Below are 115343 nucleotides of genomic sequence, written 5' to 3' on the forward strand. Positions count from 1 at the left end.
AATTAAAAGATGATAATCAGGGCGCTTTTGTGCCATTTGTCACCATAGGAGACCCGACTCCGGGGCAAAGTGTCGACGTTATCAAAGCACTTATCGATGGCGGCGCCGATGCGCTGGAACTTGGGCTCCCATTTTCGGACCCTGTAGCTGACGGCCCCATGATTCAACGTGCAAACCTGCGAGCTTTAGACGCAGGCACAACCTTTAATGATATTTTACAGATTTTAAAAGAAGTTCGCGACTATTCACCGCAAATACCCATTGGGTTATTAGTTTACGCCAACTTAATCTACGCTAAAGGTGTTCGCGACTTTTATCAGCAAATGAAAGATGTTGGCGTCGACTCAGTGCTTATTGCCGATGTTCCGACCAAGGAAGCCAAACGTTTTGCCGCCATTGCAAAAGAGATTGGTATAGACGCTGTATTTATTGCCCCACCGGATGCCAGTGATGCACTGTTAGTCACTATTGCTGAACAATGCTCAGGTTATGTCTACCTACTGAGCCGCTCAGGGGTTACCGGAGCCGACACGCAAATGCAGGCTCCGGCATCTGAGCTGATTAATAAACTGAAAGAAGCCGGTGCGCCGCCGACTTTGCTTGGGTTTGGCATATCCCGGCCTGAGCATGTACAACGGGCGCTTGCGGCAGGTGCCGACGGTGCAATTAGTGGCTCAGCTGTGGTTGCGCTTATTGAGAAAAACCTCGACAATAACGCGCAGCAAACAGCGGACCTTAGAGCTTTTGTAAAAGGCATGAAGGCCGCAACCCAATTGTCATAGAGTTGCCACCGGAGTAGTTAATGGCCCTGTTGTTAGAATATTTACCCATAATCGCTTTTTTTGTGTTTTACAAAATGGCCGATATTTACGTCGCTACCGGCGTGCTAATGGCAGGGACAGTGGTTCAGTTATTGGGCCTTAAGCTGCTGAAGCAACCACTGACAACACGCCACTGGGTGATATTAGTCGTTGTTATGCTATTCGGTGCAGTAACGCTGTTATTGCGTGACGACTGGTTCATCAAAATGAAAGTCTCTGTTGTGTATCTCGCTATTGCATTTCTACTTTTGGGCGGCTTAGTTTGGAAAAAACGCAGCCCGATTCAGGCTATGATGGGTAAAGATATCAAACTGCCTGACATTGCCTGGCTGAGGCTGACCTACGCATGGATCATCTTTTGCGTGGCATTGGCAGCCGTGAACCTCTACATTGCGGAGTATTGGAGTCAGGAAGCCTGGGTTAATTTTAAAGTATTCGGCATTTTGGGTATTTCACTCATATTCACAATTGGCACTGGGTTTTACATGTACCACCACGCCATTGATGAGGAGAACACACACTAATGTGGTTTGTTATTTTCGCAGAAGACCATGAAAACTCACTGGAAGGCCGCAAGCAGGCTCGTCCCGCTCACCTTGAGCGCTTAAAAACCTTACAGAACGACGGTCGCTTACTGGTCGCCGGCCCCTGCCCGGCTATTGCAGAGCTTGACCCGGGTGTACTCGGTTTTACCGGCTCAGTGGTCATCGCTGAATTTGACTCTCAGGAAGAAGCGGAACAATGGGCCAACGACGATCCTTACTGGCAAGCCGGTGTTTATAAAAAAGCGACGGTGAAGCCATTCAACGCCGTTTTACCGAACTAACCGAATTAATCAGTGACTATGAAAAGCGTTGAGCTCACCGCCAATAACCGCTACCTGCATTGTGTACGTTTTGAACCTGAGTCGACCGTTAAGGCTACAATTGTTATAGCCGCCGCTTTGGGTGTGAAGCAACGTTTTTACCAGCCTATAGCCCGCTGGTTAAGCGAACAGGGCTACCGGGTCATTACTTTTGACTACTACGGTATTGGCCAGTCTGTTGATAAACCACTTAAGCAAATAAAATCCGATATTATTGACTGGGCTGAGCTCGATATCACCTCGGTACTTGACTATGCGCAGTCCTGTCAGAAGGGCGAACCCTTAATCTGGCTGGCACACAGCCTGGGCGGGCAAATTGTTGCCATGGCACATAACGCCAATAAGATAGATAAGATGGTGACAATTGCCAGCGGTACCGGCTATTGGTTGAAAGCCAGCAAACAGGTCCGCTGGACATCCTGGTTGTTATGGTATTTTGCCGCTCCTATTAGCACTCCCATTGCCGGTTATTTCCCGGGAAAGCGTCTGAATATGGTCGGCGACATGCCTGCTGCAGCCATGAAGCAATGGAGTCGCTGGTGCCGCAGTAAAGACTACTTGTTTGATAATATCAGTACTGAACAAAAAGCCCGCTATAAAGCATTTTCAGCCCCTATCAGCGCCTTTCATATTGCTGATGACGAGTTGTTGCAACGCTCCAATATTGAAAACCTGCTAGCGCATTACCCTAACGCAGACAAGGTATTGAAAGACCTGACTCCGGAAATGGCCGAGAGTAAAGGTATTGGCCATTTCAACTTCTTTCGCAGTCAGTTCAAAGAGTCTCTCTGGCGTAAAAGCTTGCTAGACGCACTGAAGGTCAATTAAAGTCATTATAGAGTCAGTGTAATTAAGGACGCTTCACAATGCATTACCAAATGGAACTGGCCTTATCTTTACTGGCAGCTCTGGCATTGGGCCTGATGATAGGCATTGAGCGCGGCTGGAGCGGCAGAGACAGTGATGATGGCACGCGAGTTGCCGGCGTAAGAACCTTCAGTTTAATAGGACTCAGTGGCGGCGTTTTTGCGATTTTAGCTCAACAATGGGGCGTGTGGCTTATCGTTACCGGGTTCTTTGTTGTTGCCATACTCATTGCATCGTCTTATATCAGTCATAGCAAGCTCTCCGATGACGCGGGTATTACCACCGAATTCTCAATGCTGCTGACTTTTGCGCTGGCAATTTGGGCAGCCTCCGGCGACCCTTTACCTGCACTCAGTTGCGGCGCGGTAGTGGTTGCGCTTCTCGGCCATAAAAAAAGTCTGCACAAATTGCTAAAACGCATTTCACCTAAGGCTTTTTACTCTGGTATCACTTTATTGCTGATATCTGTGGTTGTCCTGCCTTTGCTGCCAAATGAGGGTTACGGCCCCTGGCAGGCACTAAACCCCTACTGGCTGTGGTGGATGGTGGTACTAATTTCGGGTCTGTCTTTTATTGGCTACCTGTTTACTCAGTTGCTGGGAGAGAAGCGCGGCACCTTAATTACCGCCATTGCCGGAGGCTTCGCATCATCCACCGCAGTGACCTTAACGATGGCTCGTTTTGCGAAAAAAAATTCTCACAGTGTCATTTACGCCAGTGGCATGCTGCTCGCCTGTAGCATTATGTTCCCGCGTGTTCTTATTGAGGTCTTCGTTGTTAATCGTGAGCTTCTACCACTATTGTGGCCGCCTGTTGCTCTCATGTTCATCGGGTTATTAACGGTCATAGCACTCATGTACAGACAACATAAACGTAAGCCTGCATCCGAAACCGGAGAAATAACCATTAATAACCCACTGCAGCTAACTACCGCCATCCAGTTTGGTATTTTGCTAGCGGTTATTCTGCTACTGGCGGAGGCAATGAAAGACTGGTTTGGTGATGCAGGGGTATACAGCCTGGCTATAGTATCCGGTCTGATGGATGTTGACGCCATTACCCTGTCGCTGTCACGCTCGGCTCAGGGCGAACTCTCCGGTCAGGTAGCAGCAATGGGAATTATCTTAGCCTGTGCCAGCAATACTCTGCTTAAAGGCGTAATGTTCGCCTCTGTCGCAGGCATTAAATTACACTATCGCTACGCTGTTTACATGATTTTAAGCGTTATTCCCGGCTTGCTTTACGGCATTTGGCAGTTTTAATCATCACAAACGCAGGACAACAATTATGAAATCCGCTCCTGACTGGATCGCACATCCGGATACACCTTATTTGCTCATCGATGAAGCTAAATTAAAAAGTAACATTGGCTATCTTAAGCAACGGGTTGAGTCTCTGGGCAGTCATTTACGCCCACATTTAAAAACTCTACGTACTCTGGAAGCGGCTGAATACCTACTCGATAGTAAGAATGCTCCGGCTACAGTATCAACCTTAGCTGAGGCAGAAGCCTACGCGAAGGCAGGTTATACCGATTTACTCTATGCCGTCGGCATAGCACCCGAAAAGCTCAAAAGGGTAGCCGCACTAAGGCTGCAGGGTATTAACCTGCATATTCTGATAGATAATATGGTGCAGGCGCAAGCCGTTTCCGATTTTGCTGACCAGTTCGGGCAAGACTTTTCCGTTTTCATCGAAATAGACAGTGATGACCACCGCGGTGGTATTAAGCCGGGAGACCCGCAACTGTTAACCATTGCCAAAGAACTTGGCGCTCATTTCACCGGTTTAATGACCCACGCCGGTGGCTCGTACGCGTGCAATACGGAACAAGGGTTAAAAAACTTCGCCAAACAAGAATGCGATGCCGTTAGAGTTGCTCAGGACAACCTTCAGGCGGTTGGCATTAGCTGCGCTATAACCAGCGTTGGTTCAACGCCGACAGCACATTTTGGCGAAGACTTTAGTGACATTAGTGAAGTCAGAGCCGGCGTTTACACCACCTTTGACTTAGTTATGAAAAACATCGGCGTGTGCGGCTTTTCGGACATAGCCATGTCGGTAGTCACAACAGTCATTGGCCACAACAAAGAAAAGAATTGGTTGCTGACCGACAGCGGCTGGATGGCCCTGTCGCGTGATCGCGGTACAGCAGGCCAGAGCCAGGACTTTGGCTACGGACAAGTCTGCAGAGTAGACGGTTCCCTGCTGGAAGGCTTGTGCGTTAACAGCACCTCGCAAGAGCACGGTGTCATTGAGTTAACCGAAGCTTACCAACCAGACGACTTTCCTGTTGGCCATCAGCTGCGCATTCTACCTAACCATGCCTGTGCCACTGCGGCTATGCATCCGGTTTACCACGTATTAATGAGTGACGGTTCGCATAACACCTGGCAACGCATTATTGGCTGGTAATCAACTGTACAACTTCATAGCCGCCAGGTTACAAGCAAAAGGGAAAGCTACAAGCTTTCCCCTTCGTTTAAAATAACGATTTCAGCTGAGGTACCAACTTTCTCTGCCATATTCAGAAAACGAGTTAGTGCGGAGTGAGATGACAAGTCTCCCATTCCCCAGCTTGCGTTGCCGTAGCCCCAGGGAATAAATACTTTACAGTTAAGGTCATCGGCTGCGGTCAGGGCATCTTCAGGGGTCATATGAACGTAGCGGTACCATTCAGGTGACTCCTCGCTGTAATAAGACGCTATTGGTAACAAGCACACATCAATATCACCATAACGCGTATTTATTGCTTTAAAGTGCTCTGAATAGCCGGTATCTCCGGCGAAAAGCAATGTTTTTCCTTTGCTTTCTATCAGCCAGGCATTCCAGGAGTCTTTATTGTTATCTTCGTAAATAAAGGGTACCCAGGTGCGACTGCTAAAGTGGTGAGCAGGCACCGCAGTAACCAAAGTCTGGTCTATCATTTTAGAAGAATACCAGCCCAGCTCAGTTATATTAGCCCCGATTGATGGAAAGTGCTCGGCCACATTGAGAGGCACCAAGTATTCGGGCTTGAGCCCGATCTTTTCGATATCACTCTTATTAAAATGATCGTAATGAAGATGGGAGTACAATACGGCATCTGTGGCATTAATCAGTTCTGGTAACAGTTCCAAATTCATTTCTCGCTTTTTGCCACCATCAAGTGAGAACAGCCAATTTATTGGCCAGTCAAATTCATTGAAAACAGGATCCGTTAAAAACGTCTCTCCGGTTGAGGTTTTAATGGCAAAAGTTGCGTGACCCAGCCATTTCACAGAGAAATCCTTCCCCCCGTGAAAAGCCTTCTTATTTCCATTGTACTGACACAATCCATCGCTACCACACTGAATATCGCTACGAGGCTTGTAGCAATCTTGTTTACACGTTAACGGATAGTTCTTCTCACCCGCGTCCAGGTTTTGGAAACGTCTGGTTTCCCCATTAGTCGGCTGGGGTTCCTCTTCTATCGTTGTCACAGAGTTTGCGCTACAACCTGTTAATACCAGTGTTAGCAATGCCAAAGTATTTACTGATACTAAAGTTCTAAACATTGACACCAGCATCCCACCTCTAAAGTTTAATTAAAACAAGAAAGCTAATATCAATACGTTAAGAGGTCACGCGCTAAATTGTTAGTTTTTGTAACACTAAGGTATGGGCTCTGATATTACCTGATAACCTCAGTAGTCACTTTGATAACCCCTAAATCAAGATCGGCTATTTTATCGAAAGCTGAGCGGGATAAATCGATGATTCTGCCGTCAATAAAAGGACCACGGTCATTAATTTTGACCACAATACTTTTATTGTTAGCAATATTGGTTACACGCACTTTAGTGCCAAACGGTAAGGTTCGATGAGCCGCCGTACTTGAAAAGTGGTTATAACGTTCGCCGCTTGCGGTCGTTCTGAATTGGTATTTCATGGCATAATAAGAGGCTTTTCCGGACTCTGTGGTACCAACTAAGTTTTGAGGACTTTCAGCGGGAATCGAAGTACACCCTGTAAGCGCCAGCATAAAAATGCCAACGCCAAGGGTTAATCGTTTATGTGGATACTGGTTTTTTGTTTTCATCCCTCAATTTTACTGAGTTTCGAAAACACTGTCCGTTAAGAAAATAAAAAGACGTGTAAAGAATTACACACTAACCTGAAAGGCTTCCCGTACCGTAGGGTACTCAAATTCAAAACCATGGCTGCGCAACTTATCGGGCACCACAGCCTGACCTTTAAGCAGCATCGACGACATTTCCCCCAGACCTAACTTGAGCACAAAACCCGGTACTCTCATAAAGTGCGGTTTATTCAGTACCGACGCCAGAGTACGGCTAAAGGCTTCATTAGTAACGGGCCCCGGAGCGGTCATGTTAACTGGCCCAGACAAATTGTCGTGTTCCAGCAGATACTGAATCGCGCGGATCATATCCTCAAGCTGTATCCACGACATCATCTGATCACCATCGCCCAAAGGGCCACCTAAGCCAAACTTATATGGAAAAAGCATTTTGGCCAGAGCGCCCTCGCCCTTTGTCAGAACCACACCTGTGCGTAGCAGAACCACGCGGGTTGCATCCTCTGCAGCTAAAGCCCGACGCTCCCATTCCTGACATAAGGTCACCGCAAAGTCAGTATGCTTAGGGCTCTCATTCTCATTTACGGGCTGAGCGTCACGCGGGCCATAATAGCCAATAGCGGAACCACTCAGAAATACCTTAGGAGGCGTTTCTGCAGCCTTGATCATAGCCGCCAGCTTTTCGGTAACCTGCCAGCGGCTGTCTTTTAACGCCTGTTTGCGGGAGTCGCTCCAACGCTTATCCGCAATGCCTTCCCCTTGTAGATTAATAACGGCTTCAAATTGACCAATATCCGTTACTTCGTCCACCGAAGAGAGCAAAGTGACATCATCACCCAAGGCCTTTTTTGCGCGTTCCTTGTTGCGGGTAGTGACCGTAAACTGATGCTCACTTCGGTACTTGCGAATAAACGCTGAGCCAATAAGCCCGGTACCACCTGTCATTAAAATGTTCATTGGTCACCTCCCTATTTTGTTAAGTCAGCTTGCGTATTAACTGAGCGGTATTTCTCTGAATAAGTCGGTAGCAGGATAAGCGGCCTAAAACAGCAACCACTACGGCACCAAATGCCGGCCCTAACAGCCACAACTTCCAGTGAATAACCGGCGTCATGTTAAACACCTGGTTCTGCAGTATGAACAGTGATATCTCCATTGCCAAAGTTGCTATCAATCCACTAATGGCACCTAACACCAAAAACTCATAAGTAATACTACGGCTCAGTAATTTACCCGGTGCCCCCAGTGTTCTTAGAATAACTAATTCTTTCTGGCGCTCTTCCATACTCGCCTGAACTTGCGCTACCAGCACTAAAGCGCCAGCAATGATCACAAGTACCAGTACAAACACAATCGCTAAGCTCACCTGCCCAATCACTTCCCGTATTTGATCTATCATGGCATCCAAATCAATTAAAGATGCCTGTGGGAAAGGCTTGAACAACTCATACAGGTCACTTTTACGTTCTTCATCCAGTCTGAAACTGGTGATATAAGTCGCCGGAAAATCTTCCAGAGTCGAGGTATTGAAGATCATGTAAAAGTTTGGCTGCAATGTATTCCAGTCAGCTTTACGCAAGCTGGTCACCGGTACAGTGAATTCTTCGCCACCTAAGTTAAAGCGTAGTTCATCACCGACTTTAATATCCAGTCGTTCTGATACATTCAGCTCCACCGAGACCTGAGGTTCGGCATTGTCGCCCCACCACTCTCCTGCGGTAAGTTCGTTGTTAGGAGGCAAACTGTCACGCCAGGTTAAAGAGAGCTCTCTGCCTATGCCTTCACGACCGTCATTTTCTGACGCATCTTCATCAGAGACTTCCTCGTCACGCTCCTCTTTGGTAACTTCGTCCTCGAGTTTCTCCCCGTTAATATGGGTTAAACGTCCCGGAACAATTGGATAGAGATCGGTCGACGGAATATTTTCCCGCTCGAACATTGACTGCATGTCATCAACGTTATCTTCAGCAATGTTAATTGCGAAATAATTTGGCGCATCGGCAGGTAGCTGACGTTTCCAGTCTTCCAGTAAATCGTTCCGTAGAACAATGACAAGCAGCAACAGCATAATGGCCGTTGAAAAGCTCAGCATTTGAACGCTATTTGCTGCCGCCCGACGTTGCAGGCCAGCCATTGCCAGTCGCCAGCTGCTGCCTGCCTGCATACCCGCTTTACGGCTGGCTGAAATAAACAAACGACCCAGCCCCAGTAAAATAACAGCAGCAACTGCGCCACCGGCAAACAAGGCCGTGGAAAGCCACCATTGCTGACTGTAAATCACCAGCAGTGCGTAAATGGTTCCGCCACTCAGTACCCATTGCAACCAACGCACCGCATTACCAGCCGTCAATTGACGGTGCAATACGCGTAGCGGCGGAATCGATACCAACCTGAATAATGGATACAGGGTAAACATAACCGCACTGATAACACCGGTCGCTCCGGCTAATGCGTAGGGCTGCCATCCGGCTTGAGGTAAGGTCGCATCCAGTTTCTGTGCCACCCATTCAATAACCACATATTGAATGGCCCAGCCAAGCGCCATACCCACCGCCACACTGGCCGCTGTAAGCAATAACAGGTGAAGTAAAAAGATACGTCGTATCTGCTGGCGGCTGGCCCCTAAGGTTTTGAATATGGCAACCACATCGTAATTTCTCTGACAATAGCGCTGCGCTGCTACTGCCACCGCTGTTGCAGCCAGTACCACACCGAGCAGGCTGGCCAGCATCATAAAACGCTCAGCGCGATTCAAAGAACGCGACAACGGACTGTCACCATCTTCTATACTGCGCCAGCTATGAGTGTCGTCATTCAGGCGTGGTAGCAACCAGTCTTCATAGGCAGTAATGTCGCTGTTGTCACCCGCCATTAACACGTTAAAACGCACTCGGCTGCCGGGCTGGATCAAGCCCGTTTCTTCCAGTTGTGAGTGGCGAATAATAACGTTTGGGCTATCAGTAAATACTGAAAAACCAACGTCCGGCTCATAGGTAACAACTTTCGTTACTTTAAAGCTGCTGTTGCCAACCTCAATGTCATCGCCGATATCTAACTGCAGCGCCTGAAATAACTGAGAAGCGACCCATGCCTCGCCTTCTGCAGGCAAGCCTTCGGCCACATAACCTTGCCCAAAAGGTTCATCAGCAATTTCCAGCTGACCTCGTAACGGGTAGCCATCGCTTACCGCCTTAATATCCACCAGGGTCATGTTCTCATCAGCAAACGCCATTGAGTTGAACACCACTTTCCAGGAGGTCTTTAAATTCATTTGCCCGGCTTGCTCTAACCACTCTTGCGGTATATCTCTCCGCGAGCTCAATACTCTGTCGGCAGCAAGAAACTCACTACTACGCTCAGTTAATCCAGCCTGTAAGCGATCGCTGAAAATGGACAGTGACAACACGGCAGTGACTGACAAAATAATTGCCAGCGCCATAATTGTCAGCTCACCTCGTTTCAGCTCATGCTTCAGCAAACGAAACGAAATTTTATGCCACATCCTGAGCTGCCTCCGATAACTGCCCTGCATCCATTTGCAACACGCGCTGACAGCGCTTTGCAAGCCGTTGATCATGAGTTACCACAATCAGCGTGGTGCCATAATCCTTGTTTAAATCAAATAACAGCTCTTCGACTTTTCCACCGGTTTTCGCATCGAGGTTACCCGTTGGTTCATCGGCAAAAAGAATCTTCGGTTGTCCGACAAAGGCTCTGGCAATAGCTACTCGCTGCTGCTCGCCACCAGATAATTGATTTGGATAGTGATGCCAGCGATCTTCCAGCCCAACCTTCGCCAGTAATTCTCTGGCTTCTTTCTCTGCGCCTTTATGTCCGGCCAGCTCTGCCGGGAGCATAACGTTCTCTAAGGCACTTAAACTAGGTACCAGCAGGAACGACTGAAAAATGAATCCGACTTTGTCAGCACGAACTTTTGCGCGCTGCTCCTCATCCAATTCGCTTAATTTTTCGTTCTCTATAAGAACCTCTCCGGAGGATGCGAGGTCTAAACCCGCCAGTAGTGACAATAGCGTCGACTTACCGGAACCCGAAGCGCCGACAATGGCTACGGTGTCACCGGCATTGATACTGACGTTAATTGGCTGCAGAATCTGTAATGGACCCTCAGAGGTGTCTACGGTTTTTTCCAGTTGTTGAGCTTGAATGAGCATAAGATGAAAAACTTCCTTTTGAAAACGTGTTTATTTTTAGCGCTGTTGTTGGTTATACGCAGCGTTTCCGCAAATGTCTCACTTGTTGTTTTAGGTGACAGCTTAAGCGCCGGTTATGGGCTTTCTCAGGAACAAACCTGGGTTGCCGAGTTAGATCGTCGCTGGGAGAGCTCTCACCCCGATATAAACATCATTAACGCCAGTATTAGTGGCGAGACCACTCGTGGTGGTTTGCGCCGCTTAGAAGGCGTTTTAGAGCGTCACAAGCCCGACGCTTTATTTATCGAGCTAGGCGGTAATGATGGCCTTCGTGGGTTCGACCTAAACACAGTTCGCTCGAATTTAAAACAAATCATCGACCAGGCGCAGAAACAAGGCGTTAAAGTCGGCTTAAGTCAGGTTATGGTACCACCTAACTATGGCCAACGTTTTGCAGAACAGTTCCGCCAAGTATTTGAAGAAGTTGCAAAAGAAGAAAATGTAACGCTAATACCATTCTTCATGGAAGAGATAGCCACCAATGCCGATTACGTGCAGGACGATGGTATTCATCCCACCGCTGAAGCCCAGCCAAAGATAGCTGATTTTCTGGAGCCTTATTTGCTGGAGTTGGCGAAGTAGTGAAAGCCAGAGACAAAAAAACCGCCTGCGGGCGGTTGATTTAAGTGGCGTCCCCTAGGGGATTTGAACCCCTGTTACCGCCGTGAAAGGGCGGTGTCCTAGGCCACTAGACGAAGGGGACCCATGGACTTAATTCTTAAGTGTTTAAAAGTAATGGCGTCCCCTAGGGGATTTGAACCCCTGTTACCGCCGTGAAAGGGCGGTGTCCTGGACCACTAGACGAAGGGGACGCAGTTATTACTTTTTACACTTCAGTATTTGAATGGCGTCCCCTAGGGGATTTGAACCCCTGTTACCGCCGTGAAAGGGCGGTGTCCTGGACCACTAGACGAAGGGGACGCAACCAAATACTTATTACTACCAGTGTGCTTTACCAAAACAACTTGGTGGAGCTAAGCGGGATCGAACCGCTGACCTCCTGCGTGCAAGGCAGGCGCTCTCCCAGCTGAGCTATAGCCCCGCACTAAACAGTCTCAGACTGCCCTGACAGCGGGGCGCATTCTATTGTGACCTGAGCTAATGTGTCAACTATTTTTTCTAAAAATACTGTTGTTTGAGCATTTTTATTGCAGTTTGCTCAGTAATTCATCAAATCTTAACCACGAACCGCTTTTGGCAGTTTTTGATGGTAAACGTGGTAAACCTGCTCCAACCCTTCCCGGCTCGAAACCGATACATTCATATCATTGACTAAGCCGTTATCCAACCGATAAACCCAACCATGTATCGTCAATGGCTGATCTTTATCCCAGGTTTCCTGAACAACATTGGTTTTTGCCAGATTTTTAACCTGCTCCACCACGTTTAACTCACACAAGCGATCAAGTTGGTCATTTTCATTCAACCGCTCTAACTCTTCTGCATGCTCACGGTAAACGTCGCGAATAGGATACAGCCAATGGTCAACCAAACCATGGGGTTTACTCTCAATTGCAGCCTTCACACCACCACAACCGTAATGACCAACAACAAGAATATGCCGTACTTTAAGCGCTTCAATAGCGAATTGAATAACTGATAAGCAGTTAAAATCTGTCTGAATGACCTGGTTTGCCACATTTCTATGAACAAAGAGTTCACCCGGCGCCATGCCGACAATTTCATTTGCCGGAACCCGGCTGTCAGAACAACCTATCCACAAGTACTCGGGAGACTGCTGACCCACTAAACGTTTGAAAAAATCAGGATCTTTTTTTACCTGCTCTTCTGCCCACGCTTTGTTATTTTCAATCAAGTGTTTTATATCTGGCATTATTTATCCCATGGTCCCGGTAGCCTGATAAGACGCTTCCACCAAATTTTAGGCATCGTTAATCCTATATAGAGGTCAAAGCTTCTATATAAACAAAGTGGAGAGAACTAAAGGCTATTGTAACCAGAATTGCACTGAATTTGGCAAAGGATTTTATTCAGATTTTTGCGCTAGATAAAACCAGCGGAGAAAAGTGGGCAGTCAGTCACTCAGGTTTTATTGAATTCCTGAGCACTCCGACTGACTGCCGTTATAAAAATGACAAAAAGAGAATTACCACTCGATAACCACGGGCTGCTTTAAATAGGGATTGTCGTGAGCACGTAAACTCTCTTTCATGGCCTCTTCCGAGTTCAGACCGTGATCAACACTGCCATCGCTATAACGCATCGCAAATGGCTGATTAAAAGGCCGTGAGCGGACATGCTCGTAAAGTTCTTTAAATGTATAACAGGTTACTCCGTTAGCTGGCGTTATTCTGCTGTTACTTGGCATAACTCACCTCCTGCATTCAGCCGATACAGATTGATCCACTGCTGCTGAAATAATTCGTTAAACGCGGTAGCGCCAGCTAACGCACGCTGAATGGTGGCTTCATCGGCTTCAATAATCACCTGCAGCCGCACCGGTCTGTGTACAAAGTCACTACCATCGTGCACCGACTGCCAGGCCAGTCCCTGACGTAAGTCACCACCATTTCCCTCGAAAATACCAATGTCATTCGCGACCCGGTTGTGCAGCAATTTATTGCCGCTACCCAGCTGTTTCGGATCAGTCACCGAGCAGTAGTACTGCCAGTTTATCCAGTTGGCGACCAGTCCCGGGGCACTCAACAGTTGTGTCAGCAATGCCCCTTTAGGGTCACGCTCGCTGCAGTAGTCATGCAAAAAGTTACTGCCGACCGTTTCCGACGACGTTAATCGGCTAGCTCGTCCGAAAAACAGCACATTATTATCGGCTAACCCCCACTCCGGACGTAGCTCCGCCCAATGGTTCGCCTGCTTTTTAAGCTGTTTAGCTGACCCATTGGTCGACGTGGTTAATGCCTCTGTGGCATTGCTGAATAAACACTTAACCTGATCCGGTACGGAATCGGATAGCCACACTACCTTGTCGGTTACTGTTTCATGCAGCGCTGAGTAAAACCGAGTGTCCGCGGGGATCTGAACTCCCCGGTCAACGAGGTGCTTTCGGATTTCACCATCGTTTAATAAACGGCTTAGTACCCGGGCACTTAAGGCTCCGGACTGACCGCCACAGGCCCCACAGTTGAGCCCTGCACGCTGAGCATTATTGCTGTGATGTGAACCGTGTCCTACCAGAATTACGTGCTTCCCGAACGAGTCGAACTGCATACCCGCCAATGCCTGCTCGCATAAGCTCACCAAAGACTCTACTGACGCCTGACCATCAGCCTGAAAAATAGCGCTGCCGGAAACGGCAGTATCGTCGGCAGTTGCCAATTTTCCGGGCGCGCCGGTCAGCAACTCTTTCAATTTGCCAAGTCCAAGCGCTTCAACGCCGCTGAACATCGACACTGGCGTATTAAACAGGTTACTGAGTAATGACATAACCGAATGCTTACGCTCCGGTGCTTTAACGTAATAGGCCGGTTGCAACAGACCTGGCGCATGGGGAACGTTCTGCTCCTTCATCTGAACCGCCAAAGGCACACCAAAAAAGCCAGCAAAGCCTTTGCTTTGTGTACTTACCCCCAAGCGCTCCCCTGCTTGTTCTAGCGCACGACGATAACGCTCAGAGCGCACATCGATACAAAACACCGCCTGCACCACTGAGGTTTCATTCGCGGCCTTATCTGAGTTTTCCGGGCTGAATTTCAGTGTCTTCAACTGTGAGCGTTCATAAGCCGCCTGCCACTGCCACAGAACATCGTTATATTCTTCAATATGAGACACTTGCCCTTCACAGTTTTCTATCTGCGTCGCAAGCGCTTGCTGCAACTGCTGATAAACAGCCGTGTTGGTCCGCTCAGCCAGTTGCCAGAGAATGTACTCCCAGGCCAGTCGAATGCATAACAACTCAAATACCCACTGACTCTGCTGGCGGGCGTCCTGATAAGCCATAGCTGCGGCCCAGCCCCACAGGTCACTGATAAGAGCCTGGCAGTAACAGCGCAGTGCATAGTCAGACGCATCGGTTAAAAAACTCGCCTGACAGACGCTAATAAGCTCATGTGGATCATCCGGAAGCTCCGCAAATAAATCGTTTAAGTCGGCCTCGTCCATCAAGGTTTCAATACCGCGGTCAGCACGGGATATCGTCAACCAATGTTGATACAACGAGCTGTCCTTACCCGCTTGCTGGAAGCGTGTAGGAAACTGCATAAACAAGCCGCAGGTCTGGCTAATTTGCAGCACCACTTCGTCATTCCAGCGCATTTTTCGGCGACGCTGCTGATATTTATCCACCCACTGGCTTAGGTTTCGCCATTGCGGCAGCAACTCACGGGACTGAGTTCGTTGATCCAGCTCCCGCACCATGTCTTCGGTCACTAACTCTGGGGCAATTTGATTCTGCTGCCACTGCTGCCAATAGAAGTCGGGGCTCATTAGCAGTCGACTCCCCGCACAGTAACGCCAATGTGCAGCGACACCGCTAACCGGTTGCTGACGATAGTGCCAGAAAGGGTTAACCGCTATCCATTGAGACAAGGGCCACTGCGGCGCAATGGACTGACTGACCTGTTCCGCGATAGACACAAAACGACTGACGGTGATCATAAGCGCCCCTCTTGTCGGCTACGACGTTGGTAATAACGAATGGGATGACTGGGCCACAACCACAACACCAGTCGCGTCAGCCACTCATCCAAATAAAGTCCGGCGTTCAAAGTGATGAACCAGCGTTGGCTCAGACGACGCGATGGCGTGTGATGAACCAACCAATAGGTAAAAGCGAAGATATTGAACAGCACGGTAATAATCGGCTCCAGTAGCAAGCTGTTAAACGGCGGTTGTGGCTCCACAACTTGTTGTACCAGCGCACCAAGAAGCAGGTAAGCAGCTATCGCCAGCACTGAAACAGCAAATCGCAACAGCCATTGGTGGAGATTCATCCAAATAGTCGCTAACGCCATGGCTAATAGAGCCGACGGTAACCACTTCGGATCACCCAGTAACCACCAACAGGTAGCAGCAACGAGTGCCTGAAAAATCAGAAAGACCAGACTCACCCGTAATATTGAGCGCGCCTGAGGCTGTTTAATGACAGCAACTTCGCTGACCGATAAGAAGGCATGAGCTTTGTAAACCGAGTGTGCAACCAGGTGAAGCAAGGCTAAGTCGTAGTATCCCAAACCAATTTCCAGCAACATCAGACCCATTTGCGCACAGGTTGACCATGCCAGACGCACCTTGATGCTGATTCGTGTTGCCATAATTAATGCAGCAAAACAGCAGGAGGCAGCCGAGACCAGGCACAATAACCACACGGCGAGAACACTATTGCTCCATAAAGGTACGGTAACCAGCAGCAGGAAGCCGCCAAGGTTAATAATACCTGCGTGTAATAATGCAGAAACCGGTGTTGGTGCTTCAACGACCTGAATGAGCCAGCCATGCAGGGGCAACTGAGCGCACTTTATCAATGCCGCCATAACCAGACAGACTGCCGCAATGTGCTGGGGAATACTGGTAGGTGCCGTAGCGAACTGCTTGAGTATGGTGTCTAATTGAAAGCTGCCTGTGTTGAGGTACATAAGGACAAAAGCCGTGCCTAAAAAAGCTTCTGAGCAGCGTGCCAGAATGAACTTTTTATGAGCCGCCAGTACCGCTCTGTCACGCTCAGGATAAAACATGAGCAGTCTGTGCAGTTGCAGGCTGATGCTCATCCAGGCCACAAAGAAGACCACAATGTGATTACTGACGATAAGTACAAGTACCGCTACTAAGCAGCCGACCAATTTAGAGACGAAAGAACGACGGCGCGGATCCAGTCGAAAGTTTGTGACAGCGTAGCGCGTTACTACCAGTGCTAATAAAGCCACCAGAGCCAATAACACAGGGCGAACGCCAGATAATGTCAACCATTCAGTCATTGATGCATCCTGGGTATTTTGTTTGGGGCAATTATGGGGGCGCCTTTAATGTTAAGTAAAATAGATATAAAATATAATATTGTTCTATTTTAAAGAACGGTTATTAGCAACTATGAATTACAAACATCTCTTTTACTTCTGGCATGTGGCGGAAAGTGGCCATTTAACCCAAACCGCTCAAAAACTTCATGTATCGCAATCGGCGTTATCGGCGCAAATAAAACAGTTGGAAGAATGGCTGGGCACCCCTTTGTTTGACCGGCAAGGGCGCCAGCTAGTACTGACTCAAGCCGGGTACATTGCTCGTCAGTACGCCAACCGGATTTTTCACGAAGGTGAAAACCTCGTCAAGCAGCTAAAACAGGGAATCGACGGGACCGATTTAGTGATTCGAATAGGTCATGCCTCGACCATGTCACGCAACTTTGTCGAAGCATTTATCAGCGACTTAGTGCACCAGCAGGACGTGCAATACCGACTACACTCAATGACCCCCGACCAGTTATTTAATGAGTTGGCTAACCATCAAATTGACCTGGCGCTGGCGAATACCAACGTACGGGGCAGTGACAAGCAATTATGGCAAAGCCGCCTGTTAGCGCGTCAGCCAGTATCCGTTATAGGGCCGCCGGGACGCGATATAGAACGTCTGACAGATGCCTCTTTACGGAACAAAAACTGGGTTCTACCGCCGGAAAACATGCCTCAGCGTGCGGCTTTCGATATGCTAAGCGCAGAATACAAATGGCAACCACGGGTACTTGCCGAGGCGGACGATATGGCCATGTTGCGACTACTGGCGCGTGATACCGGAGCCCTGGCGGTTATTCCGGATGTTGTTGTGAGGGATGAATTGAATAATGGGCAGTTAAAACGCTACCTGACTCTGCCCAACGTGTTCGAACACTTTTATGCGATTACTCTAAAGCGCCCTTTCGAGCATCCAATGGTGGCTCGGCTTCTCAAGCGCTTTGCGTAGCCCGTTGCCGGACAACCGGCTACGCCTCCAGTTCATCAGAGTAAGTTACGCATTCTCGCGATTCGCAATAAACTCTAAAGCAAGGTCAATACGCGCCAGAACCGTCTTTTGGGGGATAAGTTCCAGCGTTACATCTAACGAAGGAGAGTTGCCTCCACCGGTTGCTGCAACACGCAGCGGCATGCCAACTTTGCCCATGCCCACGTCCAAATCAGCGGCTGTCTGATTAATCGCAGCCTGAATATTCTCTGCATTCCAATCAGCAACGGTTCCAAGCAGTTCTTTGGCTTTTACCAGCGGCTCTTTCGCTACCGGACGTAAATGCTTTTTCGCTGCTTTCTCATCAAACTCTTCAACCGACTCAAAGAAGTAACGGCTAATTGCTGCCATTTCTTTTAAGGTTTTTACCCGGTCAGCCTGCAACGACACAACTTGCTCTAGCGCTGGACCATTGCTTGTGTCCACACCTATTTGGTCAAACTGCCATTGCAATTGCGGTGCAACTTGCTCTGCAGGCAAAGTTTTCATGTAGTGCTGATTTAACCAATTAAGCTTTTCGGTATTAAACGCTGACGCTGCTTTGTTAACGTCATCCAGCTTAAAGTACTCAACCAGCTCTTCACGGCTGAATATTTCCTGGTCACCATGAGACCAGCCCAGGCGTGCTAAGTAATTCACGACCGCTTCCGGCACATAGCCATCATCGCGATACTGCATCACACTGACTGCACCGTGACGTTTCGACAGTTTCTTACCATCGTCACCTAAAATCATCGACACGTGAGCGTACTGAGGTACCGGCGCGCCCAGAGCTTTCAGAATATTAATCTGACGCGGGGTGTTATTAATATGGTCTTCACCACGCACTACGTGAGTAATATCCATGTCCCAGTCATCAACCACCACACAGAAGTTATAAGTCGGCGTGCCGTCAGTACGGGCAATGATCAAATCATCCAGTTCGGTATTAGCGAACTCAATACGCCCACGAATGTGATCATCAAAAACCACACTGCCGTCTTGCGGGTTACGGAAGCGGATCACGTACTTATCACCGCCGACGTCAGGATTGTCACGGCAATGACCGTCGTAACGAGGCTTTTCACCAGCCGCCATTTGCTCTTCACGCATTTTCTCTAAGCGCTCCGTTGAGCAATAGCATTTATAGGCTTTGTCTTCTTCCAGTAACTTGTCGATTAACTCTTTATAGCGCTCAAAACGTTGAGTCTGGTAATAAGGTCCGCGATCCCAGCTTAAGCCCAGCCATTCCATACCTTCTAAAATGGCATCGATAGCAGGTTGCGTTGAACGTTCACGGTCGGTATCTTCAATACGCAGCACGAACTCGCCGCCCTGTGCCTTTGCAACTAACCATGAATACAATGCCGTACGGGCACCACCAACGTGCAAATACCCAGTCGGGCTGGGGGCAAAACGCGTTACCACACTCATGTTTATTCCTTTCTTTGAAACCGGTCAATTTAATGAGCGTAAGTTTATCAAGACTGAGCGCTTGACGCATCTGCTATTCGAAGTGATTAAAATGTCAGCAAACGAACCAAAGTTAGCAATTTTTATTTGACAGTTTATATCTGCGCCCTATAATGCCACCTCGCAACGACGCAGAAGTGTCACAGTGAGAATGGTTGCTTAGCTCAGTTGGGAGAGCATCGCCCTTACAAGGCGAGGGTCACTGGTTCAAGCCCAGTAGCAACCACCACTTCTCTTCTTCCCCTTAGTTGCAGACCTTCAGGATGGTTGCTTAGCTCAGTTGGGAGAGCATCGCCCTTACAAGGCGAGGGTCACTGGTTCGAGCCCAGTAGCAACCACCATTTTTTATCCCTCAGCTCTCTATTTTTCCAGTATTAATTTTTCAGATAAATAATCCAGTAGCACCCGTACTTTAGGAATCACCTGACGATTTTCCGGATACAACGCCCATATACCATCATCCGGTTGTCGAAAATCCGCTAACACTTCCTCTAACTGTCCATTTTCCAACGACTCAGTCACATAATAATCCGGCAGCATTGCCAACCCCAAGCCTTTTATTGCGGCATCACGAAGTGCCAGACCATTGTTGCAATGCAGGTACGACTCCGGTCGCACAGTTTCCAGCTTGCCATCAACCTGAAAACGCCATTGCTTAACCGTTCCGGTAAAACAGCGATGCTCATCCAAGTCATCAATGTTTTGCGGACATCCAAATTGACTAAAATAAGCCGGTGAGCCTACTACAAAATGCCGGCGTGACCCTAGTTTCCGGGCGCGTAACCTCGGGTTCCCCAGTTGCCCTAAACGTATAGCCACATCATAACTGCCTTCAATTAAGTCGACCTGCTCGTTTGTCAGCTGTAAATCCAGACGACAATCCGCATAAACCTGCAAAAAATCATTCAACAGAGGTGCAATAAACCGCTCGCCATAGTAGACCGGTGCCGTAATGCGAATTAAACCCTGTGGCTGTTGTGTGCGCTGCTGAATGGCCTGATCGGCATCTCTCAGGCTGGCAACGAGGTGCTGGCAATGGGGCAAGTAGAGCTTTCCCTCTTCTGTTAAGCTGACACTTCGGGTTGAGCGATACAGCAGTTGCATCTGTAGCCTTTGCTCCAGCGCTGCAATATTTCGGCTTACCTGTGCCACCGACAGTCCCAATTGGTGAGCCGCTGCGGTAAAACTATGCAATTCAGCCACTGCCGCAAATTCGCTAATTCCCTGCCAAGGCTTCATACTGCCCCATTATTTCATTAATGAAAAAGTAATTTGTAAAAACAGTAGATTACCTGCTTATGAGAAAAAGTTAAACTTAGGCTACGCTTATACGTAATTAAATTAACTGTCTAAAAGGAAACATCATGGAAACAATTAAGTCACGCGCTATGGTTGCCTGGGGTCCGGGCGAACCACTGAAAGAAGAAACCATTGACGTTGCACCACCGAAAAAAGGCGAAGTTCGCGTTCGAATTATTGCCACTGGTGTCTGCCACACAGACGCTTACACCTTGTCAGGTAAAGACCCTGAAGGCATTTTTCCTTCCGTATTAGGCCACGAAGGCGGCGGTATTGTTGAATCTGTCGGCGAAGGCGTTACTTCAGTTGAAGTCGGTGACCATGTTATTCCTTTATACACTGCAGAATGTGGTGAATGTAAGTTCTGTACCTCGGGTAAAACCAACCTGTGTCAGGCGGTTCGTGCCACTCAGGGCAAAGGTTTAATGCCGGACGGTACCAGCCGCTTTTCAAAAGACGGCGAGACTATTTATCACTACATGGGTACGTCGACTTTCTCTGAATACACCGTTCTACCAGAGATTTCACTGGCGAAAATTCCAAAAGAAGCACCGCTTGAAAAGGTGTGCCTGCTTGGCTGTGGTGTGACTACCGGCATGGGCGCCGTTAAAAACACCGCCAATGTGCAGGAAGGCGACACGGTTGCGGTATTTGGCCTTGGTGGTATTGGTCTGGCCGCTATTATTGGTGCGGTACAAGCTAAAGCGTCGCGCATTATTGCCATTGACGTGAACGACGACAAAAAAGCAATTGCGAAAGAATTGGGCGCAACCGACTTTGTGAACCCAACCGAATATGACAAACCCATTCAGGAAGTCATTGTTGATATGACCGACGGTGGTGTCGACTTCTCATTTGAGTGCATTGGTAACGTGGACGTTATGCGCGCTGCGTTAGAGTGCTGCCACAAAGGTTGGGGCGAGTCCGTTATTATTGGTGTGGCAGCAGCCGGTGAAGAAATTTCCACCCGTCCGTTCCAGCTAGTTACTGGTCGCGTATGGCGTGGCAGTGCCTTTGGTGGCGTTAAAGGCCGTACTGAACTGCCTGACTATGTTCAACAATACATGGACGGTAAGTTTGACCTGGATACCTTTATTACCCATACCATGCCGTTAGAAGACATTAATAAAGCGTTCGACCTAATGCACGAAGGCAAGTCGATTCGCTCGGTCATTCATTATTAATGGAGCCAGTGATGAAACAAATTAGCGAAACTCGCTGTTTTGGCGGTCGTCAGCTGCGTTTTGAACATGACTCTGAAGTACTGAACTGCACTATGCAGTTCAGTGTCTTTTTGCCATTACGCGCAGAGAAAACAGAGGTTCCGGCGGTTTATTTTCTATCGGGCTTAACCTGCACTGATGAAAATTTTTCCACCAAAGCCGGCGCACAGCGGGTAGCCACAGAGCTGGGTATTGCCTTAATTATTCCCGATACCAGCCCGCGTGGAGACGATGTAGCTGACGATTCAGACGGCGCTTACGACTTAGGTTTAGGTGCAGGCTTTTACGTCAACGCGACTGAAGAGCCGTGGAAGTCGAATTATCAAATGTACGACTACATTGTGAAAGAGCTGCCAGAGTTGGTCGAAGCGGAACTGCCAGTTAATGACAAGCGCGCTATTGCCGGTCATTCCATGGGCGGACACGGAGCTTTAGTTATTGGCTTACGTAACAGTGACCGCTACACCAGTATTTCGGCATTCTCGCCGATTACCAACCCAACACAATGCCCCTGGGGCGAAAAAGCCTTTAGCGCGTATTTGGGCGATGATCGCGAACAATGGAAGCAATACGACGCTGTTGAGATCATCAAATCTAAAGGTCAGACACTCCCAATTCGAGTTGATCAGGGCTTAGCTGACGGATTTTTAGACGAACAGTTAAAACCTGAGAACTTAAAAGACGCCATTAGCGAAGTTAACGGCGGCGGTACGGTTCATTTACACGATGGTTACAACCACAGCTATTACTTCATCTCGTCATTTATCGAAGCTCAGCTTCGCTTCCATGCGAAGTACCTCACCGCTTAACAAAACTCCAGAAACCCAGTAGGTATTACTTACTGGGTAAATACCCCTATTCGTTAAACGGTTATACTTCTGATCTCGCTCAATACTTCTCGCTTAAAAAGGAAGCAGTAATGAAGGTAAACTCAGCGGTAGAAGCCCTGTCAATTCTCAATGATGGCGATGTCATCTGGTGCCAGTCGATGGCTGCCACCCCTTATAAACTTCTTGAAGGTCTGAAAGAGGTAGCTACACAGCGTAAAGACCTGACGTTGTTACAGTTGCATACAGAGTACAGCGAGATACTCTGTGACCCTGAGCTTAAAGGACATCTTCGCCAACGTGCTTTCTTTGTTGGGGCCTCAACTCGGCAGGCGGTGAACCAAGGGCTAGCCGACTATGTCCCTATTTTTCTCTCTGAAATTCCCAAGCTGTTTCGCTCTGGCGAACAGCCATTGGATGCCGCAATCATTCAGGTGTCACCACCGGATAAACACGGTAATTGCAGTTTAGGTATTTCAGTTGAAGCAACCCGGGCCGCACTGCAAGTTGCAAAAAAAGTGGTTGCCTGGATAAACCCCAACATGCCACGGACGCACGGCGATGCGTTAGTCTCGTTAAAGCGGTTTGACCGTTTTTACGAAGAAGCGGCTCCTATTCCACTGCACAACCAGCCACCACAAAACCCAGTGACACAAAAAATTGGCGAGCGCGTTGCCGGCCTTATTAATGACGGGGACTGTTTGCAAATGGGTATTGGCGCAATACCAGACGCGACTTTAGCCTGTCTTCATCATCACAAAGACTTAGGCATTCACACCGAAATGTTCTCTGACGGCGTATTACCGCTGGTTGAGCGTGGCGTCATAAACAACAGCCGCAAGCGTAAGCACCGTGGCCGCATTGTCACCACTTTTGCGATGGGTTCTCAGGCACTTTATGACTTTGTTGATGACAACCAGGAAGTTTTTTTCCTTGATGTTGAGTACACCAATGACACCTCGGTTATTCGCCAAAATAAGCAAGTTATGTCCATAAACAGCGCCCTTCAGGTCGACCTGAGCGGTCAGGTTTGCGCAGACTCTATTGGCACTAAAATATACTCGGGCGTCGGCGGCCAAATGGACTTTGTTCGCGGCGCCAGCTTGTCGGAAGGCGGGCGTTCGGTTATAGCTCTGCCTTCTACAGCCTGTGGCGGAACAGTGTCGCGCATTAGTTCACTGCTTGCTCCGGGTGCCGGCGTGGTTACCACACGCGCCCATGTGCATTATATTGTCACTGAACATGGTGTCGCTAACTTACGCGCCAAGAGTATGAGTGAACGCGCGCGCGAACTGATTCATATTGCCGACCCTAAGTTCCGGGATGAGCTGGCACAAGCAGCTTATAACGATTGGGGACTGAACATAACCTGATGCAATGGCATCAGGTTACTTCTTCTTCGTAGGCAACGGTACCAATGCCTCAGTTTTAGGCAGCGGCTGCTGTTGCTTACCAAGCGCTATGTAAACAAAGCAACACAAACCAATACCAATAACCAACGCACCAACCCACTGAATTTTTATAAACTGAACACTAAATAATACAGTCAATGACATCATCAAAAAGGCGTGTAAGGCCATATACTTTTGTTTGCCAAAACGCGCCACCGTCAAGTTTAGATTGTCGGAGTAAAGCCGGATTAAAGAGTCCAGCGAGTTGATCACGAAAACAATTCCAACAAACACCATCGCCAGATTAATGAATCCGGAAGTATCCAGTCCTTTTAAGTGGAATAAGTATAAAACACTAAACCAGAGACCAATGGACAATGACGGCCATATCAGCATGGCTAAGAACAGCCAGATGGTGCGCATGTTACCAACAAAGCGCGCAGTGAACTGACCAATCATAATGCTCCAGGCAAACCACCAGAACAGGTAAAACGCATGGTAATCATTAATCGGCAGAACAAACCGGTGTAGATGTTCAAAGTAGTCGGTCAATAAGGGTAAGGTACTAAAATAATCAGGCGCAGAAACATTGTCAGACAGTAAGGCGATACTGCCGAGCCCAAGAATTAACGCAAAGAACAGCCCACCAGATGACAAGCTAAGAATCTTAACAAACTTAAGCTCGGTACTTGAGTACACCGCAAATAAAATGGTGCCGCCGACAATCAGCGCATAGTACCAGGGGAAGCCTTCGCTGACCGCAATACTGGGTAGATACCAGCTTAAGTTGGCAAATAACAAATGCGCGGTAAAAGCACAGGTGCCAATTATCACGATGTTATTAATCCACTTAACCCAGGTAATCTCAAAGAATTTTACTTTGGGTTCAATTGCACAGAAATAAAAACAAGTGACAAAGTAAATGGCCCAGACCAGAAAACCCCAGAAGCCAAACTCAATAGCCAAAGGGTTGGCAAAAGCGTACTCGCTGTTTTCTTTTATATCGGCGTAAACCGGGAACTCTGTCAGCGGAAACATGATGAGCCCCACATCCAGACCCGAGGTAAACAAAATGGCAATGAATGTCAGAGTAGACACTGGGTAGCGACCGTTAAGTTTCAGCCGCCCCCAGCGCATAACAATAAAGACCACCATGGCCATGAAAAACAGCATGCCAATACTGACAAGAGTTAACATGACGTGCTCCGCTTGGCCTCACCACTGCGCTGACGCTGTTGCCATTGCGGGTCTTTATAAACATCAACTTCAGCTCTCGGCAAGTTCTGATGCTTGATGATATCAGCCGCTCGCTCCGCGACCATGATGGTTGGCGCGTTCAGGTTGCCGTTTGGAATCGTTGGGAAAACCGACGAGTCAATAACTCTAAGTCCTTGCAAGCCCCGCACACGCATTTGTGAGTCAATCACTGCCATGTCATCATCTTCGGCACCCATACGACAACTGCCGCAGGGGTGATAAGCACTTTCTACGGCATCACGCACGAAAGCATCTATCTGCTCATCGGTCACAATGTCTTTTCCGGGCTGTATTTCCTGGCCGCGGTATTCATCCATTGCCGGTTGAGCAATAATCTCGCGGGATAATCTTACGCAGGCTCGGAATGCTTCAATGTCGTCCTGGTGCTGCAAATAATTGAATTGAATCTGAGGCGAGGTAAAAGGGTCCGAGCTTTTCACTTTAACCCAACCACGGCTTTTAGGTTTATTGTGCCCAATGTGCAACTGAAAACCATGCCCTTCAAAAGCAGATTTACCATCGTAGCGAATGGCTGCCGGCAGAAAATGATATTGCAGATCCGGCCACTCAACACCTTCTTTCGAGCGAATAAAACCGCAGGACTCAAAATGATTCGTTGCGCCCAAGCCGGTTTTGAATAAAATCCAGCGTACACCAATAGCCAACTTGCTCAGAGGTCCTAGCTTACTGTTCAGCGTCAGCGGCTTTTTGCATTGATACTGAAAATAAAACTCCAGATGGTCCTGCAAGTTTTCCCCGACACCAGGCAGCTCATGCTGAGTTTCAATGCCTGCTGCAGATAAAGTCTCGTTGTTACCAATACCCGATAGCTGCAGAATATGCGGAGAACCAATGGAACCTGCACTTAAAAGCACTTCTTTATTCACAAAAAAGCGAGCAGTGTTGTTCTTCTCATAAAGCTCGACGCCAATAGCCCGCTTGTCTTCCAGCAGCACTTTACTGACCTGAACCCCGGTTTTTATTGCCAGGTTAGGTCTGCTCATAGCTGGCCTTAAATACGCATTAGCAGCGGACCAGCGCACACCATTTTTCACGGTCATATGCATGGCACCAAAACCTTCTTGCTGAAAACCGTTATAATCATTGGTTTCCATATAGCCGGCATTTACTCCGGCTTTAATAAAGGCTTTGTACAACGGGTTTTGCATGTTGTTTCCGTTATTCACCGCCAAAGGGCCACCTTTCGAACGGTATTCATCGGCACCAAAAGCCCAGTCTTCTGCCTTTTTAAAATACGGCAGGCAATTCTGGTAGTCCCAGCCTTCAGCACCATGCTCTTGCCACTCATCAAAGTCCCGCGCATGACCGCGAACATAAACCATGCCGTTAATCGACGAGGAACCACCAAGAACCTTGCCCCGGGGGCAATGCATTTCGCGATTATTCAGGTAAGGCTCAGGTTCCGAATGGAACTGCCAGGCGTACTTTTTCGTATTCATCGGAATCGACAGCGCGGTTGGCATCTGAATAAAAATGCTTTTGTCTGAGCCGCCAGTCTCTAATAACAATACCGAGACATCCGGATCTTCTGTTAACCGATTGGCCAGCACACAGCCGGCCGAACCCGCCCCCACAATGATGTAATCGAATTTCTCATTCACTGTCATTAGAATGGACCTTCCAGCTTATCCATTCCGACATAAATTGATTTTGTCTGAGTATAAGACTTAAGTGCTTCCACACCGTTTTCACGACCAATACCCGATTGCTTGTAACCACCTACCGGCATCTCTACCGGCGAATTAGCATAGGCATTAATCCAGCAAATACCGGCTTCCAGCTGAGCGATGACACGATGAGCTCTGCGCAAGTCCTGACAGAAAATACCAGCTGCCAGTCCGTAATCGGTATTGTTAGCTCGTTGAATGACCTCTTCTTCCGTTTCAAAGGTCAGAACGGACATCACCGGACCAAAAATCTCCTCGCGCGTAATGCGCATGTCGTCCGTGCAGTCAGTAAAAATAGTGGGGCCAATAAAATAGCCATTCTCACAGCCCGCAGGCGTTAATCTTTCGCCACCAAATGCCAGAGTAGCGCCCTGCTCTTTGCCAAGCTCAATATAAGCCATGACCTTATGCAGGTGATTTTCAGAAATTAGCGCGCCCAGGTTGGTTTCAGGCTCCATAGGATCGCCGACTACGATATTGTTCTTGGTGCGTTCTAATAAACGCTCCATAAAAGTGTCGTAACAGTCTTTGTGCACGAAGACCCGAGTGCCATTGGTACAGACCTCGCCCTGGGTGTAAAAGTTGCCCATCATGGCACCAGTTACCGCTTCATCAATGTCAGCATCGTCAAAGACAATCAGCGGTGATTTACCGCCCAGTTCCATGGTCACATTCTTCAGGGTACCTGCCGCCGCGGCCATTACCTTTTTGCCCGTGCCTACTTCACCTGTCAGCGACACTTTCGCAATTGACGGATGCTGAACCAGATAATTACCGACAACACCATCGCCATGCACCACGTTAAATACGCCTTCCGGTACGCCTGCTTCGATAAATATTTCTGCCAACATCGCCGCGCCACGAGGTGTCTCTTCGGACGGCTTGAAAATCATACTATTACCTGCAGCAAGGGCCGCAGCCGCTTTCCAGCAAGCAATTTGCAACGGGTAGTTCCAGGCGCCAATACCAAAACAGACACCTAAAGGCTCGTGCCGTGTGTAAAAGAAGTCGTTACCGACACTTTGTTGCTCGCCCATCATTGACGGGCATAAATTACCAAAATACTCGATAGCATCCGATCCAGTCTGAACATCAACTTCAACAGCTTCCTGCCAGGGCTTACCGGTATCCAGCACTTCAAGCTTTGCCAACTCGTCATTGCGCTCTCGTAGAATCGTCGCTGCACGTTGTAATACTCGGGCTCGCTCAATTGCAGGGGTTTGTGACCAAACCTCAAACCCTCTTTGAGCACTTTCCACCGCGTCTTCCAACAGCGACTCTCCTGCCGACTCTACGGTGTAAATCACTTTCCCGGTACCTGGGTTGATCACGTCAAAGTATTCATGGTTACTGTCGTCGACGTAACGCCCATGAATAAAGTTTTTAAGTAATGTAGAGGACAACGATAACTCCCTTATAATTTGGCAATGGTTTAACTGACACCGTGCTGTTCCAGCACACCATTAATGTATTTTTTGCAGTATTTTTTTGCCTGACTGAACTTCTCTTCATTTGCCCGGCTTAATGCACAGCGCAACCAAAAACCATCAATTAACGCGGCCGTCACTTCCGCTGCCTCACGCGCACTTTCGGGATTCAGTAGTTGCTTGAAACTGTAACGCAAATTACTCACAAGCCGGCGCTTATTCAGCTCCTGTAAGCGATATAAGTCAGCGTCATGCATTGACTGCCCCCAAAAGCTTAACCAGGTTTTTGTGCTTGAATCTGCCTGTTGCACATCAGAAAAGTTCAAATCAACAATTTTCATCAAGCGGTCATACGGATTATCCGGTGACTGCTCCATTTTGAGCTGAGAAAGCAAATACCGCACAGAGGCCTCAATTAGCGCCTGCTTACCGCCAAAATAATGGCTGATGATACCGGACGACATCCCCGCCCTGCGCGAAATCAAGTTTATGGTTGCTCCTCGTAAGCCTACGTCAGCAACCACATCGATGGTGGCATCGATTAACTGCTGACGCCGCATTGATTCCATTCCTACTTTTGGCATAGCTTTCTCACATGGTTTAATTTTTATTCGTAAGGTTCCAGCGTTGACAGCCTGAAGCGATGCTCGTTAACTACATCACCTGCTTCATCGTAAAGTCCAAGAGTCACAACCGGATCGTCTTTTTCCCAGTCAACGTCCAGCGCACCATAATTTACCTTATTGATAAACTGACCGATGCGGTGTTTATTGGGGCTAACGTCTTTCCACTCCTGAGTCAGTCCTGATGACGTAACTTCCCATAGTGGGTAGTCTAAATCTTCGTCGTAGTAACTGATTTCACCCCAGTGGGTGTCGCCGCTTATCAAGATAACACCATTAACCTTATGTTTTTTAATAAGATTAAACAAACGTTGGCGGTCAGAGGGGAAATTCGCCCACGACTCCCAACCAGTAAAATCAGCTAAAAGCTGTAAGCTGGAGCCAATGACTTTAATACGCGCCGGCTTTTGTAACTGTTCTTCCAGCCACTGCCATTGTTTTTCGCCAATCATACTGGCGTTAGGGTCGCTGTGAACTTTATAAGGCCCCATGTTTTTCGGTTTGCGTTCGTTTGCATACTCTTCACGCGTCACGTGGGCAATATCATCCCGGTTCCAACGCAAATCGGGCAAAATTACGTGAATGCTTTCTTCGCCCTCACCGTAGGTGTATGAGGTGTAAATACCATCTTCACGAGTGCGACGCGGAGAGCTCTCCGGCTCACCCCAAAAGTCGAGCATGATATCTCTTGACGCTTCTTTTTTAGGGTAATCCTTGCCGGCGTCGTTCGCACCGTAGTCATGATCATCCCAAATAGCGATGAGCTCTGCTTGCTCTTTTAGTTCTTTAAAACCCGGCTTAGAGCCCAGTTTTTCATATTTATTCTGCAACACTGACATGTCTTCGGTGTCGCCATAGACATTGTCCCCAAGAAACACAAAAACTTCGGGGTCGTCTTCAATAATGCTGTTAAAAATGGGAATGTCTTTGTCCTGATGCGAACATGAACCAAATAAAATCCGGCCGGGTGCATCAGCAAAAACAGAACCACTCAGTAATAATGTGGATAGTGCTAATAGTTTATACATGTGTATTGATTACCTTGTTGTTGCTTGCTACTAAAGCAACCACATGCGGCGTTAACCGCATGTGGTTCGGGGTAGTTTTAAAATACAAACTTAGCATTTAGTGCTGCCGTGCGTGGCGCACCAATCCAACCTGCCCCCGGAGCAATAGTACCCAGGTAGTCTTCATCAAAGACATTGTTGATAGTGAAGCTCAGTTCTAGACTGTCAATTGCACCATCATTGTTGGAGTAAAGCGTCTTACCTATATACAGGTCACTCACAACATAAGAGTCGCTTTCCTGAGTGTTCGCCTGGTCTAAGAAACGCTCACCAACATACTTGGTGCTAAAACCGGCATAGAAGTCTTCTTTGGTATAATCGAAGCTAACAACGGCCATGTCCTGAGCACTGCCCAATACCGTATTGCCGCGGAACGCTTCATCAGTATAGGTTGAGTCATTTTTTGTGTAAGACACATAAACACCCAAGTTATCACTGATGTTGTAATCCAACGATGCCTCAACACCATTTGACTCAATACCACCTGTATTAACATAACCGCCGGCAGCCGCTTCTAAGAAGTCGATACCGTCAACGTCTTCGTTACTAACAAAGGTAATACGGTTTTCAAAGCTAATGTCATAGTAAGTTAAGCTCGCATTGAAACCCGGTGTTGAATAACGTAAACCTAAGTCAATATTGTCTGCCGTTTCCGGTTCAACCTGGCTTACATCCGTATCATCACGCTCTAGTACAGCATCTTTAACGGCTGCAAAGTTTTCAGCATAACCACCGAACACTTCCATTCCGTTAACCGGCAGAGGCGCAACAAAACCAGCTGACAATAAAGCATCCGAGTCCGACGATACACTCAGGTTGTTGTCAGGGTTAAACTGATCTTCTTTTGAAACCTCAACATCAAACTTCTTCGCACCCAGACGGAATTTCGCAAATCCGGCATCAATCTCGTCTTCAATGTAGTACATCAAAGTTTCGACCGGGAATTCACGGCTGTACTGAACCCAGTAAGGGTTACTTTCAGGACGCGGGCTCGCTGCTGCATCAATGGTTTTATGCCAGTCACGGTACTCATCACGCTGGTAATCTTCGTACCAGAAACCACCACGCAAGGTGTTTGCCATACCGGCAATTGTGGTATCCCATACAAAATCACCATTGACGCCGTAGCGTTGCTTTTCGTAGTGAGTATGGCGATGCGAACTGACCGGCATAGCGCCTTGCTCATAGCAACCAGGGTCTACTTCGGCTCCGCCACCGCCATAAGGGTAGCCAATTGAGCTCTCGCAGCCTGCTTCAGGTGATAATGACTGGCCGTCGCGGTTAACAAAATAGATAAAACCTTGTGAAGAACCGCCGTAAGCTGTGGTTGAAGGGTCCAGTTCCGAGTGAGGGTTTCCTGCACCGTCGTCGGTAACATCAGCGATGTAATATGGAATCCACTTACCAGCACCTTCGTTTTCGTGATAGTAAACGTTAGTGCTGACATCCACTTCACCCAGCATGAAGTCGGCTTTTAGGTAACCAAACAAGTTTTCACGTTCAGTTACCCAACCTTCACGCCATGCTTGGTCTTGATAAGGAATGCCTGTCCAGTCTTCAGTCAGGCCGTCCCATTCAGAGTTCTGTTCATACTGTGCTAAACCATAAACTCGTTGATAGGTATATTCCTGAGCGTCGTCGTAACTCACGTAACCCGTTAAATCTACGTCACCAACACGACTGATAATTTTACCTTCAGCATGGTCACGCGTATTGGTTACCGAACCATCCATGTAGTCATCGTTTTGTTGGCTCGAAAGAGAGAACCACGCGTATGTGTCTTTAGCAATTTCGCCAGTATCGTAACGTGCATACAATTTTTGTGCGTTATGCTCGCCAATCGTGGTGCTAACGGTAAACTGTTCTTCGTACGCAGGACGAATAGTCGTAAAGTTCAAGGTACCGCCCAAAGCTTCGTTTGAACGAGAACTAATGTCAGCTGTACCCTGAGAAACTTCCGTGCCACGTAAGTTTTCAGTGTCAATGTAACGGCTGGCTTTAGTACCACCACCGTAGTTTGAGTTGCCGTTAGAAATACCATCTACAGTCATACCAATTTGCTGAGATTCTAAATCTAACTGGAAACCGCGAATTGAGATGCTGGTTGACCATTCATCAGAGCCGAACGGGTCACCTTCGTTTACCAAAACGCCAGGTAAGTTATCAACCATTGCCAAAGCGCTGGTCATAGACGTTTGTTGCTTTTTCATTTCTGCAGAAGCGGCGTTATTCGCATAAGAAACACTGCGGCCAGTAACCACAATGGCTTCCATTTGTTCTTTTTCTTCTTCTGCTTGCTGATCTTGAGTGTCTTGCGCCATTGCTGGCAGGGAGGTAGCAGATAATGCTGATAGTACAGATAGTGCGATTAAGCTTTGCTTCATAGGCACATAAGTTTTCATAAAAGTTCCTGTTTCTTGTGTTGTAGTGAAGTTCCTTAATGTATGGGGCTAATGTGACAACGGCGTTAAGGTTAATTGATCATTCAATTAAAATAAAACTTAGTTAATTGACCGTTCAATTAAAATAAATGCAATATAAATTAGATATTTTTCATCTAAACTCTGCGTTAACTTGCTTTAGAAACTAAGGTAGGCTGTGTTTAAAAGACGGTTGCGGAGGCTTTAATGAAAACAGTCGGCATTATTGGTGGCATGAGCTGGGAATCAACCAGCACTTATTATAAGCGTTTGAACCAGCTAATAAATAAGCGCCTGGGAGGCTTGCACAGTGCTGAAATTCTTCTGGCCAGCCTCGACTTTGCGCCTATTGAAGAGATGCAAAGTAAGGGTGACTGGGATGCAGCTACACAAGCTCTTATTGCCAAAGCCCGGCAGTTGGAAAAAGCGGGTGCTGAAAGTATTGTTATAGCAACAAATACGATGCACAAAGTGGCTCCACAGATTGAAGATGCCGTTAAACTGCCTTTATTGCACATTGTCGACGCCGTGGCGGAGCACCTTAAACAAAACAACGTTAACCAGGTTGGGTTGCTGGGTACACGCTTCACCATGCAGCAACCGTTTTATAGAGAGCGCCTTGAACAACAAAACATTAAGGTACTGATACCCGGTGAAAGTGACGGCAATACAGTCGACAACATTATTTTTAAAGAACTGTGCCATGGCCAATTTACTGATAGCGCGCGCAAACAGTACCTAAGAATTATTGAAGATCTGGCAGCGCAAGGCGCACAAGGCGTTATTTTAGGCTGCACTGAAATTGGTCTGCTGGTTCAACAAGAACATTCTGCCCTGCCATTGTTCGATACCACCGAACTTCATTGCCGCGCCATTGCAGACTGGATGCTAGATTAAAAAGCAGGAAGACCATGACCGATATAACAATCAACTTTTCTCGTTTCTATGACAGAGCCTGCCAGCGTAAAGGTGGCGAAAGTGCGATGCTTGCACGCCTGCCTAAAGTATCGTCCGTAACCCAATTAGAACAACTCGAAGACCGGGAGGTACTTGCTACTATTACCCGCTGTATTTTTCGGGCGGGCTTTGTCTGGCGAATTATTGAGGCGAAATGGCCGGGTTTTGAGGAAGCTTTTAAAGGTTTTGTTCCGCTTTACTGGCAACAGGTGCCGCCAGAAGTACTAGAAGAACTGTCAAAAGATGAACGTATTGTTCGCAACCAGCAAAAAATAAATACCGTTCCAGCCAACGCCCGTATGATTGTTGAAGTATCCGAAGAGTACGGCAGCTTTGGTAAGTTCTTAGCGCAGTGGCCATCAAACCGGCAAGCAGAATTGCTGCACTACCTTAAAAAGAACGGATCTCGGCTGGGCGGCGTTACTCCACAATACGTTCTGCGCGAGCTTGGCTGGGACGGTTTTATTATGTCCAATGACGTTGTCACCGCATTAACCAATTACAAGTTAATAGATGCCTCCCCCACCAGCCAAAAAGGTCTGAAACAGGCACAAAGCGCGTTTAACCACTGGCACGAACAAACCCAACTGCCCTATAGCCATTTGTCACGAATTTTGTCTTACTGCGTTGGAGATTAGGCATCAGTTAATCTACATGAAGGTTAAATATAAGCAAATTGAAGTACTTAGTTATTAAAGGTATATTGCCCGCTTTTCTCAAACAAGGAGAGATTTATGAGAAAAGCTGTTGTTGCATTGTTAATGCTGAGCTTACCGGGTGTTGTTTTAGCCGAATCCCCTAACTGGAATAAAGTTGATGCCTCTTATCTTGATACCGATGTTGGTGTTGACGGAGTTGTCGATGATCTTTCTTTTGATGGATTCAGAGTCGGCGGTTCAGCCGCTATCGACCCAGATATGGTTGTCTTAGATAACCTTTTTGTATTTGCAGATTTCGACTCTGTCTCGAATGACGACTCTAATTTCGATTTAGACATCGACTTTCTGTCAGCAGGTATAGGCTCGTACAAACACTTAACAAAAACAACGGATTTGTATGCGACAGTGTCTTTTGAACATGTTGAGAGCGAGGCTTCAGCTTTTGGACTTTCGGAGTCGGGCTCCGACAAAACATGGGGTGTAGGCATTGGATTTCGCTCTATGCTGACGCCAAACGTTGAAATCGATACGAAACTTGATTACGTTGCGTTTGACGAAGAACTTATTCGCTTTAACCTTTCAGCTTTCTATCATGTTACAAAAAACTTCTCTTTCGGTCTTGGTTATGAAACCCATAGAGAAACTCAGGACTTTGATATTGATAGTCTAAGCGCAACCGTTCGTTATTCATTTTAATTCACTAAAGCTAGCCCCGTCCCTGCTGTCTAAACTGCAGCAGGGCCAAGTACGCCCTGGAAAAATTCTCGTCTATCGCCTATAAATAAGTGGCACAGAGTTGCACGACTAACTTTTACTACAAGTCACTTTTTCAAAGAACCTTGAGGATTTCGATGAGCTCAACTAAAAACACTCTGATACTCGGTATTTCACTGATCATCAGCTTCGCCATTATTGCTGTGATTGGCTCAAATGCAGCACTTGAGCATAAGTCGATGGAACGCACTGTTACTGTAAAAGGACTGTCAGAGCGTGAGTACCTTGCTGACACCGTTATCTGGCCCATTCAATTTACAACTGCCAGTAATGATTTAACCGCTATTTATCAAACCATTGAAGAATCCAATCAGAAGGTCATTGAGTTTCTGCAAAGCAAAGGAATTAACCGGGATGAAATTTCCTCGTCAGCGCCTTCTATCACGGATAAATCGGCACGAAGTTACGGTTCTTCACAGCCTGCAGAGTTTCGCTATACAGCCACAAAAGCTATTACGGTCTATTCCGAGAACGTTGAGCAGGTTCGTGGTGTTATGAGTCTTCTTGGCGAGCTGGGTAAAGAAGGTATTGTCTTTACTACCGATAGCTATCAGGCCCAACCGGACTATTTATTTACGCGCTTAAACGAAGTAAAACCTGAAATGATAGAAGAAGCGACCAAAAAAGCGCGGGAGGTAGCCGAAAAGTTTGCCTTAGACTCTAACTCTGAACTGGGCAAAATAAAGCAGGCTCGACAGGGGCAGTTTAGTATCAGTGCACGCGACCGTCATAACCCTCACCTGAAAAAAGTACGGGTAGTATCCACCATAGAATATTACTTGTCCGATTAAGCTATTACTTTCACAATGTGACTCAATTTACGCCACAAGGGCCGGATAATGAAAAGAACCTTACAGTATTTGTTTAAAGGGTTAGCTATTTTACTGCCCATTGTCGTGACTTTTGCCTTATTACAATGGCTGTTAGTCACAATAGAGACCTGGCTGAAGCCAATTTGGACAACGTTACTCGGTGAGTCATCTTACTTCCCTGGTTTGGCTTTTATTAGCTTTTTAGCGATTGCACTTCTTATTGGTTTCAGCTCTCGTTGGAATTTTATTGATTCACTATGGCAACTACCCGGCAAACTGATGAATAGACTGCCTTTGTTGCGCAGCTTATACGGCACAATTAATGATGTGTTCGAGATGATGTCAGGTAAGAACTTTGCTGAAGAATCAGTTGTACTGGTTACCCTGCCCGGTAGTAACTTACGACTTATTGGCATTGTTACTAAAAAAAGTGGCATTAAAGGCGATCGCCTGTCCGAACTCATGAAAGAAGACCAGGTCGCCGTGTTCTTACCCATGAGTTATAACGTAGGCGGTTATATGGTGATTGTTCCGGGTGACTGCGTTGAGTCACTGACCATGAAACCAGCTGATGCCTTACAGTTAACCATCAGTGGCGGACTGGGTAAGAACCATTCGGGTAAAACCGACTAAAATTGCAGTTGAAATCATAGCGCGTACTGGTAAAGTTCGCGCTATGAAAATGACAGAACCCTGCCCTTGCGGCTTAGATAAAACCTATCAGGATTGTTGCTACGCTTACCATAGCGGAGAGGCAACAGCCCCGTCTCCGGAAGCACTTATGCGTTCGCGCTACAGTGCCTTTGTCGGCCGCCTGGCCAGTTATTTAGAAGCCACCTGGCACAGTAGCTCGCGCCCGCCGTTGCTCGACTTAAGTGACTCTCCAAATTGGCTTAAACTGCAGGTCATTTCATCCAGCGTTGACCAGAATAAAGGACAAGTTCATTTCCGGGCTTTTTATAAAGACGGCAATGACGTAGCTTTTATGGAAGAACAGTCTGACTTCGTGCAAGAAGATGGTAAATGGTTTTACCTGAATGGCCGTGTTAATAACGACTAGCTAAATGTCGACGATAGAACCGCCAACGCCTGGAATTTATTAAGTACCAACCACAAATAAACCAGCCAAATATAATGCCAGCCCGGCCGAAAGAAAACGCACCATGCTGTTCAATAAACATCCACAGAATTAATGTTGCATCGACAATAAGCGAGAGTAATAACAAGGGTTGGGCAAAACGCATTAATACATTGGCCCAGTTGCGCTCATCTTCACCAGCAAAGGTCGTTGCCAGCAGAACAATTAACGCCGGTAATCCGACCAGCAGCATCAGTCCAAATTGCTCCGAACTGGTATAAAAGAGTTTTAGCAGTCGGGTACGATCTTCAGCGAAAGTCAGAGAAATAATGGCGGCGACATAACCGCGCATTTCAAATAACAGCACCAGCAGGAGCGAGAGCGGTATACTCGCCCGGCCCTCTTTATCCAGGTATCGTGCCCTCTCTACCAATCGCTGCCCGGCGCTTGTCGCCTCGCTGCCAGATTTTTTCATGGAAATAGTAACCTACTGTATTCACTAAAGGTTCAATCAGAGCAATAGCACCACCAAGCACGACATCGCCTGTCATTAGCCAGACTACGCCAAAGGCGATGGTAAAATGCATGATACCAAATGATACTGTCTTTACTGCGTCTTTCATAACAATCTCCCACTTCGACTCTTACTAATTATTGCCGATTAAGATTGTTACAGCCAATTGATAAAAGCGATAACCCTGTTCGTTGCAGGGCATTTTTTTTTAAACCGCTCGTTTAAGCTGTTCACGCAGTTCAGCGACTTCATCGCGCAGTTTACCTGCTTGTTCAAACTCAAGATTCTGCGCCGCTTTGTACATCTCTTTCTCTTTAGCGTCAATTTCTTTCATCACCGCTTTCGCGTCTTTGACAACCACAGTGCGGGCATCATACCCGGAGGCCACTTCAGCCAGCGCTTTTTCAGCCTTACTCTTACGAGCTTTGGCTGAGCCCTGCCCCAAGTCCATCACGTCGGTAATGTCTTTATTCAGTCCCTGCGGGGTAATACCGTGCTCTTTGTTGTAAGCAATTTGCTTCTCGCGGCGACGGTCAGTTTCATCCATAGCGCGTTGCATAGAGCCGGTAATACGGTCGGCGTATAAAATGGCGCGGCCGTTAACGTTACGTGCCGCACGACCAATCGTCTGAATTAACGAACGATCGGAGCGCAGAAAGCCTTCTTTATCCGCATCTAATATCGCGACCAGCGACACTTCCGGCATATCCAGACCTTCCCGCAGCAAGTTAATACCGACCAGCACATCAAACTTACCCAGACGCAAATCGCGGATAATCTCCATACGTTCAACGGTATCAATGTCTGAATGCAGATAACGCACCTTTATGCCGTGTTCATCCAGATAGTCGGCTAAATCTTCCGACATCTTTTTGGTCAAAGTTGTCGCCAGCACCCGCTCGCCGACCTCTGTCCGCAAGCGTATTTCAGACATTAAATCATCCACCTGGGTGGCAACCGGACGCACTTCTATCTGCGGGTCAATCAATCCTGTCGGCCTGACAACCTGCTCAACCACTTCATTACCACTGCGCTCTAATTCATACTTGCCCGGTGTCGCTGACACATACAGGGTTTGTGGCGCTATAGCCTCAAACTCATCAAATTTAAGCGGCCGGTTATCCAGTGCTGACGGTAAACGGAAACCGTATTCCACCAGATTTTCTTTACGCGAGCGGTCGCCTTTATACATAGCGCCAATCTGCGACACAGTAACGTGTGACTCATCAATGATAAGCAGTGCGTTATCCGGTAAATAGTCCATCAACGTTGGTGGCGGCTCGCCCGGCGCACGACCGGATAAATAGCGTGAGTAGTTTTCAATGCCCGAGCAATAGCCAAGCTCCAGCATCATTTCAATATCAAACTGCGTACGCTGATTAATCCGCTGCTCTTCTATGAGTTTATTTTGCTTAAGCAGAATATCGCGACGATCTTTCAACTCATCTTTTATCTTTTCAATGGCTTTAACCAGCACTTCTCGCGGTGTTACATAATGCGTTTTCGGATAAATAGTGGCGCGCGCAACGTCTTTTTCCGTCACCTGTCCGGTTAAAGGCTCGAAAAAGCTAATGCGATCAACTTCGCTGTCAAACAGCTCCAGACGCACCGCTATTTCTTCCGACTCCGCCGGAAAGATATCTATCACATCGCCACGAACCCGGTAAGTACCGCGCTCGAAGGCTGCGTCGTTTCGCTTATACTGCAACTGAGCCAAACGCCGCAGAACGTCGCGCTGATCGATAATGTCGCCACGACGCAAGTGCAGCATCATTTTCATGTAAGACTCGGGGTCACCCAAGCCGTAAATGGCCGATACCGACGCAACCAGAACCACATCACGGCGTTCCATCAGAGCTTTGGTAGCTGACAAACGCATTTGCTCTATGTGGTCGTTAATTGAGGCGTCTTTCTCAATGAAAGTATCGGTTGTCGGCACATAAGCTTCAGGCTGATAGTAGTCATAGTAAGAGACAAAGTATTCCACCGCGTTATTGGGGAAATACTCTTTCATCTCACCATAAAGCTGCGCTGCCAGGGTTTTATTGTGTGCCAGTATCAAGGTAGGACGCTGCGAACGTTCAATGACATTCGCCATAGTAAAGGTTTTACCTGAACCAGTTACCCCCAACAGCACCTGATGCGCCAGACCGGCGTCCAGATTATCGAGCAGCGACTCAATGGCTTTGGGCTGGTCACCCGCCGGCTTGTATTTAGAAACCAGTTCAAATTTCTTAGCCACGTTCTCTCCTCAACTCGCGTGAAAACCACCAATACGCAATAACAGCAGTAAACAGATTAGCGACCACCCCGCCAATGAATAAACCGGTTAAGTCAGCGAGTACACTCCCCAAATAAGAGAGCGGTACGAATAAAACAAATAACCGAATGATACTTAACCACAACGCGTTCATTGGCCGGTGCACAGCATTAAAGCTGGAATTGGTCAGTATAATAATGCCCTGTAACCCGTACCCCAACGGCATAATATAAATAAAGAGCTTAACAATGTCGGCAACCGCTTGCTCTTCAGCAAATACCTGAGCTATCCAGTGTGCGGTTACCAGCATCAGTAAATAAATGATCGCCTGAATGGCCAGCACGGCTTTTAACGCGGTTCGATAGGCTTCTTTCACCCGATCAATACGATCCGCACCGTAGTTCTGGCTAATTAATGGCGGCAACGACATAGACAACGCCAGTATAATGACGCTGGCCAGTGACTCCAGTCGGGACCCGACACCGAACGCTGCCACGGCTGGAGCTCCATAAGATGCGACAATAGCAGTCATCACTGACATAGCTAATGGAGTCAGCATATTGGCGCTGGCTGCCGGCATACCTATTTTTAAAATACCGCGGGCTGACTTAACCCATGCCTGAAAAAAAGGTCGTCCGGCCGGCGGTTTAGAAGAAACCAGCTTGTTTCTGCGCAGCAACCAAAACACTAAAAAGACACCACTAAACCAGGAAATAACACTGGCAAGAGCGGCACCTTCAATTCCCATGGCAGGAATAGGCCCTAGCCCAAAAATTAAAATTGGATCGAAAATGGTGTTCGCCAACCCACCGGAAGCCATAATAAGCGATGGTGTTCGTGTGTCACCGGCGGCTCGCAGAACCGCATTCCCAACCATAGGCGTAACCAACATCACGCAGCCCAGATACCAGAGCGTCATATACTCCCGTATCAATGGCATTAGCCGTTCCTGTGCCTGCAATAAACTGAAAACCGGGTCCATCAGCAAATAGCCAATGAGTGCCAATGCAGCAACTAATATGGCGGACACCGAGAGCGCAGAAAAACCGTCAAAATGAGCCTCTTCCGGCCTGTCGGAGCCGTATTTACGGGCAATGACGGCAGATGTTCCTATACCTAAACCTATGGCCAGGCTTATAACGGTGAAAGTAACGGGAAAGGTAAAGCTGACAGCCGCGAGAGGGTCTGTTCCGAGCATACTGATAAAGAAGGTATCGACAACATTGAAGCTAATGAGAGTAGCCACACCGAAAATAACCGGCCAGGTCATTTCCCAGAGTTTTTGTCCTACCGGCGCGCTGATAAGACTTCTTGATGCGTCGGCAGCTGCCATTCAATCCCTCCTCAGTTCGATAGCCGAATAGTGTACATGAGACTGTGCTTTGTGGCTACGGAGAATAGACTTTAGCCACTGCGATCCGTATAGTAATGGGCATTTCAACCCTTGCGAAAAACAGGATCTGAACGTGGATTATCAACTCTCTGATCGTATCAATGCGATTCAACCATCGCCGACTCTGGCGGTGACTCAAAAAGCCAATGAATTACGCCAACAAGGCAAAGATGTTATTGGTCTGGGCGTCGGCGAGCCAGATTTTGATACACCAGATTTTATCAAAGAAGCGGCTATTCAGGCTATCCATGACGGTAAGACCAAATATACGGCTGTTGATGGTATCGATGAGCTAAAAGATGCTGTTATTAACAAGCTAAAACGCGACAACAGCCTTAGCTACCAACGTTCAGAAATTATTGTGTCAGCCGGCGGTAAACACAGTATTTTCAATTTACTCAGTGCCTGGTTAAATCCGGGAGATGAAGTTGTTATTCCCGCACCTTACTGGGTTTCGTATCCTGACATGACCAAGTTGGTTGGCGCTACGCCAGTTATTGTTAAAGCCGGCATAGACCAACGTTTTAAAATTACACCAGAACAATTGCGTAACGCACTAACGGATAAAACACGTTTAATGTTCATCAATAGTCCGTCCAACCCGGCCGGAACAGCTTATACCGCGAACGAGCTTGAAGCCCTTGCGGAAGTGCTGCGTGATTATCCAAATGTACTTATCGCCACCGACGATATGTACGAGCATATTCTCTGGAGCGACTCGCCCTTTGCTAACTTCCCTATGGTGGCTCCAGATCTTAAAGATCGCACCGTTATCCTAACGGGTGTCTCCAAAGCTTACGCTATGACGGGCTGGCGCATCGGTTATGCTGCAGGCCCTAAACCAATTATTGCTGCTATGAAAAAAATGCAGTCACAAAGTACATCAAACCCTGCCAGCATTAGCCAGTACGCGGCAGCGGCAGCATTAAACGGCGACCAAAGCTGTATTAAAACCATGGTGACTGCATTTAAAGAGCGTCACGACTATTTGGTTGATGCTCTAAACAGCATTGACGGCATTGACTGCGTACCAGGCGACGGTACTTTTTACGCTTTTGCTCAGGTCGATAAGCTAATGGCTAAAGCCAATGTCAGCAGCGACGTTGAACTGTGCGAAAAACTGCTGACACAAGCCAACGTAGCCCTTGTGCCAGGCTCGGCTTTTGGCACGGATGGTTATTGCCGTTTATCCTTCGCTACCGGAATGGATGTTTTGAAAGAAGCGGTTAAACGTATCAAAAGTTTCTCAGAAAGTTTATAAAATGAAGGTTTTGGCGCCATTTTTTACAATGAGCGCCAAAACCCTATTAATTGAACGCTTGTTACAGCATAAATCCCATCAATACCAACTCTTTTCACTTTGATACTTTTATTACAAGTTACTAAAAATTCCTTCCTGCCATTAGTGATCGGATCCAGATCTAAGTGACCGATGTCAAGCCTAATAATTCAATTTAACATGAGATTTTTTGGCGCGTTTTTTAGTCAAATTCACTAAGAAATACACAAGTTGCTGATTCTTCACGCATTGACTGGTGAATCGATCACCAACCTGAAGATTTATTCACCAGAATAAACTAACCTATTGTTTATTATATAGATTTTGTTTTATCGTTACTTTTTAACCACTACGGAAATCGCCCTCAAAGCCGCATCATTATTACGACTTCACAGAGTTAAACACAAGGTTATCCACAGATTCCGTGGATAAGATCATGTAGCCTTTATCTACTGCGACATTCAGATATCTGTGGATAATCAGATCCTCGAAAAAGCTAATACTTATGTTATAGATGTGAATTTGACAGTTACTTGACATTGTCAGCGATAAGGATTAGCTCATCTTTTTGCATTGATGTGACTAAAAAAATCAATTTGCTGACTTTTTCGACAACCGAGCCCTTTTCCTTTAAAAACCTTCGCAGAATAGTTGACACCCCTGCGTATGAGCTTTAATATTCGCAGCCGTTGAATGTTGTTCCCCAGTAGCTCAGTTGGTTAGAGCGGTGGACTGTTAATCCATGTGTCGTTGGTTCGAATCCAACCTGGGGAGCCAAACAACATCCAGCCTATTCCAATCCCCAGTAGCTCAGTTGGTTAGAGCGGTGGACTGTTAATCCATGTGTCGTTGGTTCGAATCCAACCTGGGGAGCCACATTCAGAAGAACCGCCTATATGTCGGTTTTTTCGTTTCTGGACCAAAGCTCTGCACTGAGTTCAGCAACTGGTTGCGTTGCGCCATCGGCAATCCATTGTGCCAGCGTTTCCGCGACATTAGGCCAGTACAGTCTATGAGGTTCCCGTTGCGCCAGCCAGCTGTCAACGTCACTGGTCTCAACTCGTTTTAAGACACTAGCCAGCCCATGCTCCTGTAATATGCGGGCATTCCACTTTTGTTCAAACTGGCCTGCTAAAGGTTTTACTGCCAAAGCCTTTCCCTGGCTCAGCGCTTCGCAACTGGTTTCAAAACCGGCATTCGACAAAATAGCGGACGCCTTACTAAAGTGCTGAGCAAACTCAGTACGTGAAGGCGGATAGCATTCGATGTGCCCCAACGACTTCCGCTCTACCTTAGGATGAAAAAGCGAGAACTCATAGTTATCCAAGGGTTGAAGCTGGTCAATAATATCTCGGGGGTCCTCAAAAGGAAGGTAAACCACAACGCGCTGCATTAACCCGACACAGGCGTTTTCTTCCTGTCTTACCACCGGGGGAATCGCATTGCCACTAGCCAGCCAATGCATACCAACGGGTTCTGAACATGGTGCAAAGGATGAAATCAGCTGCTTTTGCCACCAGGACAATCGTTTAAACAAATCGGGTTCATGAAAAGCGTATTGTCGGCCCAAACCAACACAGCGCACGCCTTGTTTCTTCGCCGCCCAGGCGGTTACCGGCTCATAGTCAGTAATTACCAGGTCATAGTCGGTAACCGATAAGTTTTTCACATCTTGCCAAAACTGCCGCCAATGGTTATTGAGTAATGTCTTGCGTCGGCGAAGCCTCCCCCTTTCGGTGACAAACGACAAGCCCTGACGCCATTGGTAGTCACCGAAAACCTCCATGTCAAAAAGCCCTGAAGGCTGGCGACCCGATATGAGGTAATCAATTTCAACATTACGATGTTTAGTCAAAGACTGAGCTAATGTGTGGCAACGACTTAAATGACCATTCCCTGTACCCTGAACTCCGTAAAGAATTTTCATATCGTCAGTTCCGAAACTAAGACAGCCAGTGCAACACCGGCAACAATATCACTCGGATAATGAACCCCGACCACCACTCTTGACGCCCCAATAGCCATTGCCCAGCCAAAACAGGCTAACCCCGCGGCAGGATAATAGTGGTAGGTAACCGTGGCGAATAAAACCGCTGCCGCCGTATGCCCGGAAGGAAAGCTAAACTTGTCGCTGGCAACAATAAGCGCCGCAAAAGACAAGTTACGCTCACAGGGACGTTGCCGACGGAAACTGTTTTTCATGATCCAGTAAAAAGGAAGTTCAAGAGAAAATGCGAATATCAGACTGGTAAAATATTCGTCGCCGCTGTCATCGAGCATCCAGACCATTAAAGCAATAGCGAGGTATCCATAGCCATCGCCGCTGCGGGAAGTCAGTAGAGCAATTTGTCCGGGAAGATCTTTCGCCCTCAACCCGGAAAACAGGCAATAACAGTAACGATCAAAGCGTTGTAAATAACTGAACAATACCATGGTAGAAAACCCAAGTTGGCTTCAGTTGGGGCTACTTTGCCAAGCCTTTATGACACTAAATAATCAGTTTCGTGAATAAAATATGACAATGTCTGAATTTTCTCCTAAACCCATGCTCGCTGTCTGTTGTTTATGGCGGCCAAAACACCGATAATATGCGGTCTTAAATAACCACAGTACCCGGAAAGGTAAATGACCGATTACTTACTGCTACTGATAGGCACCGTGCTGGTAAACAACTTTGTGTTGGTAAAGTTCCTGGGCTTGTGCCCGTTTATGGGCGTTTCCAGCAAGTTAGATACCGCCATAGGTATGTCCGCTGCCACCACATTTGTGCTGACACTGGCCTCGGTCTGCAGTTATCTGGTCAATCAGTATTTGTTAGAGCCGCTGGATTTAATGTCACTGCAAACCTTAAGTTTTATTCTGGTTATTGCCGTGGTCGTGCAGTTCACCGAAATGGTGGTGCATAAAACCAGCCCAACCCTGTATCGGTTGCTGGGCATTTTTCTGCCTCTAATTACTACCAACTGTGCCGTTCTCGGTGTTGCTTTGCTTAACGTCAACGAGCAACACAACTTTGTGCAGTCCATTGTTTATGGCCTGGGTGCCGCAGTTGGGTTCTCCTTGGTACTGATTTTATTCTCAGCTCTGCGTGAGCGCTTAGCTGCCGCCGACGTGCCAGTAGCATTTAAAGGCTCAGCTATTGCGATGATCACCGCAGGGCTTATGTCTCTTGCCTTTATGGGCTTTAGCGGATTGGTGAGCGGTTAATGAGTTTATTCGGAGCAGTTATCGCGCTGGGCGTATTAGCGCTGATATTCGGGGTGATACTCGGCTTTGCCGCGGTTAAATTCCGTGTCGAGAGCGACCCCATTGTTGACCAAATTGACGAAATTCTGCCTCAAACGCAATGTGGGCAGTGCGGATATCCCGGTTGCCGCCCATACGCACAGGCCATTGCCGATGGCGATGACATTAATAAGTGTCCTCCCGGTGGCGAAGCAACCATAAAACAGCTTGCCGACTTAATGGGCGTTGAACCCAAACCCCTTGACGACGCCCACGGCGAAGAAGACGTTAAAAAAGTCGCGATTATTCGCGAAGACGAGTGCATTGGCTGTACCAAATGCATTCAGGCATGCCCGGTTGATGCCATTTTAGGCGCGGCAAAACAAATGCACACCGTTATTGAACATGAATGTACAGGTTGTGACCTTTGTGTCGAACCTTGCCCGGTTGACTGCATTGACATGGTGGCGGTTAAGCCTAAGCCTGAAACCTGGCAGTGGGACTTAGACACCGTAAAAGAAAACATAAAAGCCAACAGTATTCCGGTGAAGGTGGTTGAATGAGCGATGTAAAAACAGTAAACCGCGACTTTAACACCGATATCATCGGCCAATTTCCCGGTGGCGTTCATCCGCCGGAACGCAAACAACCGGCCAGCAGCCGTCCAATAAGACGTTTGCCATTGCCAGCAGAGCTCATTTTACCCGTACGTCAACACATAGGCCCGTCCGGCAAAGTATTAGTTGAGGTAGGTGACCGTGTTGATAAAGGCCAGCGCCTGACTGAAGCCGGGTTAAGCCAGGGGTTACCGCTGCATGCTCCAACCTCGGGTATTATTGCGGCCATTGAAGAACGCCCTACGGCCCATGCCTCGGGTCTGCCCGAGCAAGCCATTGTCATTCATCCGGATGGAGAAGAACGCTGGGGCAACAAACATGCTCTGCCCGACTATCACGATGTTGAAATATCGCGTTTGCTGGAGCTGGTTCAGGAAGCGGGTATTGCCGGTCTGGGTGGCGCAGGTTTTCCTACTGCGCAGAAACTGGCACAGCAAAAACCCCTTAAGCATTTAATTATTAACGGGGTTGAGTGCGAACCTTATATTGCCGCCGATGACCGTCTCATGCAGGAGTACGCAGACGATATTATTGCCGGTACCCGAATTTTACAATACATCACCCGATGTGACTCGGTGTTGTTTGCTATTGAAGACAATAAGCCCGAAGCAATAAAAGCCATAGCCGCGGCCATTGATGATGACACGCAAATAAAGCTTAAAGTGGTACCAACCAAGTACCCTTCCGGCGGCGAAAAACAACTGATTGAGCTGCTGACAGGCCATCAAGTGCCCAGCGGCAAGTTGCCCATGGACATTGGTTTACTGATGCAAAACGTCGGTACCGCTTATGCCGTTAAGCGCGCCATTATTCACGGCGAACCTTTACTAGAGCGAGTGGTTACCCTAACCGGCGAGGCATTAGAACAACGCGGTAACGTCTGGGCATTATTAGGTACCCCTATTCAACATTTGCTGGATGAATCCGGTTTTAATCCGGAAAAGAAACAACGAATTATTATGGGCGGCCCGATGATGGGGTTCACCTTACCCAGTACCGAAGTACCGGTCATTAAAACCACAAACTGCATTTTAGCACCAACCGATCACGAGCTGCCGGCTCCTGGCCCCGAGCTGGCCTGTATTCGTTGTGGTGCCTGTTCGGACGTCTGCCCCGCAACTTTGCAGCCACAGCAATTGCAGTGGCTGGCCAAAGCGAAAGACTACGACGAACTGGAAAAGCATCATTTATTTGACTGCATTGAGTGCGGCGCCTGCGCCTATGTTTGTCCCAGCGAAATTCCGCTGGTGCACTATTACCGCAAAGCTAAGGCTGAAGTGCGTAACATTGCCCGTGAAAAGGCCAAAGCCGAACAGGCTCGGAAGCGCTTTGAAGCTCGCCAGGAAAGGCTGGAGCGCGAAAAGCAGGAACGTTTAGAACGCCATCGCAAAGCCGCCGAAGAGCGCAAAAAAATGCAGCAGGAAAAAGCCAGTAGACCTGACAGTAAAACTGACAGTGGCGACGAGAAACCAGCTGGGAAATCCGCCGCAGTTGCAGCCGCTATTGCCCGCGCCAAAGCCAAAAAAGCGGCACAAGCAGCAAAAGACAACGCCGATGAGGACAGCTCAGCCAAAGGAAATGAGTCATGAGTTTCAAAATTGCACCATCACCCCACGGGCATAACCAAAGAACCACCAGCGAAATGATGCGCTGGGTCTGCTATGCCTTAGTGCCCGGCGTCTTGCTGCAAAGCTACTTTTTTGGTCCCGGAGTCTGGTTTCAAATTACACTAGCCGTTGCTACTGCGGTATTAGCCGAAATGGCCTGTACGGTTGCCCGCGAGCGACCGGCGTTTTCCGCGCTGCGTGACAACACCGCAATAGTCACCGCCATTTTACTGGCCATTAGCATTCCCTCACTTGCGCCCTGGTGGGTCATCGTTATAGGAACCTTATTCGCCATTGTTGTGGTCAAGCATGTGTATGGTGGCATGGGTCAGAACCTATTTAACCCGGCCATGGCAGGTTATGTGCTGTTGTTAATTTCGTTTCCGGTACAAATGACAAACTGGCTACCGGCTTCCACTATTAGCGAGCACTCGCTAACTTTGTGGCAAACACTGCACACCATATTGTTTGAATACACCCCTGCCGGTTACAGCGTAGAGCAACTGCGTGCAGGTATTGATGGTGTCACCATGGCAACACCGCTGGATACCATAAAAACAGAACTGACCCGGGGTTATACGCTGACAGAAATTTATCAGGGACCAGAGTTCAGTTATTTTGCCGGTGCCGGCTGGCAGTGGATTAATCTGGGCTTTTTAGTCGGTGGCTTACTTTTAATTCAGCAACGCATTATCAGCTGGCACATTCCGCTGGGGTTCCTTGCAGGCCTTTGCCTACCGGCTTTTATTGCTCATATTTTTGCGCCCGACCTTATGCCCGGACCTATCGTGCACGCCTTAAGTGGCGCAACCATGTTAGGTGCTTTCTTTATAGCAACCGACCCGGTATCGGCCGCCACGTCAAACCGGGGCCGCGTGATTTTTGCCTTATTGATTGGCTTCATCGTCTTTGTTATTCGCAGTTGGGGCGGCTACCCCGACGCCGTAGCCTTTGCCGTGTTGCTTGCCAATATGTGTGTACCATTAATAGACCGGTATACGCGGCCTGTTGTTTACGGCCACGGAGACTGATATGACCTTTAACAGTATGCAGAAAAATGGTTTATTACTGGCCGCTTTTGCGGTCATTGCTACCGCTTTAATTATTGGTGTGCAACTGCTGACAGAAGACAAAATCGCCAGACAACAGCAGCAGCAAGTGCTTCGCACACTGAATCAGTTGATACCGCCGGCACTGCACGACAACGACTTATACCAATCCTGTCGATTACTACAGGATCCGGCTCTGGGCAGTACTAAGCCGCAGCCGTTGTATCGCGCATGGGTTAACGATGAGCCCACTGCTTTAGCGGCTGAAATTGTAGCTCCAGACGGCTACTCCGGCGCTATCCGTTTGCTGCTGGCTATTCAACCCAATGGCGAAGTTTTAGGTGTAAGAACCTTGCGCCATCAGGAAACCCCGGGGTTAGGCGATAAAATTGAAATTCAGAAAAGTGACTGGATAAAGAGCTTTGCTGAGAAGCGTGTTCGCGGTGAAGATGATAACCGCTGGGCTGTTCAGCGCGACGGCGGCATGTTTGATCAGTTCACCGGCGCGACCATCACCCCCCGGGCTGTGGTCTCTGCCGTAAAACGTGCGACATTAAAGCTTCAGCAGCAAGCAGACGTTCTGTTTAACGCCGACTTACCACATTGTCAGGAGGCTCAGGAATGAACGAATACAAAAACCTGACCAAGCAAGGCCTGTGGGAAAACAATCCCGCATTAGTGCAGCTTTTAGGCTTGTGTCCACTATTAGCAGTGACTGCCTCAGTCACCAACGCCATGGGCCTGGGTCTGGCGACCTTGTTCGTACTGGTTGGTTCAAACATCACCGTGTCTCTGGTGCGTGAATTTATCCCTTCGGAAATCCGCATACCCGTTTTTGTCATGGTCATTGCCACCTTCGTAACCATTATTCAACTGCTCATGAACGCCTATGTGTTCCAGCTTTATCAGTCGCTGGGTATCTTCATTCCGCTCATTGTGACTAACTGCGCCATTATTGGCCGCGCCGAAGCTTATGCCTCTAAAAACCCCTGGCAACGCGCAGCATTCGATGGGCTGGCAATGGGTGTTGGCTTTGCATTGGTACTGATAGTACTGGGCGCTATGCGAGAAATTATTGGTAACGGCACCCTGTTTGATGGCGCAGAATTGCTGCTGGGTGAGTGGGCAGCACAATTGCGAATTGAGCTCTTTACCGTTAATTACCCTTTATTACTGGCTATATTACCGCCAGGAGCCTTTATTGGCATGGGCTTTATCATTGCCCTGAAAAACAAGATTGACGCTGTGCGGAGTGCCCGTGCCGAGAAGAAAACCGTTACCCGGGCACGGGTCACGGCCTAATAAAAAAACACAAATAAAAACGAACTCTTATGAATAAAAACAAGCGCTACGAAATTTTGAGTCGGCTGCGGGACAATAACCCGAACCCAACAACTGAACTGGAATATGACTCCCCTTTTCAGCTGTTAATTGCAGTCTTGTTGTCCGCCCAGGCAACCGACGTGGGTGTGAATAAAGCCACCCGTAAACTATTCCCTGCCGCACCTACCGCTGAAGCCATGCTGGCCCTGGGAGTAGATGGAATAAAAGAATACATAAAGACCATTGGTTTGTTTAACTCCAAAGCCGAAAACGCTTACAAAACCTGCAAAATTCTGGTGGAAGAATACGGTGGCAAAGTACCGGAAGACCGGGCCGCGCTGGAAGCTCTTCCGGGTGTTGGCCGAAAAACGGCAAACGTGGTTTTAAATACGGCTTTTGGCTGGCCCACTATCGCAGTCGACACGCATATATTTCGGGTGTCTAACCGCACCAAACTGGCCCCCGGTAAAAACGTTAAAGAAGTGGAAGAAAAACTGATAAAAGTGGTGCCGGCTGAGTTTAAAGTAGACGTGCACCATTGGTTAATCTTGCACGGGCGTTATACCTGCATAGCCCGTAAACCAAGGTGTGGTTCCTGCGTCATAGAAGACTTGTGCGAATTTAAAGAAAAGACCAGTGACTGAGCCTTTTACAGCTCAATCATGGGTGGTTTGCTTAACTGCACAATAACACGGCGGTTGATCTGACGGTTTAACTCGTTGTCATTCGATTTAATCGGCCGGTCTTCACCGTGAGCAACGGTTTTAATACGCTCCGCATCTATACCCCGTTCGACGAAAAACTGCTGAATTTCTTTCGCCCGCTCCTCAGTTAATTCTTTGTTCGGGCCTCGCGCGCCAAGCGAATCGGTATAAGCGTCGACTAAAACCAGTTCCAAATCGTTATCCACCTGCAGGTAGTCACTAATTTGTTTTAGCTTACGCTGCGACGCAACAGTCAGCTTTTCGCTTTCGGCTTCGTGGTTCAGCACCGTATACGCAATGTCGTCAAAACTGAACGGTAATAACGCATTAACACAGCTCATGAAGTCATCGTAAGCACGGCGGAAGTTCACTGAAGAAATAGAGACAGCAACTTCATCGCGGCTGTTATACCAGTCGTTGTAAAAGAATGTCGGGTAACGCCCTTTTTCCAGCTCGCTCAATAAGGTCCAGGCCAGTTGCTTCTGCAGCTCGCCATCAAACTGCTTATAGAGCTTCATGTCGCCAATACGGTAACTGGACTCGCCTGGCTGCCAGCGCGGCGGAACGGACTCAATGGCAGACACACCATAGCTGTCCGGTAACTTGCGCATTTCCATTTTCATACGTAAGTTGAGCTCTTTACTCGCCTCGCTTTGAAAGCGCACCTTACCGTAACGGGGAATCTCATGCTCCATTTCACAGGCTAAACGGTTCTCTTCGCTTACCTGCCACGCGGAGTTATCCAGGTTTGCACTGTAGTGCCTGACTGAGTTTGCCTGCGCCTGCCCAATTGATAGCAGCACAGAAGCTGAAACAGCAGTCAACATCGGCCAATTTTTCATAAGCGCCCCTGATTTATTTCTGATACGTCTGTTATCGGCACGCATTGCTGTTGCTTTAGTATTTCTGCAAGCAGAGCGTGATGATCTTTGGCATAATGGCGTTATCTTTAAGACACTACGGAAATTCTATGTCAGACAGCTCTAACTCGCTTATGAAGCAACGCTTTCGCGGATACATGCCCGTCGTGGTCGATGTCGAAACAGCGGGGTTTAACGCAAAAACCGATGCGTTACTGGAAATAGCTGCCGTCTTGCTGGATTTCGATGACAATGGTCTGTTAAAGCCCGTGGACTCTGTTCATTACCATGTACAGCCTTTCGAAGGCGCCAATATTGAACAGGCAGCTATCGACTTTAACGGCATTGATCCGCACTGCCCATTACGCGGCGCGGTAGAGGAAGGTGAAGCCCTGCGTGAGCTTTTCAAACCCATTCGTAAAGCGCAGAAAGCCGCGGGTTGTCAGCGTTCAGTTTTAGTCGGACACAACTCAAACTTTGATCACGGTTTTGTTATGGCCGCCGCCGAACGTGCTAGTTTAAAACGTAACCCGTTTCACCCTTTTGTCAGTTTTGATACCACGTCGCTTGCGGCAATGACCTTAGGGCAAACCGTACTGATTAAAGCATGTCAGGCAGCCGGTATTGAGTTTGACAGCAAACAAGCACACTCAGCCCTATACGATACCGAACGCACCGCAGAGCTCTACTGCTGGATGATTAACCGCTGGAAAGAACTCGGTGGCTGGCCACCTGAGTCTCGTCAGGACAAAAGTTAATCCGAGTACAAATTTCAGACATAAAAAAAGCCGCTCAAACGAGCGGCTTTTTCGATTCAGTAAACGCTTACAGTTTGTCAGCGTTTTTAGACAGGTAAGAAGCAACGCCTTCTGCGTTTTCTTTCATGCCTTCTTTACCTTCTTCCCAGCCTGCTGGGCAAACTTCGCCGTGTTTCTGGTGGAAGTTCAGTGCGTCAACCATACGCAGCATCTCGTCGATGTTACGGCCTAATGGCAAGTCGTTAACGACCTGGTGACGAACCATACCGTCTTCATCAATTAAGAATGAACCACGGAATGCAACACCAGCTTCTGGGTGTTCTACGTCGTACGCTTTACAAATGCTGTGACGAACGTCAGCAACCAATGGGTATTTCACCTGACCGATACCACCAGCGTCAGTTGACGTGTTACGCCATGCACTGTGAGTAAACTGAGAGTCAATTGAAACACCAATAACTTCTACGCCACGCTTTTTGAATTCGTCTAAACGCTTATCAAATGCGATTAGCTCAGAAGGACATACGAAAGTGAAGTCCAACGGGTAGAAGAAAACAACAGCTTTTTTGCCTTTGATAGCGTCTGACAGTTTAAAATCTTCAACAATTTCACCTGAACCCAATACTGCTGCTGCAGTAAAATCAGGTGCTTTACGACCTACTAATACAGACATCGATTCTCTCCATTTAATGTTGAGTGTTAAAGCTTCACCGGTAGTGATGGGGATGCCTGGATAAAAAAACAAGGGCATCCGTCAATTTCACTACAGATTGTCTACTGTTTGCTTAAACTTTATTCAGCCGAAGGCTGCTTATTCCGCTGAAGGCTCTTTATTCAGCTGAAGGCTCTTTACTCAGCTGAAGGCTCTGGATGCCGCTCAGCAACCTCAGAAACCAACTCTTGCAGCTCGCCGTTCTGGAACATTTCCATAATAATATCACAACCGCCGACCAATTCACCTTCAACCCACAGCTGCGGGAAGGTTGGCCAGTTTGCGTATTTAGGCAATTCTGCACGAATATCCGGATTTTGCAGGATATCGACGTAAGCAAACGCCTGGCCACAGCCCATTAAGGCCTGTGATGCTTGTGAAGAGAAACCACAGCTAGGCAACTTCGGAGAGCCTTTCATGTATAACAGGATTGGGTTTTCTTCGATTTGCTGCTTAATTCTGTCAACCGTTTCCATAACACCTCTGCTTAATATAATGGTTGATTAAAACACTCAGGTATTTTAACACAGCCTATAAAGTTTTGTCCTAAATTGAAAGATTTCCTTGAAAAGCAAACCAGTCAGCCCTATATATCGTAAGGTATAACAAGAAAAGAACTTGCACGCATTAACGTGCGAGTCGCAAATTTGCACTCAAAAAAGAACTACGGAGAGAAAATTATGGCATTTGAACTACCGGCTCTTCCATACGAGAAAAACGCTCTGGAACCACATATTTCAGAAGAAACTCTGGAATACCACTACGGTAAGCACCACGCTACATACGTGAGCAAGCTGAACGACGCCGTTAAAGGTACCGACCTTGAGAGCAAATCTCTGGAAGACATCATCAAGTCTGAAAAAGGCGGACTGTTCAACAACGCCGCACAGGTATGGAACCACACTTTCTACTGGAACTGCCTAAGCCCGAACGGCGGCGGTGAACCAACTGGCGCAGTAGCAGAAGCTATCAACGCAAAATTTGGCTCTTTCGAGAAATTCAAAGAAGAGTTCAACGCAAGCGCTGCTGGTAACTTTGGTTCTGGCTGGACTTGGTTAGTGAAAAAATCTGACGGTTCTGTCGATTTACTGAACACAGACGATGCAGACACTCCTGTCGCGCACGATGGCGTAGAAGCTCTGCTGACCGTTGATGTTTGGGAACACGCTTACTACATCGACTACCGTAACTCTCGTCCTAACTACTTAGAAGCTTTCTGGAAGCTGGTAAACTGGGACTTCGTTAACAAGAACTTTGCTTAAAGCAAATTTGTGAATGATTAAAAAAGGCGCCGTTTGGCGCCTTTTTTTAGCTTTTATCAATTAATGTCTCGAACAAGGCGCACTGTATTACCAGCGTTTTTGGGAGCTTCCCGAGCCGCACCTATTTCGAAGTCTACTACTATTGCTTTTTCGCCTCTTTCTTCAGATGTCCAAAAAAATGGATAGGTTGGATTACCAAACAAAGGTGACATTGGTATAGAAAGTCTTTCAACTATCTTAGTACCTTGAGACTTACAATTACTATCCAGAATAGTCATCAATTCTTTTTCCGTAGGCACCCGCCAGTCTGTATAGCCTTGTATTTGACTGTTTTCGGCTTTAGACATTGCTCCTTCCCAGCCAACCCAACGATTTCCACCAGATAAAGTCTCATAAAAATGATCGTTAGTTACCCACATTAAATTCGTTTCTGTGTCGGTAATAGTTCCGTCTTGGTTATCTACTAAAGAGGGTTGGCAGTCCAGCTCACTAACTTTTGAGGTAGAGGCGCACGCCGAAACAAAAAGAGATACAAGGGTTACAATTAAAATTTTAAACTTCATTTTTTTCCTTTAACAGTTTCGTTTATATTAAAAACTTACCGGCCATATGGACGATTAGATTCATCGACACCTATAGCTACTTAGCTATAAATGTAAAATCTCTAATATCACCTTTACTATTGGCTCGTAACAAATAGTCAGAATGCAAACTGCCGGTATTTTCATAAAACCGAATTCTGTAACCACCGTTCCGATCACTGGAAACTCTATACTTGCTACTTACTTTTTTCTCAATGAGCTGCTTATCTATTTTGCCTTCTACTATTTTTCCCGACCCTATAATATAAGTAAGCTTATTTTCGGATAAATCATCGAAAGTAAGGATAGCGAATCTGTTATTGGTTGAAGTCGATTCGAGAGATTCTGAGTTTAGGTTGAACTTAGCCAATTGCTCTTCAATTGCTTTTTTTGCTTTTGAATTGCCGTCAGAGTAGTAAAAGCCATTGGTTTTAACTAAAGATTCGAACTCAGCTTCTGGATTTTGAAAGATAGAGGCACAGCCTGACACCCCCACAATGGCTAAAGTCATTAGCCCCCACTTATTAAACATCAGTCACCTATTTTTGTTGTAATAACCCCATTAAGATTACTACATTAGTTTACCTGATTTGCCGGCTCAAAACCGGTGGAAATTCATTTTTTTATCCTATATGACATGATCTTGATAACCCTCTTCGTTATTATTTTAAGGTCACCTAAAAGATTTTATCCAACTGCTCGCGATAGCGATCAAAAGCTTCAAACTGCGGCATATGACCAATACCTTCCAGTTCATAAAGGTAGCCGTCCGGAATTTGCTCTACCACAATTTCACCGAGTTTATCGTAGCGACCCAGTTCGTAATTAACGCCCTCTTTCTTCCAGCCTCGACCGGGGCCTGTAGTATCACGCGTTCCCAGAATCAAATGTGTCGGCACCACCAACTGGTCAAACTCATTAGACACATTGCCGGTAAAAATCATGTCGTAGGTTAGCGCATTATTCCAGGCAACCTGATTCCAGTCATCTCCATTTATCCAACCTACGTGAATTTCAATAAGCTCTTCATAATCTTCTGACCATTTACCGTCATAGTAGTTTTTGCGCTGGTAGGCGCGGATCTGGTCAATGGTTTTACCCTTCTCATTCTCGTAAAAGAACGCTGGGTCTTTGTATTCGACATAGCGCAGATAATCTTCCAGGCCAACCGGGTTAACTAACACCAGTTTTTCAACCATAGTGTCATGGTTTAGCGCAAAGCGAGTTGCCAGCATTCCGCCCATGGAATGACCCATAACAATCACTTGTTCAATACCCTCAGACTTTAATAACGCCTTAGTGTTATTAGCCAGGGCTTCGAAAGAAAACTGATAATGTGCCGGTTTGGACGACTTACCAAAACCAATTTGGTCCGGCATAAGCACCCCGTAACCTTTTTCATGAAGGTAATTAGCGGTTTCTTCCCAATAGTCGGCGGCAAAATTTTTGCCATGTAACAGCAACACGGTTGGCTGCCCCTTTTCGGCGGGCAAATACATGTAGGCCATTTCCAGGCTCTGTCGCTGGCTATCAAACTCAAAGGTCTGAACGTCAAATGGGTACGAATAACCACTTAAGTGGGCATCGTATTCGGGAGCTTTGTCGTCTGCAAAAACAGGTGCTGTCAGCCCGAGTAGAAAGGCAGTAAGCAGTGTATAACTCCAACTACGCATGTGTGACTCCTTGCGTCTAATTTTCAATCAACACTATATCGGGCTCTTTCCTGATGCAATAGTTCCGCTCGACAACCTTCTGCTAGAAATGACGTGTCACACTGAGGCGTCTACACTATGCTTATTGGTAATTCAAATAGAGGCTGACTTATGCACAGAGGTTCACTACATCGGTTCGGTAGCTACCTGAAAACGAGATGGGCCTCTCCACGCCGAATTCGGTTCTGGCTGATTGTACTGGTTGTTCTGTACACTTTGCTGGGATTTTTTGCCTTGCCGTTGGTTATTCAGTACGTGGCGGTGAATACCGCAAAGGAAGATTTTGACCGTGAACTTCGCATAGAGTCAGTACAAACCAACCCCTACACCCTGACGCTGCAAATCAACGGCCTTGAACTGGACGACGTCGATGAGCGACAGTTACTTGGCTGGGAACGTCTGTTCATCGACCTCACCTGGGCGAGCATCACCAACCAAGCCTGGACCTTCGAAACCATACATCTTGACAAGCCTACTATTCAGGAAGAACGCTTTACCTCGGGCGAAACCCGCTTTTCGCGGTTAGCCGCTGAAAACACAGGCACGGAACCTAAAGAAAGTGAACCAGCACAACTGCCTGCCTTAGAGATCAGAAAACTGAATGTGGAGAGGGGCGTTTTGCGCTTCGCCGACAACTTAAAAAACGGCGAAAAAACGAAGCAAGTGTCGCTGGCATTACAGAGTATCGGAGTGTCGCTACAAGACTTCACATTGCAAAAGGATACGAGCTTTCCGCTACGCCTGGATGCGCAGTTCTACGAAGGCGGCAAAGTTAACTTCGACGGTCAACTTCAGGTGCTGCCAACCTTTACTCTGGAAGGCAGTACCTGCATTAATGAGCTGGCACTGATGCAGGCCGAGCCCTACCTGCAGCAATTCATGAACGTACGGCTTGATAGCGGAACCCTGACTCTCAATGGGAAAATACAAACAGATGCACAGCAACCTTTTGCCTTCCAGGGCTCTGCCGGTATTAGCTCGCTTAGCATCAGAGAAGGCACCAAGGATGAACCGCTAATTGGCTGGCAGAATCTTGAAACTCAACAACTTAACCTCAGCCTCAACGATAAGCAGGTTGAGACCGACCCCATTACCATTGAAGGCTTGTCTGGCCGGGTCGTCATTTACGAGGACAAAACCACTAACTTTGGGCAACTCGTCACTCAGTCTCCAGAAGCGACTGACAGTAAAAACGAGGACACAGATCCGTTCAGTATCACCATTGAAGCTATTGAGTTGGCCGAAGGCACCATCCACTTTGCCGATAATTCTTTGCCGCTGCCCTTCTCAACCCGCATCCATACATTAAACGGAGAGGTATCAACCTTAAGCTCCCAATCGGCCGAACCGGCACGAATTAACCTGGAAGGCGAGGTTGCAGAGTATGGCTCGGCGCGTGTCGATGGTTCCGTGCACGCCTGGCACCCTGCTCGCCAGACCAATATTAACCTAAGTTTCCGCAACCTCCAGATTCCGGAATACTCGCCTTATACAGTGAACTTCGCGGGCCGTAAAATTGCAGGCGGAACTATGGATCTTGACCTCGACTACAGCGTCACCGACAACCAACTCAATGGCGAAAACAACCTACTGCTTCATGACTTGAAACTCGGTGAAAAGATGACTTCCAGCGAAGCCATGGATCTGCCGCTGGACCTTGCTATAGCACTGCTACAGGACAGCGATGGTGTTATTGACCTGACGCTACCGGTAACAGGAGATATCGACAACCCTCAATTCGACTTCGGCAAAGTGATTAAACAAGCCGTGGGCAATGCCATTACCTCTGTAGTTACAGCACCTTTTAGTTTTTTGGCAAGCCTTGTCGGCGCTGACTCAGAAGAGCTTGGCCAGATTGAATTTTCGGCGGGCCGCACAGACCTGAGTCCACCGCAACGAGAACGGATAAACAAGCTTCGCGAAGCCCTTAACCAGCGGCCACAGCTGGTTCTGGAGTTGGCTGGGCCCTTCAACAAAAGCTTTGATAGCCCGCCTCTAAAACGAGCGAAAGCGAAGGAAGCCCTGCAGCAGAAGCTCGCGGAGCAAGCCCGGAAAATATCAGACTCCAGCCTGACAAGCGAGGCAAACCAGGACATTGTAGAGGCAATGTTCACCTCTCATTACCCGGAAGCCGAACTTGCAACCGTAAAGGCGCATTTCACTGATCAACAAAGTGAGTCAACCGATGAGCCAGCGTTCGATGCTCTGGCCTATCGAAACCATTTGGCTGAAAAAGTCATTGAGGCGCAACCAATTACAGACTCTGAACTCAAATCTTTAGCCAATGCCCGCGCTGAAACGGTGCGGGAAGCTTTGGTTAATGCCGACGCAGATACAGCTATAGCAGCTGAAAGAGTCCGCATTCTGGAGCCTAAAAAGGCCGGTTCACCCGAAGGTGAACGCGTTGCTATGGAAGTGAGCGTTAGCGCAGAGTAATTAACAAGGAGTCTGGCGGTAGAATTGACACAATAACCGGTAGACCTCCGGCATATGCTCTTTCATCGTTTCTGGGTCTTCAAAAAAAGTCTCGCTGCAGACGGCAAAAAATTCAGCCGGGCTGGTTAACGAGTAACCGTCTAGTGGTAACGGTCTGTGATGAACTGAGTCACTCTGCAGCCTTTCCCAGGCCGCTGAAAAAATATCGTGCCATTCTCCGGGCTTCATATCGGGATGCATGGGTGGTGCGCCATTGGCACCATCGCGCAACATATCAAGCTTGTGCGCAAATTCGTGTATGACAACGTTCGCGGCCTTTCCGTGACGGGAATGAGGGCCTGTATGACACACCGACTGCCATGAAAGAATCAGCGGGCCTTGCAACCAGGCCTCGCCGCTTAGCCCCGGACTATGAGTGTGAACAACACCGTCGTCACTACGGTAAGGACGATTAGGTACAAAGTCGCCTTCATAAAGAATAATGCTATAGATGTGATCGTACCAATCTAACCCAAGGTGCAAAACAGGTACGCAGGCCATAGTTGCTATTTTAAGACACATAGCGTCGTTGAATTGGAAGCCGCCGCCTGAAGCAAAGTTTTTACGCACCAAAAAGCGAAGGGTCATATCCCGCAGAGCATCACGCTCAGCACCTTTATACCGGGCTATAACAGGCCAATCTGCGACTGCGGATTCCCACTCGCTTTCTGTGAAGCCCATTTTTTTAATGCGCCGGTTTTCAAACCACGTACGCAGTCTTTTAAACATCTGTTGTTACAGCCATACTTCTTTCCATGTACGCACTATAAAAGCACTGAGGTTAATCCTCAACGCTGCTATCAGACTCTTCAGATTCGGCAGCCAGTTCCAGCATTTTTTCACGAAAGTTATCCAGACCTTTCATAACCAGCTCATAGGTTTTATCGACATCGCTTTCAACATCACCTTCATACACCTGAAAGCTGCTAAGAATATCTTTGGCGCCTTTAAAGCCCGTTTCGATACCACCACGAATAATTTCCATAAACTTGTTCAGGGTTTCTTCTTCAGACTCGCCTGCATTGACTTCTTTATAGCGACTGTAAAAGTTGGTAGCAAAAGAAACAATACGATCCGCCGTAGCCTTGGGGGAAGTATCCGTACCGGACTCATAAGTTTTCTTCACCGCATTTTTGCCCATTACCGGCTCTAGCTCAGCATTAATGCCTTCCAGTGCGGTTTTATACAGCAAGCTGAGTGCGTCATTATTGCTGCTAAGCGATACTCGCTCATGGGCACGTAAAATGGCTTCGTTTTGTGCCTGCCTGGAATTTGGAGCGACCTCTTTCGTATTGCGATTGTCATCCGCTTTTACATTATTGGTATTTTGCTTACCAACGCCCGCTACAGAAGTGCCATTGCCTGAGATAATTGACATGATGTTGTTCCTGAAAAGTCGACTATAACTTGATTTTAGTATAGCCCGTAACTGGTTATCGGCAGGTAGTGGTTAAAATTTAGACTTTTATTAAAATGGCGCTGTGAACCTATGGATTTTTAACCGAAAGGAAATAAAGCGAACATAAAAAATGCCTGACAACTCAGTAAGAATCATCAGGCACTAAATAATAAGAAATTAGGCTTTATCAAGAAAACTGAAAAAGCTCCCCTAATCAATCCACCAAGTCATTTGGCATATCACCACGCAGGCCATGCCAAATTTCAGCGGACTCATAACCGTACCGGCGAACCAGATTTACCGACTCGTTGTAGTCGCCTTCGCGCGCTACGGCAATTAGGTCGGCGTAGTAGTCGCGTGCTAACTGGCGAGCTTCTGACGATGAAAAGTAGTACTGGCCAATACGTGCGTACAGACCTTTAAAGCCGTTTAGTACCAACACATAAATAGGGTTGCCGGAGGCCATAGCTAAGTCATGGTTTAACTGGTAATCGAACTCGGCAAAGGTCTTTTCGTTGTCTTCCAGCTCGCTGGTGGGTTCCAGCAGCTCGATAACCCGCTGTGGGTTATGACGAATAGCGGCACGAATATAAATAGCACTAATATTGGTGCGCGCAGATAACAGCTGATCCACAAGCTCAGGCATACCGTCTTCGTCCAAACGTGCCAGGGTTTCTAAAATATTCAGGCCGGAGGTTTCCCAAAAGTTGTTCACTTTGGTGGGTTTGCCGTGCTGAATGGTCAGCCAACCGTCACGTGCCAGACGCTGCAGCACTTCACGCAGAGTGGTTCGTGTAACACCAATAAGTTCAGACAGCTCACGCTCTGCGGGTAAGATAGTGCCCGGTGCAAAATGCCCGTTCCAGATAGATTTTACGATGTACTCCTCGGCAAAACCCGCCGGACTTTTAGCTTTTATTATCATATTCCCGCCTGTGTACTGACTAATAGAGCGATTCTAGCAGTCTTCTGTGAGGTCGGACAAGATAACTTCTGGCTTTATATCGACAACACCAAGCTATTTGGGTATGGTTTCTACGTTTTTACAGTTTCTTAAGGAAAATCACCATGCTATCTGTGGGTCAGTGGCCTAACAAACCTTTTGCCTGGTTATTATTGTTTTTAGGATGTTCGGGACTGTTAGCGGCAGCGTTGTATTTCCAGATGGTTCTGGGTTTAGAGCCCTGCGTCAAATGCGTGTATCAGCGTATGGCAGTGGTCGGCATTGGCCTGGCTGCCATTGTTGGCCTGTTTGGTTCGGGCTTTTGGTTAACTCGCTGGGCAGCTTTAATTGGCTGGCTTTACAGCAGTTACCAGGGTTTGCTCATTGCTTACGATCACTGGGACTTACAGACTTCAAAAAACGCATTTTTTGCCGTGTGTGAAAGCGCGCCAAACTTCCCGGGCTGGGCACCGCTGCATGAATGGATGCCCGGGCTTTTTGCCGCCCCCGGCTTATGCGGTGACATTGACTGGCAATGGCTTGGCTTAGGTATGCCGGGCTGGATGACGGTAATTTTCGCAGGCTTTTTACTGATAGGTATTATTGTGGCTGTCTGTCACATTATTGCGTCGTTTAAGAAAAAAGACGGGCTGGTGCTTTACCACAAATAGTTCAAAGCGCTTTTAAGTTAAGGGCCAGGTCACTATTCTGTCTTCAAGATCGCCTTTAAACTTCGCTTCACTGACACAATGGCCGGCAACATGATAGCCGGCTTTTTTCATTGGCTCTTTGCTACCCTCATGCCTTAATGGATGCCACTCAGGCAAGGGTTGTCCTTCTGCCCGCAGCCGGTAAGCGCAGCTGGCAGGCATAAAATAGACATCTTCGAGGTTATTCGGCGTTAAAGTAACGCAGGCAGGTACGCGTTCGCTTCGGTGTGCATAGTCAGTACAACGTGCGGTGTCGGTATCTAATAACCGACAAGCAACGTCAGTGGAATACAGATTATCTTCTTCGTCTTGCAGCTGATTTAAGCAGCACTGCCCACAACCATCACACAAGGCTTCCCATTGTGCGTGACTCAGCGTATGCAGTGGCTGCTCATACCATTTCATCAATGCCGACAAGTCATTACCTTGGGAAACGAATGCGGTCGGACAAATAGCCCACTGCCGCTACGAAGTAATGCGAACGATTCCAGCGCATTAACGCATCGTAGTTAGCGTAAGCCAGATAAACGCGGCCTTCGTTATCATCAGGAATAACAACTGAGGCGACAATATCATCACGCGACGGTAATTCCGAACCATCGAAACGGGTAATACCCAGTTCGGCCCATTCGGCCAGTTTTTTCTTGGTATCCAGGCCTGCCAGTGACTCATCGAAGCCTTCAGGTAGTTGCACCTGACGTCCCCAGGTTACGTCGTCTTTCCAGCCAACAGAGCTTAAGTAATTAGCCGCTGAAGCAAAAACGTCCGGGAAGCTGCCCCAAATGTCTTTTTTGCCGTCACCGTCGTAGTCCACTGCGTAACTCATAAAAGAACTGGGCATAAATTGAGTTTGCCCCATAGCACCAGCCCATGAACCCTTCATCTGTTCGGGCGCAATATGGCCTTCTTCAATAATGGTCAAAGCTTCCCAGAGCTGCTTTTTGAAGAACTCTTCGCGGCGACCATCAAAAGCCAGGGTAGTTAAAGCCGAAACCACATCAAAACCACCGGTGAATGAACCAAAGTTGGTTTCAATTCCCCACAGCGCCACAATAAAGCGTGGCTGCACACCGTACTCTTTACCGACTTTTTCCAGCAGTTCTTTATGCTCGTTGTATTTTTCCAGTGCCTTGTCAGCCTTCCACTCCGGAACCGCACGCGGCAGGTAGGTGTCGAGTGTGAGTTTAAATTCAGGCTGATTTTTATCCAGTTCGACTGCACGCTCGTAGTACTTCACCTTAGCAAAGGCTTTGTCTAAGGTATCTTGCTTATAGCCGCTTTCAATGGCTTCAGCTTTCAGGGCTTCAACGTAAGTGGCAAACTGTTGGTCAACCTGTTCACTGCTCTCTTCTTTCGCTTTCTTATCGGTATCCTGGTAAGCAAAAGCCGGCGCACTCAGCGTAACTACAGAAGCCAGACATAACGCCAGCCCTGTGAATTTTATTGTATTTGTTAACATTGAAGTTCCTCTCGTTTCGGTGGCAACTGCAAATAGAAACCATCGTTTTGCAAATGTTCCTGTAGCTTTTCGACCGTTAAACGGGCCAACTGTTCACGCCCGGCAAGGTTTATTGTCATAACCTTTTCGGCGCGACCAAACTGTTCACACAAAACGTCAGGTACTTCTGTGAATTCATTACCGTGAGGCAAGTAAAGGTAGGTATCGGCTTTCTTTAAGCTGCGATAAACATCACACAGCATGGCAGTTCTCCTGAATAAGGGCTAAGCGCACTAATGGTTAACAAATACTATGTTAACCAATTATAGCCTGTAATTCTGCCCCAATTGCTTGCTTGCGCCAACCCATCATTAAGTCGGGTTGCGGCAAACGCTGTTGTTGCTGCGTTGAATACTGCCAGTGAAAGTTAATAACGTCATTAATTTGTTTACGTGACGCGACCAGGGATGCAGGTACCTGCAGTTTTTCGGCAAGTTCAGACACCACTTTTTTTATGGCTTTAAAGGTTGGCTTATAGCCTTCCATGTCGTCTAAGCGTTCAAGCGTTTTTGGCAGTTCGGACTCAGGCACCTGCTCAGCTTGCTGAATGCAGCGAATAATATCCCGCCCAGAATACTTCCGGGACATAGGCGCTAAGTCCGGAATTCGGCTTAGCTCCTCGTCGCTTTTGGGCATTCTGCGAGCCAGCTCAAGTAGCACGCCGTCTTTGGCTATAAAACCCAGTGGAATATCCCGCTCGCGCGCTTTATGCAAACGCCATGGCGTCAGAATTTTAAGTGCGCCCAGCTGGCGTGCATTTAACTGCCAGGCATTACCTACAGCTAAATACAACAAATCATCCGGCCAGCTTTGTGTGCGTTTTCGAACCTGAATTTGCGACTCCTCGTACACAATATCCAGACAGCCCTTTTCCTCACACAAAGCCTTCAAATAAGGGTACATTACCGCCAGGTAGCTGGCGTCAGCCGCGGCATAATCCAGCTGCTCTTCGCTTAACGGGCGCTTCAGCCAGTTGGTGCGTGACAAGCTTTTATCTAACTCAACGCCATCAAATAAGGCATCGACCAAACGAGCATAGCCCATAGAGTCACCGAGCCCACAAAAACCTGCGGCTATTTGACTGTCAAAAATACGGTTAGGCTGACGGCCATTACTTTGCTGGAAAAACAGCTCAATATCTTCACCGCCGGCATGCAGGACTGTTTCAACGGAGTCATCTGCAATTAGCTCCCACAGTGGCTCTAAGTCGATATCGGCGAGAGGATCCACAACAGCCGTTGTGCCGTTGGCATAAATTTGTAAAAGCCCCAACTGAGCATAGTAAGTGCGCTCGCGGACAAATTCAGAATCAATGGCAAACCAGCCAGCTTCTTTAGCTTGCTGACAAAGACGTTCTAATTCCTGAGTTTCAGTAACGAGCCGGTACTGGCGTACCGACTCGGGTAGGTTCAACGGCAGAGTCAAGCGTCTTCCTCGTCGCGTAGCTCGCGGCGAAGTATCTTGCCTACGTTAGACTTCGGCAGTTCATCACGAAACTCAACCAGTTTAGGTACTTTGTATCCGGTCATGTTCTCGCGAGAAAAATCAATCACTTCACGTTCTGTTAATGACTTGTCTTTTGCCACAATAAAGACTTTAACCACTTCACCCGAAGACTCATGCGGCACGCCAATAGCAGCCGACTCAAGAATTTTAGGGTGATCGGCTAAAACATCTTCGATTTCATTTGGATAAACGTTAAAGCCCGAAACTAAAATCATATCTTTTTTACGGTCTACAATTTTGAAGTAACCACGCTCGTCAACGGTTGCCATGTCACCCGTTGCAAACCAGCCGTCTTTAATCGATTCAGCAGTAGCATCAGGACGGTTAAGATACCCGACCATAACTTGCGGGCCTTTTACTTCCAGCTCACCAGGTTCACCTAAAGGCACTTCTTCGCGGGTTTCAGGATCAACAATACGCACATCGGTGCTGGGTACCGGTAAACCAATGCTGCCAGTATAATGTTCAATGTCATACGGGTTAACGGTAACAACAGGCGCACACTCGGTTAAGCCATAGCCTTCAAGCAAACGAGACTTTGTGACACGTTCCCATTCTTCGGCAACCGCTTTCTGAACTGCCATGCCGCCACCCAACGCAACTTTCAGGTTAGAAAAGTTAACGTCTTTAAAGCCTTTGGTGTTCAACAGACCATTGAACAAGGTGTTAACACCGGAGATCATTGAGAAAGGATACTTATTAAGCTCTTTCACAAAATTCGGCATATCACGCGGGTTAGTAATAAGTACGTTTTTACCACCATGCTTAATAAAAGTCAGGCAGTTCGCTGTTAACGCAAAGATATGATAAAGCGGTAGCGCCGTAATGATGGTTTCTTCGCCGTCACTCATAATAGGAGTGATGCACGCAGACACTTGTTCCAGGTTAGCCACCATATTGCGGTGAGATAACATGGCACCTTTTGCTACGCCGGTGGTTCCGCCGGTGTACTGAAGAAACGCAATGTCATCACCGGTAACCTCAGGGCGCTGGTACTCGGCTATTGCGCCTTTCGCCATTGCCTGATTTAAGCTAACGGTCTCTTTTACATTATGAGAAGGCACCATGCGCTTTATGTACTTAACAACAAAGTTCACCAAGAAGCGCTTATGCACAGGTAACTGATCACCAATTTGTGTGGTGATAACGAAATCAAGCGGAGCTTCGTCTTTTATTTTGTCGTAGGTGTGAGCAAAGTTTTCTAAAATAACCAGGGCTTTTGCCTGAGAGTCGACCAGCTGATGCTTTAGCTCGCGCGGAGTGTAAAGTGGGTTGACGTTAACAACCGTCATTCCGGCACGTAAAATACCGAACAAGACCACCGGATACTGAAGCAGGTTTGGCATCATGACCGCAACTGCATCGCCTTTTTTCAGCCCTTTACTTTGCAAGTAGGCCGCAAATTCGCGAGACTTCAAACCCAGCTCTTTAAAGCTCATTTCTGAGTCCATATTGACGAACGCCGTTTTCTCGCCGTACTTTTCTATGGACTGTTCCAGTATATCAACTAATGACGCAAAATGATCCGGATCAATGGTTTCCGGTACGCCTGCTGGGTAATTTTTCAGCCAAATTTTATCCATAAAAGGCTCCGCCTCTCACTATTTATCATTATTTTCAGTGGCGCAATCATCGCATATCCGACCAGTTAATCCTAGTCGTTAACAACCGCTAAACGTGTGATTTGAGCAATTCAGCTATTTTTTCAGGTTGTTCCATATGCACGTGATGCCCACCTTCCAGCGTTACACAACTGAGCTTTAATACTTTATGCTGCCACTTTTCTAACGCGCTTTCTAACTTGTCATAGCCTTTACTGCCACGCACTACGACAACCGGCATAGTCAACTCTTGCAGAAGGTCATCGACAGCTGCACTGGGCAATCTATAGGGCGACGTTGCTTTCACTCTGGCATCTGCCCGCCAATGCCAGCGCCCATCTGAACGAAGTTCAGAACCGCGCTCTACAATTAGCTTAACCAAGTCGGACGAGAAATCTGCCTGTGCAGCACGAGCATCCACTGCAGAGTCAAAATTACTGTGGCTGCGCCAACGTGGCGTCTTTAATTTTTTCCGGCTTACAAAGCCCTGCTGTAACTGTTCTCTGGCATTGGTTCCGTCAGAGACCAGCAAGCCAAAAGCTTCGACTAGGATTAAACTTTTTATCCGTTCGGGGCACAAAGCCGCCACAACATTACTGACAAAGCCACCCATGGAATGACCTAACAAGGTTAACTGCTGCCAGCCTTGCTGCTCAATCAACTGCCATAAGTCATAAGCATAGTCGATAAAATGATAGTAGTTACCTGTAGGTCTGTGGTCACTGTGACCATGCCCGGGCCAGTCAAGTGCTAACAGACCACCGCGATCAGCTGACCAATTTGCGGCCAAAGGTAAAAAGCTGTGGCTATTGTCTAACCAACCGTGAGTTGCGACCACACGAATATCGTTTGGGTCACCCCAACAAAGGCCTCTTACCGTGCCCCAGTCGAGTTCATAACTGACTGGGGTGGCTTGGTCTAATGCAATGCGGTAATCCATTATTTGGTGGATTAATTGCGGTCTTTAGCAGGTGTACCAGAATTGTCCTGAACGCGAACACGCACCGGAACAGGGTAACGGTATGGGTAATAAGGTGAATAGAAGTTGTGACGGAACCAAAGCGGTGAGTAATCAACTTCTACGTGGCTTTTCTTGCGCTCAGGCTGCCACAGGTAATAGCCTGTTGCTTCAATAACCGGATAGGTATAAACGTACTCGCCAATTTTGCCTTGTTGCGTTTGGCCAATGGTACCAACAAAGCTCATTGAACGCCCTTGCTTATAAACATCGGGATCAATGAAGTCATTTACCACGGCTAAAAAACGACCCTGGCTATTATCGCTGACCTCAGGACGACCCCAACGCTGCAGTGGAAAACTGACAATTTCCAGAACAGTATGGTCTTCGGCGTTGCGAACATCGGCAATAACTCCCCCCCAACGGGCAGGTTCACCGGCAACTTTCTCGCCCTGGTGTTTAGCGACTTTATAGCCAACTAAAGCCTCTTCGTTTTCACTGGCAATTTCATCAGGGACTGAGGAGCAGCCCACCAACACCAATGCCATTAATGATGCATAAATAATTTTCATAACAGACCTCACTCAGGCGTAAACATCAACACCAAACATTGACGTGATTTGTTCTCTTTTCTCACTTAACGCGATATTTTGATACGCATTGAGTGCTTTCTGAGAACGCTGTGGTGGTTCATCGTAAAACGTATTCAATGACTCCCACCGTTCCGCACGCCGCTGACTTTGCCGCACATTAGGGACAACTTGCCGGGACTCAGCAACTTCCGCCCGGTTGTTCCCCTGGCGTTGCTGATCCTCTGGCGCAGGCCTTTGCGGTGCCTGCTGCTGATTGTTTAGCGGCTGAACCGCTTGCGGATTAATTCGCACGTCAACGATGACTCATCTGTTACTAAGACTGGTTTTATTATGGCGAGTTCAGTGCCATTCGGCAAGTTACCGACCCGGCAATTTTTTCCAGGTTACTTCATTACGTACATAAAGCGGTTCCAGATGCTCCGCACTTACGGCTGAAACCTCACCTTTCACAGCGACTGTAAGCATATCCTCTGCCAGTGGCAGCCGACAATCGTTGCTGTATTTTAATTTTTTATTCGGATCCAGCACGTCAGAATAGTTATCCCAACCAGTACCCGCCGTATAGAATCCTTGCAGATCATGCTCTGAAAACAAGTCCGCAGATGGCACCGCAACAGCCGGTTCTGTTATAGCTTCCGCAACACCATTCTTGCTGCGATAAAGGCCGTAATAAATTTCGCCCATGCGTGCATCAATGCAGGCAACAACGGCTTCTGCACCATGCTTGCGTATAGCCTGCTGCGCTAACGCCTGCAAGCTACTGACTGGAAACACCGGCAGTTCGGAGCTAAAAGCCAGCCCCTGCGCCATCGACACGCCAATACGTACTCCGGTAAAACTTCCCGGGCCGACACCGACAACCAGCCCGTCCAACTGATTCAAGTTTGTTTCTGCCTGCTGCAGTACTTTTTCAACAAAAGGCAGTAACCGCTGCGAATGCTCTCTTGGGCTTTCAATCGCTTCACTTAAAAAGGTGTTTTGCCACTGTAAAGCCACGGAGCAATTTTCAGTTGATGTATCAACTGCTAGTAAGTTCTTCATTTTTGGTTTCATCTTTCTCTGCAACCTGCGCTAAAAATTCCAGCGCCTGATTTAAATCGCGGGTTCGTGACATAGCCGGAAGGCTGGATAAAAATTGTTTGCCGTATTGGCGCGTAACCAGACGACTGTCGCAAACAATTAATACGCCGGAGTCGTCTTTGTCGCGAATTAAGCGCCCTGCCCCCTGCTTTAAAGCAATGATGGCCTGTGGTAATTGTATCGTGCTAAAAGCATCAACGCCACGTAGCCGTGCGTCTTCAACACGGGCATTTAATAACGGGTCATCGGGTGATGCAAACGGGAGTTTATCAATAATAACGCAGCGTAACGCCTCACCACGTACATCGACCCCTTCCCAAAAAGAAGAGGTTCCCAACAGAACGGCATTGCCCTTTTTCGTGAAGGTTTCCAATAATTCTGTTTTGCCCGATTCGCCCTGAACCAGAATATCCCGGTCCAACCGGTCCCTTAATATTGTTGCCATTTGTTGCAGCATTCGGTGGCTGGTAAACAACAAAAATGTGCCGCCTCGGTTTACCTGAACGCACTGCTCAGCAATTTCTGTCAGCATTTGATGCCGGTTTGGATCATTGGCCTCGGGCAAATAACGTGGCAGACACAATTTAGCCTGGCTGGCGAAGTCAAATGGGCTTTCCAGCAACAGCGTATCGGCCTCTTCTATACCCAGACGCTTGGTAAAGTAGTCAAACTGGCCGTTAACAGCCAGCGTTGCGGAGGTAAACACCCAGCTCATTTTGTTGCGTTTGATATAACCACCAAAGGTTTTAGCAACGCTTAACGGTGTCTGGTGCAAACTGACATGCCGCGGCGTGGTTTCGAACCAGAAGCTGTAACCCGTGCGATCCACATCCATTAACTGACGCCATATGTAGAGATGCTGCTCGGCACGTTCATGCAAGTTATCCAGGTCTTTATTACGGCCTATGGCGGTTTTCATAACCTCGGTCAGCAAAGTCAGACGTTCCTGCACACGCTCTGCGACTTCCGCCACCTCCGGCTTTTTACGCCAGTCACGCCAATTGCCGCGCATAGGGTCTCGTGGAAACAGCAATCGCCAGTCTTTCAGAGTCTGCAATAACGTACGAGCCATAGCGCTGCCCTGAGACAAGTCCTTAAGCTCAGTCATACACAAACGTTGAAGCTCCTCACACAATTCGGATAATTGTCGACTGGAAACTGTTTCGCCAAAGTACTGGCTGGCGATATCCGGAATTTGATGCGCTTCATCAAACACCACAGTATCAACACTGGGAATCAACTCGCCAAAGCCCGTGTCCTTTAGCGCCATATCGGCAAAGAAAAGGTGATGATTCACCACCACAATGTCGGCTTCCATGGCTTCTTTGCGGGCTTTGACTAAGTGGCAGTCTTCATACACCGGGCAGTCGCGGCCCAGGCAGTTGTCCTGAGTACTGGTAACCTGAGGCAAAACCGAGGCGTCTTCCGGCAGAGCATTCAACTCCCCCATGTCGCCGCTGCGTGTCGATGTCGACCAACGCTTGACGGTAATTAACTGACTCTGAATGTCTTTATTGAATTGGCCGGCTTGCTGAACCGCCTGTTCCATGCGGTGCAGGCACAAATAATTTGAACGACCTTTAAGTAAGGCGACAACTTTTTCAGGCGCCAGCACTTTTTTTAGCGTGGGTAAGTCACGGTGGAACAATTGTTCCTGGAGGTTTTTAGTTCCGGTGGAAATAATGGCTTTACCTTTACCCAGCAGAACTGGAGCAAGATACGCAAAAGTTTTCCCGGTACCGGTTTCGGCCTCAACAACAAGTTGGCCTTTTTTCTTAACGGTGGCAGCTATGGCTTCTGCCATCTGCTGCTGAGCGGCCCGCGGCTGGAAGTTTGTAATTGCCTGCGCCAGTTCGCCTGTTGGCTTAAATACTGATAGAACTGTTGCCATAACCCTAACCGCTAAAAAAATAGACGCGTATTATGACATAGATGTTTGCTCAGGCGTAGGTGTCTATATGTCCTGAAGATGAGGTTTCATCGTCATCTGCAAGCTCTTCAACTTCCGTTTGAGCAGATGGCTGGCCTTGCTGCTGGTGTTGCTCATTTTCCTGTCTTTGCTTGTCGCTGTTAACAGTCGAACCTTCTTCTTCATTGACGGCGCGAAGCTCTTGTATTTTTTCAACCTGGTTGATTTTCATCTGCTCACGGGCGTGGTCCACAGGCACACGAGTGTCTTTGGGGATCAGCGGAACCATTGCATCAAAGTTAGCCATTGCTTTTGTCTTACGCCTCTTCAGAAGGTTTGTTATTTATTTGACTATACAACCACTGGTTAAATAATAACCTGATATCGACTGAATAACCAATAAGTTTACTCTTGCATTACATTTCTCAAGTGTTATAGTGCTATACAACTTAACGAAGTACATTTATTTCTTTGGAGCGTTAATCATGCATTTTGTTCACAGCCACCACCATCATCATTGGAATTGTATGGCTTAGCCGTGAACTTAATGTTTGGGCTAGCCGTATAAACGCTAGCCTTTCGATTGACTATACAACCCCCGAAAGGCATCCACCTTCGGGGGTTTTTTATTTTAGGAGCTGTTATGACTGACCGTTTAACCATCGCGATACAGAAATCTGGACGACTGAGTAAAGAATCTATGGCACTGCTGAACGCCTGTGGCGTGAAATTCAGTGTTAACGAAGCGCGTTTAATTGCGCACAGCACCAGTCATCCTATCGATTTACTGCGCGTTCGTGATGATGACATTCCCGGTCTGGTTATGGACGGTGTGGTTGATTTAGGTCTGGTTGGCGAAAACGTGCTGGAAGAAGCTCGGTTAGAGCGCATTGCAACCGATTCTGTCGCGGCCTATCAGCCATTACGTGGACTTGAGTTCGGTCAGTGCCGATTGTCGTTGGCGGTTCCACGAGAAAGCCAGTATCAGTCATTAAAAGATTTAGACGGCTTAAGAGTCGCAACCACCTACCCTCAGTTGCTTAAGCGTTACCTGAAAGACAACGGCGTGAATGCGCGTACGGTAATGCTGACTGGTTCTGTGGAGGTTGCTCCCCGTGCCGGTCTGGCTGAAGCTATCTGTGACTTAGTATCCACCGGTGCTACGCTGGAAGCGAACGGACTCGTAGAGAAAGATGTGATATTCCGTTCCCAGGCTCAGCTAATACAACGCGCTGACAGCCTGTCGGAAGAAAAACAAGCCATGATAGATCAGTTGCTGCCACGCATAGACGGTGTGCAAATGGCGCGGGAAAGCAAATACATTATGCTGCACGCTCCAAAAAACAAATTAGAGCAAGTGGTCGAGTTATTACCCGGTGCAGAAACCCCCACCATTTTGCCGCTTAGCCACACCGACGAGCAAGTTGCCGTACACATGGTCAGCACCGAGAAGCTATTCTGGGAAACCATGGAAGATCTTAAGTCTATGGGCTGCAGTTCAATACTTGTATTGCCTATTGAAAAAATGATGGGGTGATCATGAGTGAATTACAGATACCCATTGAACAGTGGCAAAGCCTGTCGGAAGCGGAGCAAGCTCAACGCTTAGCGCGTCCCGGACGGGCTCAGGCGGAATCTTTACGTGAGAAAGTCTCTGTTATTCTAAGCGACGTGCGTGATAACGGTGAGCGCGCGGTACTGAATTATACCCGCGAGTTCGACAACCCGGAGGCGACCTCATTGCGCATGAGCAGTGAACAAGTCGATGCGGCTATAGCGGGTTTAGATGACAAAATAAAACGCGCCATAAACACCGCGTACCAAACGATCTATCGCTTTCACGAAGCACAGCGCCCGCAGAACTTAAGCATTGAAACCGCGCCAGGCGTGCAGTGTGAGTTGCGTTATACGCCGTTAGATGCGGTCGGTTTATACATTCCCGGTGGCAGCGCAACCTTGCCATCCACTGCATTAATGCTGGGTGTGCCGGCGCAAATTACCGGGTGTCAGCGTGTGGTTATGGTTAGCCCGCCTAATAAGCAGGGTGAATTACCAGCCGCCCTGCTCTACGCGGCTAAGTGTTGCGGAGTGACTGATATTCTGCTGTGTGGCGGCGCTCAGGCAATTGGCGCGCTGGCCTACGGCATAGAGTCATCGCCCGCGGTGGGTAAAGTCTTTGGTCCGGGAAACAGTTTTGTGACCGAAGCCAAGCAACAGGTGAGTCAAAATGACAGCGGCTGTGCCATGGACTTACCGGCAGGCCCCTCCGAGCTTTTGGTTATTGCTGATGACAGTGCAAACCCCGCTTATGTGGCGGCGGATTTACTCTCGCAGGCTGAGCACGGCCCTGACTCTCAGGTTATTTTGCTTACGCCATCAATGGCTGTAGCCGAAAATGTACGACAGGAGCTGATTGCACAGTGCGCTCAGTTAAGCCGTGCCGATATTGCCGAGCAGGCATTACAGGCCAGTCGTCTACTGGTGGTTTCAGACATGAATGAAGCCATAGCCATTAGCGAAACCTACGCGCCCGAACACCTCTCTATTCAGACGGATAACGCGCGTGAGCTGCTGCCACAGTTAACCCGCGCAGGCTCTGTCTTTGTCGGACACTATACGCCGGAATCCGGCGGTGATTACGCCACCGGCACCAACCACGTACTGCCAACCTATGGCTATGCCCGCAATTACAGCAGCCTTGGACTGGTCGACTTTTACCGTCGCTATACGGTACAGGAAGCCAGTCAGGATGGGCTACGCCAGTTAGCAGAAGCCATTACCACTCTGGCCGACGTTGAAGGCTTAGACGCACACAAGCGTGCCGTAACTATTCGCACGGAGAATAAGCCATGAGCATTGTTGAGCAGTTACAGCGACAGCACCTGAAGCAGTTAACGCCTTATGCGTCAGCGCGTCGCAGCATGAGCGGCGGCAATATCTGGCTGAACGCCAACGAGTCTCCGTACAGTAACTCGTTCACTGTCGATGACAGCAAGCTTAACCGGTACCCGGAGTTTCAGTCTAAGCCGCTGAACCAGGCCTACGCTGAATACGCCGGAGTTGAATCCTCACAGGTATTGAGCAGCCGCGGGTCGGATGAAGGTATTGAATTACTGATACGAGCCTTTTGTGAACCCGGTCAGGACAAAGTACTGATTTGCCCGCCGACTTACGGTATGTACGCTATTTCGGCTAAAACCTTTGCCGTTGGCGTAAATGAAGTCCCTTTACTGAAGAGCTGGCAACTGGACACCGAGTCAGTGATAGACGCTGCGGCAGAGTCTAAGGTTATCTTCTTATGTTCACCTTCAAACCCTCTGGGCAACAGGTTGAATCCGGATGACATTGAGCAAGTTTTACAGCACTCTCCAAGCTCTATTGTGGTTGTCGACGAGGCCTATATTGAGTTTAGTTCTGGTAACAGCGTTGCCGGTTGGCTGAGACGATACCCGAACCTGGTAGTGCTACGCACCTTGTCTAAAGCTTTTGCTCTGGCCGGCATTCGCTGCGGTTTTTTGCTGGCGAATGACGACATCATTGAGCTACTGCAAAAAGTTCTGGCGCCGTACCCTTTGCCAGACCCGACAGTGCAAATTGCGGTTCAGGCTTTGCAAACAAGTTCGCTGGAACGACTTCAGCAGCAGGTAGCAAGCTTATTAGCCGAGCGCGACCGTGTGCAAACAGCTTTAGAGCAAACACCACTGACTCTGGTATCGGAAAGTGACACGAACTTTTTATTGTATCAGTGTGAAGATGCCGCTGGTTTAGTGAAATCACTTGCCGATAACGGCCTATTAATACGTAATCAGTCGGCTCAGCAGGGGCTGGAAAACGTTGTTCGCATAACCATTGGTAGCGCCGCCGAAAATGACGAACTGATTCAACAGTTAAAGGATTATTTTTCATGAGCCAGAAGCCTATTTTATTTATTGACCGCGACGGGACTCTGGTAGAAGAGCCCGCTATAGACAAACAGCTGGACAGCGTTGAGAAGCTGGTATTTGAGCCCAACGTGGTACCGGCTTTGCTGAAACTGCAACAGGCGGGTTATCAGCTGGTGATGGTGTCCAACCAGGACGGTCTGGGTACTGATAGCTTCCCGCAAGCTGATTTTGATGCGCCACATAACTTAATGATGGCGGTGTTTGAATCACAAGGTATTCGCTTTAACGATGTTTTGATTTGCCCTCACTTTGACAGTGATAACTGCAGCTGCCGCAAGCCTGCTCTTGGGCTGGTAAAGTCGTACCTGAAAGAAGGTCGTGTCGACTTTACCAACTCCTACGTTATTGGCGACCGTGAAACCGACCTGCAACTGGCTGAGAATATGGGTATTGAAGGCCTGCACTACAGCCGCACAGAACTCAACTGGGATGCCATTGTTCACCAGCTACTGGACAACCCGCGTACAGCGTCAGTTACACGTACCACCCGGGAAACGGATATTAACATTAAGGTGGATTTAGACAGTCAGGCACCGCGCGAATTTGATACCGGTATTGGCTTCTTTGATCACATGCTTGAGCAAATAGCCACACACGCGGGCTTCTCGCTTTCGGTTAAGGTTAAGGGTGATTTGCACATTGACGATCACCACACCATTGAAGACACTGCTCTGGCGTTGGGTCAGGCATTACGCTCAGCGCTTGGCGATAAGCGCGGTATTGGCCGCTTTGGTTTTGCTCTGCCTATGGATGAATGCCGGGCGGAATGTCTGATCGATTTATCCGGACGTCCCTATTTGAAATGGGAAGCAGATTTCACCCGCGACAAAGTCGGCGAGTTATCCACCGAAATGGTCGAGCACTTCTTCCGCTCGTTAACCGACGCCATGGCAATGAGCTTGCACTTATCGACCACCGAGGGTAATACCCACCATCAGGTTGAAAGCCTGTTTAAGGTGTTTGGCCGGGCTCTGCGTCAGGCTATTACCAAAACTGGAGACCAACAGTTGCCGTCGAGTAAGGGGATGCTGGCATGAATGTGGTGATTGTCGATACCGAGTGTGCCAACCTGACGTCTGTTCGCTTTGCAGTTGAACGTTTGGGCTACTCAGTGCTTATTACCGATGATGCAGAACAAATACGCACCGCTGACTGTGTCATTTTGCCCGGCGTAGGTACCGCTGCCGCGGCTATGCGTAACTTACAGCGAAAGCAACTCGTAGAGCCGCTGCGGGAATTAACCCAGCCGGTGCTGGGTATTTGTCTGGGTATGCAATTATTGACCTCGCACTCAGAAGAAGGTGACGTTGATTGTCTTAACCTGATTCCGGCGAAAACCAAACGCCTTCGCGAGCATGGTCTTCCGTTGCCGCACATGGGCTGGAATACACTGGAGCCAACCGACGACAACCCATTAGTCGACACAAACGACAGCTACTGCTATTTCGTACACAGTTTTGCTGTAGCCGTTGATGAGTACACCATTGCCAGTAGCGAATACGGTGAACGATTTGCCTCTATGATACGACACAACAACTATTTTGGTGCGCAGTTTCACCCCGAACGCTCAGGTAAAACCGGCGAAGCTCTGTTGAAACGTTTTTTGGAGTTAAAATTATGCTGATCCCTGCTCTGGATCTTATCGATGGAAAAGTTGTGCGTCTGTATCAGGGCGACTTTGCGCAAAAAACTGAATTTGATTTAACACCTTTAGGCCAGGCTCAGCTTTATGCTGAGGCAGGTGCAAAATGGCTGCACCTGGTGGATTTAGACGGTGCCAAAGATCCTGACAGACGACAACAAACCTTACTAGCTAAGCTTGCCTCAGAGTCAGGAATGCGGTGTCAGGCAGGAGGCGGAATACGCACAACAGCAGATTTGGAAGCCTTATTTGAAGCCGGCATTGAACGTGCTGTAATTGGTTCAACTGCGGTGAATAATCCGGATAAAGTCACTCGCTGGTTCCAGACCTACGGACCTGAAAAGATAGTCCTTGCTCTGGATGTCAATATTGACGCAGATGGCAATGCAATGGTGGCTACGCACGGCTGGCAAGAGGCCAGCACGCATACACTGGATGATATTCTGAAACGCTATCTGGATTTAGGTTGTCGCCATGTGCTTTGTACCGATATCAGTAAAGACGGCACCATGACAGGCACCAATGTCGAGCTCTACAAGCGCTATAAAGCACTTTACCCACAAGTGGTCTGGCAGGCATCCGGTGGTGTCAGTTGCTTAGATGATCTTAAAGATTTGAAAGCCGTTAACTGTGACTCAGTTATTCTTGGTAAGTCTTTACTTACCGGCGCTTTCACGATGCAGGAGGCACTGGCATGCTGGCAAAACGCGTAATTCCTTGTCTGGATGTTCGTGACGGACAAGTGGTAAAAGGGGTTAAGTTCCGTAATCATGAGGTTATTGGTGACATTCAGCCTCTGGCTAAACGTTATGCAGAAAGCGGCGCCGATGAGTTAGTGTTCTATGACATTACAGCATCGGCTGACGGACGTACGGTAGACAAGTCCTGGGTGGAACGAGTAGCCCGCGAAATTAATATTCCATTCACTGTGGCCGGTGGCATCCGTTCGGTTGAGCAAGCACAGACCATGCTGTCTATGGGTGCGGATAAAATTTCCATTAACTCGCCTGCTCTGCTTAACCCGGACTTGATCAATACCCTGGTCGAAGAGTTTGGTCAGCAATGCATTGTTATTGGCATCGACAGCTTTTATAACGAGCAGTCTGATCAATATGAAGTCCACCAGTTTACCGGTGACGAGAGTAAGTCTCGTAAATCGGCCTGGCAAACGAAGGACTGGCTGCAGGAGGTTATCTCTCGCGGTGCCGGTGAAATTGTTCTGAATTGTATGAATCAGGACGGTGTTCGCCGGGGTTACGATATCGCTCAATTGTCAGCTTTACGTGAATACTGTTCTGTACCTTTAATCGCCTCTGGCGGCGCCGGCGAAATTCAGCATTTTGTCGATGCCTTTCAGCAAGCTAAAGTTGATGGCGCACTGGCAGCGTCGGTTTTTCATAAGAATATATTCAGTATTAGCGACGTAAAAGCCGCTATGGCAGCGAATAATGTTGCTGTTCGCCCTATAGAAGCGATTCAGGAGACACAATGAGAATTAAGTTAGATACAATAGACCAGCTAGCCTGGGATAAAATGTCGGGGCTGCTACCCTGCACGGTGCAACACGCATTAACCGGTGAAATCCTGATGCAGGCCTATATGAACGCTGACGCTGTTAAAGAGAGTTTAGCAACTGGCAAAACAACGTTTTACAGCCGCAGTAAAGAGCGTTTATGGACTAAGGGCGAGAGCTCAAAAAACTACCTTCAGCTTGAAGGTATTTATTCAGACTGCGATAACGACGCATTACTGGTTCAGGCTCTGCCCGATGGTCCTACCTGCCACTTAGGCAACCGCAGCTGCTTTGCCGAAGCACCTAAACCTTTACTGCACGAGCTGGATGCGCTTATTGCCAGTCGCAAAGGCGCGGATGCCAGTAAAAGCTACACCGCCAGCTTGTTTACCAAAGGGTTAAAACGAGTTGCACAAAAAGTCGGAGAAGAAGGCGTTGAAGTTGCTCTGGCCGCAGCAACCGCCGATAAAGACGAGCTGGTTAATGAAAGTGCGGATTTACTTTATCACTTGCTGGTCGCGTTGCGAGCCAATGAGCTTAGCCTGGAGGACGTGCTGGAGGTGTTAGCTAAGCGCCGCGGTTAAGCGGCACTGTTTAACTGCTCACGAAAGTGCTTACGCTCGTATCGACGGGATACGCGGCGTAAGCGCAATGACAACAGGACAGCTGCAACACTTAGACCGCTGATAAAGCCTATCCAGAAACCTGCGGCCCCCATTGCCGGTACTACCCAGTCGGTACGCCCCAAAATAAAGCCCACACTTAGACCAAATGGCCAGTAGGAAATAAAAGCGAGGATCATCGGGTACTTGGTGTCTTTATAGCCACGCAGTGTACCTATAGAAATGGCCTGGAAAGTATCTGACACGGTGAATATAGCCGCCAGCCCCATAAGAGTGGCTGCTAAGTTAATGATGTCCTGGTCCGGTGTATAGAGGCTTGCTAACCAGCCTCCCCCCAAATACATGATAAGCCCATTGACCGTTGCGAATGCGCCACCAAACAGCATAGCGATTTTAAAGCTCAACATGGCATTTTTCGGGTCTCCTGCTCCCAACGCAAAGCCAACCCGTAACGTTACCGCCATAGAGATACTCAGCGGCACCATGTACACCAGCGAACTGATGTTCAGCGCAATTTGATGAGCAGAAACCACCGTTGGCCCCAAAGGAGCTATGAGTAAGGCTACGGCCGCAAACAAACTCACTTCAAAAAAAAGTGACATTGAAATAGGAAAACCGATACGAATAACGTAGGTGACATCGTCCCAGTTCGGACGATACCAGCGGCGCAGTAACCTTAACCGTTTGTAACGTTTGGCGGTAAAGGTATAAATGGCCATAGAGAGAGCCATACCCCACAGCACGATAGCGGTAGCAAGACCACAACCCGCACCACCAAGCTCCGGCATGCCAAATTCACCGTACACAAAGACATAGTTTGCCGGTATGTTGATCAGTAAGCCAATGAAGCCAATGATTAGCGATGGCATGGTATTCGACATACCTTCGCAGAAATTTCTTAGTACCGCGTATATAACAAAGCCAGGTATACCCCAGGCTATATAAAATAGGTAGTCCAGCGTAATAGCACGGAAGTCATCTTCCACTTCCATAATATCCAGTAACCATGGAGCGGAGGACATTCCAATTAAGGTAATGACACCGACAATGGCACACGCATACAAGCCCTGCTGCAATATATTGGCAACGCGCTTGTGCGAGTTAGAACCATCGAGATGAGAGATAATTGGCGCTAATGCCAACGCCAGACCGAACACCAATAACGTGGCGGGCACGAAAATACTTCCGCCAACGGACACAGCCGCCAGGTCAAGCGCGCCCTTGCGTCCTGCCATGACCGTGTCGACCACACTCATTAGCATTTGAGTGAGCTGGGCAACCAGAATGGGACCGGTCAGTTTGGCCAGTTTATGACATTCGTCTTTGTTATTGCTCCACCAGTTCACTCGTTCTTATTCTCTGGGTTAATGAGGTTGGTTGCGCAAAAAGCGCAGAATACGTTGGTTAACATCCGCCGGGTGAGTTAGTGGTCCCATATGCCCGGCAGTAACCGATTCTCTTGTAATATTAGGCAAAACCGTGGACAGTGCCTCAGCAACCGCCTTAGCACTACGCCGAGTGTGATCGCCCTGCAACAGCAGCAGGTTTTGATCAACACCACTGTAGTCAGCCAGGCGCCTTGGTTCGTTAAGCAATGCATCAAAGTCCAGCGCTACTTTATCGGCCTGGGCAACCATTAACTGTTGGATTCGCTCCGGCAGAGCATCGAAATAACCGGCATCGTTCCAGTAGTCGACAAAAGTGCGAGTGCATTCTTTCGCGTCTCTGCCATGCATTGCCTGACTAATTTCCTGAATTTCCAGCATGCCCGGCGAGTCATCCGGTAGCACATGAAAGGCCACAGGCTCATAAACCACCACGTCGGCAATCTCAAAGGGCTTCTCTAATGCCAGTTTTAGCGCAACGGCACCTCCGTATGAGTGTCCGACCAGCTGAACGGGCTGCTTCAGCTGTAAACTTTCGACAGCAGAAAGGATACGTGGCAGCTCCTGCTCCAGCCGAAAGTTCGCCGTATATTCAACTTTAGGCGCCTGCCCATAACCAAGGAGATCAACCGCAATAACAAAGTGGCTGCTCACTAAGTCCTTTAACAGAGCTCGCCACTGTGTACTGGCACTCTGCGAGCTGTGCAACAAAATGACCGGGGGATTTTGCTGCTCGCCATATAAATGAATTCCGGGTTCTATTTCAGACATAACTTCACTTTAAGATAAACTGACACCAACAAACTGACCGATACCGTAGCCAGCAGCTAATAGCAAAACGGCAAAAGTTGTTAATACACCAATGGTTCTTGGCAGGCTAACACCTACACTGCGAGTTAACCCAATGGCATGGCATAAACGAGCAATAACCAGCGCAATACCTAAGCCATGCAGTAAGCCTAAAGGCGCATTCTGAACTTCCATCATAGCAAATAGAATAAGAGCCAACGGCACATATTCAATAAAGTTGCCATGAATGCGAACGGCTGCTTTTAGATCCTGAGCTTCGCCGGTACCAATACCGACTCGGTGCTTCCAGCGTAAGCGTATAATACGCGCCGCCAGGGCAAGATAGATTAAGGTTAAGACTCCGGCATAAAAACCGGTAATTGTAAGTTGTGATGTCACTTGCTGCCCCTTATTTTTCTTTGTTAGTCGGCTTCATCAAAAAAGGCTCACCATGTGAGCCTTTTGCTAAACCTGTTATTTTCTAAGCAAGTCACCAAGCTGCTCACTGACTTTGTCGACAGGCTGCGTACCATCAATTTTGTGGTACTCTGTTTTCCCTTCCTCAGACAGCTTCTGGTAGTACTCAACCAAAGGCTCTGTCTGCTCATGGTAAACCGACAAGCGTTTGCGAACCGTCTGCTCCTGATCGTCCGGACGAATCACCAGCTCTTCACCAGTTTCATCATCTTTACCATCTACCTTCGGAGGGTTGTGCTCAATATGATAAACACGACCTGATCCAGGGTGGACACGACGCCCACTCATACGATCAACGATAATTTCGTCCGGAACATCAAACTCCAGTACATAATCAATTTCAATACCGTTATCGCGCATTGCATCGGCTTGTGGAATGGTTCTTGGAAAACCATCGAGCAAAAAGCCGTTCTGGCAGTCCGGCTCGGCAATACGTTCTTTAACCAACTCAATGATGATATCGTCAGACACTAGTTGCCCGGCGTCCATCACTTGTTTGGCTTTTTTACCCAATTCCGAACCCGATTTTATTGCTGAACGCAGCATATCACCAGTGGAAATTTGAGGGATCCCAAAAGTGTTCATCAGAAACTGTGCCTGAGTTCCTTTTCCAGCTCCTGGGGCGCCTAACAAAATAATGCGCATAGAAAACCTCTTTGTATGATTCAAAAGTCTGCCCCGAACTTTACCCTGACGGGCGGGCTATTACAAGCTCAGAAAGACGCTGCGGGCAATGACTTACCCGCAGCAGAAGGTGCAAAATTAAGCGTTTAGCATTAATTTATTAAGGCGGGTGACAAAAGAGGCCGGGTCTTTCAGGTTACCCCGTTCTGCCAAAGTAGCCTGGTCCAATAATACCTCGGCCCACTCTTTAAATGTGTCCTCGTCCTTAGTCAGCATTCGTTCTACCAGTGGATGCTCGGGGTTCACTTCAAAGATGTACTTAGTTTCAGGAACCGCCTGTCCAGCCGCTTCCATCAACTTGGCCATCTGCGTGCTCATATCATTGTCATCGGTAATGATACAAGCTGGCGAGTCGGTTAACCGGTGAGTTACGCGAACCTTCTTCACTTTATCGCCTAATGCTTTTTCAAAACGCTCAAGGTTCGCTTTGAAGGCCTCTTCGGCTTTTTCCTGTTCAGCTTTGTCTTCCTCGTCGTCCAGTTCACCTAAGTCCAGATCACCACGAGTAACCGACTGCAATTGCTTCTCTTTAAACTCTGTCAGGTGGCTCATTAACCACTCATCGATACGCTCAGAAAGCAGTAAAACTTCAATGCCTTTCTTATTGAAGATTTCCAGCGCAGGGTTGTTTCTGGCGGCTTCGTAGCTGTCGGCCACAATGTAGAAAATCTTATCCTGACCTTCTTTCATACGCTCAATGTAGTCATCCAGGCTGACTGACTGAACCGCGCCTTCATTGTGGGTCGAAGCAAAACGCAGGAGTTCAGCGATACGTTCACGGTTAGTATGATCTTCTGCCGGACCTTCTTTCAGAACGTTACCGAAAGTATCCCAGAACTGTTGATACTGTTCTTTATCGTCTTTTGCCAGCTTTTTCAGCATCTGCAGCACTTTTTTGGTACTGCCGTTCCGCATAGCACGGGTAATTTTATTGTCCTGCAGAATTTCACGTGAAACGTTCAGTGGTAAGTCGTTTGAATCGACCAGGCCACGCACAAAACGCAGATAAGTGGGCATTAACTGCTCAGCGTCATCCATAATGAATACGCGCTTCACATAAAGCTTAACACCGTGCTGCTGCTCACGGTTCCACAAGTCCCACGGAGCGCGTTTAGGAATATACAGTAAATTAGTATACTCGGTCGTGCCTTCGACTTTGTTGTGGCTCCATAAAAGTGGCTCATCAAAGTCATGTGCGACAGTCTTGTAAAACTCTTTGTATTCTTCGTCAGTAATTTCTGACTTCTCACGAGTCCAGAGTGCCTGACCTGAGTTTACAGTTTCCCATTCGCCGGGTTGCCCTTCTACTTTGTTGCCTTCGTCGTCTTCTGACTCAGGTACCGGTTCTTTCCACATTTGAACCGGGATACTCAAGTGTTCTGAATATTTATTGATAATGCCACGCAGACGGTTTTCATCTAAGAATTCATCGGCATCGTCTTTCAGGTGCAGAATAATATCTGTGCCACGCCGGGCTTTATCAATGTCAGCAATTTCGAAATCACCCTCACCTTGCGAGCGCCATTCAACTCCGCGAGCGTCTTTATCTAATGCTGAACGAGTTCTTACGGTAACTTCATCAGCAACGATAAAGGCTGAATAGAAGCCAACACCAAACTGACCAATAAGCTTGCTGTCTTTTGCTTCGTCGCCGGACAGTTGACCAAAGAATTCAGCGGTACCTGACTTGGCAATGGTTCCCAGGTTGTTCATGACATCGTCACGAGTCATGCCAACGCCATTGTCACTGATAGTGATAGTGCGGCTGTCTTTATCAACAGAAACCCGAACGTGCAGGTCGCTGTCGTCGCCATACAGGGAGTTGTCGCTTAAGGCTTTAAAACGCAATTTATCCGCTGCGTCGGACGCATTTGAGACCAGTTCGCGTAAGAAAATTTCTTTATTGGAATACAGAGAATGGATCATCAGGTGAAGCAGTTGTTTTACTTCTGTCTGAAATCCATGTTTTTCCATTTGACCGGCTTCCGCCATAGTATATTTCTCCTGCTGTTATTACCTATGCCAATAACAATGGGGGCGCAGGAGATATTTTCAAGTCATCGGGAAAATTGTTTTCGACCGCTGAAAGCGTGACCTAAAGTCGTTTGGTCGACATAGCCCAACTCACCACCAACCGGCACGCCATGAGCTATTCGGGTAGTATTGATATTCTGTTGGGCGGCAATATCGGCAATATAGTGCGCGGTAGCATCACCTTCTACCGTCGGATTCGTTGCCAGAACAATCTCTTCAACGGGTTCATTCTGCAACTGTCGCTCAAGCTCATCCAGACCAATGTCTGACGGCCCAATACCGTCCAGCGGCGACAAATGCCCCATTAACACAAAGTAGCGGCCCTGGAACTGCGAAGTTTGTTCAATCGCAAGTACGTCGGCGGGTGTTTCAACCACACAGAGCACACCGTTCTCACGCCGCATCGGATTGCTGCAAATTCGACACAGCGGCTCTTCAGTTAAGGTCCGGCAACACTCGCAGTGCCCCACTTTTTCAACAGCGGACTGCAAAGATTCGGCAAGCCGGGAGGCGCCGCCGCGATCGCGTTCAAGCAAATGAAATGCCATACGCTGTGCTGATTTCTGACCAACACCTGGCAGACGCTTTAAATTATCAACAAGCTGATCAATTGCCGGACTAATACTCATGAACTGACCTTACTTCTTAGAACGGCATTTTAAAGCCAGGAGGTAAGCCCATGCCGCCTGTAATTTCTGACATATGTTCTTTGCTGGTCTCTTCAACACGGCGCACAGCGTCGTTGGTCGCAGCTGCAATCAAGTCTTCCAGCATTTCCTGGTCGTCTTCCATTAGGCTTGGGTCAATACTCACACGTTTAACATTGTGGTTGCCAAGCATCGTCACTTTTACTAACCCGGCACCGGCTTCGCCAGTGACTTCCATGTTAGCCACTTCTTCCTGGGCTTTTTGCATGCGCTCCTGCATTTGTTGCGCCTGCTTCATCATGTTACCCATTCCACCTTTAAACATAATTATTTCCTCGTTTAAGCTTTATAAAATTAACGCGCTTGAATTGATGATTCATCAACCTGCGCTTGAAACCTTTGCTGTAATTCCTGTACACCGGTGTCGGCCTGCAATATTTCGCAAGCACGCCGATGCCGGTACTGATCAATATGCTGCTGCACCATAAGAGGCGTTGGCTGACTCGGAACGCCAATATCAAACTGCACCCGTGCAGTTGGCCCTAACAATCCGGTTAGTGACTCTCTGACGGCTTCACTGGTTGAATCGTTCAATAAACTTTTCTGCTCTTCTGCAACCAGAATGAGCCAGTCGTCGTCCCCAACCTTTTTTAACTCTGAATTAAGTAGTACCTGACGCGCTAAACCTGAAATGTCCATGCCGGCGATCATCGCACTCCATTTATCAATTTCTGCGGCTTCTCGGATATCGTCATTTAACTCGGGGAATTGATAGTCTCTGTCTGGTGTAGCTTCAGCCAGGGGCTCTTGTCGTGTTTCGGGTTCAGGGTCTGGAGCGGTAGGCCTCTCTTCACTAACGACCGGAGTGACTACCGATTCATTACTGTTGTCTGGCTTTTTTTTTTCCGCCAACTGCTCACGAACACGCAAAAGATCAGAAACACCGGAGTCTTGTTGCTGTGTTTCCGTTGGTTCCGAATAACTGAAGTCAGGTTCCGGTTGATCTTCAGGTTCTGCTTGGTGTTCGGGCTCCGCTTGGTACTGAGATTCGTACTCCGCCGGTTCCGGTTCCGGTTCTGACTCTGATTCAGGCACTGACTCAGGCATAGCTTCGACAGCGGTCTCATTCACTTCGGCGCTGGCCAAGTTTGAATGAGGAACATCGGTATGCGCGGTAGCTCTCAGTTCACTGGTATCGTTATAGCTTTCGTTTTCTGCTGGACGAAAGCAGAGCATTCTCAACAGAGTCATTTCCAGACCGCTGCGCGCGTCAATCGCATAGGCTTGCTCACGACGCCCTTCCAGAACAATACGGTAAAATACCTGAATTAACTCGGCCGGCATGCGCCTTAATAGCGGCTTTAGTACATCGCTATTCTCAAAAGCATTTGCTGCACCTGGCACTTGCTGTACCAACGCCAGTTGATGCAATAAACTTTGCAGCTCAACCAACACGGAACTTAAATCCGGTACCATAGATACCATAGCGTCAACACGCTGCATGACACTTTCAGCTTCACCATCAAGAACACAGTCCAGTAAGGCCGCAATGTCAGCGACCGGTACATTACCCAGCATGCGTCTGACACTGTCAATACTCACAGCTCCGTTGCCCTGAGCGATTGCTTGATCGGTTAAACTCAAGGCATCACGCATGCTGCCACGAGCAGAGCGAGCTAATAATGGTAGCGCGTCAGCGTCCGCCTGAACCTGCTCCTGTCCCAGAACGTAATTAAGCTGCTGTGAAATATCGTCGTTCGACAACGCCTTTAAGTTAAATTGCAGACAGCGTGACAAAATGGTCACAGGAAGTTTTTGAGGGTCTGTTGTCGCCAATAAGAACTTTACGTGTTCAGGCGGCTCTTCCAGCGTTTTAAGCAAAGCATTAAAACTGTGCCGCGACAACATGTGGACTTCATCAATCAGGTAAACTTTATAGCGCCCGCGGGTTGGACGATACTGAACGTTATCCAGTAACTCCCGGGTATCTTCAACTTTCGTTCTTGACGCTGCATCTATTTCGAGCAAGTCAACAAAGCGCCCCTGCTCTATCTCAAGACAAGCACTGCATTGCCCGCAGGGTGTCGAAGTAATGCCTTGCTCGCAGTTAAGAGCTTTAGCTAAGATGCGCGCAATGGTCGTTTTACCGACGCCGCGTGTTCCGGTAAACAAGTAAGCATGGTGCAACCTTTGCTTATCCAGCGCATGTTCAAGCGGTTTCAAAACATGTTGTTGACCGACAACTTCCGCAAACTGGGAAGGTCGCCATTTTCTTGCCAGTACCTGATAGCTCATAGGGGAGATTCTTAACTCTGTCTCGTTAAAACTGACATAAGGTATAGCACGCAACGCCTGCCTGCTGCAATTTATCTTCACCACCTAACTCAGGTAATGAGACCACAAAAGCGGCTTCCTCTACTTCAGCGCCGGTTGCTTTAATCAGCTTGTGAGCCGCAACTACGGTCCCGCCAGTGGCCAGCAAGTCGTCAACAATTAAGACCCTATCGTTTGCGGTCAATGCGTTCTCGTGCATTTGCAGTTCATCAGAACCATACTCTAAATCGTAACTCTGGCTTACTACCTTGCCGGGCAACTTTCCGGGCTTACGCAAGAGAGTGACACCACAGCCCATAGCATAAGCTAACGCTGAGCCAAATATGAAGCCTCGCGCTTCAATTGCCGCTATTTGAGTTATTCCGCTCTGCTTATATCTTTGCTTTAAGGTGTTAATTGCCAGTTCAAAAGCCGCAGGGTTTTGCAACAATGGCGTGATATCACGAAAGATAATACCCGGCTTAGGGTAATCAGGAATAGCACCTATTGAATCCCGAATACCTTGTACAGTTAACTCCATGTTTTTGCTCTCTTTACTAGGCAACAAAGCGCACCGCCCAGGTTTTCAAAGTATCGAGCAAAAACTCCTCATGCAAAGGCTTTGCAAGGCATTGAGTTGCACCAGCTTTTAACGCTTTAGGCTCTATTTCTACCATGTCCTGAGTAGACATAAATAATAATGGGCTGTGCTGATAAGCCTCTAATTCACGTAAGTTTTTCAGTAATGACAAACCATCCATCACCGGCATTTTATGATCCAGCAAAATAATATCAAAATACTGCTGTTTCGCCTTACTTAAACCGTCCAGTCCGTCGCGGGCTATCGTTACCTCGAAGCCAAGCGGTTCTATCATCGTACAAATGGACTGAAGGGTTTTGTCTTTATCCTCGACAACGAGCAAAGAGACTGACATAAATGTCGCTTACCTGATAGTTAATGAGGAGCTGATTAAGCGGAAAAAACCTGTGCTAAACGTAAAATTAATGGCAAGCAGCCAGCAATTAGAAATAAAACCACGGCTATAAGCAAAAAGCCCTTGCCTGCCGGTTCTTTAAATGTTTCTGATGACATAACTTTTACCTCTCGATGAAATCGGTGCTGATCATACTCGATCCTCAGCAACGATAAAAGTTGAATTCAGCTCTTTACTCTTAATAACAATTGCTGGGAAGCGAACTGTTGCAATGTCTGCTCAGCCCCCCTCTGAATTTGCTCTGCCGGCCATTGAGGTAGCAGCTCCGGCAACAAATCAAAAAAATCCTCCAGCCTAATATGACTGCGGCTTTGTAGCTCTGTTAAAAGCAGGTAAGTCATTGCATTTATACGAACGAAACGAACCTTTCCTCCCGCATCACGAAACACAACTAAAAAACGCGGTTGTGAGAGTGGTTGCTCCGGTTTGAAATCAATGCCAATTTCGTCAACCGGGTACTGATACGCAGAAATAACCGCCGTTGGGTTTAGCTCTATAATTTGATCTTCATGAAGCTCATCTCTCACACAAATATGGCTTTCTGGCCACGGCTTTTGCTCCACGGCGAGTTCAAGCCATTCGTAATGCGCGAGTTCCGGCGCGAAGACAAAAAGTGCATTATAAGACTGCAGATACTCAACAAAACTTTCAGCAATACCAGTAAAGTATGGAGAGTTTGATGAAAAAGAACGAAAAAACTGCTCTTTAGTTTCTTGCCATTGTTTTTCATCACATAGCTTTTTGAGGACCGGAAAAGCGCTGTCTACAAAGCGAAAAATGTTATTACGGAGTAACCGCTGATAAATTGCCATCCGCCGCTCTTCGATATCAGCTAACCAGGGCTCTTCTACGGATTTTTGTGGATCTTTCAGTTGCTGAACAAAGCGATCCTGAATTTGTTTGAATGTGTCATTACTCATGGCGCTTTTGTATCACTCTTATTTGGTTCAACTCGCCATTTAACTCAGACAAAGCCGGGAAGTTAAAATCCCTTTCCAGAAGAGTCGGATAAACGCCATGGCACTTATAAGCATAATCCAACAACTCGTACACCTCATCTTTTACTTTTGCACCATGGGTATCAACATAGAGATCATCGAACTCTTCATGGTGCCCCGCTATATGCCCATAAGCAATTTTCTCTGAGGGCAAGCCGGCTATAAAATCATAAGGGTTATACTTGTGATTCACACTGTTTACAAAGACATTATTCACATCAAGTAATAGCTTACAATTGCTTCGCTTCAACACCTGGCAGATAAAGTCTAACTCACTTAACTCAGGCGCCGGACTCGCGTAATAAGATACATTTTCCAATACTAGAGGCCTTTCTAAATAGCGCTGAACATCTTCAATTCGGTCTGAAACATGAGAAACCGCATCGGCCGTAAAAGGTATCGGCAGGAGGTCGTATAGCTGCCCTTTATGAGAGCAGTAACTTAAATGTTCACTGTAGATTTCAACATTAAATTGCGACACAAACTGATTAATGTCTTTCAGAAAAGCATGGTCCAGAGGGTCCTGGCTACCAATAGACAATGACAGACCGTGGCTGGTTAAGCGATAATTCTCGGCAACTTTCGCCAGAGTTTCCAAGCGATGTCCTTTAAAGGGTATCCAATTTTCCGGCGCGAGTTCCAGGAAGTCTGCATCAATATCACCCGCTAACGCAGCATCCAGTAACTCATTTCTTAAGCCAAGGCCTATTGAATTCGGTTTCATATTACCCTCTAGAAAACAAAAACCCGACACAGTGGCCGGGTTTTACGATGCAGTTCAAACGAAAAGTGATTAATCGAGATCGATACCTTTTCGCTCTGCTGTCGACTTAATGTAGCCTCTCCAGCTGCGAGCACTGCGACGTTGGCCGTCAAAGGTTGCCGCTTCATCAACATACCGCATTGCCTGGCGATAGTCACCACCATAAAAATACGCTTCTGCTAATGACATATAGACACGACCTTCATCTTCACGGTCAAGATAGTCCAGGGCTCTCTTCAAAGGTTCAGTTGCCGCAATATACTGTTCATTCAACAGCATCAAGTTACCTTGTTTACGGTAATATTCACCTTTGTCGCCAGAATCGTTAGTTGCTTCAGCTGCGCGCTCATACCAAGAAACGGCTTCATCAAGCTCTTTCGCTCTGTGGTAACTGTTTGCAATAGTTGCAAAGTTCCGAGCAGATTCCTCAATATCACCAGCTTCTACGTGTTTTTCCATGGTAGTAGCTGCTTTGTACGGAATACCCTCATTGTCGTACAACTGAACCAACATTTTAAACTGGCTCTCTGTACTCAGGTATCCGGCTAAATACGCTACTTCCAAAGTTTGAAGAGACTTAGATAAGTTTTCTTCTAACATGTAGAATTGAGCTAGCTGTGGCCACCAAGTAGTAACCTCTGGAAGCTTATTTAAACCTTCTTCAAGAACGCCAATTGCTTCAGGATACATCTTACGCTCGTAGTAAGAGGCCATCATCAAATTGTAAACGTTCTTTTCTGGCTTATCTGCAGCTTCTAAAGATGCCTCTGCAAACGGAATGACCTTAGCAAAGTTCTTTAACTGATAGTGGGCATTAGCCATATAAAGGAAAACTTGAGAGTCGCGTTTACCTGTAAATTGAATCCAATTTTTAAGGTATTCAAGACTCTGTTCGTATTTCTCTTCCTGAAGACTAATTTGACCTACCAGTTTCATCGCTGCTGCCTGGTCGTTCCAACCAAGAACGTCTTGATCAACAGCGTCTTTTAAAACTTCTAAAGCGTCGGCCATGCGCTCATCGGCTGCATAAAGGTTTCCAAGAAAGCGGCCCAGGTAAGCAGAGTCGTAACCTGGGTCAGGATCCTGTTCTTCAAGAACAGCTATTGCTTCCTTAATTTTTTCTTCTTCATACAGCTCGAAGGCGTCCATGATGGCTCGTCCAATACTCTGCGAAGCAGCTTTATTGTCGCGAGCTTTTTTCTGCGCCTCAACGGTCTCTTGATCCGGTATGCTGAAGCCAAAATCCTGAGCCGAAGCCTGAACCGTTGTCATCGACATAACCGAAGCAAAAGCCAGGGCACTAACAAATGTTTTTAATATATATTTCATTTCTTAGTTCCCATCCATTGTGAAGTCGAGCTGAACGGTCATGCCTTCCTGACGGACAGGCTTACCATCAACAACCTTCGGCTTATACTTCCAGCGCAACAAAGCGCGGCGCGCCTCTCGGTCAAACACTCGACGAGGTTCAGAATCGATGACTTCAACGTCAGTTACACCACCTTGTTGATCGATAGTGAAGCGTAGTTGAACCCAACCTTCGGTGCCATTTCGAGCAGCTGATGGCGGGTAACGCGGTTCAATTCGAACAATTGGTGTTGCGTCACCGTCAGAACTTAAACCTCCGCCCGGACCCGAAAGTCCTGTATCAGCTCCACCAACATCAACATCAAAACCCATGTTCATGTTCATTCCACTGTCTGTTGTATCTGGTTCAGACTGTGGTGTCTCTGGTGGTTGCTCCGGTGGCGGCGGTGGCGGCGGCGGAGTACGCCGACGCTCCTGAACGTCAGACTCAGGTGGCGACGTTACGATGTCAATAACCGGGGTTGGGGGCGGCGCTTCGTTGCGCTGCGCTCCTCCGCCGATTAAGTAAGCCATGAAAGCAAACAGAGCAAACGTAACGGCGGCACCTAGTAGTAAAGATACTAAAAAGCGCACCATATTAGTTATTCTCCGCAGCTATGGATATCTTATCGATACCCGCTTCCTTAACCTGGTCCATGACTTCTACAACGACACCATGCTCAGCTTTCTTATCGGCCTGGATCACAACAACGTCAGTTGGCTGCTCGGCAAGCATACGTTCAATGTTTGCGCCTACACGCTCTACATCTACTTGACGCTTGTCCATCCAGACTTCACCGGTATCGCGAATTGCGATAAAGATGTTAGCTGAAGGCTCCTTGGTCGTGTTACTGGCTTCAGGTTTATTAACCTGAATACCTGCTTCTTTGACGAATGAGGTCGTTACGATAAAGAAGATCAACATAATGAAGACGATGTCGAGCATCGGCGTCATGTCGATCGACGCATCTTCCTCTTCTCGATTACGATTACGTGCCATAGTTTTACTCTCTTAGTGATGTGGCAAACTGTCAACAAGGCCTTCTTTCGCTCTACGCACTTTACTCTCAAGACGTGTCGCGAAAAACATACCGGATAACGCTGCAACCATTCCCGCCATTGTCGGGATAGTCGCCATCGAAATACCCGATGCCATCAGACGAGGGTTACCCGTCCCTTGTACTGCCATGATTTCAAACACCGTAATCATACCTGTCACGGTACCCAACAGTCCGACCAGCGGACATAAGGCAACACAAGTTTTTATCAACAGAATACGTGCATTCAGTTTTTCGTTCGCTTCGGAAATCCATGCTTCACGGATTCTATGGGCGTACCATGAGGTGGTGTCCTTACGGGCATCCCATTTCGCAATAACTTCTTTACGAAATTTAGGGAACGCACCTGTAAGGTACCAATAACGCTCAATCATCAGTACCCACATTAGAAAGAGCACCCCCATGACGATGTACAGGACATCGCCACCGGTAGCCAGAAAATCCCTGATAGATTCCCAAAGTTCCATCAGGTAAAGCATGGGTTACTCCTTCTCCGAGTGCGAGGCTACGATACCCGCTGCTTGCTCATCCAAAATATGAACAATAGACTTGCCGCGAGCAGCCACAATACTGTGAGCCAAAATCAATGGTATAGCAGCGATCAGACCCATAGCGGTTGTTACCAACGCCATAGAGATGTCACCTGCCATGATCTTAGGATCACCGGTACCAAACAGTGTAATCGACTGGAAAGTACCAATCATACCAACAACTGTACCTAACAGACCAAGCAATGGTGCGATAGCCGCAAGAATCTTGATGACATTAATGCCACTTTCAACTTTCGGTGTTTCGCGCAGAATAGCTTCGTCCAGTTTAAGCTCTAAGTTTTCAACATCAGCGTTCTTATTCTCTTGGTAAACCTTAAGAATACGACCTAATGCGTTGTTGTCTTTAGGCTGTTCAGGATTCTTCAACTGAGAACGGATTTTTCCGGCAGCTGCTGTCAAGGTAACCAACTTGAATACAGAAATTAACAGACCCAGAATTAATACCGCAGTAATGACATAACCAACAGTATCACCCGAGTGATAATGCTCTTCTAGAGTCTTCTTTCCCGTCAACAGGCTAAGAATCTGACCTTTTGAAGGATCAAGGTATACACCTTCGTAACCTTCTTCTGTACTAGTAAACTCTTCAGCTTGTGAAGTTGCAGCACCCTCCGGTTGACGACCTAACGGCTGAACTTGTTCAGTTGTGTCGTTATAAACCAGGTACTGATCGCCTGAAATCAAGTTAAAGGTACCAACGCGAACCACTTCACGGTTTTCAGTTCCACCGTCCAGAAGGGTAACATCGGTATTAAATTTAACGACTTTACCCGATTCGACCATTTCAGTCAGAAGCGCTTTCCAAAGCTCTTCAAGTTCTTCCAGAGTAGGAAGCTCTTTTGCTTCAGATAAACTTTCCAAGACGTCTTCACGGCCTGGGTACTGAGCGCTAACAATTGACGTTGCAACACGACCGATAGTTTCTGTCGCTGCACCACGTACAACACCGAACATTTCACCTAAGGTACCTTTGGCATTCTCAAGTTCTTGTTCTTTGTTCGCAAGGTCGACTTCGTTTTCAGAAAATTCTTCCTGTAAACGTTTGCCGCGAGCTTTCTCTTCTTCTAATTCCTGCTGAGCCTGATTAAGCAAAGCCTGCTTGTCAGCACGGGCAGCTGTAAACTCACGCTCACGTTCAGCGTTAAGTTCACGAGAAGAAACACGATTTTTCTCAACAAGCTGTAGCAGCTCATTAAGGTTCTTAGCTTCAGTTTCATCCTGAGCCTGTGCAGCGAGAGTCGTACCGGCAGAAAGGGTGACTGCTGCTGCAATCATTAACGATTTAATTAATTTATTCATTCTGCACTCTCCGCTGCGAATACTGGAAGTTTCACCAGATCGTAAGCAAGTTGCTTACGAGACATACGAATCGCTTGGGTCAGAGGACGGATAAACTCGTCTTCCAAAGCAGTCCACTCATCGGTTTCGTTGTTGTAGATCCAAGCATTTTTCAAGTCCAGAGACTGAGCTAAGAAAGCAACACGACCCATGTGGAAATAATCAACAGCAATTTCCTTACCATCAATTTCCAGGTTGCCCTGATAAGAAATCAAACCTGAACCGTAGTCCATTTCTGTCTGATAAGCTTCGATGATTTGACGGAATTGCTCTGATGTAGAAACACTTGAGCTGTCCATGATGTCACGCAGACGCTCAACACGATCCATACGCTTTTCACGGTGAATTGGAATGTCCAATTTCACGAACTGTTCAAGCGAATCAATCATTTCATACATCAAAGGAACAACGCCCTGCTTAGTGCGTTCGATTCCATCAATTTGTTTCTGGAGAGACTCGAGCGTCGCGTTTTGGTCATTGACCAAACGCTGAACGTGATCGTTATAGACTTTCAAGTTCTCGTACTCAGAAACAACTGAGCGATACTCGATAAGAAGATCTTGGCTCTGCTCGAACAAAGAGTCGACTTTCTTTTGCGACTGTTCGTCGGCGTTCAAAATCTTCTTCTCTTCGTTTTGTAGCTTAGCTACATCTACTTGCTGTGCAGCGGCAACGCCGGTGCCAGCAAACGCCATCACACCCATCAGGGTTGCAGCGAGTTTGGTTCTTTTGATTACTTTGGTCATAGTTCCCAACCAATTTGACTTAACTTCCGCTTCAACGCCTAAGGCGCGAAACACCAGTTGTTTGAATGACGAAAAGATCTAGTTCTACACTTTATTTTTATTGCCTAAAATGCAGCAATACCAATGAATACTCCCACGATGACTATACGCTGTCAACCAAGTAAACTGAGTCAACCGCGCTATAGCTGTCGCTATATATCCAGTGTAGAACACGGATCTGGAGTCGCGTAATTTCCAGATTTTTTCTCGGACAACATCCTGTCGTCAACTCTTTTCATACCCTGAATTTAGGTGCTTATCTACCTAACTCTGGATATTACTCCTTCTAGAATAGTATCACTTTTTGATCGGCGAACAACACTGACTTTTGAATTTCAACGTTTTTTAAACAACTAATTCGTCGACCTATATTCAATGACAGACCCAATTTAGTGACCTAAGTTCCAAATTCCTTTAAGATAAAGGCATGAGAGAGATATTAAATGCAACGTCAATACAACATATTGAACAGCTGCTCACTAATTTAAGTGAGCGTGCTGAACAGATCGATGCAAAAAATCGACAAAAGCAGAACGAGCTGAGCGAAAAATGGTTCAGTCCATCACTTTTCAGCAAACGCTCTAATCTGGCAATTGATTACGTAACTGAAACTCAAGACACCTTTGCTCAGCTTCAAAGAACTGAAGGTCAACAAGCTCAGTATTATCTTGCGGAGCGTCTGAGCCTGCAATTGGAAGCTTTAACCACGGCATTGCGTATTAATAAGCTTCCTAAGCAAGAACAAGACAGCCGCATTACGGCACAAAATAAGATTCAGCAATTGCATCAACAGCTTGTTACTTACAGAGACTATGAAAGACGGTTGACTGAAAACCTGGATAACGCCGTTTCTCAAAACAATCCGGTGTTAATACAACGAGCTCAGCAACGACTTAACCGCTGCCAAATGGCTATTGATACTCTGGAGAAAAAGATCAGTCGTTATGAAGAAGGTTGACGTCCCTTTTATTTATTCACCTATATATAGTGAATTAAACTTACCTCCCCGGCATCGCTATCCAATAGAAAAATACCGTTTGTTAAAAGACTGGGCAGTTAAGCATGGTGCCAAAGAGCACCAGTGGCATAGACCAAGCGCTCTTAGTTGGCAGCAGGTCGGTCGTACGCATTGTTCAAATTACATTGAACAGCTTCGCCAAAACAGCATGGAGAAAGCACTCTGGCGCCGCATTGGCTTCCCCTGGTCGGAAAGCTTATTGCAGCGCACATTAACCTCAGCCGGAGGAACTCTGTTAACCACTGAGCTGGCATTAACTCGTGGTATCGCCATTCACTTCTCCGGAGGTTACCATCATGCTCATAAAGACTGGGGAAGTGGTTTTTGCTTAATCAATGATTTGGCAATTGCCTGTAATGAACTGTTGCTTAAGTACCCAAGCTTAAAAATCGCGATATTGGATACCGATGTTCACCAGGGAGACGGAACGGCCACTCTGTTTGCTAATGACGACAGAGTTTTTACTTGCTCACTCCATGGCGAGCGCAACTTTCCGTTCTCTAAAGTTCAGTCTGACTTAGACAAACCCTTAGCTAAACATACGTCCAATAAGCAGTACCTGGATACTTTGCAGGAAACCCTGCAGTTTATTAAGCGAGACGTTAAGCCTGACCTTATTTTATACGACGCCGGTGTCGACATTTATCAACGCGATGAGCTCGGTCACCTGAGTATTAGTCTGGCCGGAATTTTTCAACGTGACCTTTCTGTACTAGGCTTTGCAAAGCGCAACGATATTCCCCTGGCTGCCGTTATTGGAGGCGGTTATCAACGTAACTTGGATCGTTTAGTCCGCGCTCACGCTCAACTACTAAGAGCCAGTTATCATGTCTATACTGAAAGTCAGCTAACAGAAGGAACGACGTATGAAGTTTGACGATGACATCCACAATTACTATGAACGCTTAGTTGCCGACCGAATAGAAGAGTTGGAATTAGAAAAACAGTACAGTCAGGAGTTTCTTTCTGACCTGTGTTGTCTGGTACTTAATCAGTTACCGCCCCGCTACATTCGTCACGAAGTGGATATGGCATTCTTCCTGCCACCTTCAAAGCGACTGGATATGGAGATGCAAGTACATAAAGCAATAACGGAAGCATTAGAATTTCTTAAAGGAAGGAAACGCCCCGACGGCGATTAATAAAAATTGGGTGGCGACTCTACCAGCCACACCTCGGCACACACATCCCTGACTACGGCTGCTCCCTTCCGGGCCTGACCGGGTTCGCCAGTTAGCGTTGCGAGGGGACCCGCAGAGTCACCATAAACGCTTTATTCAAAGCGGGCTGCATTATGAACCAGTTATTCGACTGAAACAACCCGCAGCTAGCCTTTTGCTTACTTTTTCTGCAGCTTTGCCGCAATAGCCTGACGAGCTTCATCAGAACTTAATGCTTTAGCAAAAAACGTCGCTTCCCGGCTGATGCGATCAACGACAGATTCAGCCGGTTGCTTAAGTAACCGCTTAGAAATTCGCAGCGACTTACTGGATTGCTTACGCAGCTTGTCGAGCGTCTCATCAACCACTACGGGCAGGCGCTCAAGCGAAATAATATGATTAACAAAGCCCGCTTGCTGTGCCGCCTGTGCATCGAAGCTTTCACCAAGTAACAACAGCTCCGCCGCTTTTTGATAACCACAAATTTGCGGTAGTAAGAGACTAGAGGCGGCCTCAGGTAACAGCCCCAGCTGTACAAAAGGTAAGGCAAACACGGCTTCATCGCTACTGTAAACAATATCGCAATGCAACAGTAAAGTAGTTCCAATACCTATCGCTAACCCGTTAACTGCCGCAACAACAGGAACCTCGACACACGCCAGCGTATGCAGAAATTGAAATGGTGGCGCCGACTCGTCTAAGTTCTCAACCGCTAAGAAGTCATTTAAATCGTTTCCGGCAGAAAAGCTGTCACCGGTGGACTCAAAAAGTACCGCATGGATTGAGTTGTCAGCATCTGCAGCTTTCAACGCTTCGTTACACGCTGTGTACATATCCTGGGTAAAAGCATTTTTCTTTTCAGGTCGATTTAGCCGTATACGTACAATGCCGTTATCTTGTGAAACCTGTACCAGTTCTTGAGTACTCAAAATCCGTCTCCTGTCACCGTCTACTGACCGCGGTTTTTCCACGCTTTTTTGGTTGCTTCATGCATTGGGACAATAAGTTCCAGCGCCGTTTTATCGCCGGCTGGTAACTCCATCTGGTTAGGTCGTTTCGGCGTGACTCTCTGTCCCCACTTAATTAAACCGGCTCCGCAAGTGAGCCCACCTCCAAATACCGCCGACATAATACTATCACCCGGCTTAATAATGCCGTTGTCAGCAGCTTCAGCAAAAGCGATAGGTAAGGTTGCTGAAGAAGTATTACCGTATTTCTGAATATTAATAACTGTTTTTTCACTCGGTACTTTGCACATTTTACCGAGAAAATCGATGAGTCGCTTGTTCGCCTGATGCGGGATAAGCGCGTCGATATCGTCGGTTGTCATTCCTGTTTGCTGGAAGACATTCTCTACTGCAGCACTCATACCTTTTACGGCACGTTTAAAGATTTCCTGGCCAACAAAATCAAACTGCATAATTCCGTCAAAACCGAAACGGTCAAAGCTTAAGCCGAAATCAAGGCTGAGCACATCGCGGGCATCAGCATCACAACTAATATGACTGGCGAGTAAGCCGACTTCTTCGTCTGACGCTTCAAGCACCATAGCTCCGGCCCCGTCACCAAACAGCACGGCACTTTCACGTTTAGTCCAGTCAAGAATACGGGTAAGACGCTCTGCTCCAATGAGCAAAACCTTTTTATGAGCGCCAGTTTTTATCGACTGGGTCGCTACATGCATCGCGTATAAAAAGCTGCTGCAAGCAGCATTTAAGTCAAACGCCGCAGCGTCTTTAGCGCCAATGTTACGCTGTACAGCCGAGGCAACGTTTGGGATGATTTCGTCCGCAGTGCAAGTGCCGACAATAATGAGGTCAAGTTCGCTGGGGTCTAAGTCAGCTGCTGCCAGCGCGTTTCGCGCCGCTACAGTTGCCAACTCGGATGTCCCGACATGGCTCACTCTACGTTCAGAAATTCCTGTTCGAGAAACAATCCATTCGTCAGATGTTTCCAGAAAGGTGGCAAGGTCATCATTGGTCATTACAGCCGGTGGCAGACATTTTCCCCAACCGGTAATTTCAGCAAATTTAGTCACGGCAAAACCTTTTACTTCTGTCGGCTAGTATCCTCATAATGATAGAGTGTTTTATGACGATACCGTTTCATCGTATCATAGCACGAATCGACGTCAGGTGAATGACCGCCAGGAAAAAGGATAAATCATATGTTTCGGATAATACTTGCAGCTACTTTTGCGCTTTTTATTAGTGCCTGTCAAAGCCAGCCTGATCCATTAATCATCAGTGCTGATGCTGTTACAAATAGTCTCAACACTAAAGTAAATCAGTTAAAAGTTGAGGACAAACGCTCCTATTCATACCTGTATCGTCATAAAAAAGAAGAGGACAAAGCAGAGTTCGCGCCGGCCCAAAGACCTTTAACAGCTATCGTTGAAGAAGCACTGCAGCCGGTAACAGGCTCGAGCAGCAACAACGGCTTAACCTGGTATGTCACTATTGAGAAAGCATTGGTTGACGCTACCCTGCACACGATTAAATACGAGCTTGAGCACAGTGTAACTATACGAGTCGAAGCAACGCGCGCTAATCGCAGATACAGTAACTTTTACTCCGGAACCTACAGCTCAACAGGCGGTCTGAAACCTGCTCAGGCCACAATTGAACGTCAATTTAAGCAACTGTTGAACTCTGTGCTGTCTGACATTGCCAATGATCCTAAACTGCGTCTGCCAGAACAAGAGGACTTTTAACCATGAAGTGGTCGAAGTATTTACTGGGCGTTGCTGCCACCTTATTTCTCAGTTTCAGCCACGCTGAAATTCAGCCAGATAATCCTTTCCCACGAGTGAAAATGGTGACCTCTATGGGTGATATTGTGGTTGAATTAAACCGCGACGCTGCTCCCTTAACGGTTAAAAATTTTTTCCGTTACGTTAAAAAAGCACAATATAACGGCACCATATTCCACCGCTTAGTACCCGATTTTGTTATCCAGGGCGGTGGTTATGACAAAGACTTTCAGGACAAACCCTCTTACGAGAAAATCGTCAATGAGTCAGGTAATGGCCTTAAAAATGAATACGGGACTATTGCTATGGCGCGGGAACGAGGCCCACACAGCGGCACCCGTCAGTTTTTCTTTAATTTAAACGACAACACCTCTCTCAACCCTGATGATGGTGACTGGGGATACGCTGTCTTTGGTCGCATTGTTGAGGGGATTGAAGTGCTGGAGGCCATGGCTGAGCTAGAGTCACAGGCTTACAGTGATGACATAGGCTGGGCCGACGTACCGGTTGACCCGCCGACTCTGAAACGCATTGAGGTTGTACCGCAAAACTGATGGCAGTCACTAAACCGACGTTCTGGCAGGATCTACAAGTTTATCGTCAATCGCGTGTATGGGTGATATTCGTTCTGGGTATAGCCAGCGGATTTCCATGGGTAATGATTGGCTCCGCTTTATCTGCCTGGTTACAGGAGGTAGGGCTTACGCGCTCGGTCATCGGTTATTTTGGAGCGGTTTTTGGCGCCTACTCCATTAACTTTTTGTGGTCCCCGCTTATTGATAACCTCAAGATTCCCCTTCTGACTCGTTGGTTAGGGCAACGGCGAAGCTGGATATTTCTGTGTCAGGCACTCATTGCTGCAGGATGCTTTTCTCTGGCGAGCCTGGATATTACAAGCAATTTGCACTTAGCCGGCTTTATTGCTCTGGGCATAGCAGTTAGCTCAGCGACTCAGGATATAGCCATTGATGCCTATAGGATTGAGTCTTTTGCAGAAACTGAGGGGCGTCTACAAAGCGCCGGGGCAGCAATGACCACAGCTGGCTGGTGGACAGGTTACAGCGGCTTAGGTGCTTTACCCTTTTTCATTGTCGATGGCGTTGACTGGCAATGGCAGCATGCTTATTTCGGTCTGGGCTGCGTTATGCTTGCTCTGGCCGTTGTTGTACTCTTTGTGCGTCGTACGACTTACCATAGCGATCCCACGATAAAAACAAAGCTGACTAACTTTTGGCCAGCGATGAAAGAACGCATTTCTATTACTGTTGTTCAGCCAATAGCCGAATTCTTTTCCCGAAACGGTGTAAAGTTGGCCTTATCCATTCTTGCCTTTATCTTTCTGTTTAAAATTGGTGAGGCCTTTCTTGGTCGCATGTCGATAGTCTTCTATAAAGAAGTTGGGTTCACAAACGCAGAAATTGGCACCTATTCCAAACTCGTTACCTGGTGGGTGACTATTGTATTTGCGTTGCTTGGCAGCGCAGTCAACCTGCGCCTGGGCATTGTTAAAGGCTTAATGATTGGCGGTATTGCTATGGCGTCATCTAACCTGATGTTTTCCTGGATAGCGTTAGTCGGCCCCGATACTAACCTCTTTTTAAGCGCAGTATTGATTGATGGCTTTACCAGTGCCTGGTCTACCGTTGCCTTTGTTGCTTTTATCAGCCTGCTCTGTAACCGAACTTTCACCGCAACCCAATACGCATTGATGGCCTCACTGGGGACCCTGGGTAAAACCATGCTAGCGTCCTACAGCGGTGTTATTGTTGACTCTATGCAGGGTAACTGGGCACTGTTTTTTGTCCTAACCGCGGTTATGGTCATACCCAGTCTGGTGTTCCTTTGGTTTATTCGTAAGCCGTTAACGGCATTGGAGAAACAGCGTGACGCCAATTAAATACCACTGGATTACGCTAGGCCCCGGAGCCGTTAGTGGACTTATTGCCAGCGGGTTGTGCGATAACGGCGAATCGGTGTCTGTGGTGCCACGCCATGACCGGGCGGAAACTATTGAATGGCAACTTGTTCGCGCACAAGAGAAAAACAATTACAAAGCCTCTGTAACTCAATTGCCAATCCCAAAAAATAGTGTGTTCATTGTTGCTGTTAAAGCTTTTGATGTTATTAGTGCCTTGCAGCACATAACAGCGCTTGAAGGTTTTGATAAAAGCATGCCTATTGTTTTGAGTCATAACGGCATGGTTGAGTTACCTAAAGCATTAAGCCAGCTTAATCTGCATCCTTTAGTGACGACTCATGGAGCAGTAAAAAGCACAAACGGTATTATTTGTATTGAACACAGAGGCAATGGCCGCAGTTGGCTCGAAGTCAGGCAAGAAGAGTCAGAGCCCTGGTCAACTCTTCAACAAGCCTTCCCGCCACTTGTACTTGAGCAGAATATTAGCCAGCGGCGCTGGTTAAAGTTAATAATTAACTGTGTAATAAATCCATTAACAGCCATTTATAAGTGCGAAAACGGAAAGTTACTTGAGGATAAGTGGCAATCGCAAATCATAAGCTTGGTTAATGAAGCCGTTGCTGTGGCTGAAACTCAGAACGTAATCTTAGACGCTAATATGTGCCACCGGGAAGTATTGAAAGTTGCAAAAGAGACGGCGTTAAACAGCTCATCGATGTTGCAGGATATCAAGCAGCAAAGGCGCACTGAAATAGACCAATTAACCGGTTACTTGATTAAAACAGGTGAGTCGGCAGGCATTGCCACGCCAACTCACCAACAACTCCTGAATGAATTTCAAAAGCGTTACGCGTAATTAGTCTTTATCTTCAATAAAATCGACTACTTCAAGCCCAAAACCTGATAAAGCCGAATAGCGTTTTGGTGAACTCATTAAATGCATCTTGTGAATATCAAGATCAGCCAAAATCTGTGAACCTAAACCGACATTCCGTGAAGCATTTGAAGCTGACGCAGTCGGTTTGTGCTCACCTTTGTCCTGCGCCTCAAACTCCTGAACCTGTGCAATGATATTGTCCGGGGTTTGTTGACGACCAATAATCACCAATACGCCGTCATGTGCAGCAATATAAGACATAGCCTTTTGAATTGGCCAGCTCCGCTTGGCAGCTCGTTCCGTTAAAAAGGTGTCATGGAAAGTGTCCTGTAAGTGAACACGCACATTCGTTACCTTATCCTGGGATAAGTCGCCATGAACCAGTGCATAATGCACCTGCTTGTCTATCGTGTCCTGATAAGTCACCAAATGAAACTTACCAAAGGCTGTAGGAAGGCTGCATTCTGCGACACGTTCAATGGTTTTTTCCTGGATTGAGCGATACTCAATAAGGTCAGCAATGGTGCCTACTTTAATGTCATGCGCTTTAGCAAAAGCTTCAAGATCAGGGCGACGCGCCATGGTACCGTCTTCGTTTAACACTTCGACAATAACCGAGGCGGGCTCAAAGCCAGCTAAACGCGCTAAGTCACAACCCGCTTCGGTATGCCCGGCGCGGTTGAGCACACCACCCGATTTCGCTTTTAACGGAAAAATATGACCCGGCATAACTAAATCTTCGGGCTTCGCATCTTTTTTAACGGCATCCAGCACTGTTTTCGCTCTGTCGGCAGCAGAGATCCCCGTTGTTACTCCCTCTGCAGCTTCAATGGAAACCGTAAAGTTTGTTGCATAAGGCGCGTTGTTTTTATCGACCATTAACGGAAGATTCAGTTGTTTACAGCGTTCCTCGGTTAGCGTCAAGCAGATAAGTCCACGACCATAACGCGCCATAAAGTTAATGGATTCAGGCGTTACGCACTCAGCGGCAATAATAATATCGCCTTCGTTTTCGCGATCTTCATCATCCATCAGGATAACCATTTTTCCCTGACGAATGTCTTCAATAATCTCTTCTGTGCTATGCAGTGACATAACGCTTTACCCTTAATCTTGTGTTTGAGGTACTGCTACCAAGCGTTGATCCGGGCCAACCTGCCGGCGATCAATAACTTTAAATCTTGGCGCTGAAGCTAATTCTAATGGTTCACTCATGTCGATAACCGAACGGCCATGGTGACCCAGTATTTGACCAGAGCTGTATATCATCATTCGGTCACAGAGTTGCTGTTCAATAAGCGCGCCGGCCAGACTTGCGCCGCACTCTGTCCAAACCTGATTAATTTCACGTTTAGCTAATTCAACCATCAGTGCCTTTAAGCACACTTTACCGTCTTTGTCAGCGTCAATAATAAGCTCATGGCAATGTGGGTGACGAGTGTCCTTGCCCGGCGTTGTGCGTACCAGCCAAACAGGCGCCGGTGACTCAAACACCCGGGCATCATCATTCACCCGATGTTGGCTGTCGATAATAATACGTACTGGCTGTTTTAATGGTTCAGGCAGTGGTCGTGATGCCGGCCATTGATTAACTCGTACGGTAAGCTTCGGGTTATCCGCTAAAACCGTTGTTGCGCCGGTCAAAATAGCATCAGCCTGAGCTCGATAAATCTGCACGTCACTGCGAGATTCCGCAGAGGTAATCCACTGGCTGCGACCGTCCGCCAAAGCGGTTTTCCCATCGAGTGAAGTCGCCATTTTTAAGGTGAGCCACGGGCGTTGTCGTGTCATGCGGGAAATAAAACCGGGGTTCAAACTCTCGGCTGCGGACTGCAACGTACCAACGTCAACACGTATGCCTGCCTCTTCTAAACGCTTAATCCCGTTACCACTGACGCGGGGATTAGGGTCGCGCATAGCCACAACAACGCGGGCAATGCCAGCTTCAATCAGAGCGTCGGCACAAGGCGGAGTCCGTCCAATATGGCTGCAGGGTTCAAGAGTGACATAAGCAGTTGCGCCCTTTGCCTTTGTACCCGCAAGCCGCAAAGCGTGAGCCTCGGCATGAGCTTCACCGGCCTGATGATGCCAACCTTCTGCGATAACTTCTTCGCCGACAGTAATGACACAGCCCACAGCCGGGTTAGGCCGGGTTGTCATTAACCCACGCCGCGCGAGTTTTAACGCGCGGTGCATCATTATATGGTCAAACTGTTGTTCTAATAAATTAGTCATTCAGGCGTGCGATTTCTTCACCAAACTCACGGATATCTTCGAAAGAACGGTACACCGACGCAAAACGAACATAAGCAACTTTATCAATCTGTTTCAGGTTTTCCATAACCAAACTACCGATAAAGTTGCTGCTAATTTCGCGCTCACCGGTGGCGCGTATGCTCGACTTTATTTTGTTGATTGCCTGCTCCATCAGTTCAAGACTCACAGGACGCTTTTCCAACGCTCTTAATAAACCGTTGCGCAGCTTGTCTTCGTTAAATGGCTCACGCGAACCATCGGTTTTGATGACTCGCGGCATAATCAGCTCTGCCGTTTCAAAGGTCGTAAAGCGCTCTTTGCAATGGTTGCATTCACGCCTGCGACGAACTGAGGCCCCATCCGCAACAAGTCGCGAATCGATAACCTTAGTATCCTGTGTGCCGCAAAATGGACAATGCATTGCCTGACTCCTTTAAGTGCGCTTTACAACTGCTATTCATTAACCGTAAACAGGAAACCTGGCGCATAACGCTTTTACTTGCTCGCGAACTTCGCTGATTTTGCTTTCATCAGAAATGTCATCCAGAACATCGCAAATCCAGTTCGCAACGTGCTCGGCTTCTGCTTCTTTAAAACCACGACGGGTAATAGCCGGTGTGCCTAAACGCAAACCTGAAGTGACAAAAGGTGAGCGCGGATCATTCGGCACGGCATTCTTGTTCACGGTAATAAAAGCATTACCTAAAGCTGCATCGGCGTCTTTACCGGTAATATCTTTGTCAATTAAGTCTACCAGGAACAAGTGGTTCTGAGTGCCATTGGAGACGATTTTATAGCCGCGCGCCTGCATGGTTTTAACCATAGCGTTGGCGTTCACTAAAACCTGTTTTTGATAGTCTTTAAATTCCGGCTGCAAGGCTTCCTGGAAAGCAACCGCTTTACCAGCAATAACATGGCAAAGTGGGCCACCCTGATTACCCGGGAATACCGCGCTGTTTAACTTCTTGTGCAGTTTCTCATCGTCACTACCTGAAATGATCAAACCGCCACGTGGACCAGCAAGAGTTTTGTGTGTGGTCGTCGTAACAACGTGAGCATAAGGTACCGGGTTAGGGTATTCACCGGCAGCAATTAAGCCTGCAACATGGGCCATGTCGACCATTAGATAGGCATCGACTTTGTCAGCAATTTCACGGAATTTTTTCCAATCAACAATACCAGAGTAGGCTGAGAAGCCTGCAACAATCACTTTCGGCTTATGTTCTTGCGCCAGCTTTTCAACTTCGGCGTAATCGATTTCGCCAGTGGACTCATCCAAACCATATGAAACCGCGTTGTAGAGTTTGCCTGAAAAATTAACCCCGGAACCGTGAGTTAAGTGACCGCCGTGAGCCAGACTCATACCAAGGAAAGTATCACCGGCTTCCATAAGAGCCATGAAAGCAGCGGTATTTGCCTGAGAACCTGAGTGCGGCTGAACGTTTGCGTACTTAGCACCAAACAGTTGCTTTGCGCGCTCAATAGCTAAGTCTTCGACTTTATCGACAAACTCGCAGCCGCCGTAATAGCGCTTATGCGGATAGCCTTCTGCGTATTTGTTGGTTAGCTGCGAGCCCTGAGCCTGCATAACCCGCGGACTGGTATAGTTTTCTGATGCAATCAGTTCAATGTGTTGTTCCTGACGTTCAACTTCACCTTGCATCGCCTGCCATAAGTCCGCATCAAAGTCGGCAATGTTCATCTCAGATTTCAGCATTACAGCTCTCCAAATCATTAAATGGTCTTAATTTGTCCGGTATTTTACCTTAAAACACAAATGAGTGCCTAGTTCAGCGCAACAAAGTTTGGGGATGTTCGTAAATAACAGTAAACTATGCAGTAACTTTTTTGTTGATAGGAAGGATTTTACGTCGCTATGGCGCAATATATCTATTCAATGTCTCAGGTGAGCAAAGTTGTTCCACCTAAGAAAACCATCTTAAAAGATATTTCTCTGTCGTTTTTTCCGGGGGCCAAAATTGGTGTTCTGGGTGTCAACGGTGCCGGTAAGTCAACCTTACTACGCATTATGGCGGGTGTTGATAAAGAGTACGAAGGTGAAGCCCGCGCTTTATCGGGAACTCAAATTGGTTATCTGCCTCAGGAACCACAACTGGACGAAAATAAAACGGTGAAAGAAACCGTTGAAGAAGCGGTGGCGGATGTTAAAGAAGCCTTCGCTAAGCTCGATGAAATTTACGCGGCTTACGCCGACGAAAATGCGGACTTCGATGCCCTATCAAAAGAACAAGGCGAATTAGAAGCTTTGTTGCAGGCTAAAGACGGTCACAACATCGACAACATTCTTGAGCGTGCAGCCGATGCACTTCGCTTACCAGAGTGGGATGCTAAAATAGGCAACTTGTCGGGTGGTGAAAGACGCCGTGTCGCGATTTGCCGCTTGCTGTTATCTAAGCCGGATATGCTGCTGTTAGACGAGCCTACCAACCACCTGGATGCGGAATCTGTGGCCTGGCTTGAACGTTTCCTGCACGATTACACCGGTACCGTCGTTGCCATTACCCACGACCGTTACTTCCTTGATAACGTTGCTGGTTGGATCCTTGAACTTGACCGTGGCTATGGTATTCCATGGGAAGGTAACTACTCTTCCTGGCTGGAGCAAAAAGAGAAACGCCTGGAGCAGGAAGAGCGTTCAGAAAAAGCACGCCAGCGCACCATTAAACAAGAGCTGGAGTGGGTACGTACTAACCCCAAAGGCCGTCAGGCGAAAAGCAAAGCGCGTCTTAATCGCTTTGAAGAGCTGCAAAGTGGCGACTACCAAAAACGTAACGAGACCAACGAGTTGTTTATTCCGCCAGGCCCTCGCCTGGGTGATAAGGTCATTGAAGTTAACGGTATTAGCAAAGCTTACGAGAAGCGCCAGCTTATAGACAACCTAAGCTTCAGTGTTCCTAAAGGAGCTATTGTCGGTATTATTGGTCCTAACGGTGCGGGTAAATCAACCTTATTCCGCATGATCAGCGGCGAAGAAAAGCCTGACAGCGGTTCTATCGAATTAGGTGAAACCGTGCAACTGGCCAGTGTCGATCAGTTCCGCGACAACATGGATGACAAGAAAACCGTCTTTGAAGAAATTACTGACGGTAACGACATCCTGAAGATTGGTAACTTTGAAGTTAATGGTCGCGCTTATGTCGGTCGCTTTAACTTCCGCGGTACCGACCAGCAAAAACGCATTGGCGAGCTATCTGGTGGTGAACGTAACCGGGTGCATTTGGCTAAGCTGTTAAAAGCCGGCGGTAACGTCCTGTTGCTCGATGAGCCAACCAACGACTTAGATGTTGAAACCTTACGGGCACTTGAGGAAGCCATTCTGGAATTCCCGGGCTCTGTCATGGTTATCTCGCACGACCGTTGGTTCCTTGACCGTATCGCTACCCATATTCTGGATTACCGTGATGAAGGCGAAGTGGTCTTCTACGAAGGTAACTACAGCGACTACGAAACTTACATGAAAGAGAAGTTTGGTGAGCAGGCGATGGAGCCACACCGCATTAAATACAAACCTATTGGTTAATAGGCAGGGTATCAAAAGGGAGCATAGAGCTCCCTTTTTTCTGCAAGCTACATCACATCCAGTGCTTGTTGAAGGTTCTTCACTCCAATCACTTCCATGCCTTTCGGTGACGTTTTTGGCGCATTACCGACAGGCACAATAGCTTTTTTGAAACCGTGTTTAGCTGCTTCGTTTAAGCGCTCCAAACCATTGGGTACCGGTCGTATCTCACCGGCCAGACCAACCTCACCAAACACAATTAATTCGCGCGGCAATGGTTCTCCTTTAAAGCTGGAGACAATGGCAAGCAACAACGCTAAGTCTGCGGACGTTTCGGAGACTTTAACGCCACCAACAACGTTCACAAAAACATCCTGATCAGATACCTGCAAGCCACCGTGCCGATGCAAAACAGCCAGCAACAATGCTAATCGTGTTTGCTCCAGCCCCACAGCAACCCGCCGTGGATTTGCCAGAGCCGAGTAATCAACCAGCGCCTGAATCTCAACCAATAGCGGTCGCGTACCTTCCCAAACCACCATAACAACTGAGCCATTGCCCTGGTCTTCCGCTCGTTGCAGGAATATAGCCGATGGATTTGAAACCTCTTTCAAACCACCGCCTGTCATCGCAAATACGCCAAGCTCGTTCACTGCACCAAAGCGGTTTTTAGTACCACGCAAAGTGCGATAGCGCGAGTCTGATGAGCCATCCAGAAGTACAGAGCAGTCAATGCAATGCTCCAGGACTTTAGGTCCGGCCAAATGCCCTTCTTTGGTCACGTGTCCCACCATAATAATGGCAACGTTCTTTTGCTTTGCATAGCGCGTTAAAAAAGCTGCCGCCTCACGAACCTGCGACACACTGCCCGGCGCTGACTGAATGTCAGCCATATGCATTACCTGAATGGAATCAATGACCATAATGGCAGGTTTTTCTTTGTCGGCCAGCTGACAAATACTTTCTACCGAGGTTTCAGAGAGCATACGCAATTTGTCGGTTGGCAGATTAAGCCGCTGTGCCCGCATTGCTACCTGCTGCAAAGATTCCTCACCGGTCACGTAAAGCGCTGGCATACGCTCCGCCAACTTACATAGGGTTTGCAATAATAAAGTACTCTTACCGGCACCGGGTGAACCACCTATCAGTATTGCCGAACCGGGGACTACACCACCACCTAAAACCCGGTCAAATTCCTGAAAACCCGAGCTGAAACGCGGAACTTCCTGCAAGTCGACCTCGTTAAGAGTCTGAACTCTGGCATCGGTAATACCACTAAAGCCCCGACGGTCTGACGAATTAGAGGTTGTTTTAGACGTTAAACGAATTTCAGTAAGCGTATTCCAGGCCTTACATTCCGTGCATTGTCCCAGCCAACGAGGGAAGTCTGCACCACAGTCATTACACACATATGCACTTTTTGCTTTTGCCATTCGTCTGCTTCTCGTTTTATGATGAGGTATTACTCAAGAATAATTATAAAAAATAGTAGACTTCGATGCCTAATCAGTATTTTGACCAACTTATCGATCAGTTAAAGCCGCTCGTTTACGATACCGACTTTGATACGCTGTTTCAGTCTTTAACTGAAAACGAAGATGGTCCGACCCGCTTCAAACTAAAAATGGAGCTTAGACGTTTGGCGGCTCCTTGTCACCGTACTGTTGATTTACGTAATCAAGTAGACGGCGAATGTCACCCTTACGAGTACAACGGCCGCAGACATCAACTTGACGATGTCGCCATTGAAATTTTTGAGCGCGGCCTGGAAACCTATAAAGGCGTTTTCACACAAGATACTTTCGAGCAAATTCTGGATGCTGATAACCATCTGCGCCAGGCTCGTGAAGAAGAAAGAGCTTTTGCCCAAAGTTTAGCCGACCATAACGCCGAGCCTTTAAATGGTCAATCGCCCTTTGCTAATGCAGATAATGAAGCCGAATCCTACTTGTTGGAAACCTTTCACTTTGGTCAATACCCGTATCGTGCCGAAGAACGGATGAATTTTACCATCGAAGTTGGTCTTGAAGACAGTGAAGGAAAAACCTATAACGCGGTAACAACGGATATTTCAATTACCGGCATGCGCGTGCGTGTAGATGACGAGCATAGCTTTCAGTACGACGAACTGATATCGCTTTACTTTACCGGGCTGGCAAAAGAGTTCACGGTAGATCCCGATACTCGCATCCCATACCGCGTTGTTGGTGTACAGGAGGTTGACAACAAGCACTACCTCAAATTAAACCGTGACCCCGACTACCACTCTGCCGAACTGGATAAGTTTTTTCACCGCTTTATCAACGGCTACAAAAAGCGCTACCGGGTCAATGTCGATAACACCTACAACACCATCATCACTAAAGGTCATGAACAGCTTCTGTTGCCCAGAATGCAGCAACTTCCGGTGTTCTTTTCTGAATCTAACCGTCAACTTGTTGCCGACTATGTCTTAACCACGGATAACAACCGGTTCATTTTAAATAACTGGATAAACGAACTGAACCAAATCAGTTTCGGTTCCGTCTTTAATGTCCGTCGTAGCCGCTGGTTACTGCAGGACTTACTCAACAAAAAAAGTGCACGGTTACTGGTTCTGACCTTTTCAATAACCGCACGAGGTAAAATATATAACTACTCTGCAACGGTTGAAGAGCTACAGAAAACCGGGTTATGGGAAACCTATGTTGCGTTTGGAAGTCAGAAAGCCTCGTGGCGAGTCTACCAAATTGATTTGCGCCCAGTTGACCTGAATCAGGCCTGGCAGCCGCAGAGTGTGCCAAAAAATATCAATGTCCCGTTCCGGTTAAATCCGCCTACCGCGCAGGTCAAAAGAGCAATTTCTCCATTGCGGTACATGGGGGTCGTTAACGATATTACCGACAGTTTAAATGGCTTTTTCGATACCGAACTGGACAAAAACAACCTTTCATCACTGAAGGCTTTTGCCCACCCCCCTGCGGTACCAATTCGAACAAAAGAGGCGCGGCTGGAGTTTATCAATTTACGCAGTGAGAAACGTTTTAGCTACCGTAGCCGCTGTCGCGTTCGGGTTGGAAAGTATGTCCGGGACGGCATGATCATTGACCTTTCCGTTAGTGGCTTACAGGTTCAGATTGATACCCCGGTTGCCGCTGAGAAAGGTGATAACGTCGAAATATCGATGACTGGCTTTAAGAAGCTGTATAAAAAAGCAAAGCTTGAGCACTTGCCTTATACCATTGCTTCAGTTGATGACGCTCGCACAACATTACGATTAAAGATAGACGGCGATCATGAACAGCATATGGGTTCTGAGTTCATCCGTTTTTTAATTCGGGAACAAAGAGACCTATTAAAACTGCAGGTTGAGAACACCTCGATAAACGGCCTGGAGCTTTGTCTTCGCAATTTGTATTGTGATGCACCCGGCTCACTCCCCATTTTCTTCTATAGAAATAAAAAACGAAAAACATCAGTACGTCGTGCTGGTTTGTCTAACTGGCCGTCTGACTGGGTCAGGCTCTTGTCTAAACTTCCGGGAAGCCAACAGAGTGCTCTAAACTTGCAACCGTTAATGCGCGGCTCTTCAGTAACGGAAAAGCTACTGCCAAAGCTTGAGGATATGGATCGCACATCGGAACCGGTTACATTGCTGCTGTTATTACGTCTTTATCGCCAAAGTGGTGAAGATATTGTTCAAACTCAATGGCTGGAAAGTAACGACAACCACGCCATTGAATCTTTTATTGAGCAATGCTTGCCTAATTCTATCTTCCGCGCAGTAACGGTTACTTTATCAAGAACCGGGAAACCTGATACTCAATTTATTCAGGCCGAACTTAACTACATTAGCCGGTACGCGGCTTACCGGGCACAGGAAATAGAAGAAGACTTGTGGCAAGTCTATGCCATTGCCGATACCGTTGATGTTACTGAAAGCTTACTGGAGTTTGTTCTGCCTGATACCAATACTATTGAAGAGCAACAAGAACGGCTAAACACCTGGGTCAATAAGTTTTGAGTGCTGCAGACACGGAATGATCTCAAGTAGACTGTTTGAATTTATCGAGTAATCGGCAACCGCCTGCAAAGCGGGCTTTGCGTTGTAAGCAATACCAATTGCTGCAGTTTCAAGCATAGGGGCATCGTTCGCGCCGTCACCGACGGCTACCGTCCTTTCCCGTGGAATATTCCATTTGTCAGCAAGTATTTCCAGCTGTTGTGCTTTCATCTTTGCATCAACAATGCTTCCCAGAACCTTTCCCGTTAAACAACCATTGACGACTTCAAGCCGGTTCGCCAGCACGGCATCCAATTTGAGTGCCTTCTGCACTTTATCAGCAAACCATGTGAAGCCACCCGAAACTAACGCGGTTTTCCAGCCTCTATTTTGCAATGCAAGCAGTAATTCTGATGCCCCGGGGTTAAATGGAATGGGGTTAAACAGACTTTCTAAGTCACTTTCTTTAACTCCCGATAAACAAGCGACACGTAGCTTCAGGCTCTCACTGAAATCAATTTCCCCCCGCATAGCGGCTTCCGTTATTGCTGAGACTTTAGTATAACGGTCATTTAATCGTGCAATTTCATCGATACACTCAATACCAATTAAGGTAGAATCCATGTCGAAGACGATTAAACCGGAACTGTGTTTCATTGAACGGAAAACTCCTGAGCTGGGCCCATGCAACTAACAGAATTTAAGCAATGGCATCGATTAAAAAGTACCTTGCTTAACAACAAAACCAAAGCGATTGCTCGTATTATGTTTAAACGAGCGCTTCGTCTGGCTACTGCTGCCGGCTTGTTGCTGATCATTATTAATGTTTGGAATATTGCCAGTGTCCAGTCCCAACAGCAACTGTTCTCTCAAACTCAGTCAGTTACTCAATTAATGATTGAACAGGCTGAGCATGAGGCGCATTACTGGCTTGAGCACCAAAACACCGAGCGTCTGACTGCATTAACCGATCATATCGCCAGCAACCCGCAGGTAATGGCAGCCACAATCCGTAACCGTTTTGGTGAGTTATTGGTTCATAGTGGGGTCAGCGCATCGATGATTGACTGGCCGGCAACCGATGATGCATCAGAGCCCTGGGTTCTCGTAGAGGAAATAAGCCTTGAAGATAACGTAAGTGGTTACTTACAAGTGGTTTTCGATAAGAATCTTTTGCTTAAAAAAAGCCAGACCGCCCACAATGGGCTAATGCAGCAAGGAAAGTTACTTCTGCTACTGGCTATGTTGGCAGGCGTATTTATTATGCTTGGTTTTAACCGGATACGTGACCGCTACTGGCAGACGGAACATCACTAAAAAGCTCGCAACTGTTTTGCCACAAAGTATCACTCAGTGACTCTTTACTCATGTCTCTAAGCTCTACTAAAACATCCAGAACCTTTGCAATTCTGGCCGGCTCGTTACGCCGGCCCTGATAACCGCAAACCGGCATATCCGGTGAGTCTGTTTCCAGCACTAATGCAGATACAGGGACTTTTGCTATTGCTTGCCGCGTTTTTTTCGCCCGAGTGTAAGTGATTACTCCGCCAACACCCAGTTTATAACCGCAATCGACAAATTTCATAGCCTGCTCGTAACTGCCACTAAAGGCGTGTATGACACCAGAATCAGGGCCGTGCTGCTTCACCAGCGGATGCGTTGTCTCCAGAGTTTTGCGGTGATGAATAATAGCCGGGAGACGGTATTGCCGCGCCAGCTTCAACTGTTCAATGAAAAGTTTACGCTGGAGTTCTGAGTTTTCACAGGTGGCATCCAGCCCTATTTCTCCTACCGCCAGTAAACGTTCCTTTGGTTTATCCAGCGCCTGTTCCAACTCATCAATTTGATTCAGGCTGTGCTTCTCTATAAACCAAGGGTGCAAACCTAACGCAAAACGCCAGCTCGAAAACTGTTCAACCAGTTGCTGCAACCGGGGCCATTGCTCAGCACTGACACCCGGCACCATAAAACGCCCTAAGCCTACCTCTTTAGCGTTCTCCAGAACCTGCTCCCGATCGTCATCAAATGCCTGAAAGTCGAGATGGCAATGCGTATCGTAAAGCCTACTCATAAGCCTTAATGTTCGCGTGTGTGAGTAAATTCAATATCGGGGTAACGCTCTTCCGCCAGGCTTAAGTTCACCATAGTGGGTGCAATGTAGGTCAGATTATCACCACCGTCTAATGCCAGGTTAGACTCGGCTTTACGACGAAATTCGTCCAGCTTCTTCTCGTCTTTACTACTGACCCAGCGCGCTGTGGCAACATTGATGTTTTCATACATGGCATCTACTTTATATTCTGTTCTCAAACGATGCACAACAACATCAAACTGCAGAACTCCAACAGCTCCAACTATCAAGTCATTGCTGATAAGTGGGCGGAACACCTGCACAGCGCCCTCTTCGGATAACTGCACCAAACCTTTCAGCAGTTGCTTCTGCTTTAGGGGGTCTTTTAAGCGAATGCGACGGAAAAGTTCAGGCGCAAAGTTAGGAATGCCGCTAAATTTAAAATCCTCACCTGCAGTAAATGTATCACCAATTTGTATAGTGCCATGGTTGTGCAAGCCGATAATGTCACCAGGATAAGCCTCTTCCACATGCGAACGGTCACCGGCTAAGAAGGTTAAAGCATCGCTAATACGTACGTCTTTACCCGTACGCACCTGCCTCATCTTCATGCCCTTCTCATATTTGCCTGAAACAATTCTTAAGAAGGCGACACGGTCGCGATGGCGCGGATCCATATTCGCCTGAATTT

Annotated in this window: 119 protein-coding genes, 8 tRNA genes and 1 other RNA gene (2 of these 128 only partly in view); 51 read left to right on the forward strand and 77 right to left on the reverse strand. The window is 47.6% G+C overall.

All coding sequences use genetic code 11. The features are described 5' to 3' along the window. The 6 genes in view from trpA to BM359_RS04790 are tightly spaced (at most 38 nt apart) and all read left to right on the forward strand, a layout consistent with a single transcriptional unit that may run on beyond the window. Positions 1–782, forward strand: partial view of a tryptophan synthase subunit alpha gene (gene trpA, locus BM359_RS04765; RefSeq protein WP_054488442.1) — the 3' portion only. It extends 28 nt beyond the left edge of the window; 782 of the gene's 810 nt are visible here — the last part of the coding sequence; its start codon lies beyond the left edge, outside the window; the stop codon is at positions 780–782. 20 nt (positions 783–802) lie between these two features. Further along, entirely contained in the window at positions 803–1345 is a 543-nt protein-coding gene (locus BM359_RS04770) for an inner membrane-spanning protein YciB (RefSeq protein WP_054488444.1), read from the forward strand. Beyond that, positions 1345–1647: a YciI family protein gene (locus tag BM359_RS04775; RefSeq protein WP_054488445.1), complete on the forward strand. Its 303-nt coding sequence runs from the start codon at positions 1345–1347 to the stop codon at positions 1645–1647. The genes BM359_RS04770 and BM359_RS04775 overlap by 1 nt, the downstream gene beginning before the upstream one ends. A gap of 18 nt (positions 1648–1665) precedes the next feature. Beyond that, entirely contained in the window at positions 1666–2514 is an 849-nt protein-coding gene (locus BM359_RS04780) for an alpha/beta hydrolase family protein (protein ID WP_054488448.1), read from the forward strand. Between the two features lie 38 nt (positions 2515–2552). Next, the gene (locus BM359_RS04785) at positions 2553–3815 is read left to right on the forward strand and encodes an MgtC/SapB family protein (protein ID WP_054488450.1); all 1263 of its coding nucleotides are present in this window, start codon (positions 2553–2555) and stop codon (positions 3813–3815) included. Between the two features lie 25 nt (positions 3816–3840). Continuing rightward, positions 3841–4968: a DSD1 family PLP-dependent enzyme gene (locus tag BM359_RS04790; protein WP_054488451.1), complete on the forward strand. Its 1128-nt coding sequence runs from the start codon at positions 3841–3843 to the stop codon at positions 4966–4968. 47 nt (positions 4969–5015) lie between these two features. On the opposite strand, the gene BM359_RS04795 is transcribed toward BM359_RS04790, so the two are convergent. The 5 genes from BM359_RS04795 to BM359_RS04815 all read right to left on the reverse strand — a co-directional run bounded on the left by BM359_RS04795 (position 5016) and on the right by BM359_RS04815 (position 10782). Then, entirely contained in the window at positions 5016–6089 is a 1074-nt protein-coding gene (locus tag BM359_RS04795) for an MBL fold metallo-hydrolase (RefSeq protein ID WP_082332147.1), read from the reverse strand. A 116-nt stretch (positions 6090–6205) separates the two neighbouring features. Then, on the reverse strand, positions 6206–6613 hold the full coding sequence (locus tag BM359_RS04800) for a septal ring lytic transglycosylase RlpA family protein (protein WP_054488456.1): 408 nt from the start codon (positions 6611–6613) through the stop codon (positions 6206–6208). A gap of 63 nt (positions 6614–6676) precedes the next feature. Then, on the reverse strand, positions 6677–7567 hold the full coding sequence (locus BM359_RS04805) for a TIGR01777 family oxidoreductase (protein WP_054488458.1): 891 nt from the start codon (positions 7565–7567) through the stop codon (positions 6677–6679). A 19-nt stretch (positions 7568–7586) separates the two neighbouring features. Further along, positions 7587–10112, reverse strand: coding sequence for an ABC transporter permease (locus tag BM359_RS04810; protein WP_054488460.1), 2526 nt, complete (start codon positions 10110–10112; stop codon positions 7587–7589). Beyond that, positions 10102–10782, reverse strand: coding sequence for an ABC transporter ATP-binding protein (locus tag BM359_RS04815; protein ID WP_054488463.1), 681 nt, complete (start codon positions 10780–10782; stop codon positions 10102–10104). Before BM359_RS04815 ends, BM359_RS04810 begins: the two co-directional genes overlap by 11 nt. A 3-nt stretch (positions 10783–10785) precedes the next feature. On the opposite strand from BM359_RS04815, the gene BM359_RS04820 reads away from it, so the two are divergent. After that, positions 10786–11403 (forward strand): arylesterase, encoded by a 618-nt coding sequence (locus tag BM359_RS04820; RefSeq protein WP_054488465.1) that lies wholly within the window; start codon positions 10786–10788, stop codon positions 11401–11403. A gap of 45 nt (positions 11404–11448) precedes the next feature. Here the strand turns inward: BM359_RS04820 and BM359_RS04825 are convergent. From BM359_RS04825 to BM359_RS04860, 8 genes are all read right to left on the reverse strand, one after another. Continuing rightward, positions 11449–11524, reverse strand: a tRNA-Glu gene (locus BM359_RS04825). 33 nt (positions 11525–11557) lie between these two features. Next, positions 11558–11633: transfer RNA gene (locus tag BM359_RS04830), tRNA-Glu, on the reverse strand. A 33-nt stretch (positions 11634–11666) separates the two neighbouring features. Next, positions 11667–11742, reverse strand: a tRNA-Glu gene (locus BM359_RS04835). A gap of 45 nt (positions 11743–11787) precedes the next feature. Then, positions 11788–11863: transfer RNA gene (locus BM359_RS04840), tRNA-Ala, on the reverse strand. A 135-nt stretch (positions 11864–11998) separates the two neighbouring features. Continuing rightward, positions 11999–12655, reverse strand: a complete 657-nt coding sequence (can, locus tag BM359_RS04845) for a carbonate dehydratase (protein WP_054491278.1) — start codon at positions 12653–12655, stop codon at positions 11999–12001. Between the two features lie 273 nt (positions 12656–12928). Further along, entirely contained in the window at positions 12929–13150 is a 222-nt protein-coding gene (locus BM359_RS04850) for a hypothetical protein (RefSeq protein ID WP_054491279.1), read from the reverse strand. Then, a complete protein-coding gene (locus tag BM359_RS04855; RefSeq protein ID WP_054491280.1) occupies positions 13129–15396 on the reverse strand; it encodes a putative inorganic carbon transporter subunit DabA in 2268 nt (755 codons plus the stop codon). Before BM359_RS04855 ends, BM359_RS04850 begins: the two co-directional genes overlap by 22 nt. Further along, complete coding sequence (locus tag BM359_RS04860; protein ID WP_054491281.1) at positions 15393–16712, reverse strand: NADH-quinone oxidoreductase subunit L; 1320 nt, start codon at positions 16710–16712, stop codon at positions 15393–15395. The genes BM359_RS04855 and BM359_RS04860 overlap by 4 nt, the downstream gene beginning before the upstream one ends. Before the next feature lie 112 nt (positions 16713–16824). On the opposite strand from BM359_RS04860, the gene BM359_RS04865 reads away from it, so the two are divergent. Further along, positions 16825–17691 carry a LysR family transcriptional regulator gene (locus tag BM359_RS04865; protein ID WP_054491282.1) on the forward strand — a complete coding sequence of 289 codons (867 nt, stop codon included), beginning with the start codon at positions 16825–16827 and terminating at the stop codon, positions 17689–17691. A 45-nt stretch (positions 17692–17736) separates the two neighbouring features. Here the strand turns inward: BM359_RS04865 and gltX are convergent, their stop codons facing one another. Next, positions 17737–19143, reverse strand: a complete 1407-nt coding sequence (gene gltX, locus BM359_RS04870) for a glutamate--tRNA ligase (RefSeq protein ID WP_054491283.1) — start codon at positions 19141–19143, stop codon at positions 17737–17739. Between the two features lie 192 nt (positions 19144–19335). Between gltX and BM359_RS04875 the strand changes: the two genes are divergently transcribed. Both BM359_RS04875 and BM359_RS04880 read left to right on the forward strand, forming a co-directional pair. Next, positions 19336–19411: transfer RNA gene (locus BM359_RS04875), tRNA-Val, on the forward strand. A gap of 36 nt (positions 19412–19447) precedes the next feature. Further along, positions 19448–19523, forward strand: a tRNA-Val gene (locus BM359_RS04880). A gap of 19 nt (positions 19524–19542) precedes the next feature. Here the strand turns inward: BM359_RS04880 and BM359_RS04885 are convergent. Continuing rightward, positions 19543–20421 (reverse strand): LysR family transcriptional regulator, encoded by an 879-nt coding sequence (locus BM359_RS04885; protein ID WP_054491284.1) that lies wholly within the window; start codon positions 20419–20421, stop codon positions 19543–19545. 125 nt (positions 20422–20546) lie between these two features. On the opposite strand from BM359_RS04885, the gene BM359_RS04890 reads away from it, so the two are divergent. The 3 genes from BM359_RS04890 to BM359_RS04900 all read left to right on the forward strand — a co-directional run bounded on the left by BM359_RS04890 (position 20547) and on the right by BM359_RS04900 (position 23904). Further along, the gene (locus BM359_RS04890; protein ID WP_054491285.1) at positions 20547–21665 is read left to right on the forward strand and encodes an S-(hydroxymethyl)glutathione dehydrogenase/class III alcohol dehydrogenase; all 1119 of its coding nucleotides are present in this window, start codon (positions 20547–20549) and stop codon (positions 21663–21665) included. An 11-nt stretch (positions 21666–21676) separates the two neighbouring features. After that, on the forward strand, positions 21677–22513 hold the full coding sequence (fghA, locus tag BM359_RS04895; protein ID WP_054491286.1) for an S-formylglutathione hydrolase: 837 nt from the start codon (positions 21677–21679) through the stop codon (positions 22511–22513). A 110-nt stretch (positions 22514–22623) separates the two neighbouring features. After that, complete coding sequence (locus BM359_RS04900) at positions 22624–23904, forward strand: acetyl-CoA hydrolase/transferase family protein (RefSeq protein ID WP_054491287.1); 1281 nt, start codon at positions 22624–22626, stop codon at positions 23902–23904. 15 nt (positions 23905–23919) lie between these two features. Here the strand turns inward: BM359_RS04900 and BM359_RS04905 are convergent, their stop codons facing one another. The 6 genes from BM359_RS04905 to BM359_RS04930 form a co-directional block, all read right to left on the reverse strand. Next, entirely contained in the window at positions 23920–25119 is a 1200-nt protein-coding gene (locus BM359_RS04905) for a BCCT family transporter (protein WP_074930779.1), read from the reverse strand. Beyond that, positions 25113–26807 carry a choline dehydrogenase gene (gene betA, locus BM359_RS04910; RefSeq protein ID WP_054491288.1) on the reverse strand — a complete coding sequence of 565 codons (1695 nt, stop codon included), beginning with the start codon at positions 26805–26807 and terminating at the stop codon, positions 25113–25115. Before betA ends, BM359_RS04905 begins: the two co-directional genes overlap by 7 nt. Next, entirely contained in the window at positions 26807–28270 is a 1464-nt protein-coding gene (gene betB, locus BM359_RS04915) for a betaine-aldehyde dehydrogenase (protein ID WP_082332173.1), read from the reverse strand. The genes betA and betB overlap by 1 nt, the downstream gene beginning before the upstream one ends. A 29-nt stretch (positions 28271–28299) precedes the next feature. Then, positions 28300–28878 (reverse strand): transcriptional regulator BetI, encoded by a 579-nt coding sequence (betI, locus tag BM359_RS04920; protein ID WP_034821844.1) that lies wholly within the window; start codon positions 28876–28878, stop codon positions 28300–28302. A 23-nt stretch (positions 28879–28901) separates the two neighbouring features. Beyond that, positions 28902–29945: an alkaline phosphatase D family protein gene (locus tag BM359_RS04925; protein ID WP_054491290.1), complete on the reverse strand. Its 1044-nt coding sequence runs from the start codon at positions 29943–29945 to the stop codon at positions 28902–28904. Between the two features lie 77 nt (positions 29946–30022). Beyond that, positions 30023–32386, reverse strand: coding sequence for a TonB-dependent receptor domain-containing protein (locus tag BM359_RS04930; RefSeq protein WP_054491291.1), 2364 nt, complete (start codon positions 32384–32386; stop codon positions 30023–30025). Between the two features lie 225 nt (positions 32387–32611). Between BM359_RS04930 and BM359_RS04935 the strand changes: the two genes are divergently transcribed. The 6 genes from BM359_RS04935 to BM359_RS04960 all read left to right on the forward strand — a co-directional run bounded on the left by BM359_RS04935 (position 32612) and on the right by BM359_RS04960 (position 36666). Next, positions 32612–33301: an aspartate/glutamate racemase family protein gene (locus tag BM359_RS04935; protein WP_054491292.1), complete on the forward strand. Its 690-nt coding sequence runs from the start codon at positions 32612–32614 to the stop codon at positions 33299–33301. A gap of 14 nt (positions 33302–33315) precedes the next feature. Beyond that, on the forward strand, positions 33316–33999 hold the full coding sequence (locus BM359_RS04940; protein ID WP_082332174.1) for a DNA-3-methyladenine glycosylase I: 684 nt from the start codon (positions 33316–33318) through the stop codon (positions 33997–33999). Positions 34000–34095: 96 nt separating this feature from the next. After that, a complete protein-coding gene (locus BM359_RS04945) occupies positions 34096–34716 on the forward strand; it encodes an outer membrane beta-barrel protein (protein WP_054491293.1) in 621 nt (206 codons plus the stop codon). A gap of 155 nt (positions 34717–34871) precedes the next feature. Next, entirely contained in the window at positions 34872–35585 is a 714-nt protein-coding gene (locus BM359_RS04950; protein WP_054491294.1) for an SIMPL domain-containing protein, read from the forward strand. A 48-nt stretch (positions 35586–35633) separates the two neighbouring features. Then, complete coding sequence (locus BM359_RS04955) at positions 35634–36239, forward strand: DUF502 domain-containing protein (RefSeq protein WP_054491295.1); 606 nt, start codon at positions 35634–35636, stop codon at positions 36237–36239. Positions 36240–36282: 43 nt separating this feature from the next. Further along, positions 36283–36666, forward strand: a complete 384-nt coding sequence (locus BM359_RS04960; protein WP_074930781.1) for a YchJ family protein — start codon at positions 36283–36285, stop codon at positions 36664–36666. On the opposite strand, the gene BM359_RS04965 is transcribed toward BM359_RS04960, so the two are convergent. The 4 genes from BM359_RS04965 to BM359_RS04980 form a co-directional block, all read right to left on the reverse strand. Then, entirely contained in the window at positions 36653–37159 is a 507-nt protein-coding gene (locus BM359_RS04965) for a DUF2919 family protein (protein WP_074930783.1), read from the reverse strand. The two genes, BM359_RS04960 and BM359_RS04965, sit on opposite strands and share 14 nt — an antisense overlap. Next, entirely contained in the window at positions 37089–37307 is a 219-nt protein-coding gene (locus BM359_RS04970) for a DUF2061 domain-containing protein (RefSeq protein ID WP_034821866.1), read from the reverse strand. The genes BM359_RS04965 and BM359_RS04970 overlap by 71 nt, the downstream gene beginning before the upstream one ends. A 99-nt stretch (positions 37308–37406) precedes the next feature. Continuing rightward, entirely contained in the window at positions 37407–39440 is a 2034-nt protein-coding gene (gene uvrB, locus BM359_RS04975; protein WP_054491297.1) for an excinuclease ABC subunit UvrB, read from the reverse strand. Further along, positions 39433–40791: an MATE family efflux transporter gene (locus BM359_RS04980; RefSeq protein WP_054491298.1), complete on the reverse strand. Its 1359-nt coding sequence runs from the start codon at positions 40789–40791 to the stop codon at positions 39433–39435. The genes uvrB and BM359_RS04980 overlap by 8 nt, the downstream gene beginning before the upstream one ends. Before the next feature lie 133 nt (positions 40792–40924). Here BM359_RS04980 and BM359_RS04985 point away from each other — a divergent pair, with 133 nt between their 5' ends. From BM359_RS04985 to BM359_RS04995, 3 genes are all read left to right on the forward strand, one after another. After that, positions 40925–42112 (forward strand): pyridoxal phosphate-dependent aminotransferase, encoded by a 1188-nt coding sequence (locus tag BM359_RS04985; protein ID WP_054491299.1) that lies wholly within the window; start codon positions 40925–40927, stop codon positions 42110–42112. Between the two features lie 718 nt (positions 42113–42830). After that, a tRNA-Asn gene (locus tag BM359_RS04990) sits at positions 42831–42907 on the forward strand. A gap of 22 nt (positions 42908–42929) precedes the next feature. Beyond that, positions 42930–43006 (forward strand) — tRNA-Asn (locus tag BM359_RS04995). Between the two features lie 16 nt (positions 43007–43022). Here BM359_RS04995 and BM359_RS05000 read toward each other — a convergent pair. Continuing rightward, positions 43023–44057 carry a glycosyltransferase family protein gene (locus BM359_RS05000; protein WP_054490980.1) on the reverse strand — a complete coding sequence of 345 codons (1035 nt, stop codon included), beginning with the start codon at positions 44055–44057 and terminating at the stop codon, positions 43023–43025. Then, the gene (locus BM359_RS05005) at positions 44054–44563 is read right to left on the reverse strand and encodes a phosphatase PAP2 family protein (RefSeq protein ID WP_054490982.1); all 510 of its coding nucleotides are present in this window, start codon (positions 44561–44563) and stop codon (positions 44054–44056) included. Before BM359_RS05005 ends, BM359_RS05000 begins: the two co-directional genes overlap by 4 nt. A 192-nt stretch (positions 44564–44755) precedes the next feature. Between BM359_RS05005 and rsxA the strand changes: the two genes are divergently transcribed. Genes rsxA through nth form a run of 7 tightly spaced genes read left to right on the forward strand, consistent with a single transcriptional unit; the run spans position 44756 to position 50595 of the window. Then, positions 44756–45337: an electron transport complex subunit RsxA gene (gene rsxA / locus BM359_RS05010; RefSeq protein WP_054490984.1), complete on the forward strand. Its 582-nt coding sequence runs from the start codon at positions 44756–44758 to the stop codon at positions 45335–45337. Then, positions 45337–45918 (forward strand): electron transport complex subunit RsxB, encoded by a 582-nt coding sequence (gene rsxB / locus BM359_RS05015; protein ID WP_054490986.1) that lies wholly within the window; start codon positions 45337–45339, stop codon positions 45916–45918. Before rsxA ends, rsxB begins: the two co-directional genes overlap by 1 nt. Next, positions 45915–47561 carry an electron transport complex subunit RsxC gene (rsxC, locus tag BM359_RS05020; protein ID WP_054490988.1) on the forward strand — a complete coding sequence of 549 codons (1647 nt, stop codon included), beginning with the start codon at positions 45915–45917 and terminating at the stop codon, positions 47559–47561. Before rsxB ends, rsxC begins: the two co-directional genes overlap by 4 nt. Further along, positions 47558–48610 (forward strand): electron transport complex subunit RsxD, encoded by a 1053-nt coding sequence (rsxD, locus tag BM359_RS05025; protein ID WP_054490990.1) that lies wholly within the window; start codon positions 47558–47560, stop codon positions 48608–48610. Before rsxC ends, rsxD begins: the two co-directional genes overlap by 4 nt. Position 48611: 1 nt before the next feature. After that, on the forward strand, positions 48612–49253 hold the full coding sequence (gene rsxG / locus BM359_RS05030) for an electron transport complex subunit RsxG (RefSeq protein WP_054490992.1): 642 nt from the start codon (positions 48612–48614) through the stop codon (positions 49251–49253). After that, positions 49250–49930: an electron transport complex subunit E gene (locus BM359_RS05035; protein WP_054490994.1), complete on the forward strand. Its 681-nt coding sequence runs from the start codon at positions 49250–49252 to the stop codon at positions 49928–49930. Before rsxG ends, BM359_RS05035 begins: the two co-directional genes overlap by 4 nt. A 29-nt stretch (positions 49931–49959) precedes the next feature. Then, positions 49960–50595 (forward strand): endonuclease III, encoded by a 636-nt coding sequence (gene nth, locus BM359_RS05040; protein WP_054490997.1) that lies wholly within the window; start codon positions 49960–49962, stop codon positions 50593–50595. Between the two features lie 5 nt (positions 50596–50600). Here the strand turns inward: nth and BM359_RS05045 are convergent, their stop codons facing one another. Continuing rightward, entirely contained in the window at positions 50601–51497 is an 897-nt protein-coding gene (locus BM359_RS05045) for a flagellar protein MotY (RefSeq protein ID WP_054491111.1), read from the reverse strand. Positions 51498–51625: 128 nt separating this feature from the next. On the opposite strand from BM359_RS05045, the gene rnt reads away from it, so the two are divergent. Beyond that, positions 51626–52273, forward strand: coding sequence for a ribonuclease T (rnt, locus tag BM359_RS05050; RefSeq protein ID WP_054490999.1), 648 nt, complete (start codon positions 51626–51628; stop codon positions 52271–52273). 67 nt (positions 52274–52340) lie between these two features. Here the strand turns inward: rnt and BM359_RS05055 are convergent, their stop codons facing one another. After that, positions 52341–52946, reverse strand: coding sequence for a peroxiredoxin (locus BM359_RS05055; protein ID WP_054491001.1), 606 nt, complete (start codon positions 52944–52946; stop codon positions 52341–52343). Between the two features lie 176 nt (positions 52947–53122). Then, complete coding sequence (locus BM359_RS05060) at positions 53123–53461, reverse strand: Grx4 family monothiol glutaredoxin (RefSeq protein WP_011235037.1); 339 nt, start codon at positions 53459–53461, stop codon at positions 53123–53125. 204 nt (positions 53462–53665) lie between these two features. On the opposite strand from BM359_RS05060, the gene BM359_RS05065 reads away from it, so the two are divergent. Beyond that, complete coding sequence (locus BM359_RS05065; RefSeq protein WP_054491003.1) at positions 53666–54247, forward strand: superoxide dismutase; 582 nt, start codon at positions 53666–53668, stop codon at positions 54245–54247. A 56-nt stretch (positions 54248–54303) separates the two neighbouring features. On the opposite strand, the gene BM359_RS05070 is transcribed toward BM359_RS05065, so the two are convergent. From BM359_RS05070 to BM359_RS05080, 3 genes are all read right to left on the reverse strand, one after another. After that, on the reverse strand, positions 54304–54810 hold the full coding sequence (locus BM359_RS05070; RefSeq protein WP_054491005.1) for an Lcl C-terminal domain-containing protein: 507 nt from the start codon (positions 54808–54810) through the stop codon (positions 54304–54306). A gap of 76 nt (positions 54811–54886) precedes the next feature. Next, complete coding sequence (locus tag BM359_RS05075; RefSeq protein ID WP_054491007.1) at positions 54887–55360, reverse strand: hypothetical protein; 474 nt, start codon at positions 55358–55360, stop codon at positions 54887–54889. A gap of 145 nt (positions 55361–55505) precedes the next feature. Next, a complete protein-coding gene (locus BM359_RS05080; RefSeq protein WP_054491009.1) occupies positions 55506–56501 on the reverse strand; it encodes an alpha/beta fold hydrolase in 996 nt (331 codons plus the stop codon). Positions 56502–56651: 150 nt separating this feature from the next. Between BM359_RS05080 and BM359_RS05085 the strand changes: the two genes are divergently transcribed. Continuing rightward, positions 56652–58976: a DUF748 domain-containing protein gene (locus tag BM359_RS05085; protein ID WP_054491011.1), complete on the forward strand. Its 2325-nt coding sequence runs from the start codon at positions 56652–56654 to the stop codon at positions 58974–58976. Here BM359_RS05085 and BM359_RS05090 read toward each other — a convergent pair whose 3' ends face one another. From BM359_RS05090 to fadR, 3 genes are all read right to left on the reverse strand, one after another. Then, complete coding sequence (locus BM359_RS05090; RefSeq protein WP_054491013.1) at positions 58977–59744, reverse strand: M90 family metallopeptidase; 768 nt, start codon at positions 59742–59744, stop codon at positions 58977–58979. Between the two features lie 52 nt (positions 59745–59796). Continuing rightward, on the reverse strand, positions 59797–60393 hold the full coding sequence (locus tag BM359_RS05095) for a DUF5610 domain-containing protein (protein WP_054491015.1): 597 nt from the start codon (positions 60391–60393) through the stop codon (positions 59797–59799). Between the two features lie 235 nt (positions 60394–60628). Next, entirely contained in the window at positions 60629–61339 is a 711-nt protein-coding gene (fadR, locus tag BM359_RS05100; RefSeq protein WP_054491016.1) for a fatty acid metabolism transcriptional regulator FadR, read from the reverse strand. 143 nt (positions 61340–61482) lie between these two features. Here fadR and dsbB point away from each other — a divergent pair, with 143 nt between their 5' ends. Further along, a complete protein-coding gene (gene dsbB / locus BM359_RS05105; RefSeq protein ID WP_054491018.1) occupies positions 61483–62028 on the forward strand; it encodes a disulfide bond formation protein DsbB in 546 nt (181 codons plus the stop codon). Between the two features lie 12 nt (positions 62029–62040). Here dsbB and BM359_RS05110 read toward each other — a convergent pair whose 3' ends face one another. From BM359_RS05110 to BM359_RS05160, 11 genes are all read right to left on the reverse strand, one after another. Then, entirely contained in the window at positions 62041–62484 is a 444-nt protein-coding gene (locus BM359_RS05110) for a YcgN family cysteine cluster protein (RefSeq protein WP_233399243.1), read from the reverse strand. A gap of 4 nt (positions 62485–62488) precedes the next feature. Further along, entirely contained in the window at positions 62489–63526 is a 1038-nt protein-coding gene (locus BM359_RS05115; protein WP_054491020.1) for a lytic murein transglycosylase, read from the reverse strand. Further along, entirely contained in the window at positions 63520–63768 is a 249-nt protein-coding gene (locus tag BM359_RS05120) for a YcgL domain-containing protein (protein ID WP_054491022.1), read from the reverse strand. The genes BM359_RS05115 and BM359_RS05120 overlap by 7 nt, the downstream gene beginning before the upstream one ends. Before the next feature lie 52 nt (positions 63769–63820). Continuing rightward, the gene (gene rnd / locus BM359_RS05125; RefSeq protein ID WP_054491024.1) at positions 63821–64990 is read right to left on the reverse strand and encodes a ribonuclease D; all 1170 of its coding nucleotides are present in this window, start codon (positions 64988–64990) and stop codon (positions 63821–63823) included. After that, positions 64987–66654 carry a long-chain-fatty-acid--CoA ligase FadD gene (fadD, locus tag BM359_RS05130; RefSeq protein ID WP_054491027.1) on the reverse strand — a complete coding sequence of 556 codons (1668 nt, stop codon included), beginning with the start codon at positions 66652–66654 and terminating at the stop codon, positions 64987–64989. Before fadD ends, rnd begins: the two co-directional genes overlap by 4 nt. A gap of 88 nt (positions 66655–66742) precedes the next feature. Further along, complete coding sequence (locus BM359_RS05135; protein ID WP_054491029.1) at positions 66743–67612, reverse strand: alpha/beta fold hydrolase; 870 nt, start codon at positions 67610–67612, stop codon at positions 66743–66745. Positions 67613–67623: 11 nt separating this feature from the next. Then, the gene (locus tag BM359_RS05140; protein ID WP_054491030.1) at positions 67624–68202 is read right to left on the reverse strand and encodes a Slp family lipoprotein; all 579 of its coding nucleotides are present in this window, start codon (positions 68200–68202) and stop codon (positions 67624–67626) included. Positions 68203–68214: 12 nt separating this feature from the next. Continuing rightward, positions 68215–68514: a hypothetical protein gene (locus tag BM359_RS05145; RefSeq protein WP_054491032.1), complete on the reverse strand. Its 300-nt coding sequence runs from the start codon at positions 68512–68514 to the stop codon at positions 68215–68217. A gap of 66 nt (positions 68515–68580) precedes the next feature. Further along, the gene (gene tsaB, locus BM359_RS05150) at positions 68581–69264 is read right to left on the reverse strand and encodes a tRNA (adenosine(37)-N6)-threonylcarbamoyltransferase complex dimerization subunit type 1 TsaB (RefSeq protein WP_054491112.1); all 684 of its coding nucleotides are present in this window, start codon (positions 69262–69264) and stop codon (positions 68581–68583) included. Beyond that, positions 69242–71194, reverse strand: a complete 1953-nt coding sequence (locus tag BM359_RS05155) for a DNA repair helicase YoaA (RefSeq protein WP_054491034.1) — start codon at positions 71192–71194, stop codon at positions 69242–69244. The genes tsaB and BM359_RS05155 overlap by 23 nt, the downstream gene beginning before the upstream one ends. Before the next feature lie 49 nt (positions 71195–71243). Then, positions 71244–71519 carry a hypothetical protein gene (locus tag BM359_RS05160; protein WP_054491036.1) on the reverse strand — a complete coding sequence of 92 codons (276 nt, stop codon included), beginning with the start codon at positions 71517–71519 and terminating at the stop codon, positions 71244–71246. Between the two features lie 336 nt (positions 71520–71855). On the opposite strand from BM359_RS05160, the gene hisG reads away from it, so the two are divergent. The 8 genes from hisG to hisIE are packed head-to-tail and all read left to right on the forward strand — an operon-like array spanning position 71856 to position 78895. Next, a complete protein-coding gene (gene hisG / locus BM359_RS05165) occupies positions 71856–72749 on the forward strand; it encodes an ATP phosphoribosyltransferase (protein ID WP_011235066.1) in 894 nt (297 codons plus the stop codon). A gap of 2 nt (positions 72750–72751) precedes the next feature. After that, complete coding sequence (hisD, locus tag BM359_RS05170; protein WP_054491038.1) at positions 72752–74065, forward strand: histidinol dehydrogenase; 1314 nt, start codon at positions 72752–72754, stop codon at positions 74063–74065. Next, positions 74062–75120, forward strand: coding sequence for a histidinol-phosphate transaminase (gene hisC / locus BM359_RS05175; protein WP_054491040.1), 1059 nt, complete (start codon positions 74062–74064; stop codon positions 75118–75120). Before hisD ends, hisC begins: the two co-directional genes overlap by 4 nt. Next, the gene (hisB, locus tag BM359_RS05180) at positions 75117–76193 is read left to right on the forward strand and encodes a bifunctional histidinol-phosphatase/imidazoleglycerol-phosphate dehydratase HisB (protein ID WP_054491042.1); all 1077 of its coding nucleotides are present in this window, start codon (positions 75117–75119) and stop codon (positions 76191–76193) included. The genes hisC and hisB overlap by 4 nt, the downstream gene beginning before the upstream one ends. After that, positions 76190–76780: an imidazole glycerol phosphate synthase subunit HisH gene (gene hisH / locus BM359_RS05185; protein WP_054491044.1), complete on the forward strand. Its 591-nt coding sequence runs from the start codon at positions 76190–76192 to the stop codon at positions 76778–76780. Before hisB ends, hisH begins: the two co-directional genes overlap by 4 nt. Then, positions 76774–77511 (forward strand): 1-(5-phosphoribosyl)-5-[(5-phosphoribosylamino)methylideneamino]imidazole-4-carboxamide isomerase, encoded by a 738-nt coding sequence (gene hisA / locus BM359_RS05190; protein WP_054491046.1) that lies wholly within the window; start codon positions 76774–76776, stop codon positions 77509–77511. Before hisH ends, hisA begins: the two co-directional genes overlap by 7 nt. Beyond that, the gene (gene hisF, locus BM359_RS05195; RefSeq protein ID WP_054491048.1) at positions 77493–78290 is read left to right on the forward strand and encodes an imidazole glycerol phosphate synthase subunit HisF; all 798 of its coding nucleotides are present in this window, start codon (positions 77493–77495) and stop codon (positions 78288–78290) included. Before hisA ends, hisF begins: the two co-directional genes overlap by 19 nt. Then, positions 78287–78895: a bifunctional phosphoribosyl-AMP cyclohydrolase/phosphoribosyl-ATP diphosphatase HisIE gene (gene hisIE / locus BM359_RS05200; protein ID WP_054491050.1), complete on the forward strand. Its 609-nt coding sequence runs from the start codon at positions 78287–78289 to the stop codon at positions 78893–78895. The genes hisF and hisIE overlap by 4 nt, the downstream gene beginning before the upstream one ends. On the opposite strand, the gene BM359_RS05205 is transcribed toward hisIE, so the two are convergent. From BM359_RS05205 to BM359_RS05290, 19 genes are all read right to left on the reverse strand, one after another. Next, on the reverse strand, positions 78892–80280 hold the full coding sequence (locus tag BM359_RS05205; RefSeq protein ID WP_054491052.1) for an MATE family efflux transporter: 1389 nt from the start codon (positions 80278–80280) through the stop codon (positions 78892–78894). The two genes, hisIE and BM359_RS05205, sit on opposite strands and share 4 nt — an antisense overlap. Positions 80281–80298: 18 nt before the next feature. Beyond that, positions 80299–81090 (reverse strand): alpha/beta fold hydrolase, encoded by a 792-nt coding sequence (locus tag BM359_RS05210; protein ID WP_054491054.1) that lies wholly within the window; start codon positions 81088–81090, stop codon positions 80299–80301. Between the two features lie 9 nt (positions 81091–81099). Beyond that, the gene (locus BM359_RS05215) at positions 81100–81507 is read right to left on the reverse strand and encodes an MAPEG family protein (RefSeq protein ID WP_054491056.1); all 408 of its coding nucleotides are present in this window, start codon (positions 81505–81507) and stop codon (positions 81100–81102) included. Between the two features lie 75 nt (positions 81508–81582). Next, positions 81583–82230: an adenylate kinase gene (gene adk, locus BM359_RS05220; protein WP_054491058.1), complete on the reverse strand. Its 648-nt coding sequence runs from the start codon at positions 82228–82230 to the stop codon at positions 81583–81585. A 117-nt stretch (positions 82231–82347) separates the two neighbouring features. Continuing rightward, positions 82348–84261, reverse strand: a complete 1914-nt coding sequence (htpG, locus tag BM359_RS05225) for a molecular chaperone HtpG (RefSeq protein ID WP_054491060.1) — start codon at positions 84259–84261, stop codon at positions 82348–82350. A gap of 65 nt (positions 84262–84326) precedes the next feature. Then, on the reverse strand, positions 84327–84932 hold the full coding sequence (recR, locus tag BM359_RS05230) for a recombination mediator RecR (protein WP_054491062.1): 606 nt from the start codon (positions 84930–84932) through the stop codon (positions 84327–84329). 16 nt (positions 84933–84948) lie between these two features. Beyond that, positions 84949–85275, reverse strand: coding sequence for a YbaB/EbfC family nucleoid-associated protein (locus BM359_RS05235; protein WP_054491064.1), 327 nt, complete (start codon positions 85273–85275; stop codon positions 84949–84951). A gap of 29 nt (positions 85276–85304) precedes the next feature. Continuing rightward, positions 85305–87245 (reverse strand): DNA polymerase III subunit gamma/tau, encoded by a 1941-nt coding sequence (gene dnaX / locus BM359_RS05240; RefSeq protein WP_054491066.1) that lies wholly within the window; start codon positions 87243–87245, stop codon positions 85305–85307. 25 nt (positions 87246–87270) lie between these two features. Continuing rightward, positions 87271–87804: an adenine phosphoribosyltransferase gene (gene apt, locus BM359_RS05245; RefSeq protein ID WP_054491068.1), complete on the reverse strand. Its 534-nt coding sequence runs from the start codon at positions 87802–87804 to the stop codon at positions 87271–87273. A gap of 16 nt (positions 87805–87820) precedes the next feature. Beyond that, positions 87821–88198, reverse strand: a complete 378-nt coding sequence (locus BM359_RS05250) for a response regulator (protein WP_054491070.1) — start codon at positions 88196–88198, stop codon at positions 87821–87823. Between the two features lie 35 nt (positions 88199–88233). Further along, on the reverse strand, positions 88234–88356 hold the full coding sequence (locus tag BM359_RS13165; RefSeq protein WP_268766552.1) for a hypothetical protein: 123 nt from the start codon (positions 88354–88356) through the stop codon (positions 88234–88236). 66 nt (positions 88357–88422) lie between these two features. Beyond that, the gene (locus BM359_RS05255) at positions 88423–89178 is read right to left on the reverse strand and encodes an HvfC family RiPP maturation protein (protein ID WP_054491072.1); all 756 of its coding nucleotides are present in this window, start codon (positions 89176–89178) and stop codon (positions 88423–88425) included. Continuing rightward, complete coding sequence (locus tag BM359_RS05260; protein ID WP_054491074.1) at positions 89171–89980, reverse strand: HvfB family MNIO-type RiPP peptide maturase; 810 nt, start codon at positions 89978–89980, stop codon at positions 89171–89173. The genes BM359_RS05255 and BM359_RS05260 overlap by 8 nt, the downstream gene beginning before the upstream one ends. A 69-nt stretch (positions 89981–90049) precedes the next feature. After that, positions 90050–91348, reverse strand: a complete 1299-nt coding sequence (locus BM359_RS05265) for a tetratricopeptide repeat protein (RefSeq protein WP_054491076.1) — start codon at positions 91346–91348, stop codon at positions 90050–90052. Between the two features lie 3 nt (positions 91349–91351). Continuing rightward, positions 91352–91963 (reverse strand): energy transducer TonB, encoded by a 612-nt coding sequence (locus BM359_RS05270; RefSeq protein ID WP_054491078.1) that lies wholly within the window; start codon positions 91961–91963, stop codon positions 91352–91354. A gap of 1 nt (position 91964) precedes the next feature. After that, a complete protein-coding gene (locus BM359_RS05275; RefSeq protein WP_011235088.1) occupies positions 91965–92366 on the reverse strand; it encodes an ExbD/TolR family protein in 402 nt (133 codons plus the stop codon). A 12-nt stretch (positions 92367–92378) separates the two neighbouring features. Continuing rightward, on the reverse strand, positions 92379–92903 hold the full coding sequence (locus BM359_RS05280; protein ID WP_054491080.1) for a MotA/TolQ/ExbB proton channel family protein: 525 nt from the start codon (positions 92901–92903) through the stop codon (positions 92379–92381). Between the two features lie 3 nt (positions 92904–92906). After that, positions 92907–94274 (reverse strand): MotA/TolQ/ExbB proton channel family protein, encoded by a 1368-nt coding sequence (locus tag BM359_RS05285; protein WP_054491083.1) that lies wholly within the window; start codon positions 94272–94274, stop codon positions 92907–92909. After that, entirely contained in the window at positions 94271–95059 is a 789-nt protein-coding gene (locus BM359_RS05290; protein ID WP_054491113.1) for a DUF3450 domain-containing protein, read from the reverse strand. The genes BM359_RS05285 and BM359_RS05290 overlap by 4 nt, the downstream gene beginning before the upstream one ends. A gap of 466 nt (positions 95060–95525) precedes the next feature. Between BM359_RS05290 and BM359_RS05295 the strand changes: the two genes are divergently transcribed. From BM359_RS05295 to BM359_RS05305, 3 genes are read left to right on the forward strand one after another with little or no spacing between them, the layout of a single operon-like run. Continuing rightward, positions 95526–96056 carry a primosomal replication protein gene (locus tag BM359_RS05295; RefSeq protein WP_054491084.1) on the forward strand — a complete coding sequence of 177 codons (531 nt, stop codon included), beginning with the start codon at positions 95526–95528 and terminating at the stop codon, positions 96054–96056. Continuing rightward, on the forward strand, positions 96043–96993 hold the full coding sequence (locus tag BM359_RS05300) for a histone deacetylase family protein (protein ID WP_054491085.1): 951 nt from the start codon (positions 96043–96045) through the stop codon (positions 96991–96993). Before BM359_RS05295 ends, BM359_RS05300 begins: the two co-directional genes overlap by 14 nt. Further along, a complete protein-coding gene (locus tag BM359_RS05305) occupies positions 96983–97258 on the forward strand; it encodes a late competence development ComFB family protein (protein ID WP_054491086.1) in 276 nt (91 codons plus the stop codon). The genes BM359_RS05300 and BM359_RS05305 overlap by 11 nt, the downstream gene beginning before the upstream one ends. A gap of 17 nt (positions 97259–97275) precedes the next feature. Here the strand turns inward: BM359_RS05305 and ffs are convergent. From ffs to BM359_RS05320, 3 genes are all read right to left on the reverse strand, one after another. Next, positions 97276–97372, reverse strand: an RNA gene (gene ffs, locus BM359_RS05310) — signal recognition particle sRNA small type. A gap of 83 nt (positions 97373–97455) precedes the next feature. Next, positions 97456–98205 (reverse strand): enoyl-CoA hydratase-related protein, encoded by a 750-nt coding sequence (locus BM359_RS05315; RefSeq protein ID WP_054491087.1) that lies wholly within the window; start codon positions 98203–98205, stop codon positions 97456–97458. A gap of 20 nt (positions 98206–98225) precedes the next feature. After that, entirely contained in the window at positions 98226–99314 is a 1089-nt protein-coding gene (locus BM359_RS05320; protein ID WP_054491088.1) for a ketoacyl-ACP synthase III, read from the reverse strand. Positions 99315–99443: 129 nt separating this feature from the next. Here BM359_RS05320 and BM359_RS05325 point away from each other — a divergent pair, with 129 nt between their 5' ends. From BM359_RS05325 to BM359_RS05340, 4 genes are read left to right on the forward strand one after another with little or no spacing between them, the layout of a single operon-like run. Further along, positions 99444–99989 (forward strand): YajG family lipoprotein, encoded by a 546-nt coding sequence (locus tag BM359_RS05325; RefSeq protein ID WP_054491089.1) that lies wholly within the window; start codon positions 99444–99446, stop codon positions 99987–99989. A 2-nt stretch (positions 99990–99991) separates the two neighbouring features. Further along, positions 99992–100582, forward strand: a complete 591-nt coding sequence (locus BM359_RS05330) for a peptidylprolyl isomerase (RefSeq protein ID WP_054491090.1) — start codon at positions 99992–99994, stop codon at positions 100580–100582. Next, complete coding sequence (locus tag BM359_RS05335; RefSeq protein ID WP_054491091.1) at positions 100582–101925, forward strand: AmpG family muropeptide MFS transporter; 1344 nt, start codon at positions 100582–100584, stop codon at positions 101923–101925. The genes BM359_RS05330 and BM359_RS05335 overlap by 1 nt, the downstream gene beginning before the upstream one ends. Next, complete coding sequence (locus tag BM359_RS05340) at positions 101912–102802, forward strand: ketopantoate reductase family protein (protein ID WP_054491092.1); 891 nt, start codon at positions 101912–101914, stop codon at positions 102800–102802. The genes BM359_RS05335 and BM359_RS05340 overlap by 14 nt, the downstream gene beginning before the upstream one ends. Here the strand turns inward: BM359_RS05340 and ribBA are convergent, their stop codons facing one another. The 4 genes from ribBA to glyA are packed head-to-tail and all read right to left on the reverse strand — an operon-like array spanning position 102803 to position 106796. Further along, entirely contained in the window at positions 102803–103918 is a 1116-nt protein-coding gene (ribBA, locus tag BM359_RS05345; protein ID WP_054491093.1) for a bifunctional 3,4-dihydroxy-2-butanone-4-phosphate synthase/GTP cyclohydrolase II, read from the reverse strand. 12 nt (positions 103919–103930) lie between these two features. Then, positions 103931–105058: a bifunctional diaminohydroxyphosphoribosylaminopyrimidine deaminase/5-amino-6-(5-phosphoribosylamino)uracil reductase RibD gene (gene ribD, locus BM359_RS05350; RefSeq protein WP_054491094.1), complete on the reverse strand. Its 1128-nt coding sequence runs from the start codon at positions 105056–105058 to the stop codon at positions 103931–103933. Next, on the reverse strand, positions 105051–105500 hold the full coding sequence (nrdR, locus tag BM359_RS05355; RefSeq protein WP_054491095.1) for a transcriptional regulator NrdR: 450 nt from the start codon (positions 105498–105500) through the stop codon (positions 105051–105053). Before nrdR ends, ribD begins: the two co-directional genes overlap by 8 nt. A gap of 39 nt (positions 105501–105539) precedes the next feature. Then, the gene (glyA, locus tag BM359_RS05360; protein WP_054491096.1) at positions 105540–106796 is read right to left on the reverse strand and encodes a serine hydroxymethyltransferase; all 1257 of its coding nucleotides are present in this window, start codon (positions 106794–106796) and stop codon (positions 105540–105542) included. A 159-nt stretch (positions 106797–106955) separates the two neighbouring features. Between glyA and ettA the strand changes: the two genes are divergently transcribed. Further along, positions 106956–108620, forward strand: a complete 1665-nt coding sequence (gene ettA / locus BM359_RS05365; RefSeq protein ID WP_054491097.1) for an energy-dependent translational throttle protein EttA — start codon at positions 106956–106958, stop codon at positions 108618–108620. Between the two features lie 47 nt (positions 108621–108667). Here the strand turns inward: ettA and radA are convergent, their stop codons facing one another. After that, the gene (gene radA / locus BM359_RS05370) at positions 108668–110032 is read right to left on the reverse strand and encodes a DNA repair protein RadA (protein WP_054491098.1); all 1365 of its coding nucleotides are present in this window, start codon (positions 110030–110032) and stop codon (positions 108668–108670) included. A 65-nt stretch (positions 110033–110097) separates the two neighbouring features. On the opposite strand from radA, the gene BM359_RS05375 reads away from it, so the two are divergent. Beyond that, on the forward strand, positions 110098–112602 hold the full coding sequence (locus tag BM359_RS05375) for a PilZ domain-containing protein (RefSeq protein ID WP_054491099.1): 2505 nt from the start codon (positions 110098–110100) through the stop codon (positions 112600–112602). On the opposite strand, the gene serB is transcribed toward BM359_RS05375, so the two are convergent. Then, positions 112576–113238, reverse strand: coding sequence for a phosphoserine phosphatase SerB (gene serB, locus BM359_RS05380; protein WP_054491100.1), 663 nt, complete (start codon positions 113236–113238; stop codon positions 112576–112578). The two genes, BM359_RS05375 and serB, sit on opposite strands and share 27 nt — an antisense overlap. A 27-nt stretch (positions 113239–113265) precedes the next feature. Here serB and BM359_RS05385 point away from each other — a divergent pair, with 27 nt between their 5' ends. After that, the gene (locus BM359_RS05385; RefSeq protein WP_234972459.1) at positions 113266–113898 is read left to right on the forward strand and encodes a YtjB family periplasmic protein; all 633 of its coding nucleotides are present in this window, start codon (positions 113266–113268) and stop codon (positions 113896–113898) included. Here BM359_RS05385 and BM359_RS05390 read toward each other — a convergent pair. Both BM359_RS05390 and prfC read right to left on the reverse strand, forming a co-directional pair. Further along, positions 113855–114652, reverse strand: a complete 798-nt coding sequence (locus BM359_RS05390; RefSeq protein WP_054491101.1) for a TatD family hydrolase — start codon at positions 114650–114652, stop codon at positions 113855–113857. The genes BM359_RS05385 and BM359_RS05390 overlap by 44 nt on opposite strands. Positions 114653–114657: 5 nt before the next feature. After that, a protein-coding gene (prfC, locus tag BM359_RS05395; protein WP_054491102.1) for a peptide chain release factor 3 crosses the window boundary here: on the reverse strand, positions 114658–115343 show its end. 904 nt of this gene lie beyond the right edge of the window; only the last 686 of its 1590 coding nucleotides appear in the window; the start codon falls outside the window, past its right edge; the stop codon is at positions 114658–114660.

Source organism: Idiomarina abyssalis (assembly GCF_900116625.1).
In the GTDB taxonomy this organism is placed as follows: Bacteria; Pseudomonadota; Gammaproteobacteria; order Enterobacterales; family Alteromonadaceae; genus Idiomarina; species Idiomarina abyssalis.

Bases quoted from the DNA above. Each gene is read 5' to 3' on its own strand.
- fadR (WP_054491016.1), bottom strand. From the start codon at position 61,339: ATGATAATAAAAGCTAAAAGTCCGGCGGGTTTTGCCGAGGAGTACATC.
- BM359_RS05210 (WP_054491054.1), bottom strand. From the start codon at position 81,090: ATGTCTGAAATAGAACCCGGAATTCATTTATATGGCGAGCAGCAAAAT.
- BM359_RS05250 (WP_054491070.1), bottom strand. From the start codon at position 88,198: ATGTCAGTCTCTTTGCTCGTTGTCGAGGATAAAGACAAAACCCTTCAG.
- BM359_RS04965 (WP_074930783.1), bottom strand. From the start codon at position 37,159: ATGAAAAAATCTGGCAGCGAGGCGACAAGCGCCGGGCAGCGATTGGTA.
- hisA (WP_054491046.1), top strand. From the start codon at position 76,774: ATGCTGATCCCTGCTCTGGATCTTATCGATGGAAAAGTTGTGCGTCTG.
- BM359_RS05300 (WP_054491085.1), top strand. From the start codon at position 96,043: ATGAAGAAGGTTGACGTCCCTTTTATTTATTCACCTATATATAGTGAA.
- BM359_RS05285 (WP_054491083.1), bottom strand. From the start codon at position 94,274: ATGAATAAATTAATTAAATCGTTAATGATTGCAGCAGCAGTCACCCTT.
- BM359_RS05270 (WP_054491078.1), bottom strand. From the start codon at position 91,963: ATGGTGCGCTTTTTAGTATCTTTACTACTAGGTGCCGCCGTTACGTTT.
- BM359_RS04925 (WP_054491290.1), bottom strand. From the start codon at position 29,945: ATGTATAAACTATTAGCACTATCCACATTATTACTGAGTGGTTCTGTT.
- ettA (WP_054491097.1), top strand. From the start codon at position 106,956: ATGGCGCAATATATCTATTCAATGTCTCAGGTGAGCAAAGTTGTTCCA.
- BM359_RS04815 (WP_054488463.1), bottom strand. From the start codon at position 10,782: ATGCTCATTCAAGCTCAACAACTGGAAAAAACCGTAGACACCTCTGAG.
- BM359_RS04940 (WP_082332174.1), top strand. From the start codon at position 33,316: ATGACCGATATAACAATCAACTTTTCTCGTTTCTATGACAGAGCCTGC.
- BM359_RS05005 (WP_054490982.1), bottom strand. From the start codon at position 44,563: ATGGTATTGTTCAGTTATTTACAACGCTTTGATCGTTACTGTTATTGC.
- BM359_RS05095 (WP_054491015.1), bottom strand. From the start codon at position 60,393: ATGTCAATTATCTCAGGCAATGGCACTTCTGTAGCGGGCGTTGGTAAG.
- BM359_RS04860 (WP_054491281.1), bottom strand. From the start codon at position 16,712: ATGACTGAATGGTTGACATTATCTGGCGTTCGCCCTGTGTTATTGGCT.
- hisF (WP_054491048.1), top strand. From the start codon at position 77,493: ATGCTGGCAAAACGCGTAATTCCTTGTCTGGATGTTCGTGACGGACAA.
- BM359_RS05075 (WP_054491007.1), bottom strand. From the start codon at position 55,360: ATGTTTAATAAGTGGGGGCTAATGACTTTAGCCATTGTGGGGGTGTCA.
- BM359_RS05085 (WP_054491011.1), top strand. From the start codon at position 56,652: ATGCACAGAGGTTCACTACATCGGTTCGGTAGCTACCTGAAAACGAGA.
- rnt (WP_054490999.1), top strand. From the start codon at position 51,626: ATGTCAGACAGCTCTAACTCGCTTATGAAGCAACGCTTTCGCGGATAC.
- BM359_RS04820 (WP_054488465.1), top strand. From the start codon at position 10,786: ATGAAAAACTTCCTTTTGAAAACGTGTTTATTTTTAGCGCTGTTGTTG.
- rsxD (WP_054490990.1), top strand. From the start codon at position 47,558: ATGAGTTTCAAAATTGCACCATCACCCCACGGGCATAACCAAAGAACC.
- rsxC (WP_054490988.1), top strand. From the start codon at position 45,915: ATGAGCGATGTAAAAACAGTAAACCGCGACTTTAACACCGATATCATC.
- BM359_RS05390 (WP_054491101.1), bottom strand. From the start codon at position 114,652: ATGAGTAGGCTTTACGATACGCATTGCCATCTCGACTTTCAGGCATTT.
- glyA (WP_054491096.1), bottom strand. From the start codon at position 106,796: ATGCTGAAATCTGAGATGAACATTGCCGACTTTGATGCGGACTTATGG.
- BM359_RS05305 (WP_054491086.1), top strand. From the start codon at position 96,983: ATGAAGTTTGACGATGACATCCACAATTACTATGAACGCTTAGTTGCC.
- BM359_RS04850 (WP_054491279.1), bottom strand. From the start codon at position 13,150: ATGCCAAGTAACAGCAGAATAACGCCAGCTAACGGAGTAACCTGTTAT.
- BM359_RS04970 (WP_034821866.1), bottom strand. From the start codon at position 37,307: ATGAAAGACGCAGTAAAGACAGTATCATTTGGTATCATGCATTTTACC.
- BM359_RS05260 (WP_054491074.1), bottom strand. From the start codon at position 89,980: ATGAAACCGAATTCAATAGGCCTTGGCTTAAGAAATGAGTTACTGGAT.
- BM359_RS05385 (WP_234972459.1), top strand. From the start codon at position 113,266: ATGCAACTAACAGAATTTAAGCAATGGCATCGATTAAAAAGTACCTTG.
- fadD (WP_054491027.1), bottom strand. From the start codon at position 66,654: ATGGATAAAATTTGGCTGAAAAATTACCCAGCAGGCGTACCGGAAACC.
- BM359_RS05135 (WP_054491029.1), bottom strand. From the start codon at position 67,612: ATGGATTACCGCATTGCATTAGACCAAGCCACCCCAGTCAGTTATGAA.
- BM359_RS05055 (WP_054491001.1), bottom strand. From the start codon at position 52,946: ATGTCTGTATTAGTAGGTCGTAAAGCACCTGATTTTACTGCAGCAGCA.
- BM359_RS05330 (WP_054491090.1), top strand. From the start codon at position 99,992: ATGAAGTGGTCGAAGTATTTACTGGGCGTTGCTGCCACCTTATTTCTC.
- tsaB (WP_054491112.1), bottom strand. From the start codon at position 69,264: ATGAAGAACTTACTAGCAGTTGATACATCAACTGAAAATTGCTCCGTG.
- BM359_RS04805 (WP_054488458.1), bottom strand. From the start codon at position 7,567: ATGAACATTTTAATGACAGGTGGTACCGGGCTTATTGGCTCAGCGTTT.
- BM359_RS05060 (WP_011235037.1), bottom strand. From the start codon at position 53,461: ATGGAAACGGTTGACAGAATTAAGCAGCAAATCGAAGAAAACCCAATC.
- BM359_RS04885 (WP_054491284.1), bottom strand. From the start codon at position 20,421: ATGAAGCCTTGGCAGGGAATTAGCGAATTTGCGGCAGTGGCTGAATTG.
- BM359_RS05290 (WP_054491113.1), bottom strand. From the start codon at position 95,059: ATGACCAAAGTAATCAAAAGAACCAAACTCGCTGCAACCCTGATGGGT.
- nth (WP_054490997.1), top strand. From the start codon at position 49,960: ATGAATAAAAACAAGCGCTACGAAATTTTGAGTCGGCTGCGGGACAAT.
- BM359_RS05275 (WP_011235088.1), bottom strand. From the start codon at position 92,366: ATGGCACGTAATCGTAATCGAGAAGAGGAAGATGCGTCGATCGACATG.
- hisC (WP_054491040.1), top strand. From the start codon at position 74,062: ATGAGCATTGTTGAGCAGTTACAGCGACAGCACCTGAAGCAGTTAACG.
- hisG (WP_011235066.1), top strand. From the start codon at position 71,856: ATGACTGACCGTTTAACCATCGCGATACAGAAATCTGGACGACTGAGT.
- BM359_RS05065 (WP_054491003.1), top strand. From the start codon at position 53,666: ATGGCATTTGAACTACCGGCTCTTCCATACGAGAAAAACGCTCTGGAA.
- can (WP_054491278.1), bottom strand. From the start codon at position 12,655: ATGCCAGATATAAAACACTTGATTGAAAATAACAAAGCGTGGGCAGAA.
- dnaX (WP_054491066.1), bottom strand. From the start codon at position 87,245: ATGAGCTATCAGGTACTGGCAAGAAAATGGCGACCTTCCCAGTTTGCG.
- BM359_RS04980 (WP_054491298.1), bottom strand. From the start codon at position 40,791: ATGGCAGCTGCCGACGCATCAAGAAGTCTTATCAGCGCGCCGGTAGGA.
- BM359_RS04800 (WP_054488456.1), bottom strand. From the start codon at position 6,613: ATGAAAACAAAAAACCAGTATCCACATAAACGATTAACCCTTGGCGTT.
- BM359_RS05045 (WP_054491111.1), bottom strand. From the start codon at position 51,497: ATGAAAAATTGGCCGATGTTGACTGCTGTTTCAGCTTCTGTGCTGCTA.
- BM359_RS05335 (WP_054491091.1), top strand. From the start codon at position 100,582: ATGGCAGTCACTAAACCGACGTTCTGGCAGGATCTACAAGTTTATCGT.
- BM359_RS05140 (WP_054491030.1), bottom strand. From the start codon at position 68,202: ATGAAAATTATTTATGCATCATTAATGGCATTGGTGTTGGTGGGCTGC.
- BM359_RS04795 (WP_082332147.1), bottom strand. From the start codon at position 6,089: ATGTTTAGAACTTTAGTATCAGTAAATACTTTGGCATTGCTAACACTG.
- BM359_RS05120 (WP_054491022.1), bottom strand. From the start codon at position 63,768: ATGCTGTGTGATGTTTATCGCAGCTTAAAGAAAGCCGATACCTACCTT.
- BM359_RS04905 (WP_074930779.1), bottom strand. From the start codon at position 25,119: ATGTTAACTCTTGTCAGTATTGGCATGCTGTTTTTCATGGCCATGGTG.
- BM359_RS04775 (WP_054488445.1), top strand. From the start codon at position 1,345: ATGTGGTTTGTTATTTTCGCAGAAGACCATGAAAACTCACTGGAAGGC.
- betA (WP_054491288.1), bottom strand. From the start codon at position 26,807: ATGACAGTGAATGAGAAATTCGATTACATCATTGTGGGGGCGGGTTCG.
- BM359_RS05000 (WP_054490980.1), bottom strand. From the start codon at position 44,057: ATGAAAATTCTTTACGGAGTTCAGGGTACAGGGAATGGTCATTTAAGT.
- BM359_RS05160 (WP_054491036.1), bottom strand. From the start codon at position 71,519: ATGGCTAACTTTGATGCAATGGTTCCGCTGATCCCCAAAGACACTCGT.
- BM359_RS05070 (WP_054491005.1), bottom strand. From the start codon at position 54,810: ATGAAGTTTAAAATTTTAATTGTAACCCTTGTATCTCTTTTTGTTTCG.
- BM359_RS05255 (WP_054491072.1), bottom strand. From the start codon at position 89,178: ATGAGTAATGACACATTCAAACAAATTCAGGATCGCTTTGTTCAGCAA.
- hisIE (WP_054491050.1), top strand. From the start codon at position 78,287: ATGAGAATTAAGTTAGATACAATAGACCAGCTAGCCTGGGATAAAATG.
- nrdR (WP_054491095.1), bottom strand. From the start codon at position 105,500: ATGCATTGTCCATTTTGCGGCACACAGGATACTAAGGTTATCGATTCG.
- BM359_RS04935 (WP_054491292.1), top strand. From the start codon at position 32,612: ATGAAAACAGTCGGCATTATTGGTGGCATGAGCTGGGAATCAACCAGC.
- ribD (WP_054491094.1), bottom strand. From the start codon at position 105,058: ATGACTAATTTATTAGAACAACAGTTTGACCATATAATGATGCACCGC.
- BM359_RS04855 (WP_054491280.1), bottom strand. From the start codon at position 15,396: ATGATCACCGTCAGTCGTTTTGTGTCTATCGCGGAACAGGTCAGTCAG.
- BM359_RS05155 (WP_054491034.1), bottom strand. From the start codon at position 71,194: ATGGCAACAGTTCTATCAGTATTTAAGCCAACAGGCGAACTGGCGCAG.
- BM359_RS04785 (WP_054488450.1), top strand. From the start codon at position 2,553: ATGCATTACCAAATGGAACTGGCCTTATCTTTACTGGCAGCTCTGGCA.
- BM359_RS05325 (WP_054491089.1), top strand. From the start codon at position 99,444: ATGTTTCGGATAATACTTGCAGCTACTTTTGCGCTTTTTATTAGTGCC.
- BM359_RS05295 (WP_054491084.1), top strand. From the start codon at position 95,526: ATGAGAGAGATATTAAATGCAACGTCAATACAACATATTGAACAGCTG.
- BM359_RS05280 (WP_054491080.1), bottom strand. From the start codon at position 92,903: ATGCTTTACCTGATGGAACTTTGGGAATCTATCAGGGATTTTCTGGCT.
- gltX (WP_054491283.1), bottom strand. From the start codon at position 19,143: ATGAGTGTGGTAACGCGTTTTGCCCCCAGCCCGACTGGGTATTTGCAC.
- BM359_RS04780 (WP_054488448.1), top strand. From the start codon at position 1,666: ATGAAAAGCGTTGAGCTCACCGCCAATAACCGCTACCTGCATTGTGTA.
- BM359_RS05375 (WP_054491099.1), top strand. From the start codon at position 110,098: ATGCCTAATCAGTATTTTGACCAACTTATCGATCAGTTAAAGCCGCTC.
- BM359_RS05115 (WP_054491020.1), bottom strand. From the start codon at position 63,526: ATGTTAACAAATACAATAAAATTCACAGGGCTGGCGTTATGTCTGGCT.
- BM359_RS04865 (WP_054491282.1), top strand. From the start codon at position 16,825: ATGAATTACAAACATCTCTTTTACTTCTGGCATGTGGCGGAAAGTGGC.
- BM359_RS04770 (WP_054488444.1), top strand. From the start codon at position 803: ATGGCCCTGTTGTTAGAATATTTACCCATAATCGCTTTTTTTGTGTTT.
- BM359_RS04950 (WP_054491294.1), top strand. From the start codon at position 34,872: ATGAGCTCAACTAAAAACACTCTGATACTCGGTATTTCACTGATCATC.
- adk (WP_054491058.1), bottom strand. From the start codon at position 82,230: ATGCGCATTATTTTGTTAGGCGCCCCAGGAGCTGGAAAAGGAACTCAG.
- recR (WP_054491062.1), bottom strand. From the start codon at position 84,932: ATGAGTATTAGTCCGGCAATTGATCAGCTTGTTGATAATTTAAAGCGT.
- ribBA (WP_054491093.1), bottom strand. From the start codon at position 103,918: ATGTCACTGCATAGCACAGAAGAGATTATTGAAGACATTCGTCAGGGA.
- BM359_RS04930 (WP_054491291.1), bottom strand. From the start codon at position 32,386: ATGAAAACTTATGTGCCTATGAAGCAAAGCTTAATCGCACTATCTGTA.
- BM359_RS05265 (WP_054491076.1), bottom strand. From the start codon at position 91,348: ATGAAATATATATTAAAAACATTTGTTAGTGCCCTGGCTTTTGCTTCG.
- rsxA (WP_054490984.1), top strand. From the start codon at position 44,756: ATGACCGATTACTTACTGCTACTGATAGGCACCGTGCTGGTAAACAAC.
- BM359_RS04945 (WP_054491293.1), top strand. From the start codon at position 34,096: ATGAGAAAAGCTGTTGTTGCATTGTTAATGCTGAGCTTACCGGGTGTT.
- fghA (WP_054491286.1), top strand. From the start codon at position 21,677: ATGAAACAAATTAGCGAAACTCGCTGTTTTGGCGGTCGTCAGCTGCGT.
- BM359_RS05090 (WP_054491013.1), bottom strand. From the start codon at position 59,744: ATGTTTAAAAGACTGCGTACGTGGTTTGAAAACCGGCGCATTAAAAAA.
- BM359_RS04955 (WP_054491295.1), top strand. From the start codon at position 35,634: ATGAAAAGAACCTTACAGTATTTGTTTAAAGGGTTAGCTATTTTACTG.
- rsxB (WP_054490986.1), top strand. From the start codon at position 45,337: ATGAGTTTATTCGGAGCAGTTATCGCGCTGGGCGTATTAGCGCTGATA.
- BM359_RS05235 (WP_054491064.1), bottom strand. From the start codon at position 85,275: ATGTTTAAAGGTGGAATGGGTAACATGATGAAGCAGGCGCAACAAATG.
- apt (WP_054491068.1), bottom strand. From the start codon at position 87,804: ATGGAGTTAACTGTACAAGGTATTCGGGATTCAATAGGTGCTATTCCT.
- hisD (WP_054491038.1), top strand. From the start codon at position 72,752: ATGAGTGAATTACAGATACCCATTGAACAGTGGCAAAGCCTGTCGGAA.
- BM359_RS04890 (WP_054491285.1), top strand. From the start codon at position 20,547: ATGGAAACAATTAAGTCACGCGCTATGGTTGCCTGGGGTCCGGGCGAA.
- dsbB (WP_054491018.1), top strand. From the start codon at position 61,483: ATGCTATCTGTGGGTCAGTGGCCTAACAAACCTTTTGCCTGGTTATTA.
- hisB (WP_054491042.1), top strand. From the start codon at position 75,117: ATGAGCCAGAAGCCTATTTTATTTATTGACCGCGACGGGACTCTGGTA.
- BM359_RS05080 (WP_054491009.1), bottom strand. From the start codon at position 56,501: ATGCGTAGTTGGAGTTATACACTGCTTACTGCCTTTCTACTCGGGCTG.
- betI (WP_034821844.1), bottom strand. From the start codon at position 28,878: ATGCCAAAAGTAGGAATGGAATCAATGCGGCGTCAGCAGTTAATCGAT.
- serB (WP_054491100.1), bottom strand. From the start codon at position 113,238: ATGAAACACAGTTCCGGTTTAATCGTCTTCGACATGGATTCTACCTTA.
- hisH (WP_054491044.1), top strand. From the start codon at position 76,190: ATGAATGTGGTGATTGTCGATACCGAGTGTGCCAACCTGACGTCTGTT.
- BM359_RS04960 (WP_074930781.1), top strand. From the start codon at position 36,283: ATGAAAATGACAGAACCCTGCCCTTGCGGCTTAGATAAAACCTATCAG.
- BM359_RS04900 (WP_054491287.1), top strand. From the start codon at position 22,624: ATGAAGGTAAACTCAGCGGTAGAAGCCCTGTCAATTCTCAATGATGGC.
- radA (WP_054491098.1), bottom strand. From the start codon at position 110,032: ATGGCAAAAGCAAAAAGTGCATATGTGTGTAATGACTGTGGTGCAGAC.
- rsxG (WP_054490992.1), top strand. From the start codon at position 48,612: ATGACCTTTAACAGTATGCAGAAAAATGGTTTATTACTGGCCGCTTTT.
- BM359_RS04810 (WP_054488460.1), bottom strand. From the start codon at position 10,112: ATGTGGCATAAAATTTCGTTTCGTTTGCTGAAGCATGAGCTGAAACGA.
- BM359_RS13165 (WP_268766552.1), bottom strand. From the start codon at position 88,356: ATGTCATCAGAAACATTTAAAGAACCGGCAGGCAAGGGCTTTTTGCTT.
- htpG (WP_054491060.1), bottom strand. From the start codon at position 84,261: ATGGCGGAAGCCGGTCAAATGGAAAAACATGGATTTCAGACAGAAGTA.
- BM359_RS04790 (WP_054488451.1), top strand. From the start codon at position 3,841: ATGAAATCCGCTCCTGACTGGATCGCACATCCGGATACACCTTATTTG.
- BM359_RS05035 (WP_054490994.1), top strand. From the start codon at position 49,250: ATGAACGAATACAAAAACCTGACCAAGCAAGGCCTGTGGGAAAACAAT.